Source organism: Ensifer sp. 4252 (assembly GCF_050434565.1).
Taxonomy (GTDB): domain Bacteria; phylum Pseudomonadota; class Alphaproteobacteria; order Rhizobiales; family Rhizobiaceae; genus Ensifer.
The window spans coordinates 1301175-1413575 of sequence record NZ_JBNDIU010000001.1; the positions used below are offsets into that span (position 1 = coordinate 1301175).

Genomic DNA, 112401 nt, shown 5'->3' on the forward strand with positions numbered 1-112401 from the left:
GCAGGAGCACGTCGATCTTCGCCGTCTTCCAGTGGAAACCGTCCTGCTCGTAGCCGATGTCGCGGATCGCCTTGCGTGCGGCAGACTTGAACTTCGAGGGGTTGATGACGTCGTTACCGTTCTTGTCCTTCTTCAGAAGGCTCGGCGGCAGGCGGACTTCGCCGGCGATCACAACGCGGTTCGTCGTTGCCAGCGTTTCGCAGGCAATGCGCACACCCCAGGGATCGACACCGGTCTTGGCTGCTTCGCGGTAGACGAGATCGACGATCTCGTCGGAGATACGGTCACATACTTTGTCCGGGTGGCCTTCGGCTACGGACTCACTCGTGAACAGGTAGTTTGCACGCATGCGGGAATTCCCCTCAAGAAGATAAGCGCTGGCATCGTGTTAGTGGTTTTGCGACCGAAAAACAAGCGAACAACGACATAAATATATCTTTATATCAATATCGGCGCCAATCACTTCGGATATCAGAGGGAACAGCGGACATGAAAAAAGCGGCACTAGAGGCCGCTTTGTTTTTCAATCCCGATGGGTTTTGGGACTATTCGCTTTCTGCTTCCGCAGCCAGCGCCTTGACGAGATCGACGAGCTTGCGACGCACTTTGGGATCGGTGATCTTGACGAAAGCACGATTGAGCTGAAGGCCTTCCGAGGAAGAGAGGAAATCGACAACGTAGTTCGAGCTGGAGGCTTCGGCCAGGCCGGAAGCATTGGTGTTTTCGCCGGGAGCATCTTCGAAGAAGAAGGAAACGGGTACGTTCAGGATACCGGAAATGTTCTGCAACCGGCTGGCACCAACGCGGTTCGTGCCTTTTTCATACTTCTGGATCTGCTGAAAGGTGATGCCCAGGCTTTCGCCCAGTTTTTCCTGGCTCATGCCAAGCATCGTGCGGCGAAGGCGAATCCGGCTACCGACATGAATGTCGATCGGGTTCGGCTTCTTCTTATTTTCCATCATATCTGCGTTCCTAAACACGCTGTTTCGTTCATCCACGGACTGGCGTGAGGACACCGCCCACCGCTGCAACCGCAACGGTGACGACAAAAAAGTCGCCACAGCACAAACCAATGGTTCGGACTACTATGCAATTTTAGGGGTTTTAGGTCAATTCTTCCTAATATTAAAACTAACGCGCGAGAAGACTGCAACCAGCAGGAGGAAAATTGCGCACAACCCCAAAATTCGGCTACGTGTGACCTCATCCGTGGACGTAGGCATCCTACCCGGCAGAATTGTGTCGACCACTCCCCTATAATTGTAGGCTAATCCTACCACTAAAACCCCACGTGCATCAACAATCGCTGATATACCATTATTGGCTGCACGAATAAGGGGTATCCCCGTTTCCACTGCACGCAACTGCGCCTGATGGAAGTGCTGGCGCGGACCCGGCGTGTCGCCGAACCAGGCATCGTTGGTGATGTTGAGCAGTGCGTCGGCGCCGCGCGCGTCGGCTCCGATCTCGCCTGGAAAAATCGCCTCGTAGCAAATGAGCGGGTAGAACGTGCGCCCGCCGGGCAAGGTCAACATGGAGCGGGTCTTGGCCGCCGAGAACCCGCCCGGCATGGCGGCTGCAACCGAACTCAGCCCCCAGGAGGAGAGCAAGTCCTCGAACGGCAGATACTCGCCGAAAGGAACGAGGTGCACCTTGTCGGCAGCGCCGATGATCTGCCCGCGCCCGTCGATGACGTAGATCGAGTTGTAGTAGCGTGGCGGCAGGCCGGCGCCGGCATCTTCCGCCCGCACCGCACCGGCAATGAGGATCTGCCCGTCGTCAAGCACTTCGGCAATGCGTGCAAGCGCATCCGGACTGTCGGTGAGGATGAACGGGATCGAGGTTTCCGGCCAGACGACGATGTCGGGTTTCCTGGCTCCGCCTTCCGCCGGTGCCGTGGTCAAAGCCAAATGCTCCTCGAAGATGGCGCCGCGCGCGCTATCATCGAGTTTCTTTGCCTGATCGATCACCGGCTGAACGAGGCGAACGGCAAGCGGCTGATCCGGTCCGGCGGGCGCCGGCAAGGCAAGCCGATAAAAGCCGAAGCCGATATGGGCCGCGAAAAGCGCCACAGCAACGCTGAGGCCAATTCGGCTGCCCTTGCCGGTGGCGATCAGGGCCGGTGCCGCAAAGACGAAGACCGCCAGCATATTGATGGTCGCGAGACTGACGACACTTGCCGACTGCATCATCAGCGGCATCGGCATCGCCGCATAGCCGACCGCATTCCAGGGAAACCCGGTGAAGATGACGGCGCGCAGCCATTCGGCGACACCGAAGGCCAGCGCCAGCGCCGCAATCCGACCCACGCCATCCGACCAGAGGATGCGGGCAATCAGAGTAGCGAGCGCGTAGAACAAGGCCAGGAGCGCCGGAAGCCCGACGACGGCCAGCGGCAATGCCCAGGCGAAGCTGTCCGCCTCGACCAGGAGGGCGTTGCCAAGCCACCAGAGCCCGCCGAGGAAATAACCGAAGCCGAACGCCCAGCCGATCGAGGCCGCCGGCCAGAGCCGCCGGATCAGACCTCCGTCCGGGTGGCCGGTCGCGCCGTCAAGCAGCCAGACGAGAACAGGAAAGGAAATGAAGGCGGCCGCAAAGATGCCGAACGGTGGCTGTGTCAGAACAGCCAGGAGACCCGCGACGAACGCGAGCAATAGCCGGGGCACGCCCGACAGAAGCATGATCCTGCCAGCCAGTCTTTCCATGCAGCCTCCTGTTGGCGCAGGCCGCAGAACACGGGCGCTGCGCGGGAAGAACAACCGAATCAGTTGCCGGCAGTGTTCCAAAAAAGTGGCTGCTTGTCCCCTTACAGCGCCGTGCGTCAAATATGACGCGCAAAGGACGCTGTAACGCTTGAATCCTGCTGCATAATTTTCTCCTTAAATCGATTCCGATTTAAGGAATTATGCAGTAGCAGCACCACACGTCGAATTTGACGCGCAGAGGAGACGCCACCGATCGAAGATCGGTTGCCGTTCCCAGCGAAGATCAGACCGAGCTTCGCTGGGAGTGCGGTGTGTGGAAAAGCCTATTGCTCTCCGGCGGAGGCCTGTTGCGGCTCGGCGCCGTTGCCGCGATTGGCGGCTGCCTGTTCCTGCGCCAGCTCGCCTTCGGAGCGCACCACGCGGCGACGGGCCGGCGGACGCTTGCGCATGATGCGCACGCGCTTGACGCGGCGAGGATCGGCATCGAGAATCTGGAATTCGAAGCCCGGAAGCGCCTGCACCACCTCGCCCCGAACCGGGATCCGCCCCAGCGACGCGAAGATCAAGCCGCCGAGCGTATCGACATCTTCAAGCTGTTCGCGAACATCGAAATCGGAGCCGATCGCCTCGGCAATCTCCTCCAGCTCGACGCGGGCGTCGGCGACGAAGACGTCCTCAGAGGTTTTGGCGAACATGACCTCGTCATCGTCATGCTCATCCTCGATGTCGCCGACGACCATCTCGACGATGTCTTCCAGCGAAACGAGACCATCAGTGCCGCCATACTCGTCGATGACGAGCGCCATCTGGATGCGGGCGGCCTGCATGCGCTGCATCAGGTCCGATGCCAGCATCGACGGCGGCACGAACAGCAGCTGGCGGATGATGCCCGCCTCCTCCAGCGACTTGCCGAGATCGACACGCGACAGATCGAAGGTCGCTTTCGGCGACCTTGGGGCCTTTTCAGCCGGCGCGGACACGGCCGTCGCCGGCGCCTTGCCGTTGCGGCGGCGGTTGCGGGCCTGCTTGGTGACATAGGCGAGCAGGTCGCGGATGTGGACCATGCCGCGCGGATCATCGAGGCCTTCGTTATAGACCGGCATGCGGGAGCGCCCGGACTCCTCGAAGATCACCATCAGTTCACCGATGGTAATGCTCTGGTCGACGGCTTCGATATCGGCGCGCGGAACCATCACGTCTTCGACGCGGACTTCGCGGAAGCGCAGGATGTTGTTGAGCATCGCCCGTTCTTCGGGCGAAAATGCCGTGTTGCTGTCGGCATCCGTCAGCAGCGCGTCGGCAAGGTCCTCGCGGAGGCTCGAAGGATTGGCGCCACGCAAAATGCGCGCGGCCCGGCTCCAGAAGGACGATGTGGTCTTGGTGCCCTCTTGTCGAGTGGCGGTGCTACTACTGCCCGCCTCCGCCTCTCCGGAGGCATCGGCCTCCTCGGTCGCCATTGCGACGGGCTGTGTTTTAAAGTCGCTCATTGGTCCAAACTGTTAATCCGGGGATCGGTCCCCGTAGGGATCAGATAAGCCAAGACGCGCCAAAATGCGAGTCTCCAGGCTTTCCATTCTTTCGGCTTCATCATCTACCATATGATCATAACCGAAAAGATGCAGGAATCCATGCACGAGAAGATGCGTCAGGTGCGCGTCGAAAGTCTTCTCCAGATCCACTGCTTCGCGTTCGAGCGTCTCGCGCGCAACGATGATGTCGCCGAGCATCGGCCCCGGCATCTTGCCGGGCGTCAGCGGAAATGCCGGGAAGGAAAGCACGTTGGTCGGCTTGTCCTGGCTGCGCCATTCGGCATTGATCGTGCGGATGGAAGCGTCGTCGGTGAAAACCAGCGACAACTCGGGTTGCGTCTTCGGGAACGGCTGGCCTTCTTCCGCAATCAGGAAGGCTGCCGCCGCCTCGAGCACCGGCGACGAAAGGGCGAGAAGCGTCTCTTCGTCGGGCCAGTTGCCCTCCTCGACGCTGATCTGGATATCCAATGCAGTCATGATCGCGACAACCGCCAATCAGCGGTCGCTCTGCTCGCTTTCATCGTGCACGGCGGTCTGCGCCTCATAGGCCCGGACGATGCGCGCCACCATCGGATGGCGCACGACGTCGACGTCCTTGAACCGCACGACCGAGACACCCTCGACGCCGCGCAGGATCTGCAAGGCCTCGACCAGGCCCGACTTGACGCCGCGCGGCAGGTCGACCTGGCTCGGGTCACCGGTCACGATCATCCGGCCGTTTTCGCCAAGACGGGTCAGGAACATCTTCATCTGCATCGATGTGGTGTTCTGGGCCTCGTCAAGAATGACGGCGGCATTGGCAAGCGTGCGGCCGCGCATGAAGGCGAGTGGCGCGATTTCGATGACGCCTGCCGTGATGGCACGCTCGACCTTGTCGCCCGGCATCATGTCATAGAGCGCATCGTAGAGCGGCCGCAGATAGGGGTCGACCTTCTCCTTCATGTCGCCCGGCAGGAAGCCGAGGCGCTCTCCGGCTTCGACGGCCGGACGGGAAAGCACGATGCGGTCGACGGCACCGCGCTCAAGAAGCTGCGCCGCATGGGCAACCGCGAGGTAGGTCTTGCCGGTACCGGCCGGACCGACGCCGAAGACGAGCTCGGAACGCTCCAGCGCACGGATGTAGGCATCCTGCGTCGGCGTGCGGGCGACGATCGTCTTCTTGCGCGTTGAAATCTGCGCCATCGTCAATTTGGCTTTTTTCTCCATGGTCGGCAATTGCAGCTGATCGTCGGCGGCGACCGCCATGCGGATCGCGCCTTCCACATCCGACGTATCGATCGATCCGCCACTCTGCAACCGTCCATAGAGAAAATCGAGTGCGCGGCGCGCCTGATTGGTGGCGACGACATCACCGGAGATCGCAACGGAATTGCCGCGCGGATGCGCTTCGATCCGGAGTCGCTCTTCAAGAAGCTTCAGATTCTGGTCGAACTGCCCGAAGAGTTCGCTGGCGAACCGGTTGTTCTCGAAAGTGAGCACGAAGTGATTGGCGTCTGTCGCAGTTGTTTTCGACTGGCGCGATGATGAAGAGATCAGTTCGTGTCCGTTCAAGCGGTTCAGGCTCCTCGTTTCCGGTCCTTACCCGATCATCTCGGCAAACAGACTGTTCGGTCCCGCCTTGATGATTCGCACCTTGATAATGTCACCGATTTGCGATGCTTTTGCATCAACATTCACAGGCTGAAGCCATGGCGAACGACCGACGAGCTGCCCGGGCATGCGGCCCGGCTTCTCCAGGAGCAGGTCGATTTCGCGCCCGACACAGGATTCGGCAAAGGCGCGCTGCTGCGAAATCAGCAAAGCCTGCAATCTTTCCAGACGCTTGGCTTTAACGTCCTCCGGAACCTGATCGTCGAGGTCGGCGCCGGGCGTGCCGGGACGGGTGGAATATTTGAACGAAAATGCCTGTGCATAACCCACGACCTCGACCAGCCTCATGGTCGCTTCGAAGTCCTCGTCGGTCTCGCCGGGGAAGCCGACGATGAAATCGCCCGACAAAGCGAGGTCCGGCTGCACCGCACGGATGCGCTCGATGAGGGCCAGATACTCGGCCGCGGTATGCCGCCTGTTCATCGCCTTGAGGATGCGGTCAGAGCCTGCCTGGACCGGCAGGTGCAGATAAGGCATCAATTTCGGCATCGATCGATGCGCCTCGATGAGGCTGTCATCCATGTCGCGCGGGTGGCTGGTGGTGTAACGTAGCCGCGCCAGCCCCTCGATGTCGCCGAGACACTGCAAGAGATCGCCGAGGCCCCATTCGCGACCGTCAGGCCCGAGCCCATGCCAGGCGTTGACGTTCTGGCCGAGCAGGGTGATCTCGCGCACGCCGGCTTCGACCAGCTTCTCAGCCTCCGAAACGATCTGGGCGACGGGACGGGAAACCTCCGATCCGCGTGTATAGGGCACGACGCAGAAGGTGCAGAACTTGTCACAGCCTTCCTGCACCGTCAGGAAGGCCGTGACGCCGCGTGCGCGGGTCCTGGCCTTGTCCGGTGCCGGCAGATGCTCAAACTTGTCCTCGACGGCGTAATCGGTCTGGACGACGCGCTCGCCGTTGCGGGCGCGTTTCAGCGCTTCCGGCAGGCGGTGATAGGTGGTCGGTCCGATGACGAGATCGACGGCCGGCGCCCGGCGCAGGATCTCGTTGCCCTCGGCCTGGGCAACGCAGCCAGCGACACCGATCACCATCTCGCGCCCCTCGAGCGCCTTCGCCTTCTTCAGATCGCGCAGGCGGCCGAGTTCGGAATAGACCTTCTCTGCCGCCTTCTCGCGGATATGACAGGTGTTGAGCAGCACGAAATCGGCATCCTCAAGCACATCCGTCGAGACATAGCCGTCGCGCGTCAACGCGTCCGACATGCGATCGGAATCGTAGACGTTCATCTGACAGCCGTAGGTCTTGACGAAAACCTTGCGGGCCGGCGTGCGTTCGTCGCCCGTTGCGGGCGTCGACAGAAGAGCTGTTTCCTGGGTCATGCCGGTTCTTTAGTGCAAAGCGGGCCAGAATTGAAGTATTTTCGCCTGCCGGCGTTCACGGCGCAGGCGGCGTCAAGCCCGACCGCGCAGGCGGTCCGACAGCATCGAGCGAATGCGCTGCTCGATGACGCGGCTGACTTCCTTGCGATTGGTGTGGTGGTCATAATCGACGGCCTCGCCGAAATCGACATCCACCTCGATCGCCCCTTCGCGCAGGATACCGAGCAGATGCGGCGCCAGACCGGTATCACCCGGCCAGGCCGCGATTGGTCTGTTGAAGCGCCCCATCGGCATTCCATGAATGCCCGTATAGGAGATGGCGACCGGCTGGACGTGGACCAGACCGGTCGGCGAATGCGGCACGGCCGACGCGGCTGCACCGAACAGCGACGTCTTGATTTCGAGCAGGCGGTTGCCGTCCGAGGTCGTGCCTTCCGGGAAGAGCACGACGATCTCGCCGCCGGCGAGCCGCTGGCCGATCTCGCTGACCTGCTTTCCCGTCGCCCGCTTCTGCTCGCGCACGACGAAGATCGACGCCTGTAATCGCGCCAGAACACCAAAGACCGGCCATTGCTTGACCTCGGACTTGGCGACGAAGACGACGTCGGCGACCGAAGACAGCACCAGGATGTCCTTCCACGAGGCGTGGTTGGCGCACAGCAGCAAGGGCCGGCGGCGTTCGGGCATGCCGTGCACCCGAACCTTGATGCCAAGCAGGTAGCAGGCCATGCGATGCCAGTAGCGCGGTAGCAGGCGGCGCGGCTTCAGATCCAGCCAGAGGCAGACGATCTGGATCGGCATCAGCACGAGCGAGGCCATCGCCAGCACCAGCGCGAACAAGGCTATCCGCAGCCAATTGATCATCGAAAAGGATTTCCTGCGCCGTTCACGCGCCACTCCGCATGGTTGTGCGAGGGCCTGGCTCATCCGATACGTGCCAAACCAGTCCGGTTGGCACTAGCGAAGATCGAGCCGCATGACAAGCGCAGCGGTGCGTTGTCCTGCCTTGTCCTGGTAATAGGCGCGGCGTTCGCCGACCTTGAGGAAGCCGAGCTTACGGTAAAGCCCGATCGCGGCCTGATTGGTCTCGTCCACTTCGAGGAACAGGGTGTCGGAGCCCTTGACCGAAGCTTCGCGCATTGCCGCCTGCATCAGCCGCCAGCCGAGACCGGAACGGGCATAGCGCGGATCGACGCCGATGGTCAGGATTTCGGCCTCGCCGGCGACGGCACGCGACAAAACGAAACCGCCGAAGGCGGGCCGGAACGAACCGTTGGTCTGTCGGGCGACAAAGCCGAACACCGTGTCCTGGACGAGAAGCGCATGGATTTCGCCATCGCTCCAGGGGGCCGCGAAGCGCTGACGATGCAGACCGGCGGCAGCGATGAGATCCGGCTCTTCCAACGGGAAGATGTCGAACTCAGCACGGCGCGTGAAGTAATCGGTGAAGCTCATCGGTGTCTAGGCTCGGGCAACGGCAAAGCCCGCTTGCGGCTTGGCATCGGGCCCTCGAAGATATAGCGGCTTCGGCTTGGCCGAGGCTGGATCTGCGACGGCGCCAAGCCGCGCGACGACGGCGATATCGACGAGATCGGCAACCTTGACCGGTGGTACGGAGGCGAGGAGTTCGGCGCCCGAACCGGCGACGCATCCATCGAAACCGGCAAAGCGCTCGCGCACATCCGTGACCGAAAGGGCTTCCGGCTCGGTGACGGCATGGCCCGCTGCATCGTAGGCCTGGACGTAGACTTCGTCGCGTTTGGCGTCGATTGCGACCAGCACGGATTTTCCCGGTGCCGCGGCACGGGCCTCTTCCGCGAGAACATGAAGCGAGGAAACACCGACCGCCGGCTTGCCGAGCGCAAGCGCCAGACCACGCGCCGTCGCTACCCCGACACGGATGCCGGTGAACGATCCTGGGCCGATGGTGACGGCGATGCGATCGATATCGCCGATCGGGCGATCCGCACTGGCGAGCGCCTCGTCGACGAACTCCATCAGTCTCTCGGCATGGCCACGGCCGATGTCGGCCCCGGATTGCCCGAGAACGCTCGACGAGCCGCTGTCATAGATGGCAGCGGAACAGCCAGATCCGGATGTGTCGATGGCAAGTACGATCATTTCAGTTACAGCGATTTCCAGACGCATCATACCGCGAGGCCCGATTGGCATCGCGGTTACGCTTACTCAGCCAGGAGACCGGCCGCAGCCTCAGGAGACGCAGCCGTTCGCTATCGCGATATCAGACGGCTTCGACCGCTTCTACCTCGGGAACGAAATGACGCAGCAGATTCTGCACGCCATGCTTCAGAGTTGCCGTCGACGACGGGCAGCCCGAGCAGGCACCCTTCATGTTCAGGAACACGGTGCCGTCCTTGAAGCCACGGAAGGTGATGTCGCCGCCATCCTGCGCCACGGCCGGGCGAACCCGGGTCTCGAGCAATTCCTTGATGGTTGCGACAATGGTCTCGTCGCCGGGCTCGAAGAATTCGTCTTCCTCATCCAGCTGCTCGGCACGACCTGCTCCGGCCATGATCGGCGCACCGGACATGAAGTGCTCCATGATCGAGCCGAGGATGGCGGGCTTCAGGTGCTGCCACTCCTGCCCTTCCTTGCTGACCGTGATGAAGTCGTAGCCGAAATAGACGCCACTGACGCCGGGAATCGAGAACAGCCGAGCGGCAAGCGGCGAGCCGGCGCGGGCTTCTTCCTCATCGCGGAATTCGGCAGTGCCGCTTTCCAGAACGACCTTGCCCGGCAGGAACTTGAGCGTGGCCGGGTTCGGCGTGGCTTCGGTCTGGATGAACATGTCTCTCTCCGTCTCGCCGGGATCGGTTCTCAACCGGCTCTTTAGAATAATTCAAAAGAATATAAGATCTTCGTTCCGCGCTCGCAAGGCGCAAAGGGACGCAGCTCAGCTCAGCGCGTCGATTTCCTCGTCGGTCAAGAGATCCGGGATGACCGTCACCGGGATCGGGAAGGCGGCCGCCTTGCCAGCGATCGACGACACCAGCGGACCGGGACCCTCTTTTGCCGAGCCCGCCGCCAGAACCAGGATGGCGATGTCGCGATCCTCTTCGATGGCCAAATGGATCTGCTCGGTTGCAGCCCCTTCGCGGATAACGATTTCGGGTTCTATCCCGATGCGCTCGCGCACGGACTGCGCCACCTTGGCAAGCGTCGCTTCTGCCTCTTCGCGCGCTTCCGCACGCATGATTTCCTCGACCCCCAGCCATTGCTGGAAGTCGCCGTCGGCGATGATATAGAGCAGGACGAGACCACCATTGGAATTCTTGGCGCGCATGCCAGCATAGTGGACAGCGCGGCCGCATTCCGGGGTATCGTCGATCACCGCCATGAATTTGCGGCGGTGACCTTCAAGTCGTGAGAGTCGGGTCGAGACCATGCGGCGAACATTACATTCCAGATAAACCGCCGCAAGGTCTCATTTTCGCCTTTTACTGCAGAAATCCGATGATTTCGCGAACCTCGCTCATCGTCTTTTCCGCCCGTGCCCGCGCACGCTCGCCGCCGTTGCGAAGAATGGCGTCGATATGGGCGGTGTCGCCCATCAGGCGACGCATCTCGCCGGTGATCGGCGACAGAACCTCGACCGCCAGGTCCACCAGGGCCGGCTTGAACACCGAGAACTGCTGGCCACCGAACTCGCCCAGCACCTCTTCCTTCGTTTTGTCGGAAAGTGCTGCGTAGATGCCGACGAGGTTGTCCGCCTCGGGGCGCCCATTGAGGCCTTCGAGCTCGCTCGGAAGCGCATCCGGGTCGGTCTTGGCCTTGCGGATCTTCTTGGAGATCGTCTCGGCGTCATCCATCAGGTTGACGCGCGAAAGATCCGACGGATCGGACTTCGACATCTTCTTGGTACCGTCACGCAGCGACATGACGCGCGGCGTCGCGCCGCCGATCAGCGGCTCCACCGGCGGGAAATAGGCATGGACCGGCTCTTCGCCGACGACCATGTCGACGCCGTAGCCGCGGGCGCGGATATGCTCCATGAAGTCGATATTGAACTTCTGGGCGATGTCGCGCGTCAATTCGAGATGCTGCTTCTGGTCGTCGCCAACAGGAACATGGGTGGCGCGATAGACGAGGATGTCGGCGGCCATCAGGCTCGGATAGGCAAGCAGGCCCAGCGAGGCGTTCTCGCGGTCCTTGCCGGCCTTGTCCTTAAACTGGGTCATGCGGTTCATCCAGCCGATGCGGGCGACGCAGTTGAAGATCCAGGCGAGTTCGGCATGCTGCGGCACGGCCGACTGGTTGAAGACGATATGCTTTTCCGGATCGATGCCGGACGCGATGAAGGCGGCGGCGATCGAGCGGATCTGCCCCTTCAGGTCCTCGTGCACGAGCTGGGCGGTGATCGAATGCAGGTCGACGACGCAATAGATGCAATCGTTGTTTTCCTGCAGCGCCACGAACTTGCGGATCGCGCCGAGATAATTGCCGAGATGGAGATTGCCCGTCGGTTGCACACCGGAAAATACGAGCGGCTTGAATTCGTTCATGTCGTCCTCAATAGGCTGGTGGAGGGCCCCAGGGCCTATGGCCCATGTTGCTAACGGCATGGCTTATGCACGTCGGGCCGGGTGCAATCAAGTGGTCCGAACGCCGGTTCGCGACGCCGAATGAAATCGGCGCCGGGCGCTACATCGCAGGGTGGATCAGGCGTCCGCGTCCGGCGCCGGTGCAGGGTCTGCCTTGGCCTTCGCCTTGCGCTTCATGTTGCGGCGGATCATGCCGAGATTGGCGCCGCCGATACCGAAAGCGAGCGCGAAATAGATCACCATGGCGACGGCGACCAGACCGCAAAGCGTGGTTGCGCGCACGATCAGCGGCGCTGCCGACGACACTTCGTAGGTCAGCCATTGAAGGGCAAGATGCAGTGCGAGCGCCATGCCGGCAGCGGCGATGACGAGACGGGGAATGCGGGTCAAAAGCGGGATGTCGCGTCCCCAATGGCCGCGCCAGACGAGCATGCCGAACAGGAGCACGGCATTGACCCAGCCGGCGACGATTTCCGCGGTGGCGATGCCGCTCGCGCCCAGCCGCGGAAACAGCGTCAGCGCCAGCGACACGTTCACCGCCACAGAGATACCGGCAAAGATCATCGGCGTGCGCGTGTCTTCGCGGGCAAAGAAGCCGGGGATGAACGCCTTGATCAGCACGAAGGCCGGCAGGCCGAGACCGTAGATCGCCAGGATATGGCCGACGACCACCGTGGACGACGCGTGGAACTCGCCACGCTCGAACAAGAGCCGGACAATCGGCTCGGACATGACGAGCAGGGCAGCTGCGGCCGGCAAGGTCAGGAACAGGGTGAACTCCACCGAGCGGTTCTGCAGGTTCGACGCCTCGTTGACGTTGCCCGAGCGCAGCGCGCGCGCCAGTTCCGGCAGCAACACGGTTGCGACCGCAATGCCGACGACGCCGAGCGGGAGCTGGTAGATGCGGTCGGCATAGACGAGCGACGATACCGCGCCTTCCTGCGCCGAGGCGATGTTGGTGTTGATCAGCAAGTTGATCTGGGTGATGCCGCCGGTGATCGCGGCCGGCAACGCCAGCACCAGCAGCCGCCTGACATTCGCCGTCAGCCGCGGACGGCGGAATCCGATCTTGATGCCCGCATCCCGCACTGCGATCCAGACGATCGCCAGCTGCACGAGGCCGGCCGCCATCACGCCCCAGGAGAGGCCGTAGCCGACGGCAATCGGATCCTGGCCGATGTACCAGGCATAACCGAGGACGCCGATGAGGATGATGTTGAGGAACACCGGCGCAATCGCCGCGGCAAAATAGCGATGCAGCGAATTCAGCATGCCGGCCATCATCGCCGCGAGCGACATGCAGGCGAGATAGGGGAACATGATCGTCGCGAAGACGATGGTGTTGCCGAGTTTTGCCGGATCGTTGGCAAAGCCGGGCGCGATCAGGTTACTGACGATGAAGGGCATCGTCAGTTCCATCGCTACCGTCAGGAACAAAAGCACCGTAAAGAGAACGCCGAAGACCTCTTCGGAGAACCGCCGCGCCCCTTCCATGCCGTTCGCCTCGATCTCCTTGGCAAAGAGCGGCACGAAGGCGGAATTGAAGGCGCCCTCGGCAAAGAGCCGGCGAAAGGTGTTGGGCAGGCGGAAAGCGGTGTTGAAGGCATCGGCGACCGGGCCGGTGCCGAGGGCCGCCGCCATGAAGGTTTCGCGGATGAAGCCGAACAGACGGCTGCCGAGCGTGGCGCCGCCGACGGTTGCAAATTTCTTGACCAGACTCATGTTTCGGCTTTTGTCGTTCTTTGAGCGGAGGACGTGCCTGCGGCAGGCGCGATAATACCGGACGGCATCCGGTCTCGAACCTCGTCGGCCTCGTCGGCCATGACGGCCTTGAGGCGGGCGGCGACGTTCATCTGACGGTTTTCACTGGTGACCTTCTGGCCGACGAGATCGGTGATGTAGAAGGTGTCGATGACCTTTTCGCCGAAGGTGGTGATGTGCGCCGAGGCAATGTCGAGCGAGAGGTCCGACAGGACGGCGGTGATTTCCGACAGCAGACCGGGGCGGTCGAGGCACTCGACCTCGATGACCGTGAACTTGTTCGACAGCGTGTTGCTGATCGTCACTTCCGGCGTAACGGTGAAGGCCTTGTTGCGCTTCTTCACCTTGGTGCGGCTGGCGATCACCTCGGGCAGACGCTTGCGGCCGGACAGCACGTCCTCGATCAGCTTGCCGATGCTGGCCGCCCGGCGTGTTTCGTCGCCGTCGACGGAAAACTCGCGGTTGACCAGAATGGTATCGAGTGCGCGGCCATCCGAGGTGGTGAAGATCTGCGCGTCGACGATGTTGGCGCCGGCCGCAGCACAGGCGCCGGCGATGACGGTCAGCAGCCGCGGGTGGTCGGGCGACAGCACGGTGATTTCTGTGATCGCATGGAACTGGTGCGTGCGCACCGTGGTCGACAGCGCTTTGCCGGCGACATCGGCCTCGCGGATGAAGCGCGCATGACGCACCTGATCCTCGAGCGCCACGGTTAGCAGATAGGGCTGGTAGTGCAGGCGCACATAGGCTTCGCGCTCGCTCGCCGGCCAGTCGGTCAGCGCGTCGCTCAGCATCGTTGCCGCGTGCGCCGCGCGCTCCTTGCGCGACAGCTCGGAGAAGCCGCCCGAAAGCAGAAGTTCGGTTTCGTAGTAGAGTGTGCGGAGCAGCTGCCCCTTCCAGCCGTTCCACACGCCCGGGCCGACGGCGCGGATGTCGCAGACGGTGAGGATCAGCAGCATCTTCAGCCGGTCGAGCGACTGCACCCGCTCGGCGAAGTCGACGATGGTCTTGCGATCGTTGAGGTCGCGGGTCTGGGCGACCATCGACATCGTCAGATGCTCGTCGATCAGCCAGGCGACAAGTTCGGTCTGCTTCGGCGTCAGGCCGAAACGCGGGCAGAGCCGGCGCGCCACCTTGGCGCCGGCGACCGAATGATCCTCCGGCCTCCCCTTGGCGATGTCGTGCAGAAGCACGGCGACATAGAGCACCTCACGGTCCTCGATGCCGGGCATCAGCTTGGCGACCAGCGGATGGGCGTCCTCCTCGATGCCGCGCTCGACACGCGAGAGAATGTCGACCGCCCGCAGCAGATGCTCGTCCACCGTATAGTGGTGGTACATGTTGAACTGCATCATCGAGACGATCTTGCCGAAATCCGGAATGAAGCGGCCGAGCACGCCCGCTTCATTCATACGGCGAAGGATCAGCTCCGGCTTGCGGCGCGAGGTCAGGATCGACAGGAACAGCCGGTTGGCCTCCTCGTTCTCGCGCAGCTGCGGCTTGATCAGGCCAAGCGACCGCGTCACCTGGCGCAGCGCTGCCGGGTGGAACTCGAGATTGTTGATGTCGGCGATATGGAAGAAGCGCAGCAGGTTGACCGGATCGCGCTTGAAGACGTCGGGGCTCGCCAGCGCGATGCGCCCGCCGTCATCGACGAAATCGAGCGTGCCGGCGATCTTGCGGCTGCGATGGGTGAAGCGGCCGATGATGCCGGAAAGGCCCGGCGCGTCCTTGGCCTGCTGGTCTTCGAGCGCGGCACAGAAGATGCGGGTGAGATCGCCGACGTCCTTGGCCACCAGGAAGTAGTGCTTCATGAAGCGCTCGACCGCCGAAAGGCCGGGGTGGTCGTGGTAGCCGAGCGCCTCGGCGATCTCGCGCTGAATGTCGAAGGACAGCCGCTCCTCGGCCTTGCCGGTCAGGAAATGCATGTGGCAGCGCACTGCCCAGAGGAAGTCCTCGGCTTTCTCGAAAAGCTTGAACTCCTGTCGCGACAGCACGCCGAGCTTGACGAGATCGGCGGTATCCTTGAGCCGGTAGAAATACTTGGCGATCCAGAACAGCGTGTGCAGATCGCGGAGCCCGCCTTTGCCTTCCTTGACGTTGGGCTCGACGAGGTAGCGCGTGTCGCCGGCCTTGCGGTGGCGCTCGTCGCGCTCGGCAAGCTTGGCAGCGATGAAATCCGGGCCGGTGTTGCGCACGATTTCATGATCGAAACGCGTTTCGAGCTCGGCGCTCAGCGTCTCGGAGCCACAGATGTAGCGCGTTTCGAGAATGGCCGTGCGGATCGTCATGTCGGCACGCGACAGACGGATGCATTCGTCGATGGTACGGGTCGCGTGGCCGACCTTGAAGCCCAGATCCCACAGAATGTAGAGCATGAATTCGATCGCCGGCTCTGCCCAGACGGCCTTCTTCACCGGAAGCAGAAAGAGCAGGTCGATGTCCGAGCCGGGCGCAAGCGTTCCCCGGCCGTAACCACCGACGGCCGCCACCGCGATGCGTGAGGCCGGCGGCGCATTGGCCGCGTCAAAGATCTCGTTCAGCACGAAATCGTGCAGCACGGTGATCAGTTGATCCTGCAGCCAGGAAATGCGCTCGGCGCAGAGAATGCCGGCACCGTCCGCACAGAACAGTTCGCGCGCCTTGGCCCGGCCGGCGACATTCGCCTGCTTGAAGGTCACGAGCAATGCCTGACGCATCGGTTCGCGCTGCTCGGCGTGGGCCGAGGCGATGAAGTCGCACTTCGCCCGAAGCGCTGCGACATCGAGAATTTCGGGAAAGGAGGTTTCGTGTCTGCCCATGAAGTGCCGAGGGGCGTCCTGTCCGACTGGTTGCGTGGTCCGCTGCATGAAGAGCATTCCTGCATGCTCCCATCCGATCAAGGCCGAACCGGGACCATGCATTTCAAATTACTACCGGCTCATCGCCACGCCCTTGATGGGCGCGCGGCGCTGTATAGCCTTTTTCACCGACGCATGCACAGGAAAAACGGCATACCCGTCAACGGGCGCTCAGTTCCTTTTTCAGGGCGTAGAGCGCGTCCAGCGCCTCGCGCGGTGTCATATCGTCGGGGTTGAGCGCCTTCAGTGCCTCATCAACCCTGGAGTTCCCGGCGGGCTTGGCCTCTTCGCGCCGGATCGCCACCTGGAACAGCGGCAAATCATCGATCAACTGGCTTGCCGGGTTCTTGCGATCGGCATCTTCGAGCTTGGCCAGCACGTCCTTGGCCCGGGCGACCACCGAGGCCGGCAGGCCGGCGAGACGGGCGACCTGAATACCATAGGAGCGGTCGGCAGCACCCGGCCCGACCTCGTGCAGGAAAATCACGTCACCGTGCCACTCCTTGACTCGCATGGTCGCGTTCGAAAGCCGGCCGAGCTTTTCCGAAAGCACGGTCAGCTCGTGGAAGTGGGTCGCAAACAGGCCGCGGCAGCGGTTTGCCTCATGCAGATGCTCGACGGACGCCCAGGCGATCGACAGACCGTCGAAGGTGGCGGTGCCGCGTCCGATCTCGTCCAGGATCACCAGCGAGCGATCGGTCGCCTGATTGAGGATCGCCGCCGTCTCGACCATCTCGACCATGAAGGTCGAGCGACCGCGGGCAAGATCGTCGGAGGCGCCGACGCGCGAGAACAGCCGGTCGACGATGCCGATATGGGCGCTCGCGGCCGGAACGAAAGTGCCCATCTGCGCCATGATGGCGATCAGCGCGTTCTGCCTAAGGAAGGTAGACTTACCGCCCATGTTCGGACCGGTCAGAAGCCAGATCGCCCCGCCCTCTTCGCCTGGTGGCGGCGAGAGATCACAGCCATTGGCAACGAAGGCGTTGGCCGCCTGACGCTTCAGCGCCTGCTCGACAACGGGATGGCGGCCACCTTCGATGGCGAACATGCGCGACTGGTCGACGATGGGGCGGGCATAGTTCTGCTCTTCGGCAAGCGTCGCCAGGCCAGCCGACACGTCGACGGTCGCAAGCGCCAGCGCCGCAGCCTTGATGATCTCAGCCGCCGAAACGACGTCGGCCGTCATCGCCTCGAAGGCTGCGAGCTCGATCGACAGCGCCCGGTCGGCGGCGTTGGCGATCTTGCTCTCAAGCTCGGCAAGCGCGGTGGTGGTGAAGCGCATCGCATTCGCCATGGTCTGGCGATGGATGAAGCGCGCGCGGCCGTCGTCGGTATCGGTCATCGAGCCGGCATTGCCCGCCGTCACCTCGATGAAATAGCCAAGCACGTTGTTGTGCTTGATCTTCAGCGACTTGATGCCGGTCTCTTCGGAATATTGCAGCTGCAACCCGGCGATGACGCGGCGGGACTGGTCGCGCAGCCCCCGCACTTCATCAAGGTCAGCACTTGCCCCTTGCCGCAGAAAGCCGCCGTCGCGCTTGAGGAGCGGCAGTTCGTCGGCAAGCATTGTATCCAGGTGGTCGAGGACGGACGAAGGCAAGGCGTCGATCGCCGCGCGCGCCTCGACAAGCTCCTCGGAGAGATTGCCCGAGGCCATCAGCCGCGAGATCGTTGCCGCCGCACGGAGGCCTGCCTGAATGGCGCCGAGATCGCGCGGGCCGCCGCGCCCAAGCGCCAGACGCGACAACGCACGCGGCATATCCGGTGCGCGACGGAGGGAATCCCTGAGATCGCCGGCAAAGGAGGGCTGGCCGGCCAGAAGCTCGATCGAATCCAGCCGCTGGTTGATGCGATCGGGATCGGTCAGCGGCGACATCAGCCGTTCGGCCAAGAGCCGCGCGCCGCCGCTCGTCACCGTCCGGTCGAGCGCTTTCAGAAGCGTGCCTTCGCGGGCACCCGACAGGGTCTTGACGAGTTCGAGATTGGCCCGCGTCGCCGGATCGATGAACAGTGTCGAGGCAGCGCTCTCGCGCTCGGGCGTGCCAAGCGCCGGGCGTTCGGCAAGCTGGGTCTTTTCGACATAGGAAATGGCAGCGGATGCCGCCGCCAGTTCGGCGCGCGAAAAGCTGCCGAAGCCGTCGAGCGTCTTGACGCTGAAATAGCGCGCGATGCGACCCTCGGCGGTGGCGCTGTCGAATAATACGGCCGGTTGCGGCACCGCCACCCGGCCGAGCACGTCGAACACGGGGCGCAGTTCCGGATCGTGGAAAACGGTGTCGGCGAGGATCAGTTCGCGCGGCTCGATGCGCAGGATATCGGCGAGCAACCGGCTCTCGCCCGTTTCGGCAAGCCTGAAGATGCCGGTCGAGATATCGATCCAGGCCAGCGCATAGGCCGGTTCCGAACCGCTCTTGATGCGCGCGAGCGCCATCAGATAGTTGGTTTCCGATGGCGAAAGCAGCTTCTCCTCGGTGATCGTGCCCGGTGTCACCAGCCGGACGACGTCGCGGCGCACGACCGATTTGCTGCCGCGCTTCTTGGCTTCGGCAGGATCCTCGATCTGCTCGCAGACCGCGACGCGAAAGCCGAGACCGATCAGTTTCTGCAGATAATCGTCGGCCGCATGCACCGGCACGCCGCACATCGGGATTTCCTGCCCCATGTGCTGGCCGCGTTTCGTCAGCGTAATGCCGAGCGCCCGCGAGGCTTCGACGGCGTCTTGGAAGAACAGCTCGTAGAAGTCGCCCATGCGGTAGAAAAGCAACGAATCCGGGTTGTTCGCCTTGATCTCGATGAACTGCTCCATCATCGGCGTCGCCGAGGAGCGGCTCTCCTCGGTCGCCAGATCGGCTGCAGAAAACACCTCGCCGGAGCGGCTCGATTGGTCTGTCACGAAATTCATGATTGTCCCGAAAAAAGAGATGGCACACTATCCGCAAGCAATTATAGACGACAACCATAAAGAGGCGCCCCGACAGGGTCGCCCACAGGAGGATAGAGGAAACATGCCGGCCACCGACAAGACCGATCGCACAATGACGAGCGTCACCGCGCAGGAAGCGCTCGATTTTCACTCGCAGGGTCGTCCCGGAAAGCTGGAGATTTCCCCCACCAAGGCCATGGCCACGCAGCGCGACCTGTCGCTTGCCTATTCGCCCGGCGTTGCCGTGCCGGTCATGGCGATCGCCGAGGACCCCTCCACCGCCTACGACTACACGACGCGCGGCAACATGGTCGCGGTCATTTCCAACGGCACGGCGATTCTCGGTCTCGGCAATCTCGGGGCGCTTGCCTCCAAGCCGGTCATGGAAGGCAAGGCGGTGCTGTTCAAGCGCTTCGCCGACGTCGATTCCATCGACCTTGAGGTTGATACCGAGAACGTCGACGAGTTCATCAACTGCGTGCGCTTCCTCGGCCCCTCCTTCGGCGGCATCAACCTCGAGGACATCAAGGCGCCCGACTGTTTCATCATCGAGCAGAAGCTGCGCGAGGTCATGGACATTCCGGTGTTCCACGACGACCAGCACGGCACCGCGATCATCGCCGCCGCCGGCCTGATCAACGCGCTGACGCTGACCGGTCGCGACTTCAAGACCACCAAGCTCGTCTGCAACGGCGCAGGTGCGGCGGCGATCGCCTGCATCGAGCTCATCAAGGCGATGGGCTTCAACCCGGAAAACGTCATCCTCTGCGACACCAAGGGCGTGATCTTCCAGGGCCGCACAGAAGGCATGAACCAGTGGAAGTCGGCGCACGCGGTCAAGACCGACCGCCGCACACTTGCCGAAGCGATCGAGGGCGCCGACGTGGTCTTCGGCCTTTCCGCCAAAGGCGCTCTGTCCGAAGACATGGTCCGCTCGATGGCGCCGCGGCCGATCATTTTCGCCATGGCCAACCCGGATCCGGAAATCACCCCGGAGGAAGTCGCCCGCATCCGTGACGACGCGATCGTCGCGACCGGCCGTTCGGACTACCCGAACCAGGTCAACAACGTGCTCGGCTTCCCCTATATCTTCCGCGGCGCGCTCGACGTGCGCGCCTCGACGATCAACGACGCGATGAAGATCGCAGCCGCCGAGGCGCTCGCAAGCCTCGCCAAGGAAGACGTGCCTGACGATGTGGCGGCCGCCTACCAGGGCAATCGTCCGCGCTTCGGCGCGCAATACATCATCCCGGTTCCCTTCGACCCACGGCTGATATCGGCGATTCCGATGGCCGTCGCCAAGGCGGCGATGGAAACCGGCGTCGCGCGCAAGCCGATCACCGACCTCGAAGCCTATGGCCGCCAGCTTTCCGCCCGCCGCGACCCGATCGCCTCGACGCTGCAGCGGATCTACGAGCGCGTCCGGCGCCAGCCGAAGCGCATCGTCTTTGCCGAAGGCGAAGAAGTGCAGGTCATGCGCTCGGCGATCGCCTATGCCAACCAGCAGCTCGGCACCGCGATCCTGCTCGGCCGCGAGGATCGCATGCGCGAGACGGCGGAGCGCGAGGGCATCGATCTCGACCGCCCCGGCATCCAGATCGTCAATGCCCGGGTTTCCAAGCGGGTCGGCGCCTATACCGACTATCTCTACGCAAGGCTGCAGCGCAAGGGCTACCTCTTCCGCGACGCCCAGCGCCTGATCAACAACGACCGCAACCACTTCGCTGCCTGCATGGTCGCGCTCGGCGATGCCGACGGCATGGTGACGGGCATCACCCGCAACTATTCCACGGCGCTCGAAGACGTGCGCCGCTGCATCGATCCGAAGCCGGGCCACCGGGTCATCGGCGTGTCGATCGCGCTTTGCCGCGGCCGCACCGTGCTGGTCGCCGACACCGCAGTGCACGACATGCCGTCCTCGGAGGAACTCGCCGACATCGCCGAGGAAGCGGCCGGCCTCGCCAAGCGGCTCGGCTATGTGCCGCGCGTCGCCATGCTCGCCTACTCGACCTTCGGCCATCCCTTGGGCGAACGCTCGGAGCGGGTGCGCGAGGCGGTCAACATTCTCGACAAACGCCGCGTCGACTTCGAATATGATGGCGAGATGGCCGCCGACGTGGCGCTCAATTCGCGGGTGATGGAGCAGTATCCGTTCTGCCGTCTTTCGGGCACGGCCAACGTGCTTGTCATGCCAGCGTTCCACTCCGCCTCGATCTCGACCAAGATGCTGCAGGAACTCGGCGGCTCGACCGTCATCGGTCCCCTGCTCGTCGGTTTCGACAAATCGGTACAGATCGTTTCGATGTCGGCGAAGGATTCCGACATCGTCAACATGGCGGCAATCGCCGCCTACAACGCCGGAATGTGAAATCGGCAATCAGTGTCCGAATTCAGGACACGCCCTGCTTCATCGCTGAACAGGGCGTGTCGATTCGATGCAGAAACAGCATGAATTTCTGTACAAAAGAAGAGCTCGACACCCTTGGGAAAGGGGTCGAGCTCAATACATAATGGAAGACTTACTTCCGGTGCGATGAAAATAATATGGAGATAGAGCGCAATATACGCCAATCTCATTTGAAATCGGCGGTTCTCTCCGTTATTTATTCTACTCTTTCGTCATGAAACCAAAATACTTCTTGACAAGACTAGTCTCTCTTTCGAGATCGAAAGTCAAACCCATCCTTAATATCTGGTTAATTACGCCGAGCGCCCGTCAGGATACTGACGTGGCAAACCGCCCGGCATCCGCACCGTAGTAATTGAGGTAGCGGCCGGAGATATTGCTGATCGGCAGAACGATCAGCACGTCGGTGGTGCGGAACGCATGGTCGACCACCGCACCGTCACCGACCATGGCCCCAAGGCGCATGTACCCCTTGATCAGCGGCGGTAGGGCGGCGAGCGCCTTCTTCGGATTGATGGCCTCGACCGGCATCATGTCCATGGTCCGGTGCAATTCGGGGCGGGCGCTGACGGCCCATTCGTCGCGAGCAAGGATATTGTGGTGAAGGAAGGAAAGCGCCAGCGCATGCTCGGCCGGCACGACGCCCGGGAACGACCCGCAGCCGAACATGGCATCGACACCGTATCTCAGTGCGTAAGCCCAGTTGCCCTGCCAGAGCAGTTCCACCGTACGCTTCGTACGGTAATCCGGCAGCACGCAGGAGCGTCCGAGTTCCATGAAGCGCTTGCTGGAGTGGCGGGAAAGAAGCGCGCCGACATCGAATTCCGAAGCGGAGTAGAAGCCGCCGGCCCGCTCGGCCACATCCTGGCGCAGCAGGCGGTATGTGCCGACGATCTGGTCTTCCGGATCGCCCTCGATCGCCGTGTCGAGCACGAGCAGATGGTCACAGATCGCATCCCAGCTGTCGACGTCGCGCTTGCGACGATCAAGGTCGGGGCCGACCTGCGCCTTCATTTCCTCGACGAAAACCTTGTAGCGCACCGCCTGCGCCGCATCGATCTCCGATGCGTTGCGTGCAAGCCGGGTCTCAAGGTTCGCTATTCGGCCGAGAACGTCGGTCGCCGGGGCGGTCATTGTCTTGCCGACGCAAGCTTGAGAAGTGTCTACCACGCTCGTCGAATCCAGAAGCTCGATCGTCATCCGCGTCATCCCGAATCATTCATATCTGCCGGGCTTAGACCACGTTTCTGCAACAACATAGTGACATGAAAACGGCGCACAACCCCTGCTCAGGCGTTGATACCGTTACGACTTGAACGCTTACCGTATCTCGAGAAGACGGCTTATTTCCGCCATCAGCCGCTGCGGATCGGCGGGCTTCGGCAGCACGACGTCGGCGCCGGCCGCAACGAGCCTGTCCCTGACCTCCAGCCGCGCATCTGATGTGAGCACGATCACGGGAAGGCGCCGGCCCGGCCGCATCGCTTCGTTCTCCCGCAGGCGTTTCAGCATCGAAAATCCGTCGCCGCCCGGCATGTTGAGGTCGGTGACAACGAGTTCGGGCATCGCCTGCACCTGATCGCCGACCCTGGACAGGATCTGATCGACGGCACCAAAATCCGTCACCAACCGCACCGTCTGTCCCGCGCGCTCCAGCACGGTGCGCACGATCAGCGCATTCACCGGATCGTCTTCAGCCAACAGGATGCCGCGCGGGCTCTGCCGGACCGGCGCAATCGTCGGCTCCTCGCGAAGGATCGGCCGGTTGTCGTTGATGGCGTCGCGTTTTTCGATGCCCTTCAACCGTCCGAGCAGGACTTCGACCAGCGACTTCTCACGCAAGGGGCGGATCAGCCAGGCCTCGTAACCGTCCATCTGGTCGACGGGATGGTTGTTCCGCTCCTCCGGGTTGATCAGATAGGTTCGGCGCACGTCGAGACGGCCGACGGCCGGCTGCAGGGCGAGAAGCTGCTTGAACTGACCGGCGTGGCGGTGATCGACGATGATATCGGTCAATGGCGCACCACCGGCGAGAACATCCGAGATGACGTTCTGGGCGGCTGCGAGCGTTGTTGCCCGATGGCAACGTCCGCCGAGGGTGGCGATGGTGGCCGACAGCGCTGCGGACGCCGGCCCGTCTGGCGCCATCACCAGCACATGCGATCGATCGAGCCTCTGGCGCCGCTCCGGCGTGACCCGCTCGACTTCGGCGAGTGGCAGGCGGATCTCGAAGCGGCTGCCGCGGCCGGGCGCGCTCGACGCCGCCAGGCTGCCGCCACAGGCTTGCATGATCCGGCGCGAGATCGCCAACCCGAGCCCCGTGCCCTTGGCGCGCTGCTCGTCATTGCCGGCCTGCTCGAACTCGTCGAAGATGCGCTTCAACTCGTCGCCCGACATGCCGGGACCGGTGTCGTCGATGAGGATCTGCACGCAATCTTCGACGATATCAGCGCTGACGAAAACACCGCCGACCTCCGTGAATTTCACGGCATTGCCGATGACATTGAACAGGACCTGGCGCAGGCGCGCCGCGTCGAACTCCATCAGCGCCGGCACGTCGACCGTCACGGTTGCGCCGATCTCGATGCCCTTTTCATGCGCCCGGTTGGAGAGCATCTCGACGACGCTCTCGATCACGCCGCGCGGATCCTGTCGCGAAGGCCGGAACTGGAAACGCCCTGAAGACAGCGACGAGAAATCGATCAGGTCCTCGACGAGCTGCACCAAGGCATGGCCGGACTGCTGCATGCCGGCCAGATAGTTCTTCTGCTCGCTCGACAGACGGGTCTGGCCGAGCAGATGGCTCATGCCGAGGATGCCGGACAGCGGCGTGCGGATTTCATGGCTGACGGTTGCAAGCAGCCGCGATTTCGCCTGGCTTGCCTCCTCGGCGCGGCGCCGCGCGTCTTCACGCTCACGTGCGGCACGGGCCTCCTCCGTCACATCGCGCGCGATGCTGTGGCGCATCAGCCGACCGTTCGCCGGATCCCGGGCGATGACGTCGTGCCAATCGTAGAGGCGCAGCCCTTCGGGCGCGGCAATCCGCACGAGGTAATGATTGGGTTCGATCTTCGGCTCAAAGTTCAGGCCGATGGCGGCACACGTCAATCCGCTGGCATCATCGATGCCGCAGGCCCGATGAAAGGCGGCATTGGCATGGACGATCTTGCCATCCATGCCACGCATGATCGCGAGGTCTCCGAGCGCATCGTGGATGGTCGAAAGCAGCGCCGAGTTTTCCTGGCGATCCCAGTCGCCGTCCTGCCTGACTTCCACGCTCTGTCTATCGCTGTCGGCGGCCCTGATGCCATCGGCAATCAGGAGCAACACGCCCGCAAGGCCGGCCGCTGCAACCGCAGCGGAAAACAGATAAAGACCGGCGGCGATACCGATCGCAAGCACGAGGCCGGAGGCGATGACCCCCAAAGATGCCAGCGAAAGACGACGCAGGGAGTATGCCGATGCGGCGGGCTTCGACATCGTGCCGGTGCCGTCCGCCCTGCCGGCAGCGGACATCGCACCGCTGGCTCGGGCTTGCGCACCGAAACCGGATTCGATCTGCTCTAGCAATCGTGACGGCTCGCTCATGCCATCCGGGCTAACATGACAAGCGTTCCGAATGGCTTCAGCGCATCGATAAAATCTTAAGCGTCGGCCTTTTTCGCCTGCAGCAGCTCGTCGAGAATGATCGCGCCGGCGCCAACGGTGATGAAACTGTCGGCCAGGTTGAAGACCGCGAAGGACCACGTCTGCGTGTGGAAGAGGATGTAGTCGATGACGTAGCCGAAGATCAGCCGGTCGACGAGGTTTCCGAGTGCGCCGGCAATGATCAACGCATAGCCGAAATGCGCGAAGAACCGATCCTTCGGCGTACGCCGCCACAGCCACAGAACAAAGGCAACAACGACAAGGCGCATGCCGACGATGAACCAGCCTTCCATGCCCGACAGCATCGAGAAGGCGACGCCGTAGTTGTAGGTGCGGTAGAGCGCCAGCATCGGCACCACAGGAACCGCCTCATTGAACGGCAGATAGGCTTCGACCAGATACTTGATCAACTGGTCGGCGGCGAGCGCGAGGACGATGAAGACCGCGATCGGCAGCGGCCGTGAAAACAACACCTGCTTTTCGCTCATGCGCCGGCATCCAGCGCCAGCAGATGACGTCGCGCCTCAAACAGCATGATGCCGGTGGCAATCGCCAGATTGAGGGAATCGGCGCGACCCGCCTGCGGAATGCGGGCAAGCGCTCCGGCCTCACGGGCAAGCTCTTCCGGAAGGCCGGCCTGTTCGTTGCCCATCAAAAGCACGACCGGTTTCGACTTGTAGTCGATCGTCCGGTAATCGACCGAACCAGCCAGATGCGTGGCCACGACCTTCACGCCGGCCTGCTTCTGCCATTTGATGAAATCGTCAGTGCTGGCACGCACAACCGGCATGGCAAAGACCGAGCCCATGGTTGCCCGCACCGTCTCGAGCGAGAACGGATCGGTCGTTTCCCCGACGAGAATGATGCCGGAGGCACCGGCCGCGTCGGCCGTGCGGATAATCGTGCCGAGATTACCCGGATCGCGAACGCGGTCGAGCGCCACATAGGTTTCGCCGAGTTGCGGGCGGATCTCCTTCAGCGCCCGGTAGCGCTGCTCGAAGATACCGACGACCATCTGCGGATTGTCGCGCCGCGTGATCGTCGAGAGCACCTTTTCGCTGACCTCGAGCACGAGGCCGCCCCGGGCAAAGGTCTTGGCTGCGACCTGTTCCACATGCGGCTTGCCCTTGGCCGCCTTGGCGTAGATCAGCGTCTTGATCTTCCAGCCGAGATCGAGCGCATCGATCACCAGCTTCAGGCCTTCGGCCATGAAGGACCGCGTCTCGTCGCGGTGCTTCTTCTGCGCCAGCAACTTGATGTCCTTGATGATCGGATTGGTGAGGCTGGTGACTTCCTTCACCTGCCCGACGCGGCCTGCGCCGTGTTCGCTTCTGTCATGGCTCATTACGGCACCCAGCGGCTGAAGAGAGATGTCGAAAGCGCCCGTCCCGGCTCCTGGCCGTCAAGGCCGCCTTCGCGGATGATGAGTTCGCCGGATTCAACCCGGCCGCCACGACCGCGCATCGTCTCGCGCATCAGTTCATGGATCGAGTAGAAGCTGGCGCGGATGGAATAGGCCGTCAGCACCAGGCCGCGTGCCTCGGGCGACAGGATTTCGCGGCAGATGTCGAGCATCGCCGCCAGGTGGTCGAAAAGCTGCCAGACTTCGCCGTTCGGACCGCGGCCGAACTTCGGCGGGTCGGTCAGGATGATGTCATAGCGGCTGCCGCGCCGTTCCTCGCGCTGGATGAATTTCATCGCATCGTCGCAGATCCAGCGGATCGGCAGTTTTTCCGCGCGCGCCAGCGCCTGGTTTTCCCGGGCCCAACCGATCGCCTTCTTCGAGGCATCGACATGGGTGACCTCGGCGCCGGCCTTGGCGGCGATCAGCGAGGCAACCCCGGTGTAGCCGAAGAGGTTGAGGACCTTCAGCGGACGACGGGACGCCTGGACCTGATCCTTCACCCAGCTCCAATGCGCGAGCTGCTCGGGAAACACGCCGACATGGCGGAATGAGGTGAAACGGCCGTGGAAGTCGGTGCCCAGAAGCTGCATCGGCCAGGTTTCGCCCAGAACGGCGCCGGGAAAGCGCCAGCGGCCCATGCCGTCCTCGTCGGTGTCGCCGGTGAAGATCGCGTCGGCGTTCTCCCACACGCTGTCCGGCAGGCTACGTGGCCAGAGCGCCTGCGCCTCGGGGCGCACGATGCGGTAGGGTCCGTATTGCTCGAGCTTTTCGCCGGCGCCACTGTCGATCAGGTGATAGCCGGAAACGCCTGCGGTCTCGAGAATGAGCGGCACCTGTTCGCCCGGCTTGTCGCCGGTGCGCCGCGGGATGACACGAGCCGGGGCCTCGTTTTCGGGCTGTGCCCGCGGGGGCCTCTCGCGCGGCTCTGCGGCTTTCGCCGCGGCGTGGCCGGCGGTGCGCTCCCTGGATTCGCCTGACTTGGCAAAAGGTGGACGCTTCTTCTCATGGCGGCCACCGCCACGCGCCTCGGCCCCACGGCCCTTCGCCGTCGTCACGGAGGCATTCTTCGACCGCCGGTCCTTTTCCTTCACGCTGAGATCCCTGGGCTTTGTTTTGTCACGAGGCGCTACCCAGCCGAATATCGGATGTAACCGGAACCGCGCCATGAGGTATGCAGCCGCACCCCGGGTTTCGAGGCGAAGCCTAATTCTGTTGGTGCAAATAGCACCGCTGATGCTCTTGGCAAAGCCGTTTCCGATGAGCCAAGATCAGTGCGGGCGCGACATTTGCATAATTCCGTCGCCCGGCAGCAATTTATGGACAGGATTGTAAAGCGAATTCAAAAGATTACGTCAACATCGCGCGCCCTTTTCGACGCGCGGCACCGTCAGTGGGAGGACAGCGCATGGACATGACCGGCGAAGAACGCATTTCGGCACCGCGCGATGCCGTGTGGCGCGGCCTCAACAACCCGGAAATCCTGAAGCGATGCATCCCGGGCTGTCAGTCGATCGAGATGAAATCGCCGACCGAGCTTTCGGCCGTGGTCAAGATCAAGATCGGTCCGGTTTCGGCCTCCTTTACCGGAGACGTCATCCTGTCGAACCTCAACCCGCCCGAAAGCTACACGATCTCCGGCGAGGGCAAAGGCGGCATAGCCGGTTTTGCCAAGGGCGGCGCGGATGTAACTCTGGTCGACGACGGTACGGAAACGGTGCTGCGCTACGACGTCAAGGCGCAGATCGGTGGCAAGCTGGCGCAGCTCGGCTCGCGGCTGGTCGATTCGACCGCCAAGAAGCTGGCGCAGCAGTTCTTTACGGATTTCGGCGTCGCTGTCGGCGGCCCGGCGGAAGCGGTCGGCTGAAGGGCAAGACCGACCCGGTCTTCAGTTAGAGTGTTTCCGGTTTACACATCACCCCGGAAACGCTCTATCTCTTTGTTTCCACGCATTTCCTGACGGGAAACCGCTTCACACTTTTCCTGGAAATACTCTAGTTCTGCGGAGCGGCGAGTGTTGCCTGGGTCGCCAGTTTCTCTGCCTGGCTGCGGTGCTTTTCGGCTTCGCGATGCCATTTCAGTGCCTCGGTCGCTTCATTGCGCGCACGGCGACGGTATTTGCCCTGGCTGAACCAGGTCGCGGCGGCGCCCAGAATCAACCCGACGACGACGGCCAGAAACAGGAAAACGAAGAACGGCGCGCTCATTGACAAGACGCTGTCTTCAGGCCGGAACGGATTGAGGGCCAGCGTGACGCTCTGGCGATTGGCGACGCTGAGCACGATCAGGATGACACCGACCGGGATGAGAACAACGATGTTGATCAGTTTCTTGAGCATTCAGCCGCTCCAGTTTTCCGGATCATCGCATAAGCATTAGCGGCGATGACGACGATCCGGATTCATGACGATCGGGGGATGATCAGTCTTCATCGTCCCCGTTCATGCCCGGGTTCAGCCGCTCGCGCAACTCCTTGCCGGTCTTGAAGAACGGCACCCACTTTTCCTCGACGAAAACGGAATCGCCGGTGCGCGGGTTGCGACCGGAGCGGGACGGCCGGTTCTTGACCGAGAAAGCACCGAAACCGCGCAGCTCCACGCGGTTTCCAGCAGCCAGCGCGTCTGTGATCTCATCGAGCACCGCGTTGACGATGTTTTCGACGTCGCGGTGATAGAGATGCGGATTGCGAGCTGCAACAATCTGCACCAGTTCTGACTTGATCACTGTCGCCCCCTTAAATTCTTGTTTGTTTTGCTTTTTTGGTCTGCATTGTGATTGCCGCAAGAATATGGCCGGCGCTTAACCGGCGCAGGCAGCCATGTTACGGATCAGGCTGGGCATATGCTGCCATCCTCATTGAGCATCAACCTGCCAAACCGAAACAAGACCGTCAAGAAACAACTTGTCACCCCCGATTTTTTCGAGACCCCTCATAGCCGGAAAAGCGTCATATCCCAACATCTTGACCCACTCCGAGACGGCCGATCCCAGGCCGAAAGGCAGGGTCCGGCTCGGCGCCTTCCAATCAACCAGAGGAAGGTCCTTCGACACCTTCCTGCCGACCAGGAAGGTGCGGACTTCGTCGTCGCCGCCAAGCTTGTCGACGAGCTTCAGGCCCAGCGCCTGGCGGCCGGTGAAAATCCGCCCGTCGGCCAGCAGGAGAGCCTCGTCGCGCGGCAGCTTGCGGCGCTCGGCCACCAGATCGACGAACCAGCCATAGCTGTCGTCGATCATCGCCTGGATCATCGCCTTGGCTTCATCGCTCGCGGGATGGAAGGGTGACGGCTCGGCCTTCAGCGGCCTCGACTTGATCGATTCCAGCGAGACGCCAAGCTTGTCCATCAGGTCCTTGACCTGCGGATACTGGAAGATGACGCCAATTGAGCCGGTGATCGAGCTTTCGCCGGCGATAATCGTATCGCCTGCAAGCGCGATCATGTAGCCGGCAGAGGCGGCCAGCGTGCGAATATCGGAAACGACAGGTTTCTTGGCGGCGACCTTGCGGATCGCCTTATAGATAACCTCGCCGCCATAGGTGGTGCCGCCGGGCGACGATATGGTGACCACCAGCGCCTTGACAGAATCGTTGTCCTCGATCCGCTGAAGCCGCTCCAGCAATTCGCGATCGTCCTGGATCAATCCCGAAATCGTCACGCGGGCGACATGGTCGCGGGCACGCCCTGCGCGATCCGCCCAACCCGACCAGGACAGAATGATCAATGCCACGACGGCGAGCAGGCCGGCGACAATCCAGCGCCAGAAGCTCAGCTTCCTGCGCAGGCTGCGGCGATCGGCGATGGCAAGTTCGTCCATGTGGGTTTCTCCCGAATTTGTTGGCGCAGCTTCTGTCAGTTTCCGATGGAACATGCTATCTGCGCGGCAGGTGGCATATTCAATAGACGCGGCCGGTCGCGGTTAAAAGCCGTGTCCGCCGTTTTCCTGTTTTCACGAAGTTTTTTGCGGCGCCATTGTGCGGCGGCAAAAAGTATCCATATTTGCGACGACTTACACGAATGTATGTAAAATGCGGTTCTCGCCGATCCGCGGGATAGCAACGGAACCAACAGGCCTTCACATGTTAGATCATGCGCCAGCCCCCGGCTTCTTTGCCGATACGGGTGCGAGCTCGTCGGACGCCTATGCGCTCGCCGCGCGGCATTCGGCGCGCGTCAAACGCCTCAAGATCATCCTGCCTGTGGTCGCCGGCATCATCGCGGCGATCTTCGCAGTCATTTCCTTCGTGCGCGCGTTCATGCCGGTTGATCTGCAGCTCGACAGCGCGACGATCGAAGACGGCAAGATCGTCATGCAGAACCCTGCGATTGCCGGGCGCAACAAGCAGGGCATCAGCTATTCGATGAAGGCGCAGCGCGCACTGCAGGATATCGCCAATCCGGATATCATCACGCTGCAGACGATCCATGCCGAAATGCCTGTCAACGACAAGCTGATCGCCACGGTGGACGCGACCAACGGCATCTACGATCGCGGCGCCAACACGCTCGATATGAACGCCCCGTTCACGATTACAATGAATAATGGCGTCAACGCCGATTTCCAATCGGCCTATCTGGACATCAATGCCGGCGAAATGGAAACGAAACAACCGATTGCGATCAGCATGAAGGGCGGTTCGATCATTGCGCAGCGGCTGCGAATGACGGATAAGGGACGCATAGTAACATTTGAGGGCATGGTGAGGGTCACTCTCGACCCCGCCGCCATCCGCAAGAACACGAATTAGGATCTGGTGCATCCATGTCGGTTAGACCCGCTACTTTTTTCAGGACTTCAGCCAGCCTGGCCGTTGCCGGCATCGGCGCATTGATGATCGTTTCGGGCGCTGCCGCCCAGGCCACGTCGAGCAAGATGAAGGGCCTCGAATTGTCGAACGACAAGCCGATCCAGATCGAAAGCGACAAGCTTGAAATCAAGGACCCGGAAAGCAAGGCGATCTTCACCGGCAACGTCAAGGTCGTGCAAGGCACGACGACGCTCCAGGCCGGCAGCATGACGGTCTTCTACAAGTCCGGCGCAGGCTCGGTTTCGAGCGGCGACGCCGACATCGACCGCATCGAAGTCAGCCAGCGCGTCTTCCTCAGCTCCGGCACCCAGCAGGCAACCGCCGACAGCGGCGAGTTCGACATGACCAAGCAGACCTTCGTGTTGAAGGGCGAGAAGGTCGTTCTGTCGGAAGGCAAGAACGTGTTCGTCGGTTGCCAGTTGAATGTGCAGATGAACACGGGCGAAGCGCAGCTCGAAGCCTGTGGCGGTCGGGTGCAGATCCAGCTCGACCCGAAGTCACAGAAAAAGAACTGACGTAGACCCGCTCGTGCAACTCCCCTTCCTTCACAAGCGCAAGCGCGTCCGCAAACCGTCGGCGGCCACACCCGCCGCAGCGGGTCATGCGGTCGACAAGGCGCGTTATGACGGCACGCTGATCGCCCGCGGCCTTACCAAGGCCTATCGCGAGCGGCGTGTGGTCAATGGCGTGTCGCTCGTCGTTCGCCGCGGGGAGGCTGTCGGCCTTCTCGGCCCGAACGGTGCCGGCAAGACCACCTGCTTCTATATGATCACCGGCCTCGTGCCGGTCGACGAAGGCTCGATCGAGATCAACGGCAACGACGTCACAACGATGCCGATGTATCGCCGCGCCCGTCTCGGCGTCGGCTACCTGCCGCAGGAAGCCTCGATCTTTCGCGGCCTGACGGTCGAGGAAAACATCCGCGCCGTGCTCGAAGTGCACGACAAGAACCTGGAGCGCCGCGAAAGCAAGCTCAACGACCTGCTCGGCGAGTTCAACATCACGCATCTGCGCAAGTCGCCGGCGATCGCCCTTTCGGGCGGCGAGCGGCGACGTCTCGAAATTGCCCGTGCGCTTGCCACCGACCCGACCTTCATGCTGCTCGACGAACCCTTTGCCGGCGTCGACCCGATTTCGGTCGCCGACATTCAGGCGCTGGTGCGGCACCTGACGTCGCGCGGCATCGGTGTGCTCATCACCGACCACAATGTTCGCGAGACCCTTGGTCTCATCGACCGGGCCTACATCATCCATGCCGGTGAGGTGCTGACCCACGGCCGCGCCAACGATATCGTCACCAATCCGGACGTACGCCGGCTCTATCTCGGCGATAATTTTAGTCTCTGACGCGATCCGCGGGCGAATCCGACATCTCGCCCCGCGGTCGCGCTTGACCAAACCCCCTCAATAAGCAATTTTTGGGCCAAATGAAAAACCGGCCCGCCAACGATGCGACCGGTGGAGATTTCGTCGGGAGTTTCACGTCCGCATGGCATTGTCGGCCAGCCTTCATCTGCGCCAGTCACAGTCGCTGGTCATGACCCCGCAGCTGATGCAATCGATTCAGCTGCTGCAGATGACGCATCTGGAACTCAATCAGTTCATCGCGCAGGAAGTCGAAAAGAATCCGCTGCTCGAGCTTCACGGCGGCGACGACGAGTTCGGTGGAAGCTCCGAGCACGGCAACCGCGAAGAAGCGGGGCAGGCATCCGGAGAAGACTTCGGCGGACCGGATGAGCCATCCGCCCAGCGCGATCTCTACGACAATGCCACGGCAACCGACGGCGCGCGGCTCAGCGAACAGCTCGACGCGGATTTCGGCAATGTCTACCAGGACGACACGGCACCGCAACGCGCCGACGCGCCGGAGCTGCTCGGCCAGTGGAAATCGATGCCCGGCAGCGGCGAAGGCGGCGACTACGATTTCGACGACTTCGTCGCCGGTCGCAAGAGCCTGCGCGAAACCCTTCTCGAGCAACTGCCCTTTGCGTTGCCCGCCGCATCCGACCGGCTGATTGCCCAGCACCTGATCGACCAGCTCGATGAGGCCGGCTATCTTCAGGCCGAACTGCACGAGGTCGCCGAACGCCTCGGCGCATCCGGTGCCGACGTCACCCGCGTCCTCCTCACGCTGCAGCAGTTCGACCCGCCAGGTGTCTTTGCACAAACACTCAGCGAATGTCTCGCCATTCAGTTGCGCCTTCGCGACCGCCTCGATCCGGCGATGGAGGCGCTCGTCGCCAACCTCGAGCTTCTGGCGCGGCGCGATTTCGCCAGCCTCAAGAAGATCTGCGGTGTCGACGAGGAAGACCTGATCGACATGCTCGCCGAGATCCGCAAGCTCGACCCGAAACCGGGCACGAGCTTCGAGACCAGCGTCAGCGAGGCCATCGTTCCCGATATCGTCGTACGGGCGGCGCCCGACGGAACCTGGCTCATCGAGCTCAACCCGGACGCCCTGCCGCGCGTTCTCGTCAATCAGGCCTATTACACTACGGTGTCGCGCGGCACCGAGAAGAACAGCGCCGACCAGGCCTTTCTCAACGAATGCCTGCAGAACGCCAACTGGCTGACCCGCAGTCTCGATCAGCGCGCCAGGACGATCATGAAGGTCGCCACCGAGATCGTTCGCCAGCAGGACGCATTCCTCGTCCACGGCGTCGGCCATCTGCGCCCGCTCAACCTGAAAACCGTCGCCGATGCGATCAAGATGCACGAGTCGACGGTCAGCCGCGTTACCTCGAACAAATACATGCTGACGCCGCGCGGACTGTTCGAGCTGAAATATTTCTTCACCGTTTCCATCGGTTCGGCCGAGGGCGGCGACAGCCATTCGGCAGAGTCCGTGCGTCATCGCATCCGCACGATGATCCAGCAGGAAAGCGCCGACGCTGTGCTCTCCGACGACGATATCGTCGACAGCCTCAAGCAGGCCGGTGTCGATATCGCGCGCCGCACGGTGGCGAAATATCGCGAAGCCATGAACATCCCCTCCTCCGTACAGCGACGGCGCGAAAAGCGGGCGCTGGCCAAGGTATCGGGCTTCTAAACCCGCCAAAAACGCCGCCGGCAAGTTAATGCGCGTTAACTTTTTTGCGACCTTCGATTGACTCTCCGCGACGCAGGGGATATGAGCCCGCCGCAATTGCCGAGGACACGGTCTTCCTCGGCCGGCCGGTACGACCGGCGGTGCGACAGAGAGGCTCCCGCAAGCGTGAAAGGCTTGGATGACGGGAGCGCTTGGAATAGACTGGCTGCGCAAATCACGAAATAGAGAGGAAACTCCATGAGTGTGCGTGTATCCGGTAAACAGATGGAAATCGGCGATTCGTTCCGCGCCCGCATCGGCGACCAGATCGAGCAGGCCGTTACCAAATATTTCGACGGAGGATATTCAAGCCAGGTCACTGTGGAAAAGTCTGGACCGCGCTTTAGCGCCGACTGCAAGCTTCATCTCGATACGGGCGTGGTTATGCAGGCGAGTGGACAGGCCAATGACCCCCAGGCTGCCTTTGACGCAGCGTCGGAGCGCATCGAAAAGCGCCTTCGTCGCTACAAGCGCAAGCTCAAGGACCACCACAACGGTAACGGTCAAGGTACCGAGGTGGCTTACACAGTGATGGACTCGGTGCCGTTCGAGGATGACGAAGTCCCCGAGGATTACGCACCGACGATCGTCGCCGAAAGCTCGAAACAATTGAGGACGATGTCGGTCGCGGGCGCTGTGATGGCGCTCGACATGACGGATGAACCTGTCCTCATGTTCCGTACTCCCGGCAAGGCAGAGTTGAATATCGTCTACAGACGCAACGACGGAAATATTGGCTGGATTGACGCTGCCAATATCAAGGGATGAGTGGAAAAGGGAGCGCCGGTGTGCCGGCGCTCTCGCCACTTGGATCAGCGGACAGGCCGGAAAATACGACTTTTCTGTGCATGGCACCCGCCAAGACAAAGATGGTTAGAGCCATTGCGACGCATTTGTGATGATGTTGTCCGGCTCTAACCGGCGAACGAGGACAAAAGAATGGCATTGGCAGGTTTACTGCACCAAAATGCGATCATCCCGGCCATGAGGGCCAACTCGAAAAAACAGCTCCTTCAGGAATTGGCGGCTAAAGCAGCAAAGATCACCGGGCTTCCGGAACGCGAAATCTTCGATGTCATCCTGCAGCGTGAACGGCTGGGCTCCACGGGCGTCGGCAACGGCATTGCTATCCCGCACGGCAAGCTCAACAACCTGCCGTCGATCATCGGGATCTTTGCGCGGCTGGACACACCGGTCGATTTCGAAGCCCTCGACGACCAGCCGGTCGACCTCGTTTTTCTGCTGCTCGCGCCCGAAGGCGCCGGCGCAGACCACCTCAAGGCATTGTCGCGGATCGCCCGCGTACTGCGCGACCACGACATGGTGGCCAAGATCCGCTCGAGCGATTCCGCCAGCGCGATCTACACACTGCTCAATGAGGACACGACCTCTCACGCCGCCTGAGCAACGGCCCGGAGCTGCCGTCAGTAGAGCTGACGGCGGTTCAAATGATCAATGAAAATCCGGAACAGTGCGCCCTGGCTCGAAATGCGGAGCCGGCGGTAAATGTTTTTGCGATGAATGCGGACGGTTCCTTCGGCGATGTTCATCGTCTTGCCGATCGACAGGTTGCTGTGCCCCCGCAGGATCAGCCGCACGATGTTGCGTTGCTGCCGCGTCAGGCGATCGGCGCAGAGGCTGTCGAACGCGGTCTCGATCGCGTCGTCATCGCGAGACGGCGTCGCCACGGTGTGGCTCTGCTGGCGCCAGTTCGAACGCACGGCTTCTCGCACGATCGGCTCGTAGACCCTCAGGCGCCCCAGTTCCTCGTCACTGAACGGCGTGCCGCCGCGGCCGCGCATGAGCGAATAGGTGGCCTGCACACCGTCATCGAGCGGAATGACGAAACCGATCTCTTCGACTAGGACCCCGCATTCCATCGAGATGCAGGGATGCACCTCGGCCGAGCTTGAAAAATCCGAATGGAAGAACTGGTCAGGCGCCAGTTCGCGCATGCGCCAGAGCCCTGGCGGCTGACCGACGCTGCAGGCGACATAGAACGGGTCGAGCAGATAGGCGCCACCGAGATAGGCGGAAAGCGCGCTGGCGGACACCTTGGCGGTGTAGCCGTCATGCAGCACGATCGGCCTGTTGTCATAGGGATAGGCGAAGGCAACCGAAAGGTCGAAGCTTGCGATCGAGCGCAGCATTCGGTCGAGGGCGGCGCCGAAATCCTGTGTTCCTATCAATCCGATCATGGCCGAAATATCGGCCGATTCCCGAGCCAGCATCCGCGTCGAACCCTCCCCTTCTCCGTATCCCGCATGGGATATCGACAGCCCCCGCTTCGTCAACAATAATTCACCCCATGAGGGAACAAGATCGTCGCGCGTATCTAGGCGTGGCGCTCCAGCGCAGGGGGATGCGATGGCAGGCAGGCTTTCCGGAAAAGTGGCTTTGATCAGCGGTGGCGCCGGCGGCTGCGGGCTTGCCGCATCCGAACTCTTTGCCCGCGAAGGCGCGAAGGTCGGCATCGTCGACCTGCCGCGCAGCAAGGGCGAAGAGGTCGCCGCCGCCATCCGTGCAAACGGCGGCGAGGCGATCTTTGCGCCGGCCGATGTCTCGATTTCTGCGGAGGTAAGTGCTGCCGTCAAGGCGGTCGAGGCAGCCTTCGGCGCGATCACCGTCCTCTTCAACCACGCGGGCATCCTGGCTGTCGGGCCCTTCCTCGAAACGGAAGAGGACGAGTGGGACCGGCTGATGGCGGTCAACGTGCGCAGCATGTTCCTGATGACCAAGGCGGTGCTTCCGGGCATGCTGGCCGCCGGCGGCGGCAGCATCGTCTGCACCTCATCAATCTCTGCCGTCGCGGCGACGCCGATGGAAGTGCTCTACGACACCACCAAAGGGGCGTGCCACATGTTCGCCCGCGCCATCGCCGTCGAATTCCGCGACCGCGGCATCCGCTGCAACGCCGTCTGCCCCGGCTTCATCGCCACCGATCACGGCAAGCGCGAACTGGTCGGCCTCAGCAAATGCGGCGTCGACGTATCGGAAGCGGCGATCGCCGCCCAGCAAGGGCGGATGTGCGACCCGAGAGAGGTGGCGAACGCCGCGCTGTTTCTCGCCAGCGACGAGGCGAGCTTCGTCAACGGCACGCACCTGTTCGTCGACAATTGCTTCACGGCGGTCTGAGAGAGGGGAAAGACATGCTTCAGGCAGGTGGCCACTGGCGCAACTGGGTCGGAAACCAATCATGCATCGTGCGCCAGCGCGGCGCGCCCGAGAGCGAGGCCGCGCTCGCCGAGATGGTCCGCGAGGCGACGTCGCAAGGGCTCAATGTGCGCTGCGCCGGCTCCGGCCATTCCTTCACGCCGGTGGCGCTGACCAGCGGGCTGCATCTGACGCTGTCGAGCATGCAGGGCGTCGTCAACATCGACCAGGCGCGCAAACGTGTCGCAGTGAAGGCCGGCACGACGATCAACCAGCTTGGCAAGGTGCTGAAGTCGAGTGGCCTCTCCCTGATCAACCAGGGCGACATTGACAGCCAGGCGCTGGCAGGGGCGCTGACCACCGGCACGCACGGCACGGGGGCTGCACTTGGCAACATGGCTTCGCAGATCGTCGGCATGCGGCTCGTGGAACCTGACGGCAGTATTCTCGTCGTCGACGAAACGACCCCAGACTTGCTAGAGGCAGCCCGCGTCTCGATCGGCATGCTCGGCGTCATCTCCGAGATCACGCTGCAGGCGATGGACAGCTACAACCTGCACGAAAAGCTCTGGCGCTGCACCTTCGACGAGATGATCGAGCAGCACGACGAATTCGCCGCCAAGCACCGCCACTTCGGCTTCTTCTGGTGCCCGGTTCCCGAAAGCCGGCACTGCTACTGCCTGCCGGATACCGCGTCCGTTTCGACGACGGACCAGACTTCCGATGTCTGCGAAATGAAGGTGATCGACATCACCGACCGGCCGCCGATGGAACAGGGGTTCGAGAAGATCGCCTATTCCTCCGAAATCTATCCGATCGAATATGTGCCGAACTTCCACGAACTCGAATATGCAGTGCCCGTCGCCCACGGCAAGGATGCGGTCAAGGCGGTGCGCAAGCTGATGCTGGAAAAGCATCCAACCTGCATCTACCCGATCGAGTATCGCTTCACGGCCGGCGACACCGGCTGGATCAGCCCCTTCTACGAACAGGATTCGATCACGCTTTCGGTCTCGGGCGAACCGGGCACGGACTATTGGGAGTATCTTCGGGATGTCGACACGATCCTGCGCCAGTACGGCTCGCGGCCGCATTGGGGCAAGCTGCATTTTCTCGGCGCCGAGGACGTGACCGCGCTCTATCCACGGTCCGGCGACTTCCGGGCGTTGCGGGCAAAGGTCGATCCGGAGGGACGCTTCCTCAACGATCACCTGCGGCAGTTGTTCGGCTGAGACCAGCTGCCGCAGGTGGGGCTGCTACAAAACAAAAACGCCGCGCATCCCGGTGGACGCGCGGCGTTTTAATGGATCAGACCGCAACTCAGGCCGCCGGGCTATCGCCTTCCGCAGCGACCGCCTTCGGGCCGCCCTTGGACACGCCGACCATGGCCGGGCGCAGGACGCGGTCGCCGATGGTGTAGCCGGCCTGAACGACCTGCAGCACCGTGTTGTTCGGCACGTCGGCATTCGGGATTTCGAACATGGCCTGGTGGAAGTTCGGGTCGAACTTCTGGCCTTCCGGTTCCAGCTTCTTCACGCCATGACGCTCCAGCGCCGACAGCATGGCGCGCTCGGTCATCTCGACGCCTTCGATCAAGGCAGTGAGACCCGCTTCGCCGGCTTCCTTCGCTTCGGCCGGGATGGCATCGAGCGCACGGCGAAGATTGTCGGAGACGGCCAGCATGTCGCGGGCAAAACCTGCAACCGAATAGGACTTGGCATCCTTGACGTCGCGCTCGGTGCGGCGGCGAAGGTTGTCCATCTCGGCGGCGAGCCTCAGATACTTGTCGCGCAGGTCGTTGTTCTCAGCCCTTGCAAGCTCCAGCGGATCGGGCTCGGCAACCGGCGCCGCTTCCACAGCCTCGGGCGTCGCGTTGTCTGCCTCGTCGGTCGCGGCAGCTTCGTGTCCGTGCTTGTTTGTTTCGTCGGTCATGACGTTCTCCGGTGTATCGTCTGTCTTGTCTTTCGCATCCCGGCGCCCGCGCGCAACGATGGCCGCATGGCGTAAAAATGCCCAGTGACTGGATTTGATGCCGATATCGAGGTTTAGGGCCGAAAAATCAAGGGTTCAATGCAGCCTGTGGCCAAAAGCGCCGGATCAACGCGAAAGCCGCGACATCAACTGCGCGGTGTAATCGACCATCGGCACGATGCGCGAATAGTTGAGCCGCGTCGGACCGATGACACCGACGGCGCCGACGATCCGATCTTCACTGTCGCGATAGGGCGCAACGATCAGTGACGAACCGGACAATGAAAACAACTTGTTCTCCGAACCGATGAAGATCCGGACACCGGGGCCGCTCTCTGCGAGATCGAGCAGCTCGATCAGGCTGTCCTTCTTTTCCAGGTCGTCGAAGAGCATGCGCAGGCGGTCGATATCCTCGGTTCCCTCTAGACCCTCGAGCAGGTTTGCACGGCCGCGAACGATCAGCCGCGCCGGCTTTTCATCGCCCTCATTGCCGGACCAGATCGCCAGCCCGCGCTCGACCAGATCCTGGGACAGGGCATCGAGTTCACCTCGAACGGTCTGCTTGACCGTCTCAAGCTGCGAGCGCACCTCGCCGATCGTCTGGCCGGCGAGATGGGCGTTCAGGAAATTCGCCGCTTCCGTCAGTTGCGAGCTCGTCACGCCGGCGGGAAGCTCGATGATGCGGTTTTCGACCTGATCATGCTCACCGACCAGCACGGCGAGCGCCTTGGCGGGCGCCAGCCGGATGAACTCGACATGCTTGAGCACGGGATCGTTCTTGGCCGTGATGACGAGGCCGGCGCCGCGTGACATGCCCGACAGCATCTGGCTCGCCTCTGCCAGCAGCGTATCGACCGGCTGGGCATGATCGCTGCGCCGCACGTGCCGATCGATCGAGGCACGATCCTCGGGAGAGAGGTTGCCGACCTGCATGAAGGCATCGACGAAGAAGCGCAGGCCCGTCTGCGTCGGCAGGCGGCCGGCACTGATATGTGGCGAATAGATCAGCCCCAGATCTTCGAGGTCGCTCATCACATTGCGCACGGAGGCCGGCGACAACGACATCGGCAGCAACCGCGAGAGGTTGCGCGAACCAAGGGGCTCGCCGCTATCCAGATAGGTTTCGACGATGCGACGGAAAATCTCACCGGAACGCTCGTCAAGCGCCGCCGCGATATCGGTCACTCCGGGATTGCGCAGTACCATGTCGCTCCAAGTTCGCAGGCCAATCCTGCCGCCGGAAATATAGTGATCCCGGCGCACGATAGCAAAAGGGAAAAATCGCCCTGATCCCCGGCTATCCACCGGTTCCCTTTGGCTGCGCCATGCTCTAGAAGGCTCACCAGATACGATAGGAGTTTGATGATGCGGCCATCCGGCAGAAAAATCGACCAAATGCGCAAGGTTTCGTTCGAGCGCAATTTCTCCAAGCACGCAGAGGGCTCCTGTCTGGTGCGGTTCGGCGATACGCACGTGCTGTGCACCGCCAGCCTTGAGGAAAAGGTTCCGGCCTGGCTGCGCAACGGCGGCAAGGGTTGGGTGACGGCCGAGTATGGCATGCTGCCGCGCGCCACCGGCGAGCGCATGCGCCGCGAAGCCTCGAGCGGCAAGCAGAGCGGCCGCACGCAGGAGATCCAGCGCCTGATAGGCCGGTCGCTGCGCGCCGTCGTCGACCTGCCCGCACTCGGCGAACGCCAGATCTCAATCGACTGCGACGTCATCCAGGCTGATGGCGGCACGCGCACAGCCTCGATCACCGGCGCCTGGGTGGCGCTGCACGACTGCCTGAAATGGATGGAAGCCCGCAACATGGTGAAGGTCGAGAAGGTCCTGAAGGACCATGTCGCCGCCATTTCCTGTGGTATCTTCGCCAACCAGTCGATCATCGACCTCGACTATCTCGAGGATTCCGCCGCCGAGACCGATGCGAATTTCGTCATGACCGGAACCGGCGGCATCGTCGAGATCCAGGGCACGGCCGAAGGCAAGCCCTTCAGCGAAGAGGAATTCGCAAGCCTGCTCGGACTTGCAAAAACCGGCATTGCCGAGCTCGTCGGGCTGCAGAAGCAGGCGATCGCCGGCTGACGAGAAGGACGGAAACGATGGCCCCGGCGCTGGAAGGCATTCTCGAGACTGCACTTTACGTGGACGATCTCGACGCAGCCGAGGCCTTCTACGGAGGCGTTCTCGGCCTTGAACGGATCGGACGTGTCGGTAACCGGCACGTCTTCTTTCGGTGCGGCCAGAGCGTTCTGTTGATCTTCAATCCGGCCGAGACGATCAAACCGTCACCGCCGGACGCACGGTACCCGGTGCCGCCACACGGCACGGATAGCGGCGGCCATATGTGTTTCCGCCTTGCGAGCGACACGCTCGATGCCTGGAAGGCCAAGCTCGAGGCCGCCGGCATCGCGATCGAAGCGGAAATACGCTGGACGAACGGTGTCCGCTCCTTCTATTTCCGCGACCCGGCCGGAAACAGCCTGGAATGTGCTGAAGCCGCCCTCTGGGACCTTGAATAACCAACACCGGCGGTCCGCCGCTCACTAGACGAGACACCATGCGCAAACTGGACAACAAGACGCTCATCGTCGCCAGCCACAATGCCGGCAAGATCCGCGAGATCCGCGACCTGATCGGCCCGCTCGGCTTCGAGGCGAAGTCGGCAGCCGACCTCAACTTCGTCGAGCCGGATGAAACCGGCACCACCTTCGAAGAGAACGCGACGATCAAGGCGCTTGCCTCGGCCAGGGCCTCGGGCCTGCCGGCGCTCTCTGACGATTCCGGCCTGGCGATCGACGCGCTTGACGGTGCGCCTGGCGTCTACACCGCCAACTGGGCCGAGCGCGAAGACGGCAGCCGCGATTTCGCCATGGCGATGCAGAAGGTCGAGGACGCGCTCAAGGACAAGGGCGCAAGCGCGCCTGAAAAGCGCACCGCCCGTTTCGTCTCCGTGCTCTGCCTCGCTTGGCCGGACGGCCATGTCGAGCTTTTCCGCGGCGAGGTCGAGGGTCATGTCGTGTGGCCGCCGCGCGGCGACCAAGGTTTTGGTTATGATCCGGTCTTTCAGCCGAAGGGTTACGACACCACATTCGGCGAAATGAGTGCAGACGAGAAACACGGGTGGAAGCCGGGCGACGACCAAGCCCTGTCGCACCGTGCCCGCGCCTTCAAGATCTTCGCGGAAACCTGCCTTGGAGCGTGACGCGGAAATGTGCATGCGCTTTTCCGCACCGTCCCCGCTCCAATTTGTTAGAACCGGTCATGACCTTGGATCGATCGGCCCAACGTCATCAAGATCGACCGCATGAGAGACGCAACAATGCAGACGGCCACGCTATCGGCGATCGGTGACGGCATGGATCCCGGTTTCGGGATCTATGTGCACTGGCCGTTCTGCGCGGCCAAATGCCCCTACTGCGACTTCAACAGCCATGTGCGCCACCAGCCGGTCGACCAGCCGCGCTTCGTCGCCGCCTTCCTCAAGGAAATGGCAGACGCGCGCGAGCTTTCCGGCCCGCGCACGGTCACCAGCATCTTCATGGGCGGCGGCACGCCGTCGCTGATGGATCCGGCAACCGTCGACGCGATCCTCTCGGGCATCGCCCGCGAATGGCATGTGCCCGATGGCATCGAGATCACCATGGAGGCCAACCCTTCGAGCGTCGAGGCGACGCGTTTCCACGGCTACCGCGCCGCCGGCGTCAACCGCGTCTCGCTCGGCGTGCAGGCGCTGAACGATCGCGACCTCAAATTTCTCGGCCGACTGCACAATGTCGAGGACGCGCTGAAGGCGATCCGGCTGGCGCGCGACATCTTTCCGCGCATGTCCTTCGATCTGATCTATGCCCGGCCGAACCAGACCGTCGAGGAATGGGAGCGCGAGCTCAAGGAGGCCGTCTCCTATGCCGTCGACCACCTGTCGCTCTACCAGCTGACGATCGAGGAAGGTACGCCCTTCTTCGGCCTGCACAAGGCTGGCAAGCTGATCGTTCCGGACGGTGAACAATCGGCAGTCCTCTACGAGGCGACCCAGGACATCACGGCGTCGATCGGCATGCCCGCCTACGAGGTTTCCAATCATGCCCGCCCAGGTGCCGAAAGCCGGCACAACCTCACCTACTGGCGCTATGGTGACTATGCCGGCATCGGCCCGGGTGCCCATGGCCGCCTCAGCGTCGGCGGCGCCAAGGTGGCAACGGCCACCGAACGCAAGCCGGAGGAATGGCTGCGGCTGGTAGAAACCTACGGCCACGGCATGGTCGAGCGCGAAGTGCTCGATCTGGAGGCCCAGTCGGACGAATTGCTGCTGATGGGCCTGCGGCTGAAGGAAGGCGTCGATCTCGCCCGCTGGCAGACGCTCTCCGGCCGCGATCCCGATCCAGACCGCGAACAGTTCCTGATCGACCACGGCTTTATCGAGCGGCTCGGCAACTCGCGCCTGCGCTGCACGCCCGCCGGCATGCTGATCCTCGACGCCGTCGTCGCCGACCTCGCCTGCTAGAGCCTTTGCAGGCGGGCGGATGCCCCAGCTTGCATCGGCCCAACGGGCCACCATTAATCGCCCGTCTCGCCGGAAAGCGGCGTCGCCCGCATCGACGGGCGCTCCTCGAAGGCATCGAACCAGTCGGTGAGCTTCCTGCGACCACGGAACGACGGCAGGTGGCGGAAGGCCATCCAGGACAAAGTGGTGGCGAGAGCGATGTGGCCGATATCGAGCGGCGCGTCGGCATCGAGCGTCTGCTCCACCCAGTCATAGGTCTGCTCGACCTTTTCAGTGTAGCCGTCGGCCAAGGCCGGATAGCGCAGACCTTCCGGGCGGCGCTCCGTTTCCCAGCGCAGCCCGATCCCCGCCTGCGCCAATCCTTGCGCGACCGCCTGCAATCTCAAGGCGCACCAGCGTGCCTCGCCGCTTTCGGGGATCAGCCTGCGGCCGCCATGCAACGTATCGAAATAGGCGCAGATGACGTCGGAATCGAAGATCGCCTCACCGTCGGGGCGCAAGAGCACCGGCACCTTGCCGAGCGGATTTTCAGCATGAACCTGGTCATTGCGAAGCGTCGGGCTGGTCTCGTGGTGGATCACCTGCAATCGCTCGGCGATGCCGACCTCGTGGGCGAAGACGAGCGCCTTGCGGGCGAAGGGGGAATGGGTCTGATAGTAGAGGATCATCGTGCCTCGCAGTTGTTGGAAGGAAATTATCCGGTCCCGCGAAGATGTATTGCATCGGCAAAGAGAAAGGCGCTCTGTTTCAGAGCGCCCTTTGCAAGTTTGTTTCGTCGTTCAAGATTTGAACGGGTCGCCCTTTTCGACATTGAGGGCGATGCCCCTGGCCACCAGCCGCGCCACTTGAGCCTGCTCGACCTCGCCCAACGCCTTCACCTTGATATAGGCCATGTCGCCCTTACCGCCGCCCTTGGCCAGACGCGGGTCGAGATCGAGCATGTCGGCGCCGCGCCAGAAGCCGAGGGTCACGTGGTCCTTGGCAGCCTTGATCAGGCAGACCGGTCCGCCGGCCTCGTAGATCGGATGGCCCCATTTCACGCTGTCCTTGGTGCCGCCGGCGGCGAGGATGGCACCGTGCAACTCTTTCGCCACGTCAGCCGGAGCACCGGAAAGACCTGCAATGTAGTCGCTGACCGTTTTGCTCATCGCGAAAATTCTCCTTAAGCTTGCGTCTCGTTCTTGAACGGAATCAGGTCGTGCACCCGACGGTCTCTCAGCCACAGACCGGCCCAGGCGATGACGCCGAGATAGAAGCCGAACAGCAAATGGGTGAAGATCGGGCTATCCGCACGCAGATGGGTCGCCATGGCGCCGCCGAGATAACCGGTGAGCAGAATGGCGCCGAGAACCGACGTTCTCGGGATCGCGTAGAGCACGGCGCACAGAAGCGTGAGCACGCCGAGCGTGCGCGCAAGGCCCACGTCGGCAGGATAGCCGAGTACCGCCAAAGTCTCGGTCACCACGTCCAATGGCACGAGCTTGATCGCTCCGTCGAAGGCCAGGAACGCAACAACCAGACCGCTCAACACGCGGCCGAGCATCACCATTTTTCCAGCCGGAGCCGGCATAACAAGAGCAGTATTCATTCGGGGAGGTCTCCTCGTTTCCCGTTATCACAAATCGTTTGTCAGTCTGTCTTCTTCGCCGGCCCGACGATGCCCCAGCGGATGCCGAAGGGATCACGCAGCTGGCCATAGAGATCGCCCCAGAAGGCGACCGCAAGCGGCATCGTCACCTCGGCGCCGGCGGCAACCGCGCGGTCCCACCAGAATTGCGCGTCCTCGACCACCAGATGCAGGACCACGCCTTGGGGTGCGGCATAGGGCATGCCGTGTTCCGGGAAGGGATCGTTGAGCATCAATGCGCCGCCATTGATCGTCAGATGGCAATGCATCAGCCGCTTGCCGTCTTCGGCCAGCATGCGTCCGCCATCGGTTGCGGCAAAGGCACTGACGTAGAAATCGGCCGTCGCGGCCGCATCCTCGACGCAGAGATAGGCAATCGGGCCCGGCATCGGCGGTGGCGCCGCCGCTTGCGAGTCGATCGTCGATTTCGGGTTGAGATCGACGGCGGCCTTGAGGCTGCCGTCCATATAGAACGGCACCGACTCGTGCTGGTGTGCGATCTTCCAGCCAGCGGCCGTGCGTTTCAGTCCAAGGGTCTGGCGGAACCAGACCGATATTTTCCCGGCATCGATCTTCTCGCCGGAAAGCTCTGTCAGCATGCTGACGAAAGCGACATCGCCGCCGACCGAGACATCGAGGTCCTCGAAGCGATAGCCAAGCGGTCCACGCCAGGTGGAAAACCACTGTTCGAGCCCGCCCTCGCCGGCATCGGAAGTCTTCAGCGGCGGCGCCAACGAAAAGAGGACACAATCCGGCGTGCCATGGCCGATGACGCGCTTTGCGTCCTTCACCCGCAAGGCATCCGCCCAGTCATCAATCACCGCACGGATTTCGGCGACGGCTGCAGTCTTGTTGTCGATCACAGACATGGTGGGTCTCCTTTCGCTATGGTGGCAGGCGCGAGGGCGACGGCCGTCGAGCCCTGGGCTTGATCAGAGTTGTTTGGCTGCCCCTTCGAGCTGGGTGGCGCATTGGCCCCAGCCTTCGTGAAAGCCCATCTTTTCGTGGGCTTCGCGATCCTCGACAGACCAATGGCGAACGCGTGCCGTGTAGCGGGTCTTGGCCCCGACATCCTCGAAGGTGATGGTCACGACCATGAACGGCTTGTCGGACGGCGACCATGCATCGGTGAAGGCGTCTGTGAAGACCAGCTTCTCGTTCGGCACCACTTCGAGATAGACACCGAGATTGGGATAATCCTCGCCCTCGGGTGAGCGCATGACGATGCGGCTGGCCCCGCCGGCGCGAACGTCGAGCTTTGCCTCCGGGGTCGTCCAGGGCGAGGGCGCGAACCACTTCTTCAGCAGCTCGGCATCGGTCCAGCAGCGATAGACGAGTTCTCGCGGCGCATCGATCAGGCGGGTGATGACCAGTTCGCGGTCATCGGCGGCTTTGATTTCGGTGACAACGGTCATAGCTTGCTTCTCCATCAGCGGGTTCAGTCCAAGGACGAAGTTGCAGCCACGGTTCCGACAACCGCCGACAGGATTTTTATCTTTTTTCTTCTACCAGGTCTTTTTCGCCCGCATCCCTGCTCAAATGGTCGAGCTGCATGCGGATGTGGGAGGCCTCGGCGGCATTGGTGGCCAGCGCGATCGCACGGTCAAAGGCGACGCGCGCCTCACGGACCCGGCCTGCCTGCTTCAACAGCGCCCCGTTCAACCCATGGAAGTAGAAGTAACCGGCGAGCTTTTCGGCAAGCGGCTCGATCAACGCGAGCGCCGCTTCCGGTCCGTCCCGCTTCGAGACTGCAACGGCGCGGTTGAGCGTGATCACCGGCGACGGCTGCAGTCGCTCCAGCGCTTGGTAGAGCAGGTCGATTTCTTCCCAGTCCGTCTCGTCTGGACGGGTTGCACGTGCATGCAGCGCGGCGATCGCCGCCTGGATCTGGTAGGGGCCTGGCTGGCGATGGCGCACCGCCTTGTCGATCATGGCCAGCGCCTCGATGATCAGCGGCTTTTTCCAGAGACTGCGATCCTGATCGTCGAGCAGGATGATGCCGCCATCGACATCGAAACGCGCTCGCGAGCGCGAGTGCTGCAGCAGAAGCAGCGCCGTTAGCCCCATCATTTCAGGCTCGGAGGGAAACAGCCGCAGGAGCAGCCGCGCGAGCCGGATCGCTTCTTCGCAGAGGTCGGCCGAGACGCTGTCCGGCCCGTTCATCGCCGAATAGCCCTCGTTGAAAACCAGGTAGATCATCGTTGCAACGGCCGCCAGCCGCTCCGACCGATCGGCCGCGTCAGGCGTTTCGAAGGCGATGCCGGCGGCAGCGACGCGGGCCTTAGCCCGGGTGATGCGCTGCTCCATCGCCGCCTCGCCGACGAGAAAGGCACGGGCAATCTGCTTGACCGAAAGGCCGGAGACGATCCGCAGCGCCAGCGCGATCTGCTGCGTTGCCGGAAGGACCGGATTGCTGCAGACAAACAGCAGCTTGAGGATATCGTCACGGTAGTGGGAACCATCCAGCCGTTCGGCAAGATCGCTCTCCTGATCCTCGAGATCGGAGAGCAATTCTTCCGGCGGCAGTGCGGTCTCGCGGGACTGGCGGCGCACCTTGTCGATGCCGCTGTTGCGGCCGACGAAGATCAGCCATGCGGCGGCATCACGCGGTGGGCCGCTCTTCGGCCAGGTCTTCAATGCCCGGATACAGGCCTCCTGGAATGCTTCCTCGGCCGTATCGAGATTGCGGAAATAGCGCAGAAGCGCGCCCATTGCCTGCGGCCGAGCAGAAACAAGTGCGAGGTCGATCCAGGTCGTGTCTGTCATGAAGGAAACTCACTTGGCTTGTAGATGGCAAGGGGACGAATTTCATAGGAACCATCAGCAGGATTGGCTGCACTGAGTTCGCGGGCGAAATCGAGCGCTTCGTCCAGCGAAGCGCAATCGACGACATAGAAGCCGAGCAGTTGTTCCTTCGTTTCGGCAAACGGGCCGTCGATCACGACGGTCTCGCCAACGGTGTGGCGGAGCGTCGTTGCCGCCGTGGTCGGCAGCAGCCGCGCCACCGGTCCCAGCTTGCCGGCATCGCCATATTTGCGCTGGACGGCGGCAAGGTCGCGCATGACCTTATCGTCCTCCTCCTTCGTCCAGTTGGCGGTGACGTCTTCCTGGTTGTAGCAAAATACGGCGTAAAGCATTGGAACTCTCCTGCTCCTGTCACAAGGACGATCTGAAGAAGAGATAGTCGACAAGACAGACAAAAAAAATACCCGCAACCGCGGGTTCAAATACGAAGACTACGGCAGGCGCTTGCGCACCGCCGCGGCCATTCAGAAGGACTGACCGCCTTCAGATATTCTCACCGCACGCAAGATCAGGATCGACCGGTGTCTTGCGCCGGAAACGCCGAAGCAGGCGGCCATCGATGGCGGCAAGGCCGGCGGCAATCAGCGCCATGCCGAAGAAGTGCTTCGGCTCGAGGCTCTCGCCGAGAAACAAGGCCCCGAGCAGAATGGCGCTGACCGGGATCAGAAACGTCACCAGCATCAGATTGGTGACACCCGCCGTTTCCAAGATGCGGAAGAACAGCACATAGGCAAGCGCAGTCGAGATCAAGGCGATACCGATGATCGCTCCCCAAACCTCGATGCCCGGCACGGTCAAAGCCCAGGGGCGATCGACGAGAAGCGCGATCGGCACCAGCATGATGCTCGATGCACTGACCTGCCCTGTGGCGGTGGCGATGGGCGCAACGCCCATCCGCTTGAAACGACGGGCAAAAACGCCGGCAAAGGCATAGGAAAGTGCGGCTCCCAGCACGGCGAACTGCGCCAGCACATTCGACCCGAGACCGCCGAGCGCCGCAGGGCCGATCATCACCGCCACACCGAGAAAACCGATCAACACGCCGGAGAGCTTGTTGGTGGTCAGCTTCTCGTCATCGGTCAGCAGATGGGCGACGATGACGCCGAAGAGTGGTGTCGTCGCATTGAGGATGGACGCAAGGCCGCTGGCGATATGGGTCTGGCCCCAGACGATCAGCGAAAACGGGATCAGGTTGTTGAGCAGGCCCATGCCGAAGAAAGCAAGCCAGATGCGCGGGTCGCGAGGCATCGAGCGCCCGGTGAAGCGCAGGAAGATCAAAAGTGCAGCCGCCGCCAGGCTGACCCGCAGGGCAACGATGGTGAAAGGCGGCAGCGCCTTGACCGCAACGCCGACGAAGAAAAACGAGCCGCCCCATAACAGGGACAGAGCGATCAGCATGGCCCATTCACCAGGCCCCATCACCTTGATTGTTTCCGGCATCTCCATACCCTCCGAACGATTTAGTTGCTCGCTTCCATCCAAAATGAATGTCCAGGATGACCTCGATTTACATAAATATTGTCAGCATGTTAGTATTTGTACAAACGAACATTTCTCTTCCGATGATTGAGTATGGCTAAATCATTATGACGTCTCTTCCCTCCCTTGCAGCACTCCGGGCATTCGAAGCCACGGCCCGGCATTTAAGCGTGACGCTCGCGGCGCGCGAGCTCAGCGTCACACCCGGCGCGGTCAGCCTGCAGGTGCGCGAACTGGAACAGACGCTGGGCGTTACGCTGTTTGAGCGACGGCCGCGACAGATGGTTCTGACCGAAGACGGCAGCACCTATTTTTCTACACTGCGGCGCGCCTTCCGGATGATGCGGGAGGCGACCGAGGAACTGACGGCGCGAAATCGCGTGCCGGTGCTGACGGTGAGCTGCACGCCAACCTTTGCTGCGCAGTGGCTGGTGCCGCGGATCAGCGATTTCGAGCAACGTCTCAACGGCATCGACATCCGCATCAGCGCCTCGAACCGGCTAACCGACTTCGTGTCCGATGGCGTCGACATCGCCGTCCGCCACGGCTTCGGCCGCTATGAGGGCTTGGCGAGCGAGCGGCTGATCGATGACGAGCTGGTGCCGGTCGTCAATGCAGCGCTCGCCCGCAAGCATCCGCTTTCCACACCGGCCGATCTTTCGGGCCACGTGCTTCTACATGATGTCCAGAGGCTGGATTGGCAGCTGTGGCTGGAGGCCGTCGGCGCCGAAGGCATCGAGACCACACGCGGTCCGGTGTTCATCAACAGCAATGGCGCCATCGAGGCGGCGAAAGCGGGCGATGGCGTCGCTCTCGTTCGTCTGTCGCTGGTCTCGCGCGAGCTGGCCGAGGGCGTGCTGATCGCGCCGTTTCCGACCGGCATCGCCACCGATCTCGCCTATCACCTGGTCTATCCGCCATCCGCCCTAGATCGACCGGCCGTTACCGCATTCCGTGCCTGGATCGTCGAGCAGGCACGCAGCGTCTGAAACGAAAAAAGCCCGGTTTCCCGGGCCTTTCGCGTGATCAGAAAGCAAGTCTGGCGCCTATTCGTTGATCAGGCGCTTCAGAAGCTCGATCTCGTGGCTGAGCTTGGTATCGCCGGAGATCAACTCCTCGATCTTGCGCACGGCATGCAGCACGGTCGTGTGGTCGCGGCCACCGAAGCGACGACCGATTTCCGGGAAGGACCGCGGCGTCAGCGTCTTCGACAGATACATCGCGATCTGGCGCGGCTTGACGATGACGCGGGTGCGGCGGTTCGAAACCAGCTCCTGGCGCGAAACGTTGTAATGCTTGGCAACAACGCGCTGGATGTCCTCAATGCGGACACGGCGCGGTTCACCGGCATTGACGAGATGGCCGAGCAGTTCGTCGACCCGTTCGATCGACAGCTGTGGCTCGAACGAGCGACGGAAGAGCAACTGGTTGAAGGCGCCTTCGAGCTCGCGGCCGCTGGCCGTGATATTGCGCGCAACGTGGCTCAGGATATCGCCGGGAATATCCAGCGAGGTATCGTCCTGACGGGCGGAGTCGAGGCGGCGCTTCAGCATTTCGAGGCGCATGTCGTAATCCGGGCCGTCCATTTCGATGGCGACACCGCCCTGAAGACGCGAGCGAACGCGGCTATCGAGCGATTCCAGTTCCCAAGGGGCGCGGTCGGCGGCAACGACGACCTGCTTGGCCGAGTCGAGCAGCATGTTCAGCAGGTGGCAGAACTCGTGCTGGATCGACTTGCCCTGCAGGAACTGCATGTCGTCGATAACCAGGAGATCGATGTTGCGCAGCGATTCCTTCAGCGACAGTGCGTCGTTGTCGCGGATCGCGGTGGCAAAGCGCCACATGAAGTATTCGGCCGTCAGATAGACGACGCGTGGCGCGCGGGCGCTCTGCAGCGCCTGAATGGCGATCGCCTGCAGAAGGTGGGTCTTGCCGAGACCGACGCTTGAATGAATGAAAAGCGGGTTGAAGCGCACGGCACCGGCGCCGGCTTCCGCAATCGTGCGGGCGGCGGCAAGGGCAACGCGGTTGGAAGAGCCTTCGACGAAGCTGTCGAAGGTGTAGCGCTGGTCGAGCGGCGAGCCGAAAAGCGGTGCCTGGGTCGGCCGCTGAACGCTGGCGACCGCAGAAGCTGCGACCGAGGCCACGGACTGAGCCGTTGCCGGACGCCGTGCAGGCGTTGCCGGAGCCGTTTCCGTTGTCTGCGGCAGCGTCTCTTCCGGTGAAGCCGGACGGGCGCCACGGGTGGCGGTCCGCACCAGGATCTCCACCTTCAGGATTTCGCCGTCCTCCTGCTGGAAGATCTGGGTAATGAGATCGAGATAGCGGTTGTTGATCCAGGACTTCAGGAATGTCGTGGGCACCGAGAGACGCACGACGCTCTTGGAAACCGAATGGAGCTTCAGACGCCCAAACCAGCTGGCGAAGACATCGGGACCGACCTGGGCTTTCAAACGCGCACTCACCCGCTCGAACAGTGCGTCATGCCTCATGTCGTGCTTATCCCCCGCCGCCTGAGATAGATTGCTTCCGGCCTGAAACGCACCGCCGTCCTTTTGAAACGCGCCCGCCGCCGTCGCCAAATTCATCCGCATTTTGCCGCCTTCCGATTATGTTCAGACGCCGTCATCTCTGCCGGCCCCATCTCGTATGTCCGGCAGCCACAGCTTCCTCATGGAGGTCATGCCGCTTTGCCGAACGTCACAGTCGCAGTCCAACCGGGCTCCTCATCTCCCGACCGGCTGCGCGCTACGCGCATCTGCCAGACCTCATCGGCCGGCTGATGTCCCCTCGCGCCTCTAAGTCAACAAATCCCCCGGTCCGCCCTGGACCGTGCCGGATCCTCCTCCTCGTCAACAACTGTCTCGCACCCTCGTACGAAGCGGACAGCCGAGCGCTGGATTCTACCTCGCGTCAGGCACCGCTTGCACCTGACTTTGAGAAGCGGCGTCGCCGGCAACCAGAAGTCGAAAGGTCCTCGTCCGGAATGGTTGACCCATCCGGTTTTTCGTTCTCGACTTGTCTGATTGAACGACGTGTAGCCGCCCTGATACAGGAAACAGAAAGCTTGAAACCATCCCCGTTGAGATGGCCTCCGCACTTCCCTTTACAGATATGGTCTGTGTCCCCTGTGGAGGGCATTTAGGCAGGATCGATGGGCAAGATCAATCGCGATTTTTACGCAAGCTTAAGCGCTGCCCGTTGACTCTCATGCTGCCTTTTGCTTGCCGCAATCCGAGTCCGGGAAGAATCGCTTTTGAATCAAGGGTTTTGATTTTCGGCTCTTTGATTAGCTGGCGAAAAAGAAAAAAAATAAAAATTCGCTTGACTCATCACAGGCCCGGAAGACCCCCAGCCGGAGATGCCCTTTTGCCAATGACCTCTCGTAAGCCGCTGAAATAACTAGAGAAATTCTGTCATCGCATTGACACGAGAAAGGTCGTGCAGGTTAACCATCGCTGTGACAGATGTATGAATCGGAAAAGCCCGGCGCAAGGGCCGGGCTCTCAATTAACAGATTTTTATTAGCCGGATTAGGCCGAAAGCGCCTTCACGCGCTGTGCAAGGCGCGAAACCTTACGCGAAGCGGTGTTGGAATGCAGCACGCCCTTGGTGGCAGCGCGCATCAGCTCAGGCTGAGCGGCCTTCAGAGCCGCGGCTGCGACTGCCTGATCGCCGGTTGCGATCGCTTCTTCGACCTTGCGGACGAAGTTACGGACGCGCGAACGACGGGCTTTGTTCACTGCAGTGCGGCGTGCGATCTTGCGGGTCGCCTTTTTCGCCGAAGTTGTATTGGCCATTGATGCCTCTCTTCGAAAACTGACATGAACTCCGCCCTCGCCGTGCCGGGTCACTGCGACCTGTCATCAAAGCAATTCGGGAGCATTATCGGAAAGCCCAGATTTGGCGTTCCAAACTGAGGGCGGCATATAGCGAGAAACAGCCGCCCCGTCAACGCGCAATTTGGAGAAAACTGCGCGCCGCCCGTTGATCTACCTGTGTTTGAACTCCGCCTTGCGCTTCCCCGCAAAGGCGGCCATGCCTTCCTTCTGGTCTTCCGTCGCAAACAGCGAGTGGAAAAGCCGGCGCTCGAACCGCAAGCCTTCGGCAAGCGTGACCTCCAGCGAGCGATTGACGGCCTCCTTGGCCATCATCACCGCCGGCAGCGAGAACGACGCGATCTTCTCGGCAGCGGCAAGCGCTTCCTCCATCAATTTCTCCGGCGCCACCACACGCGAAACGAGTCCTGCGCGCTCAGCCTCGGTCGCATCCATCATCCGTCCGGTCAGCACCAGGTCCATGGCTTTCGCCTTGCCGACGGCACGGGTAAGGCGCTGCGAACCGCCCATACCAGGGATGACGCCGAGGGTGATTTCCGGCTGGCCGAACTTTGCAGTCTCGGAGGCGATGATGAAGTCGCACATCATCGCCAGTTCGCAGCCGCCGCCGAGGGCATAGCCGGAAACGGCTGCAATGACCGGCTTGCGGGCGGCTGCCACCTGATCCCAGCCGCCGATGAAGTCGCCCAGATAGCTTTCGACGAAGTCCAGCGTCTGCATCTCCTTGATGTCGGCGCCGGCCGCAAAGGCCTTCTCCGAACCGGTGATGACGACGGCGCCGATCTCCTTATCGGCATCGAATGCCTTCAGCACCGCGGCGAGCTCGCGCATAACGGTCGAGTTCAGCGCATTCAGTGCCTGCGGGCGATTGAGCGTGACCAGGCCCACGCGTCCGCGTGTCTCGACCAGCAGCGTCTCATAACTCATTCTCGTCTCCTCCGAATTCGTGTCAGCGGCCGGGGCCTTCAGGACCCGGATGTTCACTTCTGGCAGCGCGGGCAATGGAACGTCGAGCGCCCCGCCTGCACGATGCGGGCGACCGTACCGCCGCAACCCGGCGTGCGGCAAGCCTCCCCTTCCCGGTCATAGACGGAAAAGGAATGCTGGAAATAGCCGAGCGATCCGTCGGCCTGGATATGATCCTTGAGCGACGAGCCGCCCGCCGCAATGGCGTCGGCAATGACCTCGCGGATGGCAATGGTCAGGCCCTGCAGCTCCGGCTTGGCCTGACCGCTCTTGTCGACAAGCGCGCCGGCCGGCTTCAGGGGCGACAGACCCGAGCGCCAGAGCGCTTCGCACACATATATATTGCCGAGGCCGGCAATATTCTTCTGGTCGAGCAGGGCTGCCTTCAGCGGCTGCGCCTTGCCGGCAAAGCGCCCGGCGAGATAGGCGGCATCGAGCGCGTTGCCGGTCGGCTCCTCCCCGAGCGCGCGGAAGAAGGCATGGGCTGAGACCGTATCGCGGCGGGCGAGATCCATGAAACCGAAACGGCGCGGATCGTTATAGATGACCCGGGCCGAGCCGGCCGCACCTTCCAGGTGGAAGATCACGTGATCGTGTTTCTCGTCCTTGCCGCGCGGGTGGTGAAATTCGCCCGGCGTTTCCGGCAGCGCACCCTGCTCGATGCGGAACGAGCCCGACATGCCGAGATGGGCAATGATGACGTCACCGGCCTCCAGATCGATCATCAGATACTTTGCCCGGCGCGACAGCGAGACTATGCGCTGGCCGGCAACAGTGGCTGCAAAATTGACAGGAAAGGGAAAACGCAGATCCGGCCGACGCAGTTCTGCATTGACGAGGAGCGCGCCTTCCATGGTCGGCGCGAGGCCTCGTTTTACCGTTTCGACCTCCGGCAATTCCGGCATGCGTCGTCTCCTTTTTTCTCAGCCATCACGGGCCTGGCTTTCTTAACCACCATAAGCCCGGCGGTTGGCATTTCCTTGGCGGGCTACTTATCCTATAGGGGTGCGCTATGCCGCAGCCATGGCCCCGCCCCCGAGATAGCGCGGGTCGGGCGATTTCGCTATGGTGCCGGCAAAATTGGTTCAGGTGGAGTTCTTCGTATGACGGATCAGCGGGTATCGGCCAATGGCGGCATGGAAACCTCCTTCGGTTTCCGCAACGTCGGTACGGGCGAAAAGCAGCCGCTCGTCAACGACGTCTTCCATAAGGTGGCCAAGCGCTACGACATCATGAACGATGTGATGTCGGCCGGGCTGCATCGCGCCTGGAAGGATGCGATGATCGCCGCGCTCAATCCGCCGCGCCGCGAGGGCTACAGGACGCTCGACGTTGCCGGCGGTACCGGCGATATCGCCTTCCGCATCATCGAAGCCTCCGACCGCAAGGCGCATTCGACGGTTCTGGACATCAACGGCTCGATGCTCGCCGTCGGTGCGGAGCGGGCGGAAAAGAAGAAGCTTTCGGCCAACCTCGATTTCGTCGAAGCCAATGCCGAGGAACTGCCGTTCGAGGCGAACTCGTTCGACGCCTATACGATCGCCTTCGGCATCCGCAACGTGCCGCGCATCGATGTCGCGCTCAAGGAAGCCCATCGCGTGCTGAAGCGCGGCGGGCGGCTGCTCGTGCTCGAATTCTCCGAAGTGGAGATGCCGCTTCTCGACCGGTTCTACGACGCCTGGTCGTTCAATGCGATCCCGAAGTTCGGCAAGCTGATCACCGGCGACGAAGCGCCCTATCAGTATCTGGTGGAATCGATCCGCAAGTTCCCGAACCAGCGCGATTTTGCCGCCATGATCAAGGAGGCTGGCTTCTCCCGCGTCTCCTTCACCAATTACACCGGCGGCATCGCAGCGCTGCATTCCGGCTGGAAAATCTGATCTTATGAGCACAGCTGGAGCATATGTCCGCCTCGCGCGGATCGGCTGGGTTCTCGTGCGCGAAGGCGTCGTCTCGGCGGTCCCGACCGAACACCTGCCGCCCTTTGCCCGCTTCGCCCAGAAGGCAGCCGGGCTTTTCGCCCGCCGCAAGGTGCCCGGCGAGGAGCGCAGCGATCGGCTGTCGCGCGCCGTCGCCCGTCTCGGCCCGTCCTATGTGAAGATCGGCCAGTTCCTGGCAACCCGTCCCGATGTCGTCGGCGCGGAATTTGCCGCCGACCTGTCGCTGCTGCAGGACCAGATGGCGACGTTCCCGCAGAGCGAGGCCAAGGCCGCCATCGAGGGATCGCTCGGCCGGAAGGTCGAGGACCTCTACGCCGAATTTTCCGAGCCGATGGCGGCCGCCTCGATCGCCCAGGTTCATCCGGCCATCGTCATGCGCGACGGCCAGCCGGACAAGGTGGCCGTCAAGGTCATCCGTCCCGGCGTCCGCCAGCGCTTCGCCTCCGACATCGAGGCGATGTATCTCGTCAGCCACATGCAGGAACGTTTCCTGCCCTACACGCGGCGACTGAGACCGGTCGAGGTCACAAAGACGCTCGAGCAGACGACCAAGATCGAAATGGATCTTCGGCTGGAGGCGGCAGCCCTTTCCGAACTCGGCGAGAACACCAAGGAAGATTCCGGCTTTCGCGTGCCGAAGGTCGATTGGGAACGCACCGGCCGCGACGTCGTCACCATGGAGTGGATCGACGGCGTCAAGATGTCCGATATCGACGGGCTGAAGGCGGCCGGCCACGATCTCGATGCGCTCGCCGATACGCTGATCCAGTCCTTCCTGCGCCACACATTACGCGACGGCTTCTTCCACGCCGACATGCACCAGGGCAACCTGTTCGTCGACGACGTCGGCCATATCGTCGCCGTCGACATGGGCATTGTCGGCCGTCTCGGCAAGAAGGAGCGCCGCTTCCTCGCCGAAATCCTGTTCGGCTTCATCACCCGGGACTACCAGCGCGTCGCCGACGTGCATTTCGAGGCAGGCTACGTGCCCTCGCATCATGATGCCGCGAGCTTCGCCCAGGCGATCCGCGCCATCGGCGAACCGATCCACGGCCAGCCGGCCGAGACCATCTCGATGGCAAAGCTGCTGACGCTGTTGTTCGAGGTGACCGAGCTGTTCGACATGCAGACACGACCCGAGCTGGTCATGCTGCAGAAGACCATGGTCGTCGTCGAAGGCGTCGCCCGCACGCTCAATCCGCGTTTCAACATGTGGAAGGCTTCCGAGCCGGTCGTCGGCAAGTGGATCCGCGACAATCTCGGGCCGAAGCGCATCGTCACCGATCTACGCGACGGCCTGCATGCGGCCCTTCGCCTGGCCGAAGCAGCCCCGGAAATCGCCGCCCGCACGGAAAAATTCTCGAGCGAGATCATGGCCATGAGCGAAAATGGCCTGCGTTTCGATGCCGAGACGGCGCATGCCATCGGGAAGGCCGAGGCACGCCACACCCGTTCCGGCAGGATTGCCCTCTGGCTGATTGCCGCGACGCTTATCTATATCGCCTTTCAGGTGACCTGAGCGCCATCTGCAAACCGGTTGCCGCACCGGCTTGCAATTCCACTGCCGCTTGTTATCGTTCCGGCATGGACAATCGTTCGATGATCGCAATGGTGCTTTGCACGCACGCGCTGGGGTGTGCGGGAGACCATTTGCGTTAAGCGGACTGTCCCCGACCAACCCTGCCGAGGCGAGCAGGGTTTGGTCCTGTTTCCTCGCAGCTACTGCATAATTCCGTAAATCGGATCCGATTTACGGATGAAATTATGCAGCAAGTTAAAAAGCGTTACAGCGTCCTTTGCGCGTCATATTTGACGCGCGGCGCTGTAGTGAGCCTGAGAGGAAACAATGACTGAAGCGACCACCTCCCCGACACTGAAGATCCGAGCGGCGCGCATCGTCGATTGGGAAGCGATCGCCGCGCTGATGAGCCAGCCGGGCATCCGCTCCGGCACGCTCCGACTGCCCTATTCGACACCGGAGCAGACGCGCAAGTGGATGGAGGGCCTGTCGGAGGACAACACGGTGATCGTCGCCGAGCGCGACGGCCGGATCATCGGCATGGCCGGCCTGCACCGCAACAAGGGGCGCCGGCGTCACTCCGCGGTGCTCGGCATCAGCGTCGACGACGACCATCGTGGCGAGGGCATTGGTAAGGTGCTGCTGACGGAGTTGATCGATGCCGCCGACAACTGGCTCGGCATCAGCCGCATCGAACTGACCGTCTTTACCGACAACGAGGCGGCGATCGCGCTTTATCGCAAGACCGGGTTCGAACCCGAGGGCACGCACAGGGCCTATGCGCTGCGTAATGGGGTGCTTGCCGACGTGCTGGCGATGGCGCGCATTCGCGGCTGATCGTCGCCGGACGGCGCGGCGGAGAGCTAAAAAACGGCGGCAGGACGTTGAATTCTGCCGCACCTGCAACCCATGTTCCATTCGGAACTGCGAATATTACGCCCCCATGCGATCTTCTCCTCATGGATGACGGGAGTTCATTCCAATCACCGGAGGAGAGAGCATCATGCGCAAGATCATCATCGCAGCGGCCGTCGCAATCACCGCCGCCGTTTCCTTTGCCGCGCCTTCGCAGGCTGGCGGCGTGACGATCGGCTTCGGCAACGGCACCTACGGCCATGGCTGGAGCGGCCAGATCGGTTACGTCGACGGTTACTACGGCGGCGGCTACTACGAATACCGACCCTATTGCTTCATCAAGAAGGTCAGGCGCTACGATCATTACGGCAACGTCTACTACGAGCGCATCCGAATCTGCCGTTAACGGCGGCAAGGGGCGAGGGGCACGAAGCCCGGTCGGTTTCCGGCCGGGCTTTTTGACGTCTGGTCCCTTGCCATCCTGCGTCCGAATTACGCCTTCCGTTCCTCTGCCCCATTGACGCCGCGTCGCTGCCGGGCTCCAAAAGCAGCAACGGAAATCGCATGGGAAGGAAGACAGAAATGGACCTCGGCATCACAGGCAAAAAGGCACTCGTACTCGGCGGCAGCAAGGGGCTTGGACGCGGCATCGCCGAAGCGCTCGCGGTCGAAGGCGTTGCCGTCGCGCTGACCGGTCGCGATGCTGCGTCGCCCGAAAAAGTCGCGGCCGAGATCAGCTCGACCGCCCGCGGTTTTGCACTCGATCTTTCCAGGCCCGAGAGCCTCGATGCGCTGCTCGATCGGCTCGCCGCCGATTTCGGCGCGATCGATATTCTGGTCCTGAACGGCGGCGGGCCGCCGCCGTCGCTTGCGTCCACCATCGAGCCGGATTTCTGGCGGACGCAGTTCGAGACCATGGTGCTGGCCGGCATGCGCATCACCGGCCGGGTCCTGCCCGGCATGAGGGAACGCGGCTTCGGCCGCATCATTGCCGTCGCCTCGACCAGCATCCGCGAACCGATCCCGGGCCTGACGGCCTCCAACGCGCTTCGAAGTGCTGTTGCCGGCTGGCTGAAGACATTGGCCGGCGAAGTCGCCGCCGATGGCGTGACCGTCAACATGCTGTTGCCGGGGCGGCTTGCGACCGATCGCACCTTGAGCTTCGACCGCATGGACGCCGAAAGCGAAGGCGTCGATATCGCGACGGTAGCCGCACGCAGCCAGGCGGATATTCCGATCGGCCGCTATGGAACGCCGGCGGAATTCGGCGCCGCCGCCGCGTTTCTGGCGGGTCGGCCTGCGGCCTATGTGACGGGCGTAGCGCTTCCCGTCGACGGCGGCCTCAGCCGCTCCATGCTCTGAGTTGCCGCGTCAGTCGCCCTGGCCTCTCCTGAAAAGACCGGGAACCGGCTGAAGCAACAGCCGGTTGCCGTTTTTACTGCACTTTTCGCCAGGCATGGCGCTGAAGCGTTTCAACGTGACAGATGAACTTCACCGCAAATTGATGCCGGTTTCAGGGGTTATGCAGTAAACCTGCAGCCGGGCGACGTTTGCCCGGCTGACGACACGACTGGCCATACGACTGGCCATACGACTGGAAAGACAACCATGAACTCACCATCGACCGGGTGGCTGCTCGGGATTGCACTTCTCGCCTCAGCCCTTCTTCCCGCCTCTGCTGGAGCCGCCATGCTTGAAAAGGAAATGATTGCCGCTGCCGCAGCCGGCAATGCCGCCGACCTGCGTGAATTGATCCAGCGCGGAGCCACGCTCGACGCGCGCGACGCGAGCGGCGCGACCGCTTTGCTTATTGCCACGCACGAAAACCGCATCGACGCGGCCCGCGCGCTCATCGAAGCCGGTGCGGATGTCAACGCGAAGGACAAGATTGAGGACAGTCCATACCTCTATGCCGGCGCGCGGGGCCATCTCGAAATCCTGAAACTGACGCTTGAGAACGGCGCCGACCTGAAAAGCACCAATCGTTACGGCGGCACGGCGCTGATCCCTGCGTCCGAACGCGGCCACGTCGAGACGGTGAAGACGCTGATCGAGGCGGGCATCGATGTCGACCACGTCAACCGGCTCGGCTGGACGGCGCTGATCGAAGCCGTCATCCTCGGCACCGGCGGCGAAAAGCATACGGAGATCGTGCGGTTGCTGATCGACGCGGGCGCGAACGTCAATCTTGCCGATCGCGAGGGCGTGAGCCCGCTTACCCACGCCCGGCAACGCGGCTACGGCAAGATCGAAACGCTGCTCGTCGCCGCCGGCGCCCGTTGAGTTCAGGAGGGGATATGGACCAGGAAAAGCGCTTTCTCCGCGAGGCCGTCGCCCTTGCCCGCGCCAATATCGAAAAAGGCGGCCGTCCCTTCGGCGCGGTCGCCGTTCGAAACGGCGAAGTGATCGCCGAAGGCGTCAACGAGATGATCAAGACCGGTGATCCGACGTCGCATGCCGAGATGAACGCCCTTCGCCTCGCGGCAAAGCGCCTCGGCTCGCCCCGGCTTGAAGGCGTTGCAATCTATGCCAGCGGCCAGCCCTGCCCCATGTGCCTTGCGGCCATGCGCATGGCCGGCATCACCGAGATCGCCTACGCCCACTCGAATGCCGACGCTGAGCCGTATGGTCTATCGACAGCGGCGATCTATGCCGAGCTGGCAAAACCTTTGGACGAGCAGTCCATGCGCTTCCGCCATGTGCCGGTCGACGACGCCGAGGCGGTACGGCTCTATGCGGAATGGCAACAAAGGATGAAAAACGACTAACCGTTGCCGGGCGCCGGCAAACGCGCCCTCATCTCCAGACAGGCCTGCCGCGGCCACGACCGGACGAGCCACCGCTGATACGCCTCGCGTGGCGAAGTGGCAGGCAAGCACTCGATGGGGAACCGGCACACATCATCCACGCTCGCCGCCCGATGATTGCTCCACAGTCGCACCCCTTGTCGCGCACACGCGACGGGTGTAATCGCCCAAACGAGATTCCCTTCCCGGCGGCCCAGCGTTCGTCACCGAACATCGGCGGTCGCAAGCCTGCGAGTATCTGCCATGAATGCCTATTCCGAACGTGCGGGTCGCCTGATTGCGCTGCTTCTCATCGGAGGTTCCGGCGTGGTGACGATCGCCAAGGGCATGAGCCTGACCTTCCTGGCGATCCGCCTGCAGAAGGATTTCGGGCTCAGCCCGGCCGGCATCGGCGCCTTGATCGGCGCCGGTCCGCTCATCGGCGCGATGATCAGCCCCTTTGCCGGCACCCTCTCTGACCGCATCGGTCGAAAGGGTGTGCTCACTGCGGCACTTTGCATGGCCGGACTGGCGCTTGCCGGGCTCGGACTGGCCCAATCGATCGCCGCCTTCGCGCTGTGCCATATCGTCTCGGCTGTCGCAGCCGCGGTCTACGAGCCGGTTTCACGCGCCTTGATGAGCGATGCCGCGCCGGCGCATCTGCGCCTGCGGGTGTTTTCCTGGCGCTATCTCGCCATCAATGCCGGCTGGGCGGTCGGGCCGCTGATCGGCGTTTGGATCGGGGCTGCCTATGCGACACTGTTCGTCATTGCCGGTCTCATGCACGCAGCCTTCGGCCTCGTGCTGTTCTTCACCGTGCCCGAAGCGCGCAACGGGCCGATGGCAGATACTGCGGCGGCATCACAGGCGACCGGTGGCTGGCGTGGGCTTGTCGCCGCCCTGCGCGACCGTCGGCTGGTCTTCTTCGTCATCGGCGGCACATTATTGCTGGCCGTGCATGGTCAGTGGTCGGTGACGTTGTCGCAATATCTCAACACCGGATTCGAGGATGGCGTCACCCTCTTCGCGCTCTTGGTTTCGACCAACGCCGCGACGGTGCTGATCGCCAGCACGCCTGCCCGCTTCGTCATTGAAAGCATCGGCGCGCTTCGGGCGCTGTCGCTCGGCTGTTTGCTGTTCCTGCTGGGCGAAATCGGCTTTGCAGCTTCGTCCGGCGTCGAAATGCTCATCGCCTCGATGGTCCTCTTCACCATCGGCGAGGTGCTCGTCGTGCCTTCGGAATATGTGCTCGTCGACGGCATTTCGGATGCCGGCAATCGCGGCACCTACTTCGGCGCACACTCGCTGTCTTCGGTCGGCAACTTCCTTGGACCGCTCATCGGCGGCCTTGCGCTCGGTGCGATCGGCGGCGCCGGTATGTTCCTGCTGTTCGCGTTGATTTCGGCGGCAAGCGCGCTGCTGTTTGCAATCGGCCACGCCATGCCGCCGCCCCGCCCGCAGGCGGCACGTGCGGGCGCGCTCGATGGCAGAACCATCGGCGGAGACCTCCTGCGGCTCAGTCAATTCGCCTACAGCGCCGCGCGTCTTATTAGCGCAAAGGTCGCTGTAGCACTTTGAATTGCTGCATGTTTTTATCCTTAAATCGAATACGATTTAAGGAAACATGCAGTAGGGCCGGAACGGCGACACTCCGTCAACGAGGCGATGGACGGCAGATCCTCGTCACGTGATCCCACCAGGCGTTGATCGAGCGCCAGCGTGCGATATCCTTGGCGGGGTGCGACGCTCCCCATCCCACAAGCCCATCGCGGCGCAAGCGGCGATATTCCCGTTCGTAGTCGTCCATGCTTGGGCTTCTCGGTCGCATCCCTGATGGCCACAACGCGCTTTGCGGGCAATTCCTGCCGCGTTTGCTCGTCATTGGGAGACGCTACCATCACACGATCTGAGATCTCGCCGTCACCATTTCGTCACCGGCACCGCCTAAGCACCGCGTCGAAACAGGAGTGAATACAAGATCATGACCACCGCGACCGAACAAACCGTCCTCAAGCGATCGATCGCCGCGACAATCGTCGTCGGTGCGACCGGCGTGCTCTTCGGCCTGTTGTCCGGATCGGTGTCGATCGTGTTCGACGGCGTGTTTTCCGCGGTCGACGCAGCCATGACGCTGCTGGCGCTGGGGGTGACACGGCTGATCCCGAGGGAAAGCAGCCGGTTTCAGATGGGCTTCTGGCATATCGAGCCGATGGTCCTGTTGCTCAACGCCGGCCTGCTCGCCACGCTTTCGTTCTACGCCCTCATCAACGCCGTCGACTCGCTGCTGTCGGGTGGTCGCCAACTCGCCTTCGACTGGGCGATCGCCTATGCCGCGGTCGTCGTTGTCATCTGCATCGTGTTGTTTATCTACGGGCGGCGGGCGAACCGCACGATCGGCTCGGAATTCCTCGCGCTCGATGTGCGCGCCTGGGCGATGTCGGGCACGATCACCGCAGCCCTGCTCGTCGCGTTCGTGGTCGCCGCGATGCTGAAGGGCACCGCCTATGAAGGCTGGACACCCTATGCCGACCCGGCAATCCTGGTCGTTCTGACGCTTTGCCTGATCCCGCTTCCGCTGAAGACCGTTTATGCGGCGCTGAAGGAAATCTTCCTCATCGCTCCCGCCGAACTCGACGAAAAGGTGCGCGAGGCAGCAAGCAACGCTGCAAGCCGCCACGGCTTCTCGGACTACCGCACCTATGTTGCCAAGGTCGGCCGCGCGCGGCTGATCGAGATCTACCTGATCGGATCGGCCGAGACCCGGGTGGACACACTTGCGAGCCTCGATGCGATCCGCGCCGAGATCGGCGCGGAAATCGGCGAGGCCGGGCGCGACCGCTGGCTGACGATCGCCTTTACCGGCGACGTGAAATGGGCGCAGTAACGCCCGCCACCACTCCGCCTAACGCGCAGCGGAACGACGGCCTTCCCGCTTCTGAGACAGATCGATCCGCCGCGTTATCCCGATCGCCTCCAGAAACGCCTCGTCGTGGCTGACGACGATGAGCGCCCCGTCGAAGGCCCGTAGCCCCGCCTCCACCGTTTCGATGGAATCGATGTCGAGATGGTTGGTCGGCTCGTCGAGGATCAGGAGCGGCGGCGGGCTGTCGCCGCCAAGAACGCAGGCAAGCCCGGCACGCAGCATCTGGCCGCCGCTCAGACTGGAGACGCGCTGCAGTGCCGCGTCGGCACGGAACATGAATCGCGCGAGCGCCGCCCGGCAGACATTTTCGCCGCCCCCCGGATTGAGCCGGCGGAAATTGTCGCGGATCGAGAGCTCCGGATCGAGCAGGCTCACCTGCTGATCCAGCATGGCGAAGTCCGTCAGCACTCGCACCTGCCCCGACCAGGGGGCGAGCTTGCCTGACATCAGCGACAGAAACGTCGTCTTGCCCGAACCGTTGCGGCCGGTGATCGCCACCCGCTCCGGCCCGGCGACCGTCATGGACAGGTTGGCGAGCACCGGACGGTCCGGGACGTAGCCGGCGCTCACGTCATCGACCTGAAGAACGACACGGCCGGGCGGAAGCCCGGTCGAAGGCAACCGGACCGAAAACGGCTGGAGGATCTCGATGCGTTCGCGAGCAGCAGCGAGATCGCCGAGCGCCTGATCGCGTCGGCGTTCGGCAAGGCGCGCATTATCACCGCCGGTCTTCTCGCTGCGTTCCTTCTTCGCATCCAGCAATAGAAGCGGCTGGTCGCCCTTGGCACGCTTGCTGCGACCGGCGCCATCCTTGCGGGCCTTGCGCTCCGCGATCTCCTGCGTCTTGCGGTCGACCTCGGCAAGACGCCGTTCCGCGTCGGCAAGGTCGTGCCGGGCCGAGGCGAGTTCGATCGCCTTGCGCTCGCGATAGTGACTCCAGTTGCCGCCATAGCTGGTGGCGCCGAGAGAGGTGAGCTCCACGATCGAATCCATCGTATCAAGCAGCTCGCGATCGTGGCTGACGACGATGGCGCCGCCGCGCCAGTTCGCCATCAGTTCGATGACCGCTTCGCGCCCGGTGCGATCGAGATTGTTGGTGGGTTCATCGAGCAGGATGAAATCGGGATCGGTAAAGACCAGCGCCGCCAGCTTGGCACGGGTCAGCTGCCCGCCGGAAAGCGATGAGAGCGGCGTCTGTGCCTCTGCCGCAAGACCGAGGCGGGCAAGAGCGGCTTCCAGCCGCGCCTCCAGCGTCCAGTCGGCGATCGACAGTTCGTCGATACTGGCAGCGCCTTCCTCCGCGCGGCTGAGAAGCGCCAACGCATCGGCAATGCCGAAGAGTTCGGCGACGGTTTCGTGTTCGGCGACCTGCACCGTCTGGCGCAGGATGCCGAGGCTGCCGTCGACCGAGGCTGCGCCGGCCTGCGGCTGGAGCGTTCCGGCAATCAGCTTCAAAAGCGTGCTTTTGCCGACGCCATTGCGCCCGACGAGACCCGAGCGCGCCGGGCCGAACGTCAGGCTCAGATCGGAAAAGAGGCTGCGGCCGTCAGGCGTGGACCAGGTGAGATGGGAGAGTGAGATCGAAACAGGCATGGATACAGATTTCCCTGATGGCAAAAAGTGTGGGCTTTGCTGTCAGGTGGAAATCCATCGCTGCGTGTATCCTGTGGTCATTTCTATCGTCGTAAAGATAGCAGCGATCGTGTTTTCTTCAAGGCAAGGATGCCATAGCCTCGCGACGCCAACCGCGAGCCAGTGGCCGCTGCTCTGTCTTTTTCCGTTGGGGAAGCACTCCTCGCATCCGTAAATCCCACATTCTGCTTGCCTTGAAGCCGATCCAGCCGCGTTCGGCACTGATCGATTGGAGAGGGGGTTGGAACACGAACGGCGTGGGCGGCACACGAGCGTGGGCCCGGTCGGGGGCAGAGGATGCCGCCTTTGGACAACTACCAGGCGAGGCCGTTCAGTGTGATGAGCACGATCACCAGCAAGGACAGGACGAGCGACATCTTGATTGCGGCAAGCGTGTAATCATAGCGGCGAATATGCGTTGCGAAGGTATGAAGCATGGCATTCTCCCTGGCGTCGAAGTGCCCAACGGCCATTGGGCCTGGGCCACGCGATCGCCTGCGTGTCGTCTTGTGAGGTGCGCTATTGCAAGCCGCGCAGAAATCTCGCGCGGCGTCTGCAATGCGTTTTAGCGGCTGAGGACGCCAGATCCGCCGGTTCGCGGCTATTGGCCTAGGGGCGGCCGGCCTTCGATACGACTGTGGTGCAAGTCCATGAGACGGGCCAGGATTGCCTCCGCCTCTTCGCGATCAAGCGTCGGGTATCGTACCCGGACGGCATCCCGAAAAACATCGGCAACCATCGGGAAGTCCTTGGCAAGGATCGGTCGCCCACGAAATCCGTCGATGGGGTGCATCACGCGATCTCCTCTGTTGGGGCGAAAGCGTAACGATCTCTCAGCCACCGACGCCCGTTCGATCGGTCGATGATGGATGTACTATGCGCCTTCGGCTGTGAGATACCAAGGGATATTCGCCGCTCCAAGGGAACGCGGCCAGGATCGCCTGATCTGCTGCCGCCGTACGATGGTTGCCGAACGCCTCGCAGAGCGCGCGCAGCCCTCACCCCCAACGCCTGCGATTGAGGCGTTCCGCCCAGACACGTTGCGCCGGATGAAACGCTCAAGTAGGGTCGCCGCCAACCACATCCCTCCACCGACAAACCCGCTGGAAGGATGCGGTCGAACACACGGGATTGACCGGCGAAAATGCCGGGAAAGAAGGCGGCCGAAGGGCCGGGACGCGATGACACTGTCGGGCAAACGCATTCTCCTGATCATTTCCGGCGGCATTGCGGCCTATAAGAGCCTGGACCTTATCCGCCGCCTGCGCGAGCGCGGCGCCAGGGTCCGCCCTGTCATGACCGCCGGTGCGCAACAGTTCGTGACACCGCTTGCCGTCGGCGCGCTCTCCGCCTCGCATGTCTATCTCGATCTGTTTTCGCGCGAGGACGAGCAGGATGTCGGCCATATCCGCCTGGCGCGCGAATGCGATCTCATCGTCGTCGCGCCTGCGACCGCAGACCTGATGGCGAAGATGGCAAACGGCCATGCCGACGATCTTGCCTCGACCATCCTGCTTGCCACCGACCGTCCGGTGTTGGTCGCACCGGCGATGAACCCAAAGATGTGGGCGCATCCGGCAACCCGGCGCAACCGCGCGACGCTTGCCACCGACGGCATCCGTTTCATCGGCCCGGAAGCCGGCGAAATGGCGGAAGGCGGCGAAGCTGGAGAAGGGCGGATGAGCGAGCCGCTGGCGATCGTCGCTGCCGTGGAGAACCTGCTTTCCGGTGGACCGAAGCCGCTTGCCGGACGCAAGGCGGTGGTGACATCAGGCCCGACGCACGAGCCGATCGACCCGGTGCGCTATATCGCCAACCGGTCCTCCGGCAAGCAGGGCCACGCCATCGCTGCGGCACTCGCCAGGCTCGGTGCAGACGTGACGCTGGTTTCCGGCCCGGTGACGATCCCCGATCCGTCTGGTGTCAAAATGATCCATGTGGAGCGCGCCGAGGAGATGCGCGATGCGGTGCTCACGGCCCTTCCGGCCGACGTCGCAGTGATGGTTGCGGCCGTTGCCGACTGGCGGGTGGCCAGTGCCGCCGGCAACAAGATCAAGAAGAAGCCGGGCGCAGCGCCGCCACCGCTCGAACTGGCAGAGAACCCGGACATCCTCAAGACGGTCGGCCATCATGCCGACCGGCCGAAGCTCGTCGTCGGCTTTGCCGCCGAGACGGAAAACGTTGCCGACAACGGCCGCTCCAAGCTCGAACGCAAGGGCGCCGACTATATCCTCGCCAACGACGTCTCGCCGGCGACCGGCATCATGGGCGGCGACCGCAACCGGGTGAAGCTGATCTCGGCCGACGGCAACGACGACTGGCCGGAGATGGACAAGGAAGCCGTTGCAGAAAAGCTCGCCGCATTGATTGCGGCCGAGCTGGAGCGCAAAGGACGGGGCTGATCAATCGGCCAATTGGCGCAAAGCCCCTCACCATAACCCTCTCCCCGCAAGCGGGGCGACGGGACTTGCCCTGCGCGAGAGAAGCGTTCGCAATGGATTGATGGGTTCGGTGAGAGTGCGACATATCCCTTCTCCCGCCTGCGGGGAGAAGGTCGCGGCAGCGGGATGAGGGGCAGCGACAGCGTAGCGAATCATGCGGTCGCCTTCGTCCGCCAGGCAGGATGACGGCTCAGGCCGAACGATACTTCCGCACCGGCGCCCCTTGCGTCGAGAACAGCCGAACGTCGACGCCGTTTTCGCCGACGATCACGGCCGTGCCGTCGGGGATTTCGACCCAGGCGCCGTCGTCGTCATTGAGCGGTTCGGAGACAAGACAGTAACCGCCGCTTGGGCCCATGGGTGCTGCGTAGAGCGTCGGCGCCTTCCAGTCGGAGGCGTAGCGCACCGCATAGAGATCGTGGCCGTCGGAGAAGGCGGCGGTGAAGCGCACCAGAACCTGGCGCTCCAGATGTTCGGCAAGCTGTTCGATGAAGGCCAGCGCCTCGGCGATGGCGCCAAGCGGATTGTGGTCGAGACCAAACTGCATGGCGAGCAGGAACAGAAGCTCGGAATCCGTCGTGCCGGTGCGCGCCGAATAGAGGTCGTTGTCGAGCATGCTCTCCATCGGCCGGCGCAAATGCTCGAAATCACCGATCTGGCCGTTGTGCATGAAGGACCAGCGGCCGAAGACGAAGGGATGACAGTTGTCGCGCCGTGTGCCGCCGCCGGTCGACGCCCGCACATGGGCAAGGAATAGCGGCGAGCGGATCTGGCGGGCGATGCTCTTCAGATTGCAGTCGGACCAGGCGGGAAGGATATCGCGGTAGCGTCCGGGCTCCGGGTGGTCACCGTACCAGGCAATGCCGAAGCCGTCGCCGTTGGTCGCCGTCTTTGCCCGCGTGGCGCAATGGGACTGCTCGATCAGCGAGTGCGCCGGAGAGGTCACCAGTTCCTCGAGATAGAGCGGCTCCCCGCGATAGGCTGCCCAGCGGCACATGCTGACATCACTCCGGCTTCGCCCCGTTCATACGGATGCGATTCGTTAACCATGAGGGATGTTCCGACGAAACATGGTAAAAATGCGTTAACAAATTCGTCCAGGCTCTGGCGAGAGAGTATCTTTGGCGACCCGGTCGCGCTGTCTCGACCGGAACACGGGCCAATGTCTCTTTATCGCACCAACGTATTTTCGAACAAATATTCCATATTGACAAATCCTGCACATTTCATTTCATTCCGAGCCACGACACAGGTCGTTGACCCCGGAGGAATGGCATGAGCAGCAAGAAAAAACTGGGCGTCGGCCTGATCGGCACGGGCTTCATGGGCAAGGCGCATGCGCTTGGCTTCACCATCGCCGCGCGGGTGTTCGACCTGCCTTTCGAGCTTGACCTGGTTTCGGTTGCCGATGTGACCACCGACAGCGCGGAAAACGCACGCCGGCGCCTCGGCTTTCGCAAGGCGACGGTGGACTGGCGCGAACTTTTGACCGACCCCGACATCGACATCATCGACATCACCACGCCGAACCTTCTGCACAAGGAGATGGCGATGGCGGCGATCGCCCATGGCAAGCACGTCTATTGCGAGAAACCGCTGGCACCGACGGTCGCCGATTGCGCCGAAATGGTCGCGGCTGCGGAAAAGGCCGGTGTCATTACTCAGGTCGGGTTCAACTACCTGAAGAACCCGCTGATCTTCCTCGCCAAGGACATCATCGAAAGCGGCGAGATCGGCGAGATCCGCTCCATGCGCGGCGTCCACGCCGAAGACTTCATGGCCGATGCCTCGGTGCCGTGGGGCTGGCGGTTGAACCCGGCAAGCGGCGGCGGAGCGCTTGCCGATATCGGCAGCCACATCATCGCCTCCATGCGTCATCTCGTCGGCCCGATTCAATCGGTGCTGGCCGAAACCATCATCCAGATCCCTGAGCGTCCCGTCTCTGCCGGTGCGAGCGAGATGCGCGCCGTCGAGGTCGATGACATCACCCGCGCCTTCGTGCGCTTCGAAAACGGCGCAACCGGCAGCTTCGAGGCAAACTGGATCGCCACCGGCCGCAAGATGCAGCACGATTTCGAGATCTACGGTTCCAAGGGCAGCATCGTCTTCACCCAGGAGCGCTTGAACGAGATCCGCGTCTATTACACCGGCGACGATATCCGCACCCGCGGCTTCCGCACCATCTGGGCCGGACCAGAGCATCCGCCTTACGGCGCCTTCTGCGTCGCCCCCGGCCACCAGATCGGCTTCAACGATCTGAAGGCCATCGAGGTCAATGAGTTTCTGCAGGCGATCGCCAAGGGCAAATCGCCATCGACCGATTTTCGCGAAGGCTACGAAGTCCAGAAGGTGCTGTCGGCCACCTACCAGTCGGCAAAGACCAATGAATGGGTGCAGATCGGCTGACGAAAGGCCGAAAATGGAAAAAGCGAAAAAAAATGGAATGCCTGTTCTATCCCAGACGTCGCTGATCGATTAGTGTGAGGTCATAAAGCAACGCGCTCAGACTGGAAACGGACAAGAATGGCAACGCCTGAAACGACGACGGAGGTTCCGCAGGATTTCGAAGCGCTGAAGGCGGTCATTCTGGAGCGAAAGGCGCAACTGCCGAAACGGCTGAAGCAGGTGGCCGCCTATTCGCTCGACAATCCCGACGAGATTGCCTTCGGCACCGCCGCAAGCATCGCCACCTCGGCCGACGTCCAGCCGTCGACCCTGGTGCGTTTTGCCCAGCACTTCGGCTTCGAGGGCTTCTCCAGCCTGCAGCAGATTTTCCGCGCCCGCCTGCGCGAGCGCACGCCCGCCTATGAGGACCGGCTGAAGGCGCTCAGCGAAAACGAGCACAGCAAGCTCGAGAGCGAGTCGATCTTCAACGGTTTCGTCGCCGCGGCCCACCGCTCGCTCGACAACATCGCGACCTCGGTCGACCCGGAAGCCTTCGAGCGCGCGGTCGATATCCTCGCCAAGGCCGAAACGATCTACCTGATCGCCAAGCGCCGCTCCTATCCGATCTCCAGCTACATGGCATATGCCTTCGGCAAGCTGAAGGTAAAGTACCAGCTGGTCGGAACCGCCGCCGGCATCGACGATGACATGCTGGCGATGGCAGGAAAGAACGATGCCGCGTTTGCGGTCAGCTTCTCTCCCTACGCCTCCGAAAGCGCCACCCAGGCGCGACTGCTCGCCGAGCGCAAGGTGCCGGTGGTGTCGCTGACGGACTCGGCATTCTCGCCGCTCGCCGAATCCTCCAAGGTCTGGTTCGAACTGGTCGAGGCCGACCATGCCGGATTCCGCTCGCTGTCCGCCAGCATGGCCTTTGCCATGGCGCTGACGGTCGCCATTGCCGAAAAGCGCCACCGCCTGTTGGAAGAGGCGCGGACGGAATAGAACGGATAGAATGAAAATTCTATATTGACGAAACGCCGGAATTTATGTTTCATACCTGCATCACCCACAGAACGAGAATGGTCGGGGCCGCAAAGGCGTCCGCGGGGAGGAAGCAGTGAGCCAGAACGTTTCGTCACAGGGAGCAAAGCCGCTCGACCTCATCACCATAGGCCGGGCCTCGGTCGACCTATACGGCCAGCAGATCGGCACCCGCCTCGAAGACGTGGCGAGCTTTGCCAAATCGGTCGGCGGCTGCCCCTGCAACATCTCCGTCGGCACGGCGCGCCTCGGGCTGAAGTCGGCGCTGCTCACCCGCGTCGGCGATGAGCAGATGGGCCGCTTCATCCGGGAGCAGCTGACCCGCGAAGGCGTCGAGACCCGCGGCATCGTCACCGACCCGGAGCGCCTGACGGCGCTGGCCATCCTCGCCGTCGAGAACGACAAGTCCTTCCCGCTGCTGTTCTACCGCGACAACTGCGCCGACAACGCGCTGTGCGAAGACGACGTTTCCGAAGAGTTCATCCGCTCGGCACGGGCGATCCTCGTTTCCGGCACGCATTTTTCCAAACCCAACACCGATGCGGCGCAGCGCAAGGCGATGCGCATTGCCAAGGAAAACGGCGCAAGGATCGTCTTCGACATCGATTACCGCCCGAACCTCTGGGGCCTCGCCGGCCACGACGCCGGCGAAAGCCGCTACATCGCCTCCGACCGGGTCTCGGCCCACCTCAAGACCGTCCTTGCCGATTGCGACCTCATCGTCGGCACCGAGGAAGAGGTGCTGATCGCGTCGGGCGAAAGCGACCTGCTCCAGGCGCTGAAGACGATCCGGGCGCTGTCGCAGGCGACGATCGTCCTGAAGCGCGGCCCGATGGGTTGCATCGTCTATGACGGCCCGATCTCCGACGATCTCGAAGACGGCATCATTGGCAAAGGCTTCCCGATCGAGGTCTACAATGTGCTCGGAGCCGGCGACGCCTTCATGTCCGGCTTCCTGCGCGGCTGGCTGAGACAAGAACCGCATGCGACCTCGGCCACCTGGGCCAACGCCTGCGGCGCCTTTGCCGTTTCCCGCCTGCTCTGCGCGCCGGAGATCCCGACCTGGACCGAACTGCAGTTCTTCCTGGAAAAGGGCAGCAAGGAACGGGCGCTGCGCAAGGACGAGGCGATCAACCACGTGCATTGGGCAACCACCCGCCGCCGCGACATCCCGCTGTTGATGGCTCTCGCGATCGACCATCGCAGCCAGCTCGAGGATGCGGCCGCAGGCAATCCCGACCTGCTTGCCCGCATTCCCGCCTTCAAGGTTCTGGCGGTCAAGGCCGCCGCGCAAGTTGCTGCCGGCCGCTCCGGCTTCGGCATGCTGATCGACGACAAATACGGCCGCGACGCGCTTTATGCCGCCGGCGCCCACCACGACTTCTGGATCGGCAAGCCGATCGAGCTTCCGGGCTCGCGGCCGCTGCAGTTCGAATTCAGCCAGGATCTCGGTAGCCGCCTGATCGACTGGCCCGTCGACCATTGCATCAAGGTGCTGTCCTTCTACCATCCTGACGATCCGGCCGAGATGAAGGCGACGCAGGTTGCCAAGCTGCGCTCGGCCTTCGAGGCGGCGCGCAAGGTCGGCCGCGAAATCCTGATCGAGATCATCGCCGGCAAACACGGCAAGCTCGACGACCAGACCATTCCGCGCGCGCTCAACGAGCTCTACGATGCCGGCCTCAAGCCCGACTGGTGGAAGCTCGAGCCGCAGGCAAGCCGCAGCGCCTGGGCGGCGATCGATGCGGTCATCGAAGAGCGCGACCCGCTCTGCCGTGGCGTTGTGCTGCTTGGCCTCGAAGCGCCCTATGAGGCGCTGAAGGACGGCTTTGCCGCGGCCCGCACCTCGAAAACGGTGAAGGGTTTTGCCGTCGGCCGCACGATCTTTGCCGATGCCAGCAAGGCCTGGCTCGGCGGCACCATGACCGACGAGCAGGCGATCGCCGACATGGCAGGAAAATTCAAGGCGCTGGTGGATCTCTGGCTGCAGCTGGGTGAAACAAAGGCGGCATAGGATCGGGGCTGGTTCTCGTACCGGCCCCAGTCCAAGCAATGATTCAGTGGGCGAAACGGGATGATTTCGCCACGAGGAGGAAACAGAGTATGAGCCAGAAGACCGTGCGCCTGACCATGGCACAGGCCGTGGCGCGGTTCCTGACCCGCCAGATGACCGTCATCGACGGCAAAAAGGTGCCGATCTTCGGCGGTGTCTTCGCCATCTTCGGCCATGGCAACGTTGCCGGCGTCGGCGAGGCGCTGCACGGCATCAAGGACACGCTGCCGACCTACCGCGCCCAGAACGAGCAGGGCATGGCCAATGCCGCGATCGCCTTTGCCAAGGCGAGCTTCCGCCGCCGCTTCATGGCCTGCACCACCTCGATCGGCCCCGGCGCCCTCAACATGGTGACCTCGGCAGCTCTTGCCCACGTCAACCGCCTGCCGGTGCTGTTCCTGCCCGGCGATGTCTTCGCCAACCGCCGGCCCGATCCGGTGCTGCAGCAGGTGGAAGGTTTTGCCGACGGCACCATCTCGGCTAACGACTGCTTCCGCCCCGTCTCGCGCTATTTCGACCGCATCATCCGGCCGGAACAGATCATCCCGGCGCTTCGCCGCGCCATGCAGGTGCTGACGGATCCGGCCGATTGCGGCCCGGTCACGCTCTCTTTGTGCCAGGACGTGCAGGCGGAGGCCTATGACTATCCGGAAAACTTCTTCGACGAAAAAGTCTGGTCTTCACGCCGCATCGAGCCTGATGCGGACGAACTGGCAGCGGCGATCGCTGCGTTGAAGGCAGCTAAAAAGCCGGTGATCATCGCCGGCGGCGGCGTGCTCTATTCGGAAGCCAGCGAGGTGCTGGCAGGCTTCGCAGAAAAACACGGCATCCCCGTCGTCGAGACGCAGGCGGGCAAGTCGTCCCTGCCGCACAGCCATCGGCTCAACATGGGTTCGGTCGGCGTGACCGGCACGTCGGCCTCCAACCAGCTGGCGGAAGCGGCCGACGTCGTGCTCGCCGTCGGCTCGCGGTTGCAGGACTTCACCACCGGCTCCTGGTCGCTTTTCAAGAACGACGGGCTGAAGATCGTCGGCCTCAATGTCCAACCGTTCGATGCGGCCAAGCATGAGGGGCTGCCGCTGGTCGCCGACGCGCGCATCGGTCTCGAGCGGATTTCCGCCGGACTCGGCAATCACAAGGCCGAAGCCGCCTGGACCGACAAGGCAAGGGCCGGCAAGGCGGAGTGGCTGAAAGCCGCCGACAAGGCGACGGCGACGACCAATGCGGCGCTGCCGTCGGACGCACAGGTCATCGGCGCGGTACAGCGTGCGCGCGGCGGATCGGATACCGTCCTCGTCTGCGCGGCTGGCGGTCTACCCGGCGAGTTGCACAAGCTCTGGCAGGCGGAAACGCCCGGCGGCTACCACATGGAATACGGCTTCTCGACCATGGGTTATGAAGTCGCCGGCGGCCTCGGCGCCAAGCTCGCCCGTCCCGAAAGCGATGTCATCGTCATGGTCGGCGATGGCAGCTACATGATGCTGAACTCCGAGATCGCCTCGTCGATCATGCTCGGCGCAAAGATCACCATCGTGCTGCTCGACAATGCCGGCTACGGCTGCATCAACCGGCTGCAGATGGAAACCGGCGGCGCCAACTTCAACAACCTGTTGCGCGACACGCACCATGTCGAACTACCGGCGATCGATTTTGCCGCGCACGCGGCAGCCATGGGCGCCCTCACCCGCAAGGTCGGCTCGATCTCGGAGCTGGAATCGGCGCTGAAGGAAACGGCCGGCGAAGCGCGCACCACCGTGATCGTCATCGACACCGACCCGCTGATCACCACCGACGAAGGCGGCCACTGGTGGGATGTCGCCGTCCCCGAGGTTTCGGAGCGCAGCCAAGTCAACGAAGCCCGCAAGGGCTACGAAAAGGCACTGACCTCCCAGCGCTTCGGCTAAAAACAAGCAATCCGGCGCCTGCGATCCCGTTGCAGGCGCTTTTCGGCGAGTAGCCCCTCACCCCAGCCCTCTCCCCGCCAGCGGGGAAAGGGGACGTTGGAGGGCGCGGCACATCCCTTCTCCCCACCGGTGGGGAGAAGGTGGCGGCAGCCGGATGAGGGGCCATCCCCCTCCCCTTCCGCCGCAATGAGACAAACGAACGATCCGCCTGCGCGGACAATACTATAGGAAACGACTGACATGATCCGCTACGGAACCAACCCGATCGCCTGGAGCAACGACGACGATCATTCGATCGGCGCGCATCTGACGCTCGAGGATTGCCTCTCCGATTGCCAGAAGATCGGCTTCGACGGCATCGAGAAAGGGCACAAGATGCCTTCCGATCCGGAAGCGTTGAAGGCCAAGCTCGCCGCCTACGACCTCGTCTTCGTCTCCGGCTGGCACTCGACCAACCTGCTTACCCATGATGTCGAGACAGAGAAGAAGGCGATCCAGCCGCATCTCGACCTTCTGAAGCACAATGGCTGCAAGGTGGCGATCGTCTGCGAAACCTCGAACGCCATCCACGGCGACGACACGAAGTCGGTCGCCAACGACAAGCCGGTGCTGCCGGCGGACCAGTGGCAAAAATTCGGCGCCGACCTCGAAGCGATCGCGCAATATTGCGCCGACCAGGGCATCGATCTCGTCTACCATCACCACATGGGCACGATCGTACAGACCGGCGAGGAAATCGACCTGTTGATGCAGAACACCGGCCCGGCGACCAAGCTTTTGCTCGACACCGGCCATGCCTGGTTCGGTGGCTCCGATCCGGCCGAGGTCGCGAAGAAATACATGCACCGCGTCCGCCATATCCACTGCAAGAACGTCCGCACCGCAGTGCGCAAGGTCGTCGAGGGCGAAGGCCTCTCCTTCCTCGAGGGCGTGCGCCGTGGCGTCTTTACCGTTCCGGGCGACAGCGAAGGCGGGGTCGATTTTCTCCCCGTCCTGAAAATCGCCGCTGAGCACAACTACGATGGCTGGCTGGTGATCGAGGCGGAACAGGATTCGGCCGTGCGTAATCCTTTCGAGTACCAGTCTCTGGGGCTGAAATCGCTGAAGGCATTTGCCGGGGAAGCCGGCCTCGACAAGTAAGCCGCCTTTTCGGTTGCGGCGCTCGAAGGGGAATGCCCCTCATCCGGCTGCCGCCACCTTCTCCCCGCTCGCGGGGAGAAGGGATATGACGCTAGCTCTTTGCCCACTCAAGACGCGAGGCGGAGAGCGTGCTGCGAATTCCAAAGTACCCTCTCCCCGCCTGCGGGGAGAGGGTTAGGGTGAGGGGCATGCCACACGCTCGGCGCGCTCCGGAAAATGAATGAGGGAGACCGTCACATGTCCAAGTTGCTCGTCAAACCGAAGGCCAAGTCTGGCTTGATGCAGAACGTCACGCCCGAAAGCGCCGGCTGGACCTATGTCGGCTTTGCGCTCAACCGGCTGAAGCCGGGCGAGAAGACAGAGGGCGAGGCAGGCGACAAGGAAGTCTGCCTTGTGCTGGTGTCGGGCAAGGCGAAGGTCTCGGTCGATGGCGAGGATTTCGGCGAACTCGGCGAGCGCATGACGCCGTTCGAGGGGCAACCCTATGCCGTCTACGTGCCGAAGGGCAGCCGCTGGCAGGCAACCGCAACGACCGATCTCGATCTGGCGATCTGCTCGGCACCGGGCGGCGAGGGTTTCAAGGCCAAGGTGATCAAGCCGGGAACACACCCGCAGATGACCCGCGGCAAGGGCACCAACACCCGCTATGTCACCAACATCATGCCCGAGGACGATAGCGCCGCCCAGTCGCTGCTGGTGGTCGAAGTGATCACGCCCGGTGGCCACACCTCCTCCTATCCGCCGCACAAGCATGACCAGGACGATCTGCCGGCCGAGAGCTACCTGGAAGAGACCTATTATCACCGCCTCAATCCGCCGCAGGGATTTGCTATGCAGCGCGTCTATACCGACGATCGTTCGCTGGACGAGACCATGGCAGTGGAAGACGGCGACGTCACGCTGGTGCCCAGGGGATATCACCCGGTTGCCGCCATTCACGGCTACGACGTCTATTATCTCAACGTCATGGCAGGCCCGAAGCGGGTCTGGAAGTTCCACAACGCCCGCGAACACGAGTGGCTGTTTACCGGCGTTTAGCAGCTAGATCGCGCACTCGGCCGTCAGGACCTAGAGCAGGTCGCGCAAAAGTGCGCAGCGGTTTTTGCGATAACGACATGCGCAGGCACAAGCACTCAAAGCGCAGTCAGCGAATCCTAGAGATCGCGACGCGCTTTAGAGTGCGCACCGATCGGCACCGCATGCTGCCCCATGGATGGACGCAGGAACCGAGGCGCCCTAGGTTACAGCTTCTCAGGGAGGCTGTGCCATGCGGATCGACGGACAATGCCATTGCGGCTTCGTGACCTATGAGGCGGAGATCGATCCGGACCATGTCGCAATCTGCCACTGCACCGATTGCCAACGGCTGACGGGAACGGCCTACCGGGTGTCGGCAGGCACGGCCCGTAAGAATTTCCGGCTGACCGGCGGCGAGCCGAAGCTTTACGTCAAGACCGCGGAAAACGGCCGCAAGCGCCTGCAGTTCTTCTGCCCGAACTGCGGTTCGCCGGTTTACACCACCGGCACTGACGAGGACGCCGAAGAGGTCGGCATTCGCCTCGGGACGGTCAACCAGCGCCGCGAACTAGCCCCGAAATCACAGATCTGGCGCTCTTCCGCCCTGCCCTGGATCAACGACATCGGCACGCTGCCCGGCCACGACAGAGACTAGCCCCGTCAGGCAGCAGCCGCCATCAGCGCCTTGAGGCGCGGCCAAGCCTCGCCGATCACGTCGGGCGCGGGCGTCGCCGTCATCCGGGATGGGCGGGCACCGGGGTTCGCGGCGAGATAGGTTTTCACCAGATGGTAGCCGATCGTATATCCGGTCCAGCGCGGCAGTTTGCCGTAGCGACTCCAGCCGAAGAACCAGGCCCGGTGATCATAGGTGTCCGCCCAAAGCTCCCTTTCGGCATGTTCCAGCAACGTCAGCCAGTCGCCGTCAGCAATCGCATGGTTCCAGGCATGGCCGTCGCCGCCGTTCAGTTCGGCATCGAACCCATCCGCCAGCCCTTCGGAGACGAGAGCCTCGCCGAGGGTCAACCCGTAGCCACAGGCGGCGTGCCGGAACGAGTGATGCAATTCGTGGGTCAGCATCCTGGAGAACTCCTTGTTTCCAAGGCTGCCCGCGAAATGGACATTGTGCGGGTCTAGCGTGACGGTGACCAATCCCCGGCGGAAGCAGGAGCCGGCGATCCCGATTTCCGGTATCGTTTCATCTTTCCGGTGCGCGACGATGACGTCGATCGGAGCAGCACTGTCGGTTTCGGAAACCGCAGCAGCGACCCGAAGCGCAGTGCTCTCCGCTTCTGCCAGGATTTGCTCGCGCCACGGCGCCAGCGATCCATCCGCTTCAAGGAAGTGAACGCGTAGGTCGAGCATTCCACAGATCTCCGGTCGTCATTGTCATTCGACGCCGAAACTTAAGCATGCGGCGAGCGAATGCAACGCCGGAGGGACGAAAGCGCCAGCTTGCGCCTGTGTTCGCTCTGCGGCTGCGGCAACCCATGAAAGATCGAGACCTGGCTTCATGCAACCCTTCCTCGACCAGGGAGATAGGGTCGCGTCCCTCGAGACCCATGGCCGTAAAGTCGCGGCCGTTGTAAGAGAGAGGCAGAAACATCCGACGGGCCACCGGTGCCCGCACAGGCGAGGCGATGACGAAAGGCCGGTTCACGATATTCCCCTGCCGCATTGGTGGCGTCGAGGTCGTCGAGGCCGCGTCGGGGCACGTGTTTGCACGTCATACGCATGAGCAATTCGGCATCGGCCTCATCCACCAGGGCGCCCAGAAATCGCTGAGTGGCCGCGGCATGGTGGAAGCCGGCGCCGGCGACATGATCACGGTCAACCCTGGCGAGGTCCATGACGGCGTGCCGATCGGCGACGCCGGGCGGTCCTGGCGGATGCTCTATTTCGAGCCTTCAGCGATCGGCGACGCCATGGAGGACATCAGCCAGGGAAAGACGCGGATTGCGGAGTTCACCGAACCCGTCTTCCATGATGTTCGAACGTCGCAACACTTCCAGGCACTCTTCAACTCGATCACCGCGCCCGATGGCGACCGGACGGGGATGCACGGCGAGGAGTGCGTCCTGACGTTGATTGCCGACGTGATGCGCACGCGTGGCGGGCAAATGCATGGCGGAGGCGTGCCGTCGGCGATGCGCAGGGCGCAACGCCTGATCGACGACGATCCGACAGTCGCGATCACTTTGTCCGACCTCGCGCGGGCGGCCGACCTCAGCCGGTTTCAGGTCGTGCGCGGCTTTTCGAGAGCCTTCGGGCTGACGCCGCATGCCTATCTCGTGCAGCGCCGCATCGATCTGGCGCGACGGCTGATTGCGCGTGGCGTCCCGCTTGCCGAAGCGGCGGCGGAAGGCGGCTTTGCCGACCAGAGCCACATGACCCGGATTTTCGTGCGCAAATACGGCATTTCCCCAGGCGCCTACGCCGAAGCGTTTCACTAACCTGAAAGCGCACCGCGATCTCTCAGATCGCTTGAAGCGCTTTAAGCTCTTGTTTTTGCGCGCATGTCGTTGCCGCAAATCCGCTTCATACTTTTGCGCGACCTGCTTTAACGCCCGCAATTCCGTTCAAGACCGAAAGGCCGGAATGAGGTCTCTTGCGCGCCAACGCAGGAGTGGCGGCATGACGGAAAAATTTCAGGGATACCTTTATCTCTCGCTGGCGATGATCATGGTCGGTAGCACGGTGATCGCCAGCAAGCTGATCGCGTCGGGGCTGCCGCCCTTCATCGCCACCGCCTTGCGCTTCGCCGTCGCCTTTCCGCTGTTCTTCGCTTTGATGCGCCTGACGGGCACAGCTTGGCCAAGGTTGGAGCGGCGCGAGTGGCTGATCCTGCTCCTACAGGCAGGGGCCGGCAGCGTCGGCTACACGACGCTTCTCATCGCCGGATTGCGCTACAGTTCGGCGACGGATGCCGGCGTCGTCATCGGCACCCTTCCTGTGGTCTCCGCCGGCATCGCCATCCTGCTGCTCGGCGAACGGCCCAGCCGCTCGACCCTGATCGCGATCGGACTGGCCGCCGCCGGCGTTATGACCATCGTGCTTCGGCCCGACGACGGTGCGCACCATTCGCCGCTCGGCATCGCGCTCGTCTTCGGCGCAGTGATTTGCGAAGGGCTGTTCATCCTGATCAACAAGCGCATCCGAACGCCGATCGCGCCTCTTGCCCTGTCCACCATCATGGCCGGGATGGGCGTGGGCGTGGCCATCGTGCCCGCTCTCTTCGAGGCCCCCTCGATGCAAAGCATCACGATGCAGTCGCTGGCGGCCGTTCTCTATTACGCCCTGGTCCCGACGGTCGCCGGCTTCATTCTCTGGTACGCAGGCTCAGCCAGGGTGAGCGGAACGGAAGCCTCGGTTTTTACAGCACTTGCGCCCGTCTCCGCCGTGCTGCTGGCATTTGTTCTTCTCGGCGAACCCGTCAACGTCAATCAACTCGCCGGCATCGGCTGCGTTCTTGTCGCCGTCCTCAGTCTTGCCATGCCGCATTTCTGGTCCAAGACTGCCGGTCAAACGCAGATCTGACGCCGTCATCATCCCCTTCCATTTCGAGGCATCCCATGCATTTCCAGCATTCAGACAGCATCTGGCGTGATTTTCCCGAGCTTGCGGCCGGCGCGCTCCATGTCGAGGGCATCCGTAGCGACGTTTCGGTCGCTGACGCCGTTGATCGATTTGAGGCCATTGCCAGCGATGTTCTTGCCGCGAACTCCGAAGGCGAGCTTGCGGAAATTCAGGCGTGGCGCCGGACCTTCACCAGGATGGGGCTGAAGCCGACGCAGTATCGCTGCGCATCGGAAGCCTTGCTGCGCCGCTTCAGGAAAGAGGGCGACCTGCCGTCGATCCACCCGTTGATCGACCTTTGCAACGCCGTGTCGCTCGCCTTTGCCATCCCCATCGCCGTCTTCGACCTCTCCCGCATCGCCGGCGATCTCGAGGTTACCCGCGCGAGCGGAGACGAGATCTACGCGACGTTCTCCGGAGAAACGGAACACCCCGAAACGGATGAAGTGATCTTTTGCGACGCGCACGGACGCGCCCATGCGCGCCGCTGGACCAACCGGCAGAGCGGCCATTCGGCAATCCGCCCGCAGACCACGTCAGCCCTCATCGTCGTAGAAGCATTGCATGAAACCGCCACGGCGGATGTGGCCGAGCTCATTGCAGCATTGGAGGAAGCCATCGGCGCCATCTGGCATGTCCGCCCGACGTCGGCGCTGCTCAGCCGATCGGCGCCGCGCTTTGCCTTTGCCGCACATGGGCAGGTGGCGCGTACCGAAAATCTTTGACGTCATGCAAAGCCGACATACTATCGCAGCCTCCCGGCAGCATGCAGCACGCCACGTCAACAACGGGTGCGATGCTGCCGTTCTTTAAATTTGCCGCATAGTTCCGCCTTTAAATCGATCTCGATTTGAGGATCATGCAGCGAGCAAGAGGCAGACATGATTGAAGGCACGCGATCAAAACTCGGCCTGGCGCGGCGAATGCTGTTCGATAATGGCGGGCTCGAAGAGATCTTTCGCCATGTGCGCAACCTGGTCGTGGCGACCGTGGTGATTGCCGCCGGCATGCATGCTATCGAGAATGGCCGCAGCCTGGAGATCAAGGGGCTGCCGAACACTGCCGTGGCGGGTTACATCGTCTCCGCCATCGGCATCGTCTTGTTTCTGCTCAATCTGGCTGATGGCCTGCACAGGCTATCGAAGGTACGCCGGCATCTGGCGCTGCAGATCCTGCTGCTGGCGATCTACGCTTTCGTAACCCTCAGGGTGACGCAGCTGGTGCTGGCTCTGCGCATGTCGACCCTCTGATCGGTGGGCGGTCAGCCGGCGCACGCCGCCGGCTGCCATTACCATCGCTCACGCCGCCTTGGCGACGTGATACTCCTTGATCGCGACCATCTTGATCGCCGGATAACGCTCGGCCTCGTAGCGCAGCGAGAAGCTGTCCTGCGCCAGGAACACTGGGTCGCCATCGAGGTCGCGGGCGATATCGCCGCGACGGGCGGTGACGAACTTGTCGAGGTCGGCGGGCTGATCGGCCGAAATCCAACGGCAGACGGAGAAGCGCGACATTTCGAAGGAAACCGGCAGGCCATACTCGCCCTGCAGGCGCTCCTTCAGAACGTCGAGCTGCAGCGCGCCGACGACGCCGACGATCGCCGGCGAGCCGTCTTCCGGCGAGAAGAGCTGGACGACGCCCTCTTCCGCCATCTGCTGCAGGGCTTCCTTCAGCTTCTTGGCCTTCATTGCGTCTTCCAGACGCACACGGCGCAGGATTTCCGGCGAGAAGTTCGGCACGCCCTGGAAGACGAGATGTTCGCCTTCCGTCAGCGTGTCGCCGATGCGCAAAGTGCCGTGGTTCGGAATGCCGACGACGTCGCCGGCATAGGCCGTATCGGCCAGCTGACGCTGCGAGGCGAAGAAGAACTGCGGCGCGCTCAGACCCAGCTGCTTGCCGGTGCGCGCCAACCGCGCCTTCATGCCGCGCTCCAGCTTGCCGGAGCAGACACGCGCGAAGGCGATGCGGTCGCGGTGGTTCGGGTCCATGTTCGCCTGGATCTTGAAGACGAAGGCAGTCATCTTGTCGTCGGTCGCATGCACGGTCCTGATGTCGGCAACCTGGTCGCGCGGCGGCGGGGCGATTTCGCCGAGCGCGTTGATCAGGTCACGCACACCGTAGTTGCGCAGGGCCGAGCCGAAGAACACCGGCGTCAGGTGACCTTCGAGGAAGGCCTTCTTGTCGAACGGCTTGCAGGCCTCGATCGCCAGCGACGTTTCCTCGATGAAGGCGTCACGCTCGTTTTCCGGCAGGCGGTGGGCCGCCATCTCAGGGTCGCTGACCTTGGTCAGCACTTCCTGCGTATCGGCGCCGCGCACGGTGTTGTCGGCGAGATGGTAGGAACCGCAGAAGGTCTTGGAGCGGCCGATCGGCCAGGTCACCGGCGCGCAGTCGAGCGCCAGCTTTTCTTCGACCTCATCGAGGATCTCGAAGGGGTCGCGGCTCTCGCGGTCCATCTTGTTGACGAAGGTGATGATCGGAATGTCGCGCATACGGCAGACTTCGAACAGCTTCAGCGTCCGCGGCTCGATACCCTTGGCCGCGTCGATGACCATGACCGCGGCATCGACAGCCGTCAGCGTGCGGTAGGTGTCATCGGCGAAGTCTTCGTGACCGGGCGTGTCGAGAATGTTGAAGACGTTGCCGCCATATTCGAAGGTCATCACCGAGGTGACGACCGAGATGCCGCGCTCGCGCTCGATCTTCATCCAGTCCGAACGGGTCTGGATGCGATCCTTCTTGGCCTTGACCTCGCCGGCGAGCTGGATGGCGCCACCGAACAGCAGCAGCTTTTCGGTGAGGGTGGTCTTGCCCGCGTCCGGGTGGGCGATGATCGCAAATGTGCGGCGGCGGGAGACCGCCTCGGCGAGACTTTCAGCCATGTCGTAGAATCCTGTGAGTTGCGGCGTCTTTACAGGCTCGGGCCTCATTATGCAATTGACCGGCGCAGCGAGCGCCCGGCTTATGGATCAATGACCATGCACACGCCCCAGACAAAGCCCGCCCTCACCCTCATTCGCCTGCCGCATGGCGCGGCATTGGACCTGCCGGCCTATGAGACCGAGGGGGCTGCCGGCATGGACCTGCGCGCCGCCGTGGCCGTCGGCGAGCCGATGACGCTTGCGCCGGGAAAGCGGGCGCTGGTCCCGACAGGCTTCATCTTCGAGATCCCGGCCGGCTATGAGGCGCAGATCCGACCGCGCTCGGGCCTTGCCTTCAAGCACGGCATCACCTGCCTCAACACGCCGGGCACGATCGACAGCGACTATCGGGGCGAGGTGAAGGTTCTGCTGGTCAATCTCGGCGACGAAGATTTCGTCATCGAGCGCGGCATGCGCATCGCGCAGATGGTCATCGCGCCGGTGACGCAGGTAAGCGTCCGCGAGGCCGACAGCGCCAGCGACACGGCACGCGGCGCCGGCGGCTTCGGCTCGACTGGCGTCTAGAGCATTTCCAGGAAAAGTGCGAAGCGGGTTTCCGTCAGGAAATGCGTGAAAACAAAGAGCTAGAGCGTTTCCACGGCTCCGTCTAAATCGGAAACGCTCGAGAGAAGCTCCGGGAGAAGCGTGATGCGGTTCTCGGTACGGAGCTGCGTGATTTCTAAAAGTCGGATCAGATAAGCGGCGGCAATCGCCGCTTGACCGGCGTCGACTTGACGATCGACGTGTTGGTCTGCGCCTTCTCGGCGATACGATCGAGCAGCGTGTCCAGCTCCCCCATATCTCGCACGAACAGCTTGGCGATGAAGCAGTCGTCGCCGGTGACCTTGTCGCATTCGACGATCTGCGGCGTCTCCTGGATCAATTTCTCGACGATATGCAGCATGCCCGGCATCGGTCGTACGCGGATGATCGCCTGCAAGGGATAACCGAGCTTCACCGGATTGAGCGCGATGGTGAAACCGTCGAGCACGCCACGTTCTTCCAGTTTGCGCAGGCGGTCTGCAGCGCTCGGCGACGAGAGGCCCGCCTCCTGCGCCAGCTCTTTCAGCGACACGCGCGCATTCGCCGCCAGGATATCCAGAATGCGGCGATCGACTTCATCGAGCATCGGCAACCTCATAAGTCAAAATATCGAAACCACCTTCGATGATTAGACAGAATAGCCGAAGAGCCTGCGTTCATCCATATAAACCGCATTGGAAGCCAACTATTCTTGGATCATCAACCGAGGAGCGATCGCCATGGGCGCAGACATTAAAAGAGGCAGTGCCGAGATGACGGCAGCGATGCTGATATCGGGCACGATCGGCTGGTTCGTGCTGATGTCGGGCCAGCCGGTGACGAGCGTCGTCTTCTGGCGCTGTGTTTTCGGCGCGGTGACGCTGGTCGCGATCGCGGCCATGCTCGGCCTCATCGACCGGCGCCATTTCACCCGGCGGGTTCTGCTCCTGTCGATTGCCGGCGGCATCGCCATCGTCGTCAACTGGCTGTTGCTGTTTGCCGCCTATTCGCATGCCTCGATCTCGATCGCGACGATGGTCTACAACACCCAGCCGTTCATGCTTTTAGGGCTCGGCGCGCTGTTTCTCGGCGAAAAGATCACCGCGGCCAAGGTCTTCTGGCTTTCGATCTCCTTTGCCGGCATGCTGGCGATCATCTCGGCCAAGCCCGGCGGCGGCTTTGCGCCGGAAGATTATCTGATCGGCATTGCGCTTGCGATCGGTGCTGCCTTCTTCTACGCGATCGCGGCGCTGTTGACCAAGCTGCTCAAGGGAACGCCGCCGCACCTGATCGCGCTGATCCAGGTCATTACCGGCACGCTGATGCTGGCGCCGATGGCGCTTGCCGCCCCTGCCCCTTCGGGTGCAGAACAATGGTCGATCCTGATCGCCGTCGGCGTCATCCATACCGGCATCATGTATGTGCTGCTCTACGGCGCGATCCAGCGGCTGCCGACGCACATGACCGGGGCATTGTCCTTCATCTACCCGATCGCCGCCATCGTCGTCGATCGGCTGGCCTTCGGCCATGCGCTGCAGCCGATCCAGATCTTCGGCTCGATCGCCATCCTTGTCGCCGCAGCCGGCATGAATCTCGGCTGGAAACTTCGCCTGCCCTCCCCTATCAAGCGCAGACGCGAAGGGAGAACCGCATGATCACCTGCTATCTGAAATACGTTATCGACCCTTACAAGCTGGCCGAGTTCGAACACTACGCAAAGCTCTGGATTCCGCTCGTCAACCGGCTCGGCGGCACCCATCACGGCTATTTCATGCCGCACGAAGGCGCAAACAACATCGCACTGGCGCTCTTCACCTTTCCGAGCCTCGCCGAATACGAGATCTATCGCGAGAAAATGGCCAAGGACCCGGAATGCCTGGAGGCCTTCGCCTTTGGCGAGAAGACGCGCTGCATCGTCAGTTACGAGCGAAGCTTCATGCGGCCGGTGTTCGAATAGGAAAGACCATGCTGCGCGGCACGTTAAGGTGGCGCGCAGCATGCACCATCCCTGAAGCCCGATAGAAGCGCGCCCTTAGCGGCGCGCTTCGGCGGCCATGCTGAGGGCAAAGCCGAACAGGGCCGTGCCCATGGCCCAGCGCTGCACGACCATGAACAAGGGACGCCCGGCCAGGAAGGCGGCGATCGAGCTTGCCGCCAGAGCAATCATCGCGTTAACCGAGACACTGGTGGCGATCTGGATCGAGCCGAAGATCATCGACTGCGCCAGCACGTTGCCCGCCTCCGGGCGGATGAACTGCGGCAGGAGCGAGAGATAGAGCACGGCGACCTTGGGGTTGAGCAAGCTCGTCAGGAACCCCATCAGGAACAGCTTGCGCGGGCCGTCCTTCGGCAGGTTCTTGACCTGGAAGGGCGAGCGCCCGCCGGGCCTGACCGCCTGCCAGGCGAGATAGACGAGATAGGCGGCACCGGCCAGCCGCAGGGCGTCATAGGCAAAAGGCACAGCAAAGAGCAGCGCGGTGATGCCGAGCGCCGCCGAGACCATGTAGACCACGAAACCGAGCGCGACGCCGCCAAGCGAGATCAGGCCTGCTGCGGGCCCCTGGCCGATCGAGCGGGAGATCAGGTAGATCATGTTCGGCCCCGGCGTCAGCACCATGCCGAGGGCGATGAGGGCAAAGCCGATAAGGTTCTGGAGCTCTGGCATGAGGTGCGCCTTGATTGAGTATTTCCCAAAGCTCTACGCATCTTCGGACCCCGGGCAACGCCGGACTTGTCACCCGATCAATTTTGTCGCGAAATTGCCGCCTGCGTAACGATCCGGATTTTCATTTTCGACGCTCTGCGCTAAAAACGGCGTCACCACCGGGAGGAACGATCATGACGCTTGCAGCCCTGCTTGCCTATAGCGGCGCTCTCTTCATCGCAGCCATCATTCCCGGCCCCGGTGTCACAGCGCTCGTCGCGCGGGCGCTCGGCTCAGGCTTTCGCGAGACGTTCTTCATGGGGCTCGGCCTGATCCTCGGCGACATGGTTTACCTGACTGCCGTGGTGCTCGGCCTGGCGCTGATCGCCCAGACCTTCACGACCGCCTTCCTGATCGTCAAGTTCGCCGGCGTGCTCTATCTCGGCTACATCGCCTGGAAGCTCTGGACGGCCGGGCTCCTGCCCCAGGACATCAAGGCAAAGACGTCGTCAAGCGTGTCGATGTCGTTCCTTTCGGGCCTGCTGGTCACGCTCGGCAACCCGAAGACAATGCTGTTTTACGTGGCGCTCGTGCCGACACTGATCGACATTGCGATGATTGGGCCGCGCGAATACGGTCTGTTGCTGATGGCGACATTCCTCGTGCTGCTGACCGTGCTTCTGCCCTATATCTTGCTTGCCGCACGGGCGCGCACGTTGCTCAAACAGCCGAAGGCCTTGCAGGCGCTGAACCGCGTCGCTGCGGGCGTGCTGGCCGGCACAGCGGCCTATATCGCCACCCGCGCCGCCTGAAAAAACATTCCCCGGACAGCGCTTCCACCGGTGTTTTTTCCTCCGGCGGATCGTCGCCTCGCGTTTGCCGTTCTGGAATAGAACGGGCATTGCCCCTATTGTCACAACCAAACAGTTCACACCCAAGGGAGAAACCCATGTCTGACACGCGCAAGCCCGGCCGCGGCCGCGTCTATTCCTCGATCACGGAAACGATCGGCGACACTCCCATCGTGCGGCTCGACAAGCTTGCCAAGGAGAAGGGCGTCAAAGCCAATCTTCTCGCCAAGCTCGAATTCTTCAACCCGATCGCCTCGGTCAAGGACCGTATCGGCGTTGCCATGATCGAGAGCCTGGAAGCGCAGGGCAAGATCGTTCCCGGCCGCACGACGCTGGTCGAACCAACCTCGGGCAACACAGGCATTGCGCTCGCCTTCGTCGCAGCTGCCAAGGGCTACAAGCTGATCCTCACCATGCCGGAAACCATGTCGGTCGAGCGCCGCAAGATGCTGGCGCTGTTCGGCGCCGAACTGGTGCTGACCGAGGGCGCCAAGGGCATGAAGGGCGCCATCGCCAAGGCGCAGGAACTGGTCGAGACCCTGCCTGACGCCATCATCCCGCAACAGTTCGAAAACCCGGCCAACCCGGAAATCCATCGCAAGACGACGGCCGAGGAAATCTGGAACGACACCGACGGCAGCGTCGACATTCTCGTCTCGGGCATCGGCACCGGCGGCACCATCACCGGCGCCGGCCAGGTCTTGAAGGCCCGCAAGCCGTCGATCAAGGTGATCGCCGTCGAGCCGGAGGAATCGCCGGTGCTTTCGGGCGGAAACCCCGGCCCGCACAAGATCCAGGGCATCGGCGCGGGCTTCGCGCCCGCGATCCTCGACACCGGCATCTATGACGAAGTCGTCACTGTCAACAGCGGCGAAGCCGTCGAGATCGCCCGCCTCGTTGCCAGGCTCGAAGGCGTGCCGGTCGGCATCTCCTCGGGTGCTGCGCTCGCCGCCGCCATCGAGATCGGCCAGCGCCCGGAAAACGCCGGCAAGAACATCGTCGTCATCATCCCGTCCTTTGCCGAACGGTACCTTTCGACGGTTCTCTTCGAAGGCTTGGGTGCGTAAGCTGCTCGTTGCAGAGGACAAACGAAGGGCGCCTCGGCGCCCTTTTTGCTGCTCACAGTGGGCAATATGGGTGCCCAATAAATAGCGCTTCGAAACCGTTTATTCGGTGAAGGCGGCGAGGTTGGCAAGTGTCGAAGATAGCCCGACCTCGTGATCCTCGTGCGATATGCCTTCTGGAACATTCGCGCAGGTTACACGCACCCGGGTGCCACCCGAAACCGTCTCCAGCGCCCAGGTGATCGTCATAATCCCGGCAAATGCTGGATCTTCGGCTTCGAACTTCACCTGTTGCACGACGCGTTCATTCGGGCGCAACTCGACGAAGCGCCCCTCGACGATATCCGTATGCTCCGATGTCTTGCCGCGATTGCCATGTTCGGGTTTGTCGTAGACCAGGGCCATGCGGTAGCGACCGCCCTCTTTCGCTTCGAATGCATGGACACGGCCCGTCATTCCCTCCGGTGGCAGCCATCGCGCGACGGCTTGCGGGTCAAGCAGTGCCTGGTAGATCGCCGGCGCGGACGCTGCAATCACACGTTCGGCGCTATCGGTTCTTCTGAGCGAACCGTTCGTCATGACTAACCTCCCGAAATGGACCGTGTGAAAAGACCGATGCCGTCACCAAGATCGCTCACTCCGCCGCTCCCACCCGCGGCCTCAGACGGGGGGCGGCGTAACGGCTTGCAGCGAACCACACGGCGATGGCGAACAGCCGGCTTCAGGGCAGCACGCTAACAGGGCCGATCAGATATGGTCCCCTCGGGATGCTACCGGAGTGTGCCACGATAGCTTTCGGCCCATTGCATGCTATCCTAAATCGTCGCGATTTCGCGATCAAAGCATGCAGAAGCGCGACAGTGACCTTTGCGCGTCGGGCAAGACGCGCGGCGCCGTAGGCCGGTGCCAATTCCAGGATCAAGCAGCAGCGGCAGCGTCCGAGCCCGGAATCACGGGCAAAGGCGCCGACGTCAGGACCCATCACGATGACCGGCAACGCGGTCAACAACTGCCCTATGCGGCGGCCTGCAATCGCTCGCCGGCGATGCGGTAGGAGATCGCTTCGGCGAGATGCAGCCGGCCGACGGTTGCGGCACCTTCGAGATCGGCGAGCGTGCGCGCAACCTTCAGGACGCGGTGATAGCCGCGTGCTGAAAATTTCAGCTTCTCGGCCGCGTCCCGCAGCAACTGCAGGCCGGCCGCATCAGGCTCGGCAATGCGCTCGATCATCGCCGTCGAGCAGCGGGCATTGCTCGATGGTTCGCGACTGCCGAGCATGACGAAGCGATCGGCCTGCAGTTCGCGGGCGCGAGCGACACGCCTTGCCACCACCGCACTCGCCTCTGCCGCCATCGGACGGATCAGGTCGGCGGCGCTGACGGCCGGCACGTCGATGCGCAGATCGATCCGGTCCATCAGCGGGCCGGAGATGCGCGCCTGGTAATCGGTCATGCAGCGCGGACCCCGAGCGCAGGTTCGGCCGGGCTCACCCGCCATGCCGCAGCGGCAGGGATTCATGGCCGCCACCAGTTGGATCGCGGCGGGATAGGTGACGCGATGGTTGGCGCGGGCGATGATACATTCGGCCGTTTCCAGCGGCTGACGCAGGGCATCAAGCACCTGCGGGGGAAACTCGGGAAACTCGTCGAGAAACAGAACACCGTTGTGAGCAAGCGATGCCTCACCCGGTTTCGCTCGCAAACCGCCACCGATCATTGCCGCCATGGTGGCGGAATGGTGCGGAGTGCGGAAGGGGCGCCGGTCCGACAGATTGCCGCCCGGCAGTTGGCCGGCAATCGAATGGATCATCGAAACTTCCAAGAGCTCAGCCGGCGTCAACGGCGGCAGGATCGAGGGCAGGCGGGCGGCCAGCATCGATTTGCCCGAACCCGGTGGGCCGACCATCAGCAGATTGTGGTTGCCGGCGGCCGCGACTTCGAGCGCCCGCTTGGCACTTTCCTGCCCCTTGATATCGGCAAGGTCAGGCAGATCGGCAGCACCAACGCGAATGGCCGGTTCCGGGCGGGAGAGAACCTGCGTTCCCCTGAAATGATTGGCAATGGCGATCAGGCTGCGGGGTGCGAGAATATCGATCTCGGCGCCCGCCCAGGCCGCTTCCGGTCCACTTTCGGCCGGGCAGATCAGCCCCTTTCCTACCGCATTGGCACCGATCGCTGCCGGCAGCGCGCCGGCGACAGCCGCGACCGTGCCGTCGAGATTAAGCTCGCCTATCACCACATAGCCGTTCAGCGCGTCGCCGGGAATGGCGCCGAGCGCGGCCATCAGCCCGAGCGCAATCGCCAGATCGAAGTGGCTGCCTTCCTTCGGCAGATCCGCGGGCGCGAGATTGACGGTGACTTTCTTGGCCGGCAGCGCCAGGCCAGACGCATGAAGGGCTGCCTGCACGCGCTCGCGGCTTTCGGCCACGGCCTTGTCGGGCAGGCCGACGATCTGCATACCGACCCGTCCCGGTGCGACCATCACCTGAACGTCGACCGGCACGCCTTCTATCCCCTGGAATGCAACCGTACTGACACGCGCAACCATGACCGCCTCTTTGACCGGGCGGCCGCCGTGCCGCCGCAACCCTCTCGGTTGCAACAGAAAATCTTGCACGGAACAGGCACAAAGACAAGAACAATTACAGAACATCGCGATGCCACATCGCACGCACGCCCGAGCAGCGAAATCGCCCAATCGTGCCAATTCGTCATTCTTCCATCACGGGAGGTGCTGAAACGCAAAGATGTCCCCACCATCGGCGCGCGTTCGCCGTCGGTCCCGACACGTATCAACCGCTTGCGCTCGTCTTGGACCCAGGGGACCAGGGTCGGGTTGCCAAAGTTCTTCGGACGGCTATTTAATCCTCACGTTTGCTGAAGGGATTGATGATGGTTGGCATCCGCGAACTGAAAAAGCGCACGCGATATTTTCTACAGGGGGACAAAACGCTACCTGGGTATGCCGCCGACGGCTTCAGGACGATGAACAAGAACACGTCGTTCATGGACGAGCCTCGGTTTGCGGCGGCGTGGGCCTTTGCGGAGGAAGGGAACCGGGAGGCCTGGCGGAAGCGCGGCCACGTTCCCGATGTCCGCTGGCGCGCGCACACCTGCTGTTGGGCAGCATCGCGCGCCCTTCGGCTGGAGGGCGACTTTGTCGAGTTCGGGGTGAACGCCGGCCTGCTGTCGATGACGGTCTGCCGCTATCTCGGTTTCGAAGCGCTCGATCGCAAGTTCTGGCTGTTCGACACTTTCGGCGGCATCCCTCACGGGCACATGACGGACGTGGAACGCCGGCTGACAACGGAGCGAAACACCGGCATCTATGAAGACGTTTTTGAGATCGCCAAGCGCAACTTTGCACCTTTCCCCAATGCACATCTCGTCCGCGGCGTGCTGCCCGACACCCTCGAAGGCGTGCCGCTCGCAAAGATTGCCTATCTTTCGATCGACCTGAACGTGGCTCAATACGAGAAGGAATGTATCGAACGGGTGTGGGACAATCTCGTGCCGGGGGCAACAATCGTTCTCGATGACTATGCGTTCCGCGGCAGCGAGGAACAAAACGCGATGTGGAACGATTTCGCCAGGAAGAACGGCCAGACGATTCTGACGCTGCCGACCGGCCAGGGCGTGATCGTCGTCCAGTGAACCGTTTTGCTGCCGTTCATGATTCCGTCGCTAGAATGCCAGGCAGTCAAAGGAGAGCACTATGATCAGAATCATCAAGACATGTGCGATAGCCGCCATGGCATGCACCTTCGTCGTTGGAGCGGCCGCTTCCCAGGATCTGGATATTTACATTGAAGGCGGCGGCCCACGCTACCGCGATCAGCCACGCTACTACGACGAACCCCGATACTATGACGAAGACGACTGGGGCGCGCAGCAATATCGCCGCCGCCCGCCGGAAGCCTATCAGTGCACGCCGCGGCAGGCGCTCAGCAAAGCCCAAAGATATCTCCGCAATCCGCGCGTCGGCCGGACGTCGCAGGAGATTATCGAAATTCGCGGCATCGGCAGCCGCGGAGAACGGAATCGCATCATCTTCGGCACCCGACGCGGATGCCCGCGCATAGGCTGACAAAGCAACGAATCTCAGCCATGAAGCGCCCGTTTGGCTGGCCTTTTTGGAACGACATTGCTGGCTGCCGTTTCCACAGAGCGTCTGCTCCAGCTCGGTGGTGGACGCCTGCCAATCAGCACCACGATCGGAATTGACCAGAGCGCGTCTGCGCGCTGGTCGCGTCTCGTGGCTACAGCGCGCGCGCCTGTCGTCTAGAGCAATTCCAGGAAAAGTGTGAAACGGTTTTCCGTCCGGAATTGCGTCATTTCAAAGAGTTAGATCATTCCACTGTTTCAACGAAACAATGAAATGATCTAACGCGTCCCGCCGCTCTCTTCACGCGCGTTTGCGCTCGATCGCGTCCCAAAGCAGGCTAGCGACGTCGGCGCCGCCGAAATTCTTGACCTCGCGGATGCCGGTCGGCGACGTCACATTGATCTCGGTCATGTAGTCGCCGATGACGTCGATGCCGACAAAGAGGAAGCCGCGTTCCTTCAGCGCCGGTGCGATGCGGGCGCAGATTTCCTTCTCGCGCGCCGTCAGTTCGGTCGGCTCAGGCCGGCCGCCGGCGTGCATGTTGGAGCGTGCATCGTGCTCGGCCGGAACGCGGTTGATCGCGCCGACCGGCTCGCCGTCGACGAGCAGGATGCGCTTGTCGCCCTTGCGCACCGCCGGCAGATACTCCTGCGCGATGAAGGGCTCGCGGAACATCTGGCCGAACATTTCGAGCAACGACGACAGGTTGCGATCGTCGCGCGCGGAGTGGAACACGCCGGCGCCGCCATTGCCGTAGAGCGGCTTCAGGATGATGTCGCCCATTTCCTCGCGGAAACGCGCGATCTCGGCGGCGTCGCGGGTAATCAGCGTCTTCGGCATCAGATCGGCGAATTCGGTGACGAAGATCTTTTCCGGCGAGTTGCGCACCCAGGCCGGGTCGTTGACCACGAGCGTCTTCGGATGCAGGCGCTCGAGCAGATGCGTCGAGGTGATGTAGGCCATGTCGAAGGGCGGGTCCTGACGCAACATGATCACGTCCATGGCCGACAGATCGAGCCGCTCCGGTTCGCCGAGCGTGAAGTGATCGCCCTTGACGTCGCGCAGTGTCATCTGCTGCGCCGTCGCGAAAACCTTGCCGTCGCGCAGCGAAAGCTTTTCCGGCGTGTAATGGAAGAGCCGGTAGCCGCGGGCCTGTGCTTCAAGGCTCATCGCGAAGGTGGAATCGCCTGCGATGTTGATGCCCGACACATGGTCCATCTGGACCCCGACATTGACGATTTTCGCCATCTTCCCGTCCCCGTTGGATCACGATGACATTGGGTCACTTCGCCCGAGATCGTGATCGATTTTAATAAGTTGGAGCAGGATGCGCACCGAAAACCGCGCACACTTTTCCTCATCCCGCTCCAGAAAAGCCCGCAACATGTAGAATGCGGCCTCGCCTTAGGCAAGGCTCGAGCGCCAAGCATCGAGCGACCGCTTCGGCAGCAAGGCTACTCGAAGCCTTCGACGACGCAGGTGATGAGATCATGATCCGAGAGCGGGCGGCCGTCCGCGTCGAGCGAAGGAATGATCCGGCTTTCGCCGATCTTCAGCCCGCGCGACAAAAACCAGTCGAGCTTCATCGCCCGCTCCGGCCAGCGCGTGATCAGGCTGGGGCGCGTCGTCATCAGCTCGATCGGCCCGCCATGGCGGGTGAAACCGCGCGCAGCACTCATGGCAAACAGCCCTTCGGCTTCGAAATCGCCGCCGGCGTGGTTGCCGGTATTAAGGTCGCCGCCGATAAGAACAGGCATGGCGGGGAACGCTTCATCGAGCGCATCGATGAGTTCCTTGACCTGGCGCTCCCGATAGAGCGCCGTCGTGGCGCTTTCGAGATGGGTTGAAACGGCAACGAAAGGCCCGGCTTCGGTCTCGATCACCGCACCGATGGCAAAACGTTCGCCAACGCGCGGCTGGTCGCCGCCATCCATGAACCAGAGCCGTTCGCCCCAGAGGCGGAGCATGAACGGCTGGGCGAGCGGCACTGCTGCCATCAGCGCGTTGCCGTGAAAACCCTTCGCGTTGAAGTCGTCCTTGCAGAACTCCAGTTCCGTATCGGAGCCAAGGCCGAGCTCGATGAACTCGACGCCATAGGCATATTGCATCTGAAGGGAGGCTGCGACTTCTGCGGTCGGGTGGCACTGGCCGGTGCGGGCCATGCCGTTGTCCATCTCCGAAAGCAGCACGACCGGTGCTGCGGTTGCCGCCAGATGCGCCGCACTTTCCGGCGCAAACAGGCAGCGTTCCAGGTTCCAGGCGGCGACGGTAAACGGGAAGGCAAGCGGCTTGCTCGATGACGGCTCGCCGCCGATCTCGATGCTGTTCATTTCAGGCAACGCCGCCATCACGGCATCGTGGGCTGCGATCGAACCCTCGATCGCCGTGAAACCGGCGCGGGTTTCCTGCGACGGTACGGCAAGAGTACTGACGGTCTCTTCGATCACAATGCCGGCTCCAGGCTGAGCGGACGGGCGCTTTCGCCAGTATTGATGAAAGACGCGCCGCGCTCCAGTCGCTTGCCGTTCTCCGGCGAGAAGAAATGCAGGCGGTCGGTCGCGATCGTCACGGCGAGATCGCCGGACAGCGGGATCTCGGGCGAAAGCGCCACCGTCAGTGCCTGATCCTCGATGGTGCCGTGGACCAGGCGTTGTGCGCCAAGTTCCTCGACATAGTCGACCTGGAACAGCATCGCGTCCTCGCCGACACAGGCAAGCCGCAGATCCTCGGCGCGCAAGCCGACGGTGACCGGCCCTTCGACCGGGGCACGATCGCCAAGCTCGATCATGTAGGTGCCGACATGCAGGCGCGAGCCTTCGATACGGCCCTTGATCAGGTTCATGGCCGGCGAACCGATGAAGCTCGCGACGAAGGTCGAAGCCGGGCGATGGTAGACATCGAGCGGGCGGCCGATCTGCTCGATCCGGCCACCGTTCAGCACCACAAGCCGGTCGGCGAGCGTCATCGCCTCGAGCTGGTCGTGCGTAACGTAGAGCGATGTGGTGCCGAGGCGCTTCTGCAGCCGCTTGATCTCGCCGCGCATGGAGACGCGCAGCTTGGCGTCGAGGTTGGACAACGGCTCGTCGAACAGGAAGGCGGCCGGCTTGCGCACGATGGCGCGGCCCATGGCCACACGCTGCCGCTGGCCGCCGGAAAGCGCCCGCGGCTTGCGGTCGAGATAGGGCTCGATCTCCAGCATGCGCGCCGCTTCCGCCACGCGGGCGTCGATCTCGGCCTTCGGCGTCTTGCGGTTCTTCAGACCGTAGGCGAGGTTCTGGTAGACCGTCATATGCGGATAGAGCGCATAATTCTGGAAGACCATGGCGATGTCGCGCTCGGCCGGGTCGACCTCGTTGATGACGCGCGAGCCGATCTTGACCGTGCCCTTCGAGATGCCTTCAAGTCCGGCGACCATGCGCAAGAGCGTGGACTTGCCGCAGCCGGACGGGCCGACGAGCACGATGAACTCGCCGTCCTCGATATCGATCGAGACGGACTTCACCGCCTCGACGTTGCCGGTATAGATCTTCGAGACCTCGGCGATGGTGATGGCCGCCATGGCTGCCTCCGTTGGTAAATTGCGTTTGAGCGAGCGGCGAAGATGGCTTCGCCGCTGCGTTATCTACTTGTCGCTTTCCGTCAGGCCCTTGATGAACCAGCGCTGGAAGATCACCACGATCAGGACCGGCGGCAGCATGGCGAGGATCGCCAGCGCAAAGGCCTCGTTGTAATCGGGGATGTTCGAGCCGACCCAGACGAGCAGGATCTGCTTGATACCGCGCACCAGCGTGAAGAAGCCTTCGTCCGTGGTCATCAATGTCGGCCAGAGATACTGGTTCCAGCCATAGACGAACATGATGATGAAGATCGCCGCCATCATCGTGCGCGACAGCGGCACCAGCACGTCGATGAAGAACTTGAACGGACCGGCGCCATCGATGCGCGCCGCCTCGAGCAATTCGTCCGGCACCGACTTGAAGAACTGACGAAAATAGAAGGTGCCCGTCGCCGACGCGAGCAGCGGCACGATCAGGCCGGTATAGGTGTTGGTCAGCTTCAGCGTGTTCATCACTTCATAGGAGGGAAGAATGCGCACTTCGAGCGGCAAAAGCAGCGTCGTGAAGATGATCCAGAAGAAGAAAGTGGCGAGACGGAAGCGGAAATAGACGATCGCATAGGCAGCCAGCATCGACAGGATGATCTTGCCGAGCGCGAAGCCGAGGCCGAGGATCATCGAGTTCATCATCATGTTGAGGCCGGTGATCTTGCCGGTGAAGCCGCCCTTGCGGGTCAGCACCGTCTCGTAGGTCTCGACGAAATGCCCGCCCCAGCTGAGGCTAAGGCCGTTGCGGTGGATATCCGCCGCCTCGTGCGTCGACGTCATGAAGGCGACCACGACCGGCGCCACCATGATGAAGACGCCGATCAGGAGGATGACGTGGTCGAAAAACTTGGTGCGATACATCGGCCCCGCCTCAATTGTAGTGCACGCGCCGCTCGATGAAGCGGAACTGGAAGATGGTGAGCACGAAGACGATGAGCATCAGGATGACCGACTGCGCCGAGGAGCCGCCGAGGTCGTTGCCGCGGAAACCATCCATGTAGACCTTGTAGACAAGGGTGATCGGATTGTTCGCCGCCTTGTCCTTCACCATCACGTCGATGACGCCGAAGGTGTCGAACAGCGCATAGGTGACGTTGATGATCAAAAGGAAGAAGGCGGTGGGGGCGAGCAACGGCAGGATCACCGTCCAGAAACGGCGGAAGCCGGAGCGGCAATCCATTGCCGCCGCCTCGCGCACCGCCACCGGAATGCCCTGCAGGCCGGAGAGGAAAAAGATGAAGTTGTAAGGGATCTGTTTCCAGACCGAGACCACGATCATCGAGAAAGCGGTATCGAAATAGTTGAGGCCGACCTTGATGTCCCAACCGAACCAGCGCGCCAGCTCGACGATCGGGCCGATGTGCTGGTCGAAGAACATCATGCCGATGAGGCCGGCAACCGGCGGCGCGATCGCATAGACCCAGATGAGCAGCGTCTTGTATGTGGCGTTGCCGCGGATGACGCCATCCGCTTTGACGGCGAGCAGCAGGCCGATCGACAGCGCGAAGAAGGTGACGAGCGTGGTGAAGATCGCCGTGAAGCGCGCGATGCCCAGATATTCGCCGGACTTCAGCACATCGGTGTAGTTCGTCATGCCGACAAAGGTCGAGCCGAAGCCGAACGGGTCTTCCAGATAGAAGGATGACTGGACCGCCTGGATCGACGGCCAGTAGAAGAACACGAAGATGATCGCCAGCTGCGGCGCCAGAAAGAGGTAAGGCAGGTAGGGCGAGGAGAACTGCACGCGCTTGGCAGCCGCGTCACCGTCCTTCGCCTTGCCGCCGAACAGCCGGAGGGCGCCGAAGCGACGCCGATCCGCGCCCGTCCCTCCCCGCCGTGCGGGGAGGAGTTCCGTTCCCGAAGTCATCGAGATCAGCCGGCCGTCTTGGCGAAGCGGGCGAGCAGGTCGTTGCCTTCCTTCTCGATCGTGTCGAAGGCGTCCTTGACCGTGGTCTCACCGGAGAAGATGCGGCCGTATTCGCGCTCCATGATCTCGCGGATCTGCGGGTAGAAGCCGAGGCGGTAGCCCTTCGACCAGTCGCCGGCCGGCAGCATCAGCTGCTTGATACCGACTTCGGCGACCGGCTTTTCCTTGTAGTAGCCGTCCTTCTGGGCAAGCTCGTAGGCTGCCTTGGTGATGGCCACGTAGCCGGTTGCCTTGTGGTAGAAGTACTGGATCTCAGGCGAGGTCAGGAACTGGAAGAAGTCGGCGACGCACTTGTTTTCCTCTTCCGACTTGCCCGACATGGCAAACAGTGCCGCGCCGCCGATGAAGGAGTTGGTGCCGGCGCCCTCGATCGCGTTCCAATAGGGCAGGAAGGTTGCCGAGAATGGCATCTGCGCCGTCTTCTGCAGGCCGCCGAATGAACCCGACGAACCGATCCAGAATGCAGCCTTGCCTTCTTCGAAGACCTTCTGGTTGTCGTTCCAGCCGGCGCCGTAGAAGGCGAAGTAACCTTCGTCCTTCCAGGCCTTGAGCTTGTCGAACATCATGACCAGGTTCGGGTCGGTGACCTTCAGCGTCGTGTCGACGACGCTGTCGTAACCGTTGTTGTTGGTCGCGAACTGGATGTTGTTGCGCGAGAAGAAGTTTTCGGTGAACTGCCAGGTCAGCTGCGACTGCACGAGCGGGATGTAACCGGCAGCCTTGAGCTTCGGCGCTGCGGCCTCGAATTCTTCCCAGGTCTTCGGTGCTTCGACGCCGGCCTTCTTCAGGGCTTCGTCGTTGATGTACATGATCGGCGCCGAGGAGTTGAACGGCATGCCGACGAACTTGCCTTCGCTATCGGCATAGAAGTAGCGCACGCCGTCGATGAAGGCATTGCGGTCGAAGTTGTGGCCGGCCTTGATGATCAGGTCTTCGGCGGGAACGACGGCGCCCTTGGCGTTGATGATGGTCGCTGCACCGGCGTCGAAGACCTGCAGGATGTTCGGCTGTTCGCCCGAGCGGAATGCGGCGATACCGGAAGCGAGCGCTTCCTCATAGGTGCCCTTCGAAACCGGGGTCAGGGCGCAGGCGCTCTGGGCTTCGTTGAACTTCTGGGAGATCTCGTTGATGACCTCGCCGTTGCGGCCGGCCATGCCGTGCCACCAGGTAATGTTGGTTGCGGCAAGCGATGAGGTCGCCGAAAATGCAAGGGTGAAAGCTGCGAGTGAAATTTTCTTGAACATGACTGGTCCTCTCCACCGGGTTGCGGATGGCAGTGGACTAGTGGCCTTCAGTGACAGGCCGGTAACGCTTTTATGTCGGGACGATTACAAATTCGCGAATTTGTTCCAAGACGGGATGCGGGCGGAACACCGCAACCATTTTCCCTCATCCTGCGCCGGTTCAAAACGCATCGGGCAGGTGTCGCGGCCAGCGCCAGGGTGTCACCGTGATGATATCGTAACGGACGGAAAGTCTGGCGAAATCGGGCTGGCGCGCGAGCCAGAGGTCGCTGGCGGCGCGGATGCGATGTTGCGCCGTGGCGGTCACTGCGAAGACGCCCGCATCTGCCGAGCGCCTGGCCTTGACCTCGACGCAGGCAATGAGATCACCTCTGCGGGCGATGATGTCGATTTCGCCCAATTTGGTGCGATGGCGCATGGCGACGATCCGGTAGCCCTTCGCGATCAGGCAAAGTGCTGCGCGATACTCGGCGAACCGACCGCGCCTCTGTGCCTTGAGCTTGCGCCGATCGGGCCCGTCAGTCGCCATTGCGGTCCTTGAGCTCAAGCAACCGGTCGTAAAGCTCCTTGCGCGGAAGCCCCGTCTGCTTGGCGGCTTCGGTCGCCGCCTTGCCGGTCGACATGTCGGCGATCAACCGGACAAGCAGCGCATCGACGTCGGCTGCCTCCGGTTCCGGTGGCGCGTCCGGCGGGCCGATGACCAGGACGATCTCGCCCTTGACCGCACCGGCCTCCTCGTAGAACGCCTTGAGCTCGCCGAGCGTGCCGCGGCGGAATTCCTCGAATGTCTTCGTCAGTTCGCGGCAGACGGCCGCCTTTCTGTTTTCGCCGAGCACCGCCGCGGCAGCCGCCACCGTGGCGGCGATCCGGTGCGGCGATTCGAAGAAGAGCAGCGTCGAGGGTACCGTCGCCAGCTCCTGCAGCCGGTCGCGCTTGGCCTTGTCCTTGGTCGGCAGGAAGCCGGCAAAGAGAAAGGCGTCGTTGGGAAGGCCCGAACCGACAAGTGCTGCAAGCGGGGCGGAGGCGCCGGGGATCGGCACGACGCGGTACCCCGCCTCGATCGCCAGCTGTGCCAGCCTATAGCCGGGATCGGAGACCAGCGGCGTGCCGGCATCGGAGACGAGTGCCACCGATCTGCCCTCGCCAAGGGCCGTGAGCAGTCGCGGGCCGACCTCGTCGGCATTGTGCTCGTGGTAGGCGTAGGGCCGGTTGACGATGCCGTAACGGTCGAGCAGCACGCGGGTGACGCGCGTGTCCTCGCAGGCGAGCACATCGGCTCCGGCGAGCGTTTCCAGCGCGCGCAGGGTGATGTCGCCAAGGTTGCCGATCGGCGTCGCCACAAGATAGAGCGCGACGTCGAGCGGGCGCGCGGGAATGCTGGTATTGTGCAGGCGATAGCTGCGCTGCTTCTGCCCATCCAAGGCGTCCGACGTCTTATGTTTTTCCAACTGCAGCTTCCTGATGGCGATGCCGGCTGACCGGTTTTAGCCTTTATGAGTGAGCCGACATGGCAGAGCAAGGGCGCCAAGCGGCCGGCCAGCGCGTCATCTGGGGACAGCGCCCGTCAAACCCCTTGCTTTTCAGGCGCTGTTTCTGCCATTTTGCCGGTCCACATCCTTCCGGTCGGTCGGCCGGGACACTCGCAGTTGACGCTGCGGCGGGAGCCTCGCCCGCCGAGCAACGGTTGAAAGCGGTAGCATCCCATGCGCATTACTCTCGAGCGGTCCAATCTTCTGAAATCGCTGAACCACGTTCACCGCGTGGTCGAACGGCGAAACACGATCCCGATCCTCTCGAACGTTCTGTTGCGCTCCGACGGTGCGAGCCTCGAAATGAAGGCGACCGACCTCGATCTCGAGATCACCGAGGCGACGCCGGCGCAGGTGGAACAGGCCGGCGCCACCACCGTTCCGGCGCATCTGCTTTATGACATCGTGCGCAAGCTGCCCGATGGCTCGGAAGTGCTGCTTGCGACCAACGCCGAAGGCACGGCGATGACGGTCGCCTCCGGCCGCTCGAAATTCTCGCTGCAGTGCCTGCCGCAATCCGATTTCCCCGACCTGACGGCCGGCACTTTCTCCCATACCTTCCGCCTCAAGGCGACCGACCTGAAGATGCTGATCGACCGGACCCAGTTCGCGATCTCGACCGAGGAAACCCGCTACTACCTCAACGGCATCTTCGTGCACACGGTCGAGAGCAAGGGCGACCTGAAGCTGCGCGCCGTGGCTACCGACGGCCACCGCCTTGCACGCGCCGACGTCGAAGCGCCGTCCGGCTCCGAGGGCATGCCGGGCATCATCATTCCGCGCAAGACCGTCAGCGAACTGCAGAAGCTGCTCGACAATCCCGATATCGTCGTGACGCTCGAAGTATCGGACGCAAAGATCCGCCTGACGATCGGCTCGATCGTGATGACCTCGAAGCTGATTGACGGCACCTTCCCGGATTACCAGCGCGTCATTCCGGCCAACAACGACAAGGAACTGCGCGTCGATTGCCAGTCCTTCGCCCAGGCCGTCGACCGCGTTTCGACGATTTCCTCCGAACGCGGACGCGCGGTGAAGCTGGCACTGACCGACGGCCAGATGACGCTGACGGTCAACAATCCGGATTCGGGCAGCGCGACGGAAGAGCTGCCGGTCGGCTACGAGCACGACCCGCTCGAAATCGGTTTCAACGCGAAATACCTGCTCGACATCACCTCGCAGCTGACCGGAACTGACGCCATCTTCATGCTGGCCGACCCGGGTTCGCCGACGCTGGTGCGCGATCTGGCCGCCGAGGACGCGCTCTACGTGCTGATGCCGATGCGGGTTTAGACGCCCCTGCCGCGGTGAAGAATGTGACCCGTCACGCCGCGCGTGGCGGGTTTTTTGTTGGCGCTGATTTTGGTGTGCTGTTGATAAGACGACGCTTTCAGGCGCAGACAGACTTGTTTTTGCCGCAGATGGGAGCACATTATATCCGCAATGTCCGTGCCCCGCTCGAATCAGCGAGACCGGACGATCCGTATGAGAGGACGACGGTTTTGAGGGGTTCAATGAATTTGCGCGTGAAGGTGAAGGAACGGCTTGGCCGGAAATTCGACGAGGAGATCCGTTTCTTCAAAGGGTGGATGAGCAATGCGAAGGCGGTCGGAGCAATCCTGCCAACGTCTTCCGTCACCGCCCGCCGCATGGCGAGCGTCATCGATCCCCATTCCGGTTTGCCGGTTCTCGAACTCGGCCCCGGAACTGGCGTCATCACCAAGGCGATCCTGCAGCGCGGCGTAGCCCCCGAAGATCTGGTGTCGGTCGAGTACTCCACCGACTTCTACCAGCAGCTCAAGGCGAACTTTGCCAACGTCAACTTCATCAACGGCGACGCGTTCGATCTCAAACAGACGCTTGGCGCGATGAAGGACCGAACCTTCGACAGCGTCATCTCCGCCGTGCCGCTGCTCAATTTCCCGATGCACCGCCGCGTCGAGCTGATCGAGGACCTGTTGTCCCGCATCCCGGTCGGCCGTCCCGTCGTGCAGATTTCCTATGGCCCGCTGTCGCCGGTCGTTGCCATGCCCGACCGCTACAGCATCCAGCATCTCGATTTCGTCGTGCGCAACATCCCCCCCGCCCAGCTCTGGGTCTATCGCAAAGCGCACTGACGGGGCACGCCATTGCTCGGCCTATACATCACGCACCCGCAGGTGCAGATCGATCAGGCAGTTCCCGTGCCGAAATGGGGCCTGTCGGAGATCGGACGCGCACGGGCGGAAGCGACGGCGCTGCAGCCCTGGGTTCGAAAGCTCGGACGGATCGTCTCAAGCGACGAGACCAAGGCGATCGAGACCGCGAACCTTCTGGCTCGCGCTGCCGGCGTCGCCGTCGAGATCGACGACACCATGGGCGAAAACGATCGCTCGGCCACCGGCTTCCTGCCGCCCCCGGAATTCGAGAGGGCGGCGGACTGGTTCTTCGCCAATCCGAACGAGAGCTTCAACGGCTGGGAACGTGCCATCGATGCACAGGCCCGCATCTCCGCTGCCGTCTTTCGCATCCTTGACGAACACGACGCCAAAATTCCCATCGCGTTCGTCGGCCATGGCGGCGTCGGCACCCTCTTGAAGTGCAAGCTGGGCGGCACCGCCATCAGCCGAAGCTGCGATCAGAAGGGCGGAGGCGGCGGCAATCTCTTCGCGTTGCGCCTTGCGGATCGCGCCCTCACATGCGACTGGACCCCGATGGAATTCTGGCAGGGGTGACCGCGACATGACCGAGACTGCACGCGACCGACTGATCGTCGGCCTGGATCTTCCGACCATCGCAGAGGCTGAAAGGATCGTCGCCACGCTCGGTGACGACGTGGCCTTCTACAAGATCGGCTACCAGCTGGTGTTTGCCGGCGGACTGGAGTTCGCTCGCGATCTGGCGGCAAGCGGCAAGAAGGTCTTCCTCGACATGAAGCTGCTCGACATCGACAACACGGTGGCCAAGGGCGTAGAGAACATCGCCAAGATGGGCATGTCGATGTTGACGCTGCACGCCTACCCCAAGGCGATGAAGGCGGCAGTGGAAGCAGCCAGAGGATCGGATCTCTGCCTGCTCGGCGTCACGGTGCTGACCTCGATGGACGAACAGGACGTCATCGATGCGGGCTACGAATACGACCCGCATACGCTGGTGCTGCGGCGCGCCGAACAGGCCCGCATTGCCGGCATGGGCGGCATCGTCTGCTCGGCGGAAGAATCCTCGGCCGTGCGCAAGATCATCGGCCCCAACATGGCGCTGGTGACCCCGGGCATCCGCCCGGCCGGCACCGACAAGGGCGACCAGAAGCGCGTCATGACACCCGCCGACGCGCTGAAGGCCGGATCGAGCCACCTCGTTGTCGCGCGCCCAATCGTCGCAGCCGCGGATCCGCTTGTCGCCGCGCGCGGCATCCTCGACGAGATGAACGGCGTGCTTTCGCGCTGATCGTGACACCCACGTGCAACAGGTCGGCGATCCGTCTCGTACATCGCCGTCCTCTGCAACCGTTCCGCTTGACCTTGCCCGGAATTTGCCGGAAGTAACACTCCCGTCTGCTTTTGATGCCTGAAGACGAGGAGTTCAGCATGGCAAAAGGATACTGGATCGCACGGGTCGATGTGCGGGACCCCGAACGCTACAAGGACTATGTGGCGGCCGCAAAGCCGGCCTTCGAGAAATACGGCGCCAATTTCCTGGCGCGCGGCGGTGAATTCGAGCGCCTGGAAGGCGGGGTTCGCGCCCGCAACGTCGTCATCGAATTTCCATCGCTGCAGGCCGCTGTCGACTGTTACAATTCCCCCGAGTACCAGATTGCCGCTGCGATCCGCCAACAGGTGGCAGACGCCGAGATGGTGGTCGTCGAGGGCGTCTGACAGGCGAGCGCCGCAGCCTGCGGCAACGCCCGCCCGCCGCGAGGATTGGCCTTCACCTCTCGCGGCTGTTGGGCTATGTAGCAAACAATTCTTCCATGAGATCAGGAGTGCGTTTCCCATGACCTTGTCCAACCTTCCGCCGCTTGTGACGATTTTCGGCGGATCCGGGTTCGTCGGCCGTCATGTCGTACGTGCGCTCGCCAAGCGCGGCTATCGCATCCGCGTCGCCGTTCGCCGGCCGGACCTTGCGGGTCACCTGCAGCCGCTCGGCAATGTCGGCCAGATCTCCTTCGTCCAGGCCAACCTGCGCTATCGCAAGTCGGTCGACCGCGCCGTCGAAGGCTCCGACCATGTCATCAACTGCGTCGGCGTCCTGTTCGAGAGCGGCCGCAACACCTTCGACGCCGTGCAGGATTTCGGTGCCCGGGCAGTTGCGGAAGCCGCCCGCAATGTCGGCGCAAAGCTGACGCACATCTCGGCGATCGGCGCGGACGCCAAGTCGGAATCGAGCTACGCCCGCACCAAGGGCCGCGCTGAAGCTGCAATCCGCGAAACCCTGCCGGATGCGATCATCCTGCGCCCGTCGATCGTCTTCGGACCGGAGGACGGATTCTTCAACAAGTTCGCCCAGATGGCCCGGTTCGCACCGGCGCTGCCACTGATCGGCGGCGGCAACACCAAGTTCCAGCCTGTTTATGTCAGCGACGTCGCCGAGGCCGTTGCCCGCTCGGTCGACGGCACGCTGACGGCCGGCACGATCTACGAACTGGGCGGACCTGACGTGCTCACCTTCCGCGAATGTCTCGAGATCATGCTCCGGACGATCGATCGCAAGCGCTCGCTGGTATCGGTGCCCTTCGGCATCGCCTCGATGATGGGCAGCATCGCGTCGATGATCCCCTTCATCACGCCACCGGTGACGCCCGACCAGGTGGTGTTGCTGAAATCCGACAATATCGTCTCGGCCAAGGCCGAATCCGAAGGCCGGACGCTTCGCGGCATCGGCATCACGCCGACGATGCTGGAATCGATCCTGTCGACCTATCTCGTGCGCTATCGCCCGCAGGGCCAGTACACACGCAGCGGCCGCGCCGCCTGAGGCAGCAGCCCAGAAAACCTCTTTCGATCGCCGCCGGCCCTGCCGGCGGCTTTTTTGTTGTGTCATCCGAGCAACAGCGTTGCAGTTCTGCCGCAGTCACAAAAGCGAATGGCATTTACCGCAGATTCAACATGTCCTGATATTGATCAAGACATATCCAACGCATAAAAACCGCCCCGCACCCCGATCACAGGTAAGTCTCGGCGGCGACAGCATCACTCTCGAAAGGCATAGCGTCCATGGGCAAGTCGATCGCAATCTTTTTTGCGTGTGCGGCACTGATCATTCTGGCTGGCTCATTCGTCGCGCCGAACACGGTCGCGAGCAGCCGCAAGGGCTGCACGCCGGCCTATGGCGTCGACCCGTGCACGACGGCGTCGATCGACCTTTCCGGCAAGTAAGCCGGCGCCCATCGGGCGATAAGCTCTAAAGTTTTTGGCGGGGGCCAGGGACCGCGTGCGTTTCATCTGAAACGCACGCGGTTTGTTTTTTGGCTACAGCGCCGCGCGTCTTATCAGACGCGCAAAGGTCGCTGTAGCACTTTGAATTGCTGCATGTTTTTATCCTTAAATCGAATAGGATTTAAGGAAACATGCAGTAGGCTCAGCCAAGCATCCAGAGGCCGATGAGGCCGGCGGTGCCGACGACGATCCGCCAGATCGCAAAGGGCGTGAAGCCGCGGCGCGACACGAAGTCCAGCAGCGAGCGGACGACGAAGATGCCGGCGACGAACGCCGCGATGAAACCGACGGCAATCAGTGTGAAATCGTCGAACGACAGCGCATCACGGTTCTTGTAGAGATCGAGTGTGAAGGCGCCGAGCATCGTCGGCATGGCCAAGAAGAACGAGAACTCCGCCGCCGACCTCTTGTCCGTTCCCATCAATAGCGCGCCTGCAATCGTCGCACCGGAGCGCGAGGTGCCGGGAATCATCGCCAGGCACTGGAACAGGCCGATCTTCAACGCCAGCGACGGCGGATAGTCCATGACGTCAGTGTAGCGCGGCGTCAACGGCAGGCGATCGATCGCCAGAAGGATGAAGCCGCCGATGATGAGCACGACACAGATCAGGATCGGCGTTTCGAACAGCACGGTCTTGATGAAGTCATGGGCGATCGCGCCGATGACGGCGGCCGGCAGGAAAGCCAGCAGCACCGACACGACGAAGCGGCGGGCCTTGATGCTCGTCGGCAGCGCCAGTGCGATCGACAGAAGTCTTTGGAAATAGACGAGCAGGATCGCCAGGATGGCACCGAGCTGTATCAGAACCGCAAAGGTGTTGCCCGGCGATCTGAAGCCGAGGAAATGCCCGGCGAGGAGCACATGCGCCGTCGAAGACACGGGAATGAACTCCGTCAATCCTTCGATGAGTCCAAGGACGAGCGCGCTGATGATCGATTGATCCGCCATATATAAGATTTTCCTGACAAGTTTTGGAGTGGGAGGAAAAGGCTGATTCGCTTGTGTTTGCCACCACAAGTTCCTATAGCTTTTTCTGATGAGCCGTGGCCAGACGCATGCGCCGCCACGCTGACGTCCCCTGAAAAAAGACCATAAGAAGCCAGATCATCGATGCCGACACTGTACCATCACCCCATGTCCTCCGCTTCGCGGTTCGTGCGCCTGATCCTTTCGGAATACGGCTACCAGACGGAATTGACCGAGGAACAGCCGTGGGAAAACCGGCGAGACTTTCTGACGCTGAATCCGGCGGGGACGTTACCGGTCTATGTTGACGACAGTATGAGGGCGCTCTGTGGCGCCACGATCATCTCGGAATATCTCGACGAGACGAACGGCATCATGAAACGGGATCGGCGGCTTCTGGCGGAAGATCCGTTCCAGCGCGCCGAAATCCGCCGGCTGGCCGAATGGTTCCTGCACAAGATGGAAGCCGACGTGACCCGGCCGCTGGTGCGCGAGCGTATCTTCAAGCTGCAGATGACGCCGGACCAGGGCGGCGGCGCGCCGGATAGCAAGGTGCTGCGCACCTCGCGCGCCAATATCCGCCAGCACATGAAGTACCTGTCGTGGCTTGCGGGCTCACGTCCCTGGCTTGCCGGCGACCGGATCTCCTATGCCGACCTTGCGGCGGCCGCGACGGTTTCGGTGCTCGACTATCTCGGCGAGATCGACTGGTCGGACGCGCCCACAGCCAAGGAATGGTATCAGCGGCTGAAGTCCCGCCCCTCGTTCCGCCCGCTGCTTTCCGAGCGCGTGCGCGGCGTCACACCGGTTCCGCACTATGCGGATCTCGACTTCTGAGGATGGTGCCGTGCCAGGCAGTGCTGCCAAGGCTGAAAACCAGGAGCGACGGCGGCAGAAGCTGACGGAATTCCTGAAGGCCGAGGCGGCCGACAAGGGGTTTGACGTCTGTCGCATCACCCGGCCCGATGCCATACCGGAGGCGCCGGCGCGGCTCGTGGAATTCCTCGGCGAGGGCTTCCACGGCACGATGGAGTGGCTGGCCGAGACGGCGGAGCGCCGGTCCGATCCTCGAACGCTCTGGAACGACGTGCGCTCGGTCGTCATGTTCGGCATGAACTACGGCCCCGAGGAAGACCCGCGCAGCATCCTCGATCAGCCTGACCGCGGCGCAATCTCCGTCTATGCCCAGAACCGCGATTATCACGACATCATCAAGGGCCGCTTGAAAGAGGTCGCCACCCGCTTTGCGGCACGTGCCGGCGAGGACGTGAAGGTGTTTGTCGACACGGCGCCGGTGATGGAAAAACCGCTCGCCGAAAAGGCCGGCATAGGCTGGCAGGGCAAGCACACCAATCTCGTCAGCCGCGAGTTCGGCTCGTGGCTGTTTCTGGGCAGCCTGTTCACCACGGCGGAACTTGTCTTCGACACCGCCGAACGCGACCACTGCGGCTCCTGCCGCGCCTGTATCGATGCCTGTCCCACCGCTGCCTTTCCAGCCCCCTACCGTATCGACGCGCGGCGCTGCATTTCCTATCTGACCATCGAGCACAAGGGGCCGATCGACCCGGCGCTGCGATCGCTGATCGGCAATCGCATCTATGGCTGCGATGACTGTCTTGCCGCCTGCCCCTGGAACAAGTTCGCGCAAACTGCGTCGGAGATGAAGTTGAAGGCACGCGACGATCTGAGGGCGCCGTCGCTTGCCTTTCTCCTGACCCTCGACGACCCGACATTTAGAACCTTTTTCTCGGGTTCTCCGGTAAAACGCATCGGGCGTGACCGCTTCGTCAGAAATGTCTTGATCGCAGCGGGCAATTCCGGCGATGAGAGCCTGGTCGCAGCCTGCAAGACGTTGACCGGTGATGCTTCGCCGGTGGTGAGGGCGATGGCGGTGTGGGCTTTGTCACGATTGATATCGCCTGACGCGCTTGCTGCCCATGAGAGGCTATGCGATGCGGAGAGCGACGAGGAAGTGTTGTCCGAATGGCAAATGGCGGGAGTGAGCCGATGCATGTCCTGATTCTTGGCGCCGGTTATTCCGGCATGGCGATCGCACGCGCACTGGCCGCCAGGGCCGATAGCGTCACTGGTACGACCCGCAGGGCGGAAAAGGCCGCCAAGCTGGAAAAGGCGGGCATCCGCCCGATCGTCTTCGACGGCGACACCGTTTCCGACGAACTGGCAGCCGCCTTGCGGAAAACGACCCATCTGATCCAGTCGATTGCCCCCGGCCGTGACGGCGACCCGATGTTCCGCACCGGCAGCGCCGACTTTGCCGAGCTTGCCCCTGCCCTTCGCTGGATCGGCTATCTCTCGACCGTTGGGGTCTATGGCGACCATGGCGGTCGGTGGGTGACGGAAGACATGTTGTCTAAGCCGGTCTCGGCGCGCTCGGTGGAGCGGGTTGAGGCGGAAGACGCCTGGCTTGCCTTCGGCGCCAAACATGACGTTCCGGTCGCGGTGCTACGGCTTTCCGGCATTTACGGCCCCGGACGCAATGCCTTCTGCAATCTCGCCAACGGCACGGCCCGCCGGCTGATCAAGCCTGGCCAGGTGTTCAATCGCATTCGCGTGGAAGATATCGGCGCTGCCACATCCTACCTCTCGGAGAGGCTTCAGGGTGGGATCTTCAACATCACCGACAACGAGCCGGCACCACCACAGGATATCGTTGCCGAGGCCGCGCGGCTGATGGGCGTCGAGCCGCCGCCCGAAATGCCGTTCGAAACCGCCGAGCTTTCACCGATGGCTCGCTCCTTCTATGGCGAAAACAAGCGCGTCTCGAACGCACGCATGCGGGAAACCGGCTTCGAATTTACCTATCCCGATTATCGCGTTTCGCTTGCGCAAATGTGGCAGACGGACAGCTGGCGCGGCGAATGAACAATTGCTGCGCGAATTGCTCAACATATCCCGTTCGCAATGGAACATTCCCGATAGCATGATCGTTAGTAATGGAGATCTCATAGGGGCGCTCAATTGTGACCTTCCTGAGATATTCATTCTATACTCGGCGAATTGAATGCAACCATAACGATAGTATGACGGTTTGAACCATCCGGATTCCGGACGTTTCGTTCAAATCGAAATTTTTAATGATTTTTTTCGTTAAGCCGATATCTCGGCTCGCGTGCGGCCCGGCTTTAGCGTTCAACCGCTGATTCCAAAGAACTTCCGGGCATCGCTTAAACTATTTCAAACAATCTTCGATTTTTAATTTTCGTCCTTTTTCAATAAATCCTAATAGAACGTAAATGGTTGAAGCACGTTTTCGCCATTTTTCGCCCCAATTAGCAATCTTTGAAAGAATTAACCAAGAGCTCCAGCCCAAGGGCTCTAACCGAGGGTCGCCCGCTTGACGCCAGCGAAAATCAAGACTGTTGCTGCGGCAGCGCTGTTCACCGCCGGG

General features: G+C 62.5%; 113 protein-coding genes (2 of these 113 running past the window's edge). 54 read left to right on the plus strand and 59 right to left on the minus strand.

All coding sequences use genetic code 11. From position 1 onward, the window contains the following. From metK to mutS, 16 genes are all read right to left on the minus strand, one after another. Nucleotides 1-349: the 5' end (the start) of a methionine adenosyltransferase gene (gene metK, locus ABIE33_RS06310; protein WP_429122709.1), read on the minus strand. Its footprint begins 890 nt before the window's first position; the window shows 349 of its 1239 coding nt (coding positions 1-349); it begins with the start codon at nt 347-349; its stop codon lies beyond the left edge, outside the window. A 196-nt stretch (nt 350-545) separates the two neighbouring features. Continuing rightward, the gene (locus tag ABIE33_RS06315; protein WP_429123141.1) at nt 546-962 is read right to left on the minus strand and encodes a helix-turn-helix domain-containing protein; all 417 of its coding nucleotides are present in this window, start codon (nt 960-962) and stop codon (nt 546-548) included. Nucleotides 963-1109: 147 nt separating this feature from the next. Further along, nucleotides 1110-2705 carry an apolipoprotein N-acyltransferase gene (gene lnt / locus ABIE33_RS06320; protein WP_429122710.1) on the minus strand — a complete coding sequence of 532 codons (1596 nt, stop codon included), beginning with the start codon at nt 2703-2705 and terminating at the stop codon, nt 1110-1112. A gap of 323 nt (nt 2706-3028) precedes the next feature. Next, complete coding sequence (locus ABIE33_RS06325; RefSeq protein WP_429122713.1) at nt 3029-4192, minus strand: hemolysin family protein; 1164 nt, start codon at nt 4190-4192, stop codon at nt 3029-3031. A 12-nt stretch (nt 4193-4204) separates the two neighbouring features. Next, nucleotides 4205-4711: an rRNA maturation RNase YbeY gene (ybeY, locus tag ABIE33_RS06330; RefSeq protein ID WP_429122715.1), complete on the minus strand. Its 507-nt coding sequence runs from the start codon at nt 4709-4711 to the stop codon at nt 4205-4207. Nucleotides 4712-4729: 18 nt separating this feature from the next. After that, entirely contained in the window at nt 4730-5785 is a 1056-nt protein-coding gene (locus ABIE33_RS06335; protein WP_025425708.1) for a PhoH family protein, read from the minus strand. Nucleotides 5786-5812: 27 nt separating this feature from the next. Continuing rightward, a complete protein-coding gene (gene miaB, locus ABIE33_RS06340) occupies nt 5813-7210 on the minus strand; it encodes a tRNA (N6-isopentenyl adenosine(37)-C2)-methylthiotransferase MiaB (protein WP_429122719.1) in 1398 nt (465 codons plus the stop codon). Between the two features lie 72 nt (nt 7211-7282). Further along, nucleotides 7283-8074, minus strand: coding sequence for a lysophospholipid acyltransferase family protein (locus ABIE33_RS06345; RefSeq protein WP_429122722.1), 792 nt, complete (start codon nt 8072-8074; stop codon nt 7283-7285). Between the two features lie 93 nt (nt 8075-8167). Beyond that, nucleotides 8168-8665 carry a GNAT family N-acetyltransferase gene (locus tag ABIE33_RS06350; protein ID WP_429122725.1) on the minus strand — a complete coding sequence of 166 codons (498 nt, stop codon included), beginning with the start codon at nt 8663-8665 and terminating at the stop codon, nt 8168-8170. 6 nt (nt 8666-8671) lie between these two features. Next, entirely contained in the window at nt 8672-9331 is a 660-nt protein-coding gene (gene tsaB, locus ABIE33_RS06355) for a tRNA (adenosine(37)-N6)-threonylcarbamoyltransferase complex dimerization subunit type 1 TsaB (RefSeq protein WP_429122728.1), read from the minus strand. Nucleotides 9332-9452: 121 nt separating this feature from the next. Further along, entirely contained in the window at nt 9453-10019 is a 567-nt protein-coding gene (locus ABIE33_RS06360) for a NifU family protein (protein ID WP_112809093.1), read from the minus strand. Between the two features lie 105 nt (nt 10020-10124). Beyond that, complete coding sequence (locus ABIE33_RS06365; protein ID WP_429122732.1) at nt 10125-10616, minus strand: universal stress protein; 492 nt, start codon at nt 10614-10616, stop codon at nt 10125-10127. A 52-nt stretch (nt 10617-10668) separates the two neighbouring features. Then, nucleotides 10669-11733 (minus strand): tryptophan--tRNA ligase, encoded by a 1065-nt coding sequence (gene trpS / locus ABIE33_RS06370; protein ID WP_429122735.1) that lies wholly within the window; start codon nt 11731-11733, stop codon nt 10669-10671. Nucleotides 11734-11889: 156 nt separating this feature from the next. After that, complete coding sequence (gene murJ, locus ABIE33_RS06375) at nt 11890-13494, minus strand: murein biosynthesis integral membrane protein MurJ (protein ID WP_429122738.1); 1605 nt, start codon at nt 13492-13494, stop codon at nt 11890-11892. Further along, nucleotides 13491-16334, minus strand: a complete 2844-nt coding sequence (locus ABIE33_RS06380; RefSeq protein ID WP_429123144.1) for a [protein-PII] uridylyltransferase — start codon at nt 16332-16334, stop codon at nt 13491-13493. Before ABIE33_RS06380 ends, murJ begins: the two co-directional genes overlap by 4 nt. A gap of 199 nt (nt 16335-16533) precedes the next feature. Next, nucleotides 16534-19278, minus strand: a complete 2745-nt coding sequence (mutS, locus tag ABIE33_RS06385; protein WP_429122740.1) for a DNA mismatch repair protein MutS — start codon at nt 19276-19278, stop codon at nt 16534-16536. A 103-nt stretch (nt 19279-19381) separates the two neighbouring features. Between mutS and ABIE33_RS06390 the strand changes: the two genes are divergently transcribed. Next, nucleotides 19382-21667: an NADP-dependent malic enzyme gene (locus ABIE33_RS06390; RefSeq protein ID WP_429122743.1), complete on the plus strand. Its 2286-nt coding sequence runs from the start codon at nt 19382-19384 to the stop codon at nt 21665-21667. A gap of 348 nt (nt 21668-22015) precedes the next feature. On the opposite strand, the gene ABIE33_RS06395 is transcribed toward ABIE33_RS06390, so the two are convergent. From ABIE33_RS06395 to ABIE33_RS06415, 5 genes are all read right to left on the minus strand, one after another. Beyond that, on the minus strand, nt 22016-22906 hold the full coding sequence (locus tag ABIE33_RS06395; RefSeq protein WP_429122745.1) for a GNAT family N-acetyltransferase: 891 nt from the start codon (nt 22904-22906) through the stop codon (nt 22016-22018). 120 nt (nt 22907-23026) lie between these two features. Next, a complete protein-coding gene (locus tag ABIE33_RS06400; RefSeq protein WP_429122748.1) occupies nt 23027-25294 on the minus strand; it encodes an ATP-binding response regulator in 2268 nt (755 codons plus the stop codon). 56 nt (nt 25295-25350) lie between these two features. After that, nucleotides 25351-25842 (minus strand): signal peptidase II, encoded by a 492-nt coding sequence (gene lspA / locus ABIE33_RS06405; RefSeq protein ID WP_429122751.1) that lies wholly within the window; start codon nt 25840-25842, stop codon nt 25351-25353. Beyond that, the gene (locus tag ABIE33_RS06410; RefSeq protein WP_429122754.1) at nt 25839-26699 is read right to left on the minus strand and encodes a TrmH family RNA methyltransferase; all 861 of its coding nucleotides are present in this window, start codon (nt 26697-26699) and stop codon (nt 25839-25841) included. The genes lspA and ABIE33_RS06410 overlap by 4 nt, the downstream gene beginning before the upstream one ends. Next, nucleotides 26699-27850 (minus strand): class I SAM-dependent methyltransferase, encoded by a 1152-nt coding sequence (locus tag ABIE33_RS06415; RefSeq protein WP_429122757.1) that lies wholly within the window; start codon nt 27848-27850, stop codon nt 26699-26701. Before ABIE33_RS06415 ends, ABIE33_RS06410 begins: the two co-directional genes overlap by 1 nt. Nucleotides 27851-28164: 314 nt before the next feature. Between ABIE33_RS06415 and ABIE33_RS06420 the strand changes: the two genes are divergently transcribed. Continuing rightward, the gene (locus tag ABIE33_RS06420) at nt 28165-28623 is read left to right on the plus strand and encodes an SRPBCC family protein (RefSeq protein WP_429122759.1); all 459 of its coding nucleotides are present in this window, start codon (nt 28165-28167) and stop codon (nt 28621-28623) included. Nucleotides 28624-28750: 127 nt separating this feature from the next. On the opposite strand, the gene ABIE33_RS06425 is transcribed toward ABIE33_RS06420, so the two are convergent. The 3 genes from ABIE33_RS06425 to sppA form a co-directional block, all read right to left on the minus strand. Further along, entirely contained in the window at nt 28751-29095 is a 345-nt protein-coding gene (locus ABIE33_RS06425) for a DUF1049 domain-containing protein (protein WP_429122762.1), read from the minus strand. 82 nt (nt 29096-29177) lie between these two features. Continuing rightward, nucleotides 29178-29480: an integration host factor subunit beta gene (locus ABIE33_RS06430; protein ID WP_025425688.1), complete on the minus strand. Its 303-nt coding sequence runs from the start codon at nt 29478-29480 to the stop codon at nt 29178-29180. A 129-nt stretch (nt 29481-29609) separates the two neighbouring features. After that, complete coding sequence (sppA, locus tag ABIE33_RS06435) at nt 29610-30569, minus strand: signal peptide peptidase SppA (RefSeq protein ID WP_429122766.1); 960 nt, start codon at nt 30567-30569, stop codon at nt 29610-29612. A 262-nt stretch (nt 30570-30831) separates the two neighbouring features. On the opposite strand from sppA, the gene lptC reads away from it, so the two are divergent. The 6 genes from lptC to ptsN all read left to right on the plus strand — a co-directional run bounded on the left by lptC (nt 30832) and on the right by ptsN (nt 36052). Continuing rightward, on the plus strand, nt 30832-31500 hold the full coding sequence (gene lptC / locus ABIE33_RS06440) for an LPS export ABC transporter periplasmic protein LptC (protein WP_429122768.1): 669 nt from the start codon (nt 30832-30834) through the stop codon (nt 31498-31500). Nucleotides 31501-31514: 14 nt separating this feature from the next. After that, on the plus strand, nt 31515-32075 hold the full coding sequence (locus ABIE33_RS06445; RefSeq protein WP_429122771.1) for an LptA/OstA family protein: 561 nt from the start codon (nt 31515-31517) through the stop codon (nt 32073-32075). Between the two features lie 13 nt (nt 32076-32088). Beyond that, nucleotides 32089-32907: an LPS export ABC transporter ATP-binding protein gene (gene lptB / locus ABIE33_RS06450; RefSeq protein WP_053248895.1), complete on the plus strand. Its 819-nt coding sequence runs from the start codon at nt 32089-32091 to the stop codon at nt 32905-32907. A gap of 142 nt (nt 32908-33049) precedes the next feature. After that, a complete protein-coding gene (gene rpoN / locus ABIE33_RS06455; protein WP_429122775.1) occupies nt 33050-34609 on the plus strand; it encodes an RNA polymerase factor sigma-54 in 1560 nt (519 codons plus the stop codon). A gap of 237 nt (nt 34610-34846) precedes the next feature. Further along, on the plus strand, nt 34847-35416 hold the full coding sequence (gene hpf, locus ABIE33_RS06460) for a ribosome hibernation-promoting factor, HPF/YfiA family (RefSeq protein WP_065783260.1): 570 nt from the start codon (nt 34847-34849) through the stop codon (nt 35414-35416). A gap of 171 nt (nt 35417-35587) precedes the next feature. After that, on the plus strand, nt 35588-36052 hold the full coding sequence (gene ptsN, locus ABIE33_RS06465) for a PTS IIA-like nitrogen regulatory protein PtsN (protein ID WP_025425681.1): 465 nt from the start codon (nt 35588-35590) through the stop codon (nt 36050-36052). A 20-nt stretch (nt 36053-36072) separates the two neighbouring features. Here the strand turns inward: ptsN and ABIE33_RS06470 are convergent, their stop codons facing one another. Then, complete coding sequence (locus tag ABIE33_RS06470) at nt 36073-36846, minus strand: helix-turn-helix transcriptional regulator (RefSeq protein ID WP_429122780.1); 774 nt, start codon at nt 36844-36846, stop codon at nt 36073-36075. A gap of 169 nt (nt 36847-37015) precedes the next feature. Between ABIE33_RS06470 and ABIE33_RS06475 the strand changes: the two genes are divergently transcribed. Both ABIE33_RS06475 and ABIE33_RS06480 read left to right on the plus strand, forming a co-directional pair. Continuing rightward, entirely contained in the window at nt 37016-37783 is a 768-nt protein-coding gene (locus ABIE33_RS06475) for an SDR family NAD(P)-dependent oxidoreductase (protein ID WP_429122783.1), read from the plus strand. Between the two features lie 14 nt (nt 37784-37797). Continuing rightward, nucleotides 37798-39033, plus strand: coding sequence for a D-arabinono-1,4-lactone oxidase (locus tag ABIE33_RS06480; RefSeq protein ID WP_429122786.1), 1236 nt, complete (start codon nt 37798-37800; stop codon nt 39031-39033). Nucleotides 39034-39121: 88 nt separating this feature from the next. On the opposite strand, the gene grpE is transcribed toward ABIE33_RS06480, so the two are convergent. Both grpE and hrcA read right to left on the minus strand, forming a co-directional pair. Beyond that, complete coding sequence (gene grpE, locus ABIE33_RS06485; protein WP_429123147.1) at nt 39122-39838, minus strand: nucleotide exchange factor GrpE; 717 nt, start codon at nt 39836-39838, stop codon at nt 39122-39124. Nucleotides 39839-39898: 60 nt separating this feature from the next. Then, entirely contained in the window at nt 39899-40978 is a 1080-nt protein-coding gene (hrcA, locus tag ABIE33_RS06490; RefSeq protein ID WP_429122789.1) for a heat-inducible transcriptional repressor HrcA, read from the minus strand. A gap of 159 nt (nt 40979-41137) precedes the next feature. Here hrcA and rph point away from each other — a divergent pair, with 159 nt between their 5' ends. The 4 genes from rph to hemW all read left to right on the plus strand — a co-directional run bounded on the left by rph (nt 41138) and on the right by hemW (nt 44276). Then, nucleotides 41138-41857 carry a ribonuclease PH gene (gene rph, locus ABIE33_RS06495; protein WP_429122792.1) on the plus strand — a complete coding sequence of 240 codons (720 nt, stop codon included), beginning with the start codon at nt 41138-41140 and terminating at the stop codon, nt 41855-41857. Nucleotides 41858-41874: 17 nt separating this feature from the next. Then, nucleotides 41875-42294: a VOC family protein gene (locus ABIE33_RS06500; protein ID WP_429122794.1), complete on the plus strand. Its 420-nt coding sequence runs from the start codon at nt 41875-41877 to the stop codon at nt 42292-42294. Nucleotides 42295-42332: 38 nt separating this feature from the next. Then, a complete protein-coding gene (gene rdgB, locus ABIE33_RS06505; protein ID WP_429122796.1) occupies nt 42333-42977 on the plus strand; it encodes an RdgB/HAM1 family non-canonical purine NTP pyrophosphatase in 645 nt (214 codons plus the stop codon). 117 nt (nt 42978-43094) lie between these two features. Further along, nucleotides 43095-44276 (plus strand): radical SAM family heme chaperone HemW, encoded by a 1182-nt coding sequence (hemW, locus tag ABIE33_RS06510; protein ID WP_429123150.1) that lies wholly within the window; start codon nt 43095-43097, stop codon nt 44274-44276. Nucleotides 44277-44329: 53 nt separating this feature from the next. Here hemW and ABIE33_RS06515 read toward each other — a convergent pair whose 3' ends face one another. The 8 genes from ABIE33_RS06515 to ABIE33_RS06550 form a co-directional block, all read right to left on the minus strand. After that, complete coding sequence (locus tag ABIE33_RS06515) at nt 44330-44944, minus strand: glutathione S-transferase family protein (RefSeq protein ID WP_429122799.1); 615 nt, start codon at nt 44942-44944, stop codon at nt 44330-44332. A gap of 111 nt (nt 44945-45055) precedes the next feature. After that, complete coding sequence (locus ABIE33_RS06520; RefSeq protein ID WP_429122802.1) at nt 45056-45424, minus strand: DUF1801 domain-containing protein; 369 nt, start codon at nt 45422-45424, stop codon at nt 45056-45058. A gap of 14 nt (nt 45425-45438) precedes the next feature. Beyond that, a complete protein-coding gene (locus ABIE33_RS06525) occupies nt 45439-45864 on the minus strand; it encodes a DoxX family protein (RefSeq protein WP_429122805.1) in 426 nt (141 codons plus the stop codon). A gap of 41 nt (nt 45865-45905) precedes the next feature. Further along, nucleotides 45906-46772, minus strand: coding sequence for a nuclear transport factor 2 family protein (locus ABIE33_RS06530; RefSeq protein WP_429122807.1), 867 nt, complete (start codon nt 46770-46772; stop codon nt 45906-45908). A gap of 63 nt (nt 46773-46835) precedes the next feature. Next, complete coding sequence (locus ABIE33_RS06535) at nt 46836-47318, minus strand: SRPBCC family protein (RefSeq protein WP_429122809.1); 483 nt, start codon at nt 47316-47318, stop codon at nt 46836-46838. A 76-nt stretch (nt 47319-47394) separates the two neighbouring features. Next, nucleotides 47395-48669, minus strand: coding sequence for an RNA polymerase sigma factor (locus ABIE33_RS06540; protein WP_429122812.1), 1275 nt, complete (start codon nt 48667-48669; stop codon nt 47395-47397). Beyond that, the gene (locus tag ABIE33_RS06545; protein WP_429122815.1) at nt 48666-49040 is read right to left on the minus strand and encodes a YciI family protein; all 375 of its coding nucleotides are present in this window, start codon (nt 49038-49040) and stop codon (nt 48666-48668) included. The genes ABIE33_RS06540 and ABIE33_RS06545 overlap by 4 nt, the downstream gene beginning before the upstream one ends. 151 nt (nt 49041-49191) lie before the next feature. Beyond that, nucleotides 49192-50148: a DMT family transporter gene (locus ABIE33_RS06550; RefSeq protein ID WP_429122817.1), complete on the minus strand. Its 957-nt coding sequence runs from the start codon at nt 50146-50148 to the stop codon at nt 49192-49194. Between the two features lie 143 nt (nt 50149-50291). Here ABIE33_RS06550 and gcvA point away from each other — a divergent pair, with 143 nt between their 5' ends. Next, nucleotides 50292-51176 (plus strand): transcriptional regulator GcvA, encoded by an 885-nt coding sequence (gene gcvA, locus ABIE33_RS06555; protein ID WP_429123153.1) that lies wholly within the window; start codon nt 50292-50294, stop codon nt 51174-51176. Between the two features lie 57 nt (nt 51177-51233). Here gcvA and dnaA read toward each other — a convergent pair whose 3' ends face one another. The 4 genes from dnaA to mutM all read right to left on the minus strand — a co-directional run bounded on the left by dnaA (nt 51234) and on the right by mutM (nt 55897). Then, nucleotides 51234-52781: a chromosomal replication initiator protein DnaA gene (gene dnaA / locus ABIE33_RS06560; RefSeq protein WP_429122820.1), complete on the minus strand. Its 1548-nt coding sequence runs from the start codon at nt 52779-52781 to the stop codon at nt 51234-51236. A gap of 939 nt (nt 52782-53720) precedes the next feature. After that, a complete protein-coding gene (gene rpsT, locus ABIE33_RS06565; RefSeq protein ID WP_053248916.1) occupies nt 53721-53987 on the minus strand; it encodes a 30S ribosomal protein S20 in 267 nt (88 codons plus the stop codon). 192 nt (nt 53988-54179) lie between these two features. Continuing rightward, nucleotides 54180-54953: an enoyl-CoA hydratase gene (locus ABIE33_RS06570; RefSeq protein WP_429122823.1), complete on the minus strand. Its 774-nt coding sequence runs from the start codon at nt 54951-54953 to the stop codon at nt 54180-54182. 53 nt (nt 54954-55006) lie between these two features. Further along, nucleotides 55007-55897, minus strand: coding sequence for a bifunctional DNA-formamidopyrimidine glycosylase/DNA-(apurinic or apyrimidinic site) lyase (gene mutM / locus ABIE33_RS06575; RefSeq protein WP_429122826.1), 891 nt, complete (start codon nt 55895-55897; stop codon nt 55007-55009). A 198-nt stretch (nt 55898-56095) separates the two neighbouring features. On the opposite strand from mutM, the gene ubiE reads away from it, so the two are divergent. The 8 genes from ubiE to ABIE33_RS06615 all read left to right on the plus strand — a co-directional run bounded on the left by ubiE (nt 56096) and on the right by ABIE33_RS06615 (nt 63670). Continuing rightward, nucleotides 56096-56872 (plus strand): bifunctional demethylmenaquinone methyltransferase/2-methoxy-6-polyprenyl-1,4-benzoquinol methylase UbiE, encoded by a 777-nt coding sequence (ubiE, locus tag ABIE33_RS06580; RefSeq protein WP_429122829.1) that lies wholly within the window; start codon nt 56096-56098, stop codon nt 56870-56872. 4 nt (nt 56873-56876) lie between these two features. Next, nucleotides 56877-58451 (plus strand): 2-polyprenylphenol 6-hydroxylase, encoded by a 1575-nt coding sequence (ubiB, locus tag ABIE33_RS06585; protein ID WP_429122832.1) that lies wholly within the window; start codon nt 56877-56879, stop codon nt 58449-58451. A 327-nt stretch (nt 58452-58778) separates the two neighbouring features. Further along, nucleotides 58779-59288, plus strand: coding sequence for a GNAT family N-acetyltransferase (locus ABIE33_RS06590; RefSeq protein WP_429122835.1), 510 nt, complete (start codon nt 58779-58781; stop codon nt 59286-59288). A gap of 166 nt (nt 59289-59454) precedes the next feature. After that, a complete protein-coding gene (locus ABIE33_RS06595) occupies nt 59455-59712 on the plus strand; it encodes a hypothetical protein (protein ID WP_429122838.1) in 258 nt (85 codons plus the stop codon). Between the two features lie 176 nt (nt 59713-59888). Then, nucleotides 59889-60668 carry an SDR family oxidoreductase gene (locus tag ABIE33_RS06600; RefSeq protein WP_429123156.1) on the plus strand — a complete coding sequence of 260 codons (780 nt, stop codon included), beginning with the start codon at nt 59889-59891 and terminating at the stop codon, nt 60666-60668. A gap of 342 nt (nt 60669-61010) precedes the next feature. Further along, nucleotides 61011-61589, plus strand: coding sequence for an ankyrin repeat domain-containing protein (locus ABIE33_RS06605; protein ID WP_429123158.1), 579 nt, complete (start codon nt 61011-61013; stop codon nt 61587-61589). 14 nt (nt 61590-61603) lie between these two features. Next, nucleotides 61604-62074, plus strand: a complete 471-nt coding sequence (locus ABIE33_RS06610; protein WP_429122841.1) for a nucleoside deaminase — start codon at nt 61604-61606, stop codon at nt 62072-62074. A 282-nt stretch (nt 62075-62356) separates the two neighbouring features. Beyond that, nucleotides 62357-63670, plus strand: a complete 1314-nt coding sequence (locus tag ABIE33_RS06615) for an MFS transporter (RefSeq protein WP_429122844.1) — start codon at nt 62357-62359, stop codon at nt 63668-63670. 76 nt (nt 63671-63746) lie between these two features. Here ABIE33_RS06615 and ABIE33_RS06620 read toward each other — a convergent pair whose 3' ends face one another. Further along, the gene (locus ABIE33_RS06620; RefSeq protein WP_429122847.1) at nt 63747-63899 is read right to left on the minus strand and encodes a hypothetical protein; all 153 of its coding nucleotides are present in this window, start codon (nt 63897-63899) and stop codon (nt 63747-63749) included. Between the two features lie 174 nt (nt 63900-64073). Here ABIE33_RS06620 and ABIE33_RS06625 point away from each other — a divergent pair, with 174 nt between their 5' ends. Next, nucleotides 64074-64976, plus strand: a complete 903-nt coding sequence (locus ABIE33_RS06625) for a cation diffusion facilitator family transporter (RefSeq protein ID WP_429122849.1) — start codon at nt 64074-64076, stop codon at nt 64974-64976. An 18-nt stretch (nt 64977-64994) separates the two neighbouring features. Here the strand turns inward: ABIE33_RS06625 and ABIE33_RS06630 are convergent, their stop codons facing one another. The 3 genes from ABIE33_RS06630 to ABIE33_RS06640 all read right to left on the minus strand — a co-directional run bounded on the left by ABIE33_RS06630 (nt 64995) and on the right by ABIE33_RS06640 (nt 67440). Further along, nucleotides 64995-66608: an ABC-F family ATP-binding cassette domain-containing protein gene (locus tag ABIE33_RS06630; protein WP_429122852.1), complete on the minus strand. Its 1614-nt coding sequence runs from the start codon at nt 66606-66608 to the stop codon at nt 64995-64997. A gap of 353 nt (nt 66609-66961) precedes the next feature. Further along, entirely contained in the window at nt 66962-67084 is a 123-nt protein-coding gene (locus tag ABIE33_RS06635) for a hypothetical protein (RefSeq protein ID WP_429122855.1), read from the minus strand. 164 nt (nt 67085-67248) lie between these two features. Continuing rightward, the gene (locus ABIE33_RS06640; RefSeq protein WP_429122857.1) at nt 67249-67440 is read right to left on the minus strand and encodes a hypothetical protein; all 192 of its coding nucleotides are present in this window, start codon (nt 67438-67440) and stop codon (nt 67249-67251) included. A 388-nt stretch (nt 67441-67828) separates the two neighbouring features. On the opposite strand from ABIE33_RS06640, the gene coaBC reads away from it, so the two are divergent. Next, entirely contained in the window at nt 67829-69049 is a 1221-nt protein-coding gene (coaBC, locus tag ABIE33_RS06645; RefSeq protein WP_429122860.1) for a bifunctional phosphopantothenoylcysteine decarboxylase/phosphopantothenate--cysteine ligase CoaBC, read from the plus strand. A gap of 229 nt (nt 69050-69278) precedes the next feature. Here coaBC and ABIE33_RS06650 read toward each other — a convergent pair whose 3' ends face one another. Further along, nucleotides 69279-70085 (minus strand): class II glutamine amidotransferase, encoded by an 807-nt coding sequence (locus tag ABIE33_RS06650; protein WP_429122862.1) that lies wholly within the window; start codon nt 70083-70085, stop codon nt 69279-69281. A gap of 278 nt (nt 70086-70363) precedes the next feature. Here ABIE33_RS06650 and ABIE33_RS06655 point away from each other — a divergent pair, with 278 nt between their 5' ends. From ABIE33_RS06655 to ABIE33_RS06685, 7 genes are all read left to right on the plus strand, one after another. After that, nucleotides 70364-71494, plus strand: coding sequence for a Gfo/Idh/MocA family protein (locus ABIE33_RS06655; protein ID WP_429122865.1), 1131 nt, complete (start codon nt 70364-70366; stop codon nt 71492-71494). Between the two features lie 117 nt (nt 71495-71611). Then, nucleotides 71612-72475, plus strand: coding sequence for a MurR/RpiR family transcriptional regulator (locus ABIE33_RS06660; RefSeq protein ID WP_429122868.1), 864 nt, complete (start codon nt 71612-71614; stop codon nt 72473-72475). Between the two features lie 115 nt (nt 72476-72590). Next, nucleotides 72591-74528 carry a bifunctional 5-dehydro-2-deoxygluconokinase/5-dehydro-2-deoxyphosphogluconate aldolase gene (locus ABIE33_RS06665; RefSeq protein ID WP_429122871.1) on the plus strand — a complete coding sequence of 646 codons (1938 nt, stop codon included), beginning with the start codon at nt 72591-72593 and terminating at the stop codon, nt 74526-74528. A gap of 89 nt (nt 74529-74617) precedes the next feature. Then, nucleotides 74618-76471 (plus strand): 3D-(3,5/4)-trihydroxycyclohexane-1,2-dione acylhydrolase (decyclizing), encoded by a 1854-nt coding sequence (gene iolD, locus ABIE33_RS06670; protein WP_429122874.1) that lies wholly within the window; start codon nt 74618-74620, stop codon nt 76469-76471. Between the two features lie 240 nt (nt 76472-76711). Continuing rightward, nucleotides 76712-77611, plus strand: a complete 900-nt coding sequence (gene iolE / locus ABIE33_RS06675) for a myo-inosose-2 dehydratase (protein ID WP_429122876.1) — start codon at nt 76712-76714, stop codon at nt 77609-77611. Between the two features lie 237 nt (nt 77612-77848). Continuing rightward, nucleotides 77849-78649, plus strand: coding sequence for a 5-deoxy-glucuronate isomerase (iolB, locus tag ABIE33_RS06680; RefSeq protein ID WP_429122879.1), 801 nt, complete (start codon nt 77849-77851; stop codon nt 78647-78649). 229 nt (nt 78650-78878) lie between these two features. Beyond that, nucleotides 78879-79283, plus strand: a complete 405-nt coding sequence (locus ABIE33_RS06685) for a GFA family protein (RefSeq protein ID WP_429122880.1) — start codon at nt 78879-78881, stop codon at nt 79281-79283. A gap of 5 nt (nt 79284-79288) precedes the next feature. Here ABIE33_RS06685 and ABIE33_RS06690 read toward each other — a convergent pair whose 3' ends face one another. Further along, entirely contained in the window at nt 79289-79990 is a 702-nt protein-coding gene (locus ABIE33_RS06690) for a DUF2268 domain-containing putative Zn-dependent protease (RefSeq protein WP_429122883.1), read from the minus strand. A 275-nt stretch (nt 79991-80265) separates the two neighbouring features. Between ABIE33_RS06690 and ABIE33_RS06695 the strand changes: the two genes are divergently transcribed. The 4 genes from ABIE33_RS06695 to ABIE33_RS06710 all read left to right on the plus strand — a co-directional run bounded on the left by ABIE33_RS06695 (nt 80266) and on the right by ABIE33_RS06710 (nt 83451). Further along, on the plus strand, nt 80266-81078 hold the full coding sequence (locus ABIE33_RS06695; protein WP_429122886.1) for an AraC family transcriptional regulator: 813 nt from the start codon (nt 80266-80268) through the stop codon (nt 81076-81078). A gap of 181 nt (nt 81079-81259) precedes the next feature. After that, nucleotides 81260-82162: a DMT family transporter gene (locus tag ABIE33_RS06700; protein WP_429122889.1), complete on the plus strand. Its 903-nt coding sequence runs from the start codon at nt 81260-81262 to the stop codon at nt 82160-82162. 35 nt (nt 82163-82197) lie between these two features. Then, a complete protein-coding gene (locus ABIE33_RS06705; RefSeq protein WP_429122892.1) occupies nt 82198-82926 on the plus strand; it encodes a B3/B4 domain-containing protein in 729 nt (242 codons plus the stop codon). A 156-nt stretch (nt 82927-83082) separates the two neighbouring features. Further along, on the plus strand, nt 83083-83451 hold the full coding sequence (locus tag ABIE33_RS06710; protein ID WP_429122895.1) for a hypothetical protein: 369 nt from the start codon (nt 83083-83085) through the stop codon (nt 83449-83451). Between the two features lie 48 nt (nt 83452-83499). Here ABIE33_RS06710 and ABIE33_RS06715 read toward each other — a convergent pair whose 3' ends face one another. Continuing rightward, entirely contained in the window at nt 83500-85083 is a 1584-nt protein-coding gene (locus ABIE33_RS06715) for a peptide chain release factor 3 (protein ID WP_429122898.1), read from the minus strand. 96 nt (nt 85084-85179) lie between these two features. Here ABIE33_RS06715 and dut point away from each other — a divergent pair, with 96 nt between their 5' ends. Further along, nucleotides 85180-85647 (plus strand): dUTP diphosphatase, encoded by a 468-nt coding sequence (dut, locus tag ABIE33_RS06720; RefSeq protein ID WP_429122901.1) that lies wholly within the window; start codon nt 85180-85182, stop codon nt 85645-85647. 166 nt (nt 85648-85813) lie between these two features. Here dut and ABIE33_RS06725 read toward each other — a convergent pair whose 3' ends face one another. Further along, nucleotides 85814-86251: an Lrp/AsnC family transcriptional regulator gene (locus ABIE33_RS06725; protein ID WP_429122904.1), complete on the minus strand. Its 438-nt coding sequence runs from the start codon at nt 86249-86251 to the stop codon at nt 85814-85816. A 133-nt stretch (nt 86252-86384) separates the two neighbouring features. Here ABIE33_RS06725 and ABIE33_RS06730 point away from each other — a divergent pair, with 133 nt between their 5' ends. Together ABIE33_RS06730 and ABIE33_RS06735 are read left to right on the plus strand one after the other, a co-directional pair. Next, nucleotides 86385-87299, plus strand: coding sequence for a DMT family transporter (locus tag ABIE33_RS06730; protein WP_429122907.1), 915 nt, complete (start codon nt 86385-86387; stop codon nt 87297-87299). Continuing rightward, the gene (locus tag ABIE33_RS06735) at nt 87296-87601 is read left to right on the plus strand and encodes an NIPSNAP family protein (RefSeq protein WP_429122910.1); all 306 of its coding nucleotides are present in this window, start codon (nt 87296-87298) and stop codon (nt 87599-87601) included. The genes ABIE33_RS06730 and ABIE33_RS06735 overlap by 4 nt, the downstream gene beginning before the upstream one ends. A gap of 75 nt (nt 87602-87676) precedes the next feature. On the opposite strand, the gene ABIE33_RS06740 is transcribed toward ABIE33_RS06735, so the two are convergent. Continuing rightward, a complete protein-coding gene (locus ABIE33_RS06740; RefSeq protein ID WP_429122913.1) occupies nt 87677-88309 on the minus strand; it encodes a LysE family translocator in 633 nt (210 codons plus the stop codon). A gap of 173 nt (nt 88310-88482) precedes the next feature. Between ABIE33_RS06740 and ABIE33_RS06745 the strand changes: the two genes are divergently transcribed. Both ABIE33_RS06745 and cysK read left to right on the plus strand, forming a co-directional pair. Further along, nucleotides 88483-89100, plus strand: coding sequence for a LysE family translocator (locus tag ABIE33_RS06745; protein WP_429122915.1), 618 nt, complete (start codon nt 88483-88485; stop codon nt 89098-89100). Nucleotides 89101-89237: 137 nt separating this feature from the next. Continuing rightward, on the plus strand, nt 89238-90206 hold the full coding sequence (cysK, locus tag ABIE33_RS06750) for a cysteine synthase A (RefSeq protein WP_429122918.1): 969 nt from the start codon (nt 89238-89240) through the stop codon (nt 90204-90206). A 99-nt stretch (nt 90207-90305) separates the two neighbouring features. Here the strand turns inward: cysK and ABIE33_RS06755 are convergent, their stop codons facing one another. Next, nucleotides 90306-90782 (minus strand): SRPBCC family protein, encoded by a 477-nt coding sequence (locus ABIE33_RS06755; RefSeq protein ID WP_429122921.1) that lies wholly within the window; start codon nt 90780-90782, stop codon nt 90306-90308. A 435-nt stretch (nt 90783-91217) separates the two neighbouring features. Further along, nucleotides 91218-92750 carry a YifB family Mg chelatase-like AAA ATPase gene (locus ABIE33_RS06760; protein WP_429122924.1) on the minus strand — a complete coding sequence of 511 codons (1533 nt, stop codon included), beginning with the start codon at nt 92748-92750 and terminating at the stop codon, nt 91218-91220. Nucleotides 92751-93091: 341 nt separating this feature from the next. On the opposite strand from ABIE33_RS06760, the gene ABIE33_RS06765 reads away from it, so the two are divergent. Continuing rightward, nucleotides 93092-93856, plus strand: coding sequence for a TylF/MycF/NovP-related O-methyltransferase (locus tag ABIE33_RS06765; RefSeq protein ID WP_429122927.1), 765 nt, complete (start codon nt 93092-93094; stop codon nt 93854-93856). 61 nt (nt 93857-93917) lie between these two features. Continuing rightward, nucleotides 93918-94289 carry a hypothetical protein gene (locus ABIE33_RS06770; protein ID WP_429122930.1) on the plus strand — a complete coding sequence of 124 codons (372 nt, stop codon included), beginning with the start codon at nt 93918-93920 and terminating at the stop codon, nt 94287-94289. A 318-nt stretch (nt 94290-94607) separates the two neighbouring features. Here the strand turns inward: ABIE33_RS06770 and gshB are convergent, their stop codons facing one another. The 8 genes from gshB to rsmI all read right to left on the minus strand — a co-directional run bounded on the left by gshB (nt 94608) and on the right by rsmI (nt 102530). After that, the gene (gshB, locus tag ABIE33_RS06775; RefSeq protein WP_429122931.1) at nt 94608-95555 is read right to left on the minus strand and encodes a glutathione synthase; all 948 of its coding nucleotides are present in this window, start codon (nt 95553-95555) and stop codon (nt 94608-94610) included. Nucleotides 95556-95761: 206 nt separating this feature from the next. Next, nucleotides 95762-96754 carry an endonuclease/exonuclease/phosphatase family protein gene (locus ABIE33_RS06780; RefSeq protein WP_429122934.1) on the minus strand — a complete coding sequence of 331 codons (993 nt, stop codon included), beginning with the start codon at nt 96752-96754 and terminating at the stop codon, nt 95762-95764. Beyond that, nucleotides 96751-97866, minus strand: coding sequence for a sn-glycerol-3-phosphate import ATP-binding protein UgpC (locus tag ABIE33_RS06785; RefSeq protein ID WP_429122937.1), 1116 nt, complete (start codon nt 97864-97866; stop codon nt 96751-96753). The genes ABIE33_RS06780 and ABIE33_RS06785 overlap by 4 nt, the downstream gene beginning before the upstream one ends. Before the next feature lie 63 nt (nt 97867-97929). Continuing rightward, nucleotides 97930-98772: a sn-glycerol-3-phosphate ABC transporter permease UgpE gene (ugpE, locus tag ABIE33_RS06790; RefSeq protein WP_429122940.1), complete on the minus strand. Its 843-nt coding sequence runs from the start codon at nt 98770-98772 to the stop codon at nt 97930-97932. A 10-nt stretch (nt 98773-98782) separates the two neighbouring features. Next, complete coding sequence (locus ABIE33_RS06795; protein WP_429122943.1) at nt 98783-99778, minus strand: ABC transporter permease subunit; 996 nt, start codon at nt 99776-99778, stop codon at nt 98783-98785. Between the two features lie 5 nt (nt 99779-99783). Beyond that, the gene (locus tag ABIE33_RS06800; RefSeq protein ID WP_429122946.1) at nt 99784-101082 is read right to left on the minus strand and encodes an extracellular solute-binding protein; all 1299 of its coding nucleotides are present in this window, start codon (nt 101080-101082) and stop codon (nt 99784-99786) included. A gap of 160 nt (nt 101083-101242) precedes the next feature. Beyond that, nucleotides 101243-101611 (minus strand): YraN family protein, encoded by a 369-nt coding sequence (locus tag ABIE33_RS06805; protein ID WP_429122947.1) that lies wholly within the window; start codon nt 101609-101611, stop codon nt 101243-101245. Continuing rightward, nucleotides 101601-102530 (minus strand): 16S rRNA (cytidine(1402)-2'-O)-methyltransferase, encoded by a 930-nt coding sequence (rsmI, locus tag ABIE33_RS06810; protein ID WP_429122950.1) that lies wholly within the window; start codon nt 102528-102530, stop codon nt 101601-101603. Before rsmI ends, ABIE33_RS06805 begins: the two co-directional genes overlap by 11 nt. 255 nt (nt 102531-102785) lie before the next feature. On the opposite strand from rsmI, the gene dnaN reads away from it, so the two are divergent. From dnaN to ABIE33_RS06845, 7 genes are all read left to right on the plus strand, one after another. Further along, on the plus strand, nt 102786-103904 hold the full coding sequence (gene dnaN, locus ABIE33_RS06815; RefSeq protein WP_429122953.1) for a DNA polymerase III subunit beta: 1119 nt from the start codon (nt 102786-102788) through the stop codon (nt 103902-103904). Nucleotides 103905-104125: 221 nt separating this feature from the next. Then, nucleotides 104126-104728 (plus strand): phospholipid N-methyltransferase PmtA, encoded by a 603-nt coding sequence (pmtA, locus tag ABIE33_RS06820; protein ID WP_429122956.1) that lies wholly within the window; start codon nt 104126-104128, stop codon nt 104726-104728. A 12-nt stretch (nt 104729-104740) separates the two neighbouring features. After that, nucleotides 104741-105325: a histidine phosphatase family protein gene (locus tag ABIE33_RS06825; RefSeq protein ID WP_429122959.1), complete on the plus strand. Its 585-nt coding sequence runs from the start codon at nt 104741-104743 to the stop codon at nt 105323-105325. A 7-nt stretch (nt 105326-105332) separates the two neighbouring features. Next, nucleotides 105333-106037 (plus strand): orotidine-5'-phosphate decarboxylase, encoded by a 705-nt coding sequence (gene pyrF / locus ABIE33_RS06830; RefSeq protein ID WP_429122962.1) that lies wholly within the window; start codon nt 105333-105335, stop codon nt 106035-106037. A 140-nt stretch (nt 106038-106177) separates the two neighbouring features. Next, nucleotides 106178-106465 carry a DUF1330 domain-containing protein gene (locus tag ABIE33_RS06835; RefSeq protein WP_429122964.1) on the plus strand — a complete coding sequence of 96 codons (288 nt, stop codon included), beginning with the start codon at nt 106178-106180 and terminating at the stop codon, nt 106463-106465. Nucleotides 106466-106583: 118 nt separating this feature from the next. After that, nucleotides 106584-107564, plus strand: coding sequence for a complex I NDUFA9 subunit family protein (locus tag ABIE33_RS06840; RefSeq protein WP_429122966.1), 981 nt, complete (start codon nt 106584-106586; stop codon nt 107562-107564). Nucleotides 107565-107803: 239 nt separating this feature from the next. Continuing rightward, a complete protein-coding gene (locus ABIE33_RS06845; protein WP_115418676.1) occupies nt 107804-107965 on the plus strand; it encodes a hypothetical protein in 162 nt (53 codons plus the stop codon). A gap of 202 nt (nt 107966-108167) precedes the next feature. On the opposite strand, the gene ABIE33_RS06850 is transcribed toward ABIE33_RS06845, so the two are convergent. Then, complete coding sequence (locus tag ABIE33_RS06850; protein WP_429122968.1) at nt 108168-108974, minus strand: undecaprenyl-diphosphate phosphatase; 807 nt, start codon at nt 108972-108974, stop codon at nt 108168-108170. A gap of 162 nt (nt 108975-109136) precedes the next feature. Between ABIE33_RS06850 and ABIE33_RS06855 the strand changes: the two genes are divergently transcribed. From ABIE33_RS06855 to ABIE33_RS06870, 4 genes are all read left to right on the plus strand, one after another. Beyond that, nucleotides 109137-109829, plus strand: coding sequence for a glutathione S-transferase family protein (locus ABIE33_RS06855; protein WP_429122970.1), 693 nt, complete (start codon nt 109137-109139; stop codon nt 109827-109829). A gap of 10 nt (nt 109830-109839) precedes the next feature. Further along, entirely contained in the window at nt 109840-111012 is a 1173-nt protein-coding gene (gene queG / locus ABIE33_RS06860) for a tRNA epoxyqueuosine(34) reductase QueG (RefSeq protein WP_429122971.1), read from the plus strand. After that, nucleotides 111000-111875 (plus strand): SDR family oxidoreductase, encoded by an 876-nt coding sequence (locus ABIE33_RS06865; protein WP_429122973.1) that lies wholly within the window; start codon nt 111000-111002, stop codon nt 111873-111875. Before queG ends, ABIE33_RS06865 begins: the two co-directional genes overlap by 13 nt. Before the next feature lie 472 nt (nt 111876-112347). Further along, nucleotides 112348-112401 carry the 5' portion of a septal ring lytic transglycosylase RlpA family protein gene (locus ABIE33_RS06870; protein ID WP_429122976.1) on the plus strand. The gene runs 321 nt beyond the window's last position, so only the first 54 of its 375 coding nucleotides appear in the window; its start codon is at nt 112348-112350; the stop codon falls past the right edge of the window.

Bases quoted from the DNA above. Each gene is read 5' to 3' on its own strand.
- ABIE33_RS06315 (WP_429123141.1), bottom strand. From the start codon at position 962: ATGATGGAAAATAAGAAGAAGCCGAACCCGATCGACATTCATGTCGGT.
- lnt (WP_429122710.1), bottom strand. From the start codon at position 2,705: ATGGAAAGACTGGCTGGCAGGATCATGCTTCTGTCGGGCGTGCCCCGG.
- ABIE33_RS06325 (WP_429122713.1), bottom strand. From the start codon at position 4,192: ATGAGCGACTTTAAAACACAGCCCGTCGCAATGGCGACCGAGGAGGCC.
- ybeY (WP_429122715.1), bottom strand. From the start codon at position 4,711: ATGACTGCATTGGATATCCAGATCAGCGTCGAGGAGGGCAACTGGCCC.
- miaB (WP_429122719.1), bottom strand. From the start codon at position 7,210: ATGACCCAGGAAACAGCTCTTCTGTCGACGCCCGCAACGGGCGACGAA.
- ABIE33_RS06345 (WP_429122722.1), bottom strand. From the start codon at position 8,074: ATGATCAATTGGCTGCGGATAGCCTTGTTCGCGCTGGTGCTGGCGATG.
- ABIE33_RS06350 (WP_429122725.1), bottom strand. From the start codon at position 8,665: ATGAGCTTCACCGATTACTTCACGCGCCGTGCTGAGTTCGACATCTTC.
- tsaB (WP_429122728.1), bottom strand. From the start codon at position 9,331: ATGATCGTACTTGCCATCGACACATCCGGATCTGGCTGTTCCGCTGCC.
- ABIE33_RS06360 (WP_112809093.1), bottom strand. From the start codon at position 10,019: ATGTTCATCCAGACCGAAGCCACGCCGAACCCGGCCACGCTCAAGTTC.
- ABIE33_RS06365 (WP_429122732.1), bottom strand. From the start codon at position 10,616: ATGGTCTCGACCCGACTCTCACGACTTGAAGGTCACCGCCGCAAATTC.
- trpS (WP_429122735.1), bottom strand. From the start codon at position 11,733: ATGAACGAATTCAAGCCGCTCGTATTTTCCGGTGTGCAACCGACGGGC.
- murJ (WP_429122738.1), bottom strand. From the start codon at position 13,494: ATGAGTCTGGTCAAGAAATTTGCAACCGTCGGCGGCGCCACGCTCGGC.
- ABIE33_RS06380 (WP_429123144.1), bottom strand. From the start codon at position 16,334: ATGGGCAGACACGAAACCTCCTTTCCCGAAATTCTCGATGTCGCAGCG.
- mutS (WP_429122740.1), bottom strand. From the start codon at position 19,278: ATGAATTTCGTGACAGACCAATCGAGCCGCTCCGGCGAGGTGTTTTCT.
- ABIE33_RS06390 (WP_429122743.1), top strand. From the start codon at position 19,382: ATGCCGGCCACCGACAAGACCGATCGCACAATGACGAGCGTCACCGCG.
- ABIE33_RS06395 (WP_429122745.1), bottom strand. From the start codon at position 22,906: ATGACGATCGAGCTTCTGGATTCGACGAGCGTGGTAGACACTTCTCAA.
- ABIE33_RS06400 (WP_429122748.1), bottom strand. From the start codon at position 25,294: ATGAGCGAGCCGTCACGATTGCTAGAGCAGATCGAATCCGGTTTCGGT.
- lspA (WP_429122751.1), bottom strand. From the start codon at position 25,842: ATGAGCGAAAAGCAGGTGTTGTTTTCACGGCCGCTGCCGATCGCGGTC.
- ABIE33_RS06410 (WP_429122754.1), bottom strand. From the start codon at position 26,699: ATGAGCCATGACAGAAGCGAACACGGCGCAGGCCGCGTCGGGCAGGTG.
- ABIE33_RS06420 (WP_429122759.1), top strand. From the start codon at position 28,165: ATGGACATGACCGGCGAAGAACGCATTTCGGCACCGCGCGATGCCGTG.
- ABIE33_RS06425 (WP_429122762.1), bottom strand. From the start codon at position 29,095: ATGCTCAAGAAACTGATCAACATCGTTGTTCTCATCCCGGTCGGTGTC.
- sppA (WP_429122766.1), bottom strand. From the start codon at position 30,569: ATGGACGAACTTGCCATCGCCGATCGCCGCAGCCTGCGCAGGAAGCTG.
- lptC (WP_429122768.1), top strand. From the start codon at position 30,832: ATGTTAGATCATGCGCCAGCCCCCGGCTTCTTTGCCGATACGGGTGCG.
- ABIE33_RS06445 (WP_429122771.1), top strand. From the start codon at position 31,515: ATGTCGGTTAGACCCGCTACTTTTTTCAGGACTTCAGCCAGCCTGGCC.
- rpoN (WP_429122775.1), top strand. From the start codon at position 33,050: ATGGCATTGTCGGCCAGCCTTCATCTGCGCCAGTCACAGTCGCTGGTC.
- hpf (WP_065783260.1), top strand. From the start codon at position 34,847: ATGAGTGTGCGTGTATCCGGTAAACAGATGGAAATCGGCGATTCGTTC.
- ptsN (WP_025425681.1), top strand. From the start codon at position 35,588: ATGGCATTGGCAGGTTTACTGCACCAAAATGCGATCATCCCGGCCATG.
- ABIE33_RS06470 (WP_429122780.1), bottom strand. From the start codon at position 36,846: ATGATCGGATTGATAGGAACACAGGATTTCGGCGCCGCCCTCGACCGA.
- ABIE33_RS06475 (WP_429122783.1), top strand. From the start codon at position 37,016: ATGGCAGGCAGGCTTTCCGGAAAAGTGGCTTTGATCAGCGGTGGCGCC.
- ABIE33_RS06480 (WP_429122786.1), top strand. From the start codon at position 37,798: ATGCTTCAGGCAGGTGGCCACTGGCGCAACTGGGTCGGAAACCAATCA.
- hrcA (WP_429122789.1), bottom strand. From the start codon at position 40,978: ATGGTACTGCGCAATCCCGGAGTGACCGATATCGCGGCGGCGCTTGAC.
- rph (WP_429122792.1), top strand. From the start codon at position 41,138: ATGCGGCCATCCGGCAGAAAAATCGACCAAATGCGCAAGGTTTCGTTC.
- ABIE33_RS06500 (WP_429122794.1), top strand. From the start codon at position 41,875: ATGGCCCCGGCGCTGGAAGGCATTCTCGAGACTGCACTTTACGTGGAC.
- rdgB (WP_429122796.1), top strand. From the start codon at position 42,333: ATGCGCAAACTGGACAACAAGACGCTCATCGTCGCCAGCCACAATGCC.
- hemW (WP_429123150.1), top strand. From the start codon at position 43,095: ATGCAGACGGCCACGCTATCGGCGATCGGTGACGGCATGGATCCCGGT.
- ABIE33_RS06515 (WP_429122799.1), bottom strand. From the start codon at position 44,944: ATGATCCTCTACTATCAGACCCATTCCCCCTTCGCCCGCAAGGCGCTC.
- ABIE33_RS06520 (WP_429122802.1), bottom strand. From the start codon at position 45,424: ATGAGCAAAACGGTCAGCGACTACATTGCAGGTCTTTCCGGTGCTCCG.
- ABIE33_RS06525 (WP_429122805.1), bottom strand. From the start codon at position 45,864: ATGAATACTGCTCTTGTTATGCCGGCTCCGGCTGGAAAAATGGTGATG.
- ABIE33_RS06530 (WP_429122807.1), bottom strand. From the start codon at position 46,772: ATGTCTGTGATCGACAACAAGACTGCAGCCGTCGCCGAAATCCGTGCG.
- ABIE33_RS06535 (WP_429122809.1), bottom strand. From the start codon at position 47,318: ATGACCGTTGTCACCGAAATCAAAGCCGCCGATGACCGCGAACTGGTC.
- ABIE33_RS06540 (WP_429122812.1), bottom strand. From the start codon at position 48,669: ATGACAGACACGACCTGGATCGACCTCGCACTTGTTTCTGCTCGGCCG.
- ABIE33_RS06545 (WP_429122815.1), bottom strand. From the start codon at position 49,040: ATGCTTTACGCCGTATTTTGCTACAACCAGGAAGACGTCACCGCCAAC.
- ABIE33_RS06550 (WP_429122817.1), bottom strand. From the start codon at position 50,148: ATGCCGGAAACAATCAAGGTGATGGGGCCTGGTGAATGGGCCATGCTG.
- dnaA (WP_429122820.1), bottom strand. From the start codon at position 52,781: ATGCGGATGAATTTGGCGACGGCGGCGGGCGCGTTTCAAAAGGACGGC.
- rpsT (WP_053248916.1), bottom strand. From the start codon at position 53,987: ATGGCCAATACAACTTCGGCGAAAAAGGCGACCCGCAAGATCGCACGC.
- ABIE33_RS06570 (WP_429122823.1), bottom strand. From the start codon at position 54,953: ATGAGTTATGAGACGCTGCTGGTCGAGACACGCGGACGCGTGGGCCTG.
- mutM (WP_429122826.1), bottom strand. From the start codon at position 55,897: ATGCCGGAATTGCCGGAGGTCGAAACGGTAAAACGAGGCCTCGCGCCG.
- ubiE (WP_429122829.1), top strand. From the start codon at position 56,096: ATGACGGATCAGCGGGTATCGGCCAATGGCGGCATGGAAACCTCCTTC.
- ubiB (WP_429122832.1), top strand. From the start codon at position 56,877: ATGAGCACAGCTGGAGCATATGTCCGCCTCGCGCGGATCGGCTGGGTT.
- ABIE33_RS06590 (WP_429122835.1), top strand. From the start codon at position 58,779: ATGACTGAAGCGACCACCTCCCCGACACTGAAGATCCGAGCGGCGCGC.
- ABIE33_RS06595 (WP_429122838.1), top strand. From the start codon at position 59,455: ATGCGCAAGATCATCATCGCAGCGGCCGTCGCAATCACCGCCGCCGTT.
- ABIE33_RS06600 (WP_429123156.1), top strand. From the start codon at position 59,889: ATGGACCTCGGCATCACAGGCAAAAAGGCACTCGTACTCGGCGGCAGC.
- ABIE33_RS06605 (WP_429123158.1), top strand. From the start codon at position 61,011: ATGATTGCCGCTGCCGCAGCCGGCAATGCCGCCGACCTGCGTGAATTG.
- ABIE33_RS06610 (WP_429122841.1), top strand. From the start codon at position 61,604: ATGGACCAGGAAAAGCGCTTTCTCCGCGAGGCCGTCGCCCTTGCCCGC.
- ABIE33_RS06615 (WP_429122844.1), top strand. From the start codon at position 62,357: ATGAATGCCTATTCCGAACGTGCGGGTCGCCTGATTGCGCTGCTTCTC.
- ABIE33_RS06620 (WP_429122847.1), bottom strand. From the start codon at position 63,899: ATGGACGACTACGAACGGGAATATCGCCGCTTGCGCCGCGATGGGCTT.
- ABIE33_RS06625 (WP_429122849.1), top strand. From the start codon at position 64,074: ATGACCACCGCGACCGAACAAACCGTCCTCAAGCGATCGATCGCCGCG.
- ABIE33_RS06630 (WP_429122852.1), bottom strand. From the start codon at position 66,608: ATGCCTGTTTCGATCTCACTCTCCCATCTCACCTGGTCCACGCCTGAC.
- ABIE33_RS06635 (WP_429122855.1), bottom strand. From the start codon at position 67,084: ATGCTTCATACCTTCGCAACGCATATTCGCCGCTATGATTACACGCTT.
- ABIE33_RS06640 (WP_429122857.1), bottom strand. From the start codon at position 67,440: ATGCACCCCATCGACGGATTTCGTGGGCGACCGATCCTTGCCAAGGAC.
- coaBC (WP_429122860.1), top strand. From the start codon at position 67,829: ATGACACTGTCGGGCAAACGCATTCTCCTGATCATTTCCGGCGGCATT.
- ABIE33_RS06650 (WP_429122862.1), bottom strand. From the start codon at position 70,085: ATGTGCCGCTGGGCAGCCTATCGCGGGGAGCCGCTCTATCTCGAGGAA.
- ABIE33_RS06655 (WP_429122865.1), top strand. From the start codon at position 70,364: ATGAGCAGCAAGAAAAAACTGGGCGTCGGCCTGATCGGCACGGGCTTC.
- ABIE33_RS06660 (WP_429122868.1), top strand. From the start codon at position 71,612: ATGGCAACGCCTGAAACGACGACGGAGGTTCCGCAGGATTTCGAAGCG.
- iolD (WP_429122874.1), top strand. From the start codon at position 74,618: ATGAGCCAGAAGACCGTGCGCCTGACCATGGCACAGGCCGTGGCGCGG.
- iolE (WP_429122876.1), top strand. From the start codon at position 76,712: ATGATCCGCTACGGAACCAACCCGATCGCCTGGAGCAACGACGACGAT.
- iolB (WP_429122879.1), top strand. From the start codon at position 77,849: ATGTCCAAGTTGCTCGTCAAACCGAAGGCCAAGTCTGGCTTGATGCAG.
- ABIE33_RS06685 (WP_429122880.1), top strand. From the start codon at position 78,879: ATGCGGATCGACGGACAATGCCATTGCGGCTTCGTGACCTATGAGGCG.
- ABIE33_RS06690 (WP_429122883.1), bottom strand. From the start codon at position 79,990: ATGCTCGACCTACGCGTTCACTTCCTTGAAGCGGATGGATCGCTGGCG.
- ABIE33_RS06695 (WP_429122886.1), top strand. From the start codon at position 80,266: ATGACGAAAGGCCGGTTCACGATATTCCCCTGCCGCATTGGTGGCGTC.
- ABIE33_RS06700 (WP_429122889.1), top strand. From the start codon at position 81,260: ATGACGGAAAAATTTCAGGGATACCTTTATCTCTCGCTGGCGATGATC.
- ABIE33_RS06705 (WP_429122892.1), top strand. From the start codon at position 82,198: ATGCATTTCCAGCATTCAGACAGCATCTGGCGTGATTTTCCCGAGCTT.
- ABIE33_RS06710 (WP_429122895.1), top strand. From the start codon at position 83,083: ATGATTGAAGGCACGCGATCAAAACTCGGCCTGGCGCGGCGAATGCTG.
- ABIE33_RS06715 (WP_429122898.1), bottom strand. From the start codon at position 85,083: ATGGCTGAAAGTCTCGCCGAGGCGGTCTCCCGCCGCCGCACATTTGCG.
- dut (WP_429122901.1), top strand. From the start codon at position 85,180: ATGCACACGCCCCAGACAAAGCCCGCCCTCACCCTCATTCGCCTGCCG.
- ABIE33_RS06725 (WP_429122904.1), bottom strand. From the start codon at position 86,251: ATGCTCGATGAAGTCGATCGCCGCATTCTGGATATCCTGGCGGCGAAT.
- ABIE33_RS06730 (WP_429122907.1), top strand. From the start codon at position 86,385: ATGGGCGCAGACATTAAAAGAGGCAGTGCCGAGATGACGGCAGCGATG.
- ABIE33_RS06735 (WP_429122910.1), top strand. From the start codon at position 87,296: ATGATCACCTGCTATCTGAAATACGTTATCGACCCTTACAAGCTGGCC.
- ABIE33_RS06740 (WP_429122913.1), bottom strand. From the start codon at position 88,309: ATGCCAGAGCTCCAGAACCTTATCGGCTTTGCCCTCATCGCCCTCGGC.
- ABIE33_RS06745 (WP_429122915.1), top strand. From the start codon at position 88,483: ATGACGCTTGCAGCCCTGCTTGCCTATAGCGGCGCTCTCTTCATCGCA.
- cysK (WP_429122918.1), top strand. From the start codon at position 89,238: ATGTCTGACACGCGCAAGCCCGGCCGCGGCCGCGTCTATTCCTCGATC.
- ABIE33_RS06755 (WP_429122921.1), bottom strand. From the start codon at position 90,782: ATGACGAACGGTTCGCTCAGAAGAACCGATAGCGCCGAACGTGTGATT.
- ABIE33_RS06760 (WP_429122924.1), bottom strand. From the start codon at position 92,750: ATGGTTGCGCGTGTCAGTACGGTTGCATTCCAGGGGATAGAAGGCGTG.
- ABIE33_RS06765 (WP_429122927.1), top strand. From the start codon at position 93,092: ATGATGGTTGGCATCCGCGAACTGAAAAAGCGCACGCGATATTTTCTA.
- ABIE33_RS06770 (WP_429122930.1), top strand. From the start codon at position 93,918: ATGATCAGAATCATCAAGACATGTGCGATAGCCGCCATGGCATGCACC.
- gshB (WP_429122931.1), bottom strand. From the start codon at position 95,555: ATGGCGAAAATCGTCAATGTCGGGGTCCAGATGGACCATGTGTCGGGC.
- ABIE33_RS06785 (WP_429122937.1), bottom strand. From the start codon at position 97,866: ATGGCGGCCATCACCATCGCCGAGGTCTCGAAGATCTATACCGGCAAC.
- ugpE (WP_429122940.1), bottom strand. From the start codon at position 98,772: ATGTATCGCACCAAGTTTTTCGACCACGTCATCCTCCTGATCGGCGTC.
- ABIE33_RS06795 (WP_429122943.1), bottom strand. From the start codon at position 99,778: ATGACTTCGGGAACGGAACTCCTCCCCGCACGGCGGGGAGGGACGGGC.
- ABIE33_RS06800 (WP_429122946.1), bottom strand. From the start codon at position 101,082: ATGTTCAAGAAAATTTCACTCGCAGCTTTCACCCTTGCATTTTCGGCG.
- ABIE33_RS06805 (WP_429122947.1), bottom strand. From the start codon at position 101,611: ATGGCGACTGACGGGCCCGATCGGCGCAAGCTCAAGGCACAGAGGCGC.
- dnaN (WP_429122953.1), top strand. From the start codon at position 102,786: ATGCGCATTACTCTCGAGCGGTCCAATCTTCTGAAATCGCTGAACCAC.
- pmtA (WP_429122956.1), top strand. From the start codon at position 104,126: ATGAATTTGCGCGTGAAGGTGAAGGAACGGCTTGGCCGGAAATTCGAC.
- pyrF (WP_429122962.1), top strand. From the start codon at position 105,333: ATGACCGAGACTGCACGCGACCGACTGATCGTCGGCCTGGATCTTCCG.
- ABIE33_RS06835 (WP_429122964.1), top strand. From the start codon at position 106,178: ATGGCAAAAGGATACTGGATCGCACGGGTCGATGTGCGGGACCCCGAA.
- ABIE33_RS06840 (WP_429122966.1), top strand. From the start codon at position 106,584: ATGACCTTGTCCAACCTTCCGCCGCTTGTGACGATTTTCGGCGGATCC.
- ABIE33_RS06845 (WP_115418676.1), top strand. From the start codon at position 107,804: ATGGGCAAGTCGATCGCAATCTTTTTTGCGTGTGCGGCACTGATCATT.
- ABIE33_RS06850 (WP_429122968.1), bottom strand. From the start codon at position 108,974: ATGGCGGATCAATCGATCATCAGCGCGCTCGTCCTTGGACTCATCGAA.
- ABIE33_RS06855 (WP_429122970.1), top strand. From the start codon at position 109,137: ATGCCGACACTGTACCATCACCCCATGTCCTCCGCTTCGCGGTTCGTG.
- ABIE33_RS06865 (WP_429122973.1), top strand. From the start codon at position 111,000: ATGCATGTCCTGATTCTTGGCGCCGGTTATTCCGGCATGGCGATCGCA.